This window comes from Amycolatopsis sp. 3B14, from assembly GCF_050958625.1.
GTDB lineage: Bacteria > Actinomycetota > Actinomycetes > Mycobacteriales > Pseudonocardiaceae > Amycolatopsis_E > Amycolatopsis_E thermoflava.
In genome coordinates, this window is sequence record NZ_JBHZEN010000001.1 from 1 (window position 1) to 109,114 (window position 109,114).

The following is a 109,114-nucleotide window of genomic DNA, read 5'->3' on the forward strand; positions in this document are numbered from 1 at the left end:
GGCCGCAAGGTTGGCATGTCATCTCACGCGAGCACGGAGGTTGCGGCCCTGGCTCAAGGTGATCGTTGCGTGTCAGGCGACGGGATGACCACCCAGCTACCTTTGTGTTCGGAGATCAAGTGCGCTTTCAGCGGCCTAGGTAGCCGCCCATCTTTGTGAAGTAGTCGGTGGCCGCCAGTTCCGTGCCGTCTTCGAGGCGGACCTGTTCGATGACCAGGCCGTGGTTCTTGCCGAACCGGGCGTCGGCGCCGGCGACGATCACCACTCCGTCGCCTTCGGGGATGAAGATCCGGCCGGGTGTGCCGCCGTACCGTCCCTTCGAGACGGACGCCTTGGTGATCCGGATGGTCTGTCCCTTGTGGGTGGTGAAGGCGTTCGGGTACGGGTCGGACTGGGCGCGGACCAGGCGGTCGATGTCTTCGGCGGGCCAGGTCCAGTCGATTCGACTGTCCTCGATGGACCGCTTGTGGAAGAAGCTGGCCTTCGAGCGGTCCTGGGGAACCGGCTCGTAATCCCCTGATTCGAGCTTCGCCAGGGCCTCCGACACCACCGGTTCGATGAGGTCGACCGTGCGGTGGAACAGGTCCGTCACCGTGTCACGTGGACCGACCTCGACGGATCGTTGCAGGATGATGTCGCCCGCGTCGAGCTCGTCGTTCATCATGTGCGCGGTTACGCCCACCTCCTTCTCCCCGTTGATCAGCGCCCAGATCAACGGCGAGAAACCGGCGTAGGCGGGCAACAGCGAATCGTGCACGTTGAGGGTTCCCCGGGGCGGCAGGTTGAAGATCTCCGGCGGCAACCAGGTGCGCCAGTTGTTCGCGACGATGATTTCCGGGGCCGCCTGCTTGAGCGCGGCCGTCACATCGTCGTCGGGGCGGTTGCGTTCGATCACCGGAACACCGTTGTCCCTGGCGAGATCCGCGACCGAGTCGGACCAGATCTTTTCGTATGCGTGGTCGCTCTTCGGGTGCGTCACGACGAGCACCACCTCGTGACCGGCGTCCAGCAGTGCACGCAGCGTGCGGTGCCCCCACGTCTGGTAGCCGAACATCGCGACCCGCATCGGTCCTCCTCGTTCCGGGATCAACATCACGCCCGAATGTAGTAGTTAAGCCTCCCCTAACTTAGGTTAGGGTTGCCTCGGTTGTACATCTACGGATAGGACGGGCATGCCAGAACCGCAGGAAGTTCCGGTCTACGACCTGGTCGGGGTCGGCTTCGGCCCTTCGAATCTCGCACTGGCGATCGCCGTCACCGAGCACAACGCCGGCGGCGGGGAGGCGGTCACCGCGCACTTCCTCGAGCGTCAGCCGCGGTTCGGCTGGCACCGGGGGATGTTGCTGGACAACGCCACGATGCAGGTGTCGTTCCTCAAGGACCTCGTCACCATGCGCAACCCGGCCAGCGAGTTCAGCTTCCTGTCCTACCTGCACAGCCAGGGGCGCCTCGTCGATTTCATCAACCACAAGAACCTCTTCCCGCTGCGCATCGAGTTCCACGACTACCTGGAGTGGTCGGCGGCGAAGGTCGACGACCTCGTAACCTACGACCGCGAGGTCGCCGGGATCACGCCGGTTCCGGGCGCGGAATCGCTGTTCGACGTGCGGACCACGGACGGTCAGGTGCTGCGCGCCCGCAACGTCGTGTTCGGCACCGGCCTGCGGCCCAACCTCCCCGAGGGTGTCACGGTCAGTGACCGGATCTGGCACAACCACCAGCTGCTGCACCGCATCGACAAGGTGTCCGACCCCGAACGGTGCATCGTCGTCGGCGCCGGGCAGAGCGCCGCGGAGGTCACCGCGTTCCTGCACGACAAGTTCCCGCGCGCCGAGGTGTGCTCGGTGTTCGCCCGCTACGGCTACAGCCCCTCGGACGACAGCTCGTTCGCGAACCGGATCTTCGACCCGGAAGCGGTCGACGCGTTCTATACCGCGCCGGAGGACGTGAAGCGCCGCCTGATGGACTACCACGGCAACACGAACTACTCGGCCGTGGACCTCGACCTCATCGACGACCTGTACCGCCGCGTCTACCGCGAGAAGGTGCAGGGCGTGCAGCGGCTGCGGATCTTCAACGCGTGCCGCCCGATCGACGTCACCGAAACCGAATCCGGCGTCCGGATGGCGATCGAATCCCTGACCACCGGCGAGAAGACCGTGCTGGACGCGGACCTCGTCGTCTACTCCACCGGATACCGTCCGGCCGATCCGACGTCGCTGCTCGGCGAGCTGGCCGCGAAGTGCCGCCGCGACGAGCAGGGCCGCCTGCGGATCGAGCGCGACTACCGGCTCGTCACCCCGGACGTGAAGGCCGGGCTCTACCTGCAGGGCGGGACCGAGCACTCGCACGGCATCACCTCCTCCCTGCTCTCGAACACCGCGGTGCGGGTCGGCGAAATCCTGCGCTCGATCCTCGACCGCAGGGAACCGTCGTTGGACTGGCCTGCCGAGTACGCGGTCAGTGGTGTGAAAGCCGAGGAGTGGGCGTGACCGAGTACGACGTCGAGGAAACCGGCTCGGTGGCTGAGCCACTGAACCTTGTGACCAGACTGGCGCGCGCCGGGTTCGACGACTACGTCGTCTACGAACGCGACGGCGTGTGGACGTTCGCCGGCGGTGCGCTCGCGACGGTGTCGCTCGACGCCGAGCGAGTGCGCATCTCGTACGGCGACGAGGTGACCGATCGTGCGTGGACCGGGTCGCCGGGCGAGGCGATGCGGTCGGCGCTCGCGGAACTGCCGGTGGAGGGCTGGAACGCCTACGGTCGTGTGCACTTCTCGTTCGCCGGGCTGGTGCCGGGGCTCGGGCTGCGCGGCGCCGTGCCGCCGCCCGGTGAGGTGGTGCGGGTGATCGTGCCGCGCACCGAGGTGCGGCTGGACGGGCAGACGGTCCGCATCCGCGGGGTGGACGCGGGCGAGCGGGCACGGGTGCGGGAGATCCTCGACGCGTCCATCGAGGCCGACTCGCCGCGCGCCGCCGAGGTGGACATCCGGGCGGGCGGCGAGAGCTACCGCGAGCGGGTCGCCCAGGCGGTCAAGGAGATCCGGCAGGGGCAGTACCAGAAGGTGATCCTGTCGCGGGTCGTGCGGATCCCGTTCCCGGCGGACCTGGTCGCGACCTACGAACTGGGGCGGCGCGGCAACACCCCGGCCCGGTCGTTCCTGTTGCGGTTGAACGGCGCCGAGGCTGCCGGGTTCAGCCCGGAGATCGTCGTCTCGGTCGACGGGAGCGGGCGGGTCACGACGCAGCCGCTGGCCGGGACGCGTGCGTTCGGGCGGGGCAGCGAGGCGGACGCGGCCGCGCGGGCCGAGCTCGAATCGGACCCCAAGGAGGTGTTCGAGCACGCCGTGTCGGTGCGGACCGCGCAGGAGGAGATGCGGCGGGTGTGCGTGCCGGAATCGGTGCGGGTCGGGGATTTCATGGGCATCAAGGAGCGGGGCAGCGTGCAGCACCTGGCTTCGCTGGTGAACGGGGACCTCGCGGACGGCCGGTCGGCGTGGGACGCGCTGGAGGCGGTGTTCCCGGCCGTGACGGCGTCCGGGATCCCCAAGCGCGAGTCGCTCGACGCGATCTCCCGGATGGACGACCCGCGCGGGTTGTACAGCGGCTCGGTGATAGCGCTTTCCCAAGACGGTTCCCTGGACGCGGCGCTCGTGCTGCGGGCGGTGTACCAGGAGGGCTCGCAGGCGTGGCTGCGCGCGGGCGCGGGGATCGTCGCGGACTCGACGCCGGAACGCGAGTTCGAGGAGACGTGCGAGAAGCTGGGTTCGGTGGCGCCGTTCGTGGTGCGCGCCTGAAGTTCGGTATCGGCCCCGGGCGGCGCCCGGGGCCGTTGCGCGTTCAGCGGCGGCGCCAGAGGAGCCAGCCGAGGTAGGCGCCACCGAGCGCGGCGGTCGCCACGCCGACCGGGAGCGTCGACGCGCCGGCGACGCGCTGGGCGGCGAAGTCCGCGACCAGCACCAGCAACGCGCCCATCCACGCGGCCGGGAGGATGCCTGCGCCGGCGGCCCGGGTGAGCCGTTTCGCCAGCTGGGGCGCGGTGAGGGACACGAAGGCGATCGGGCCGGCGGCGGCGGTCGCGATGGCGCACGCGGCGGTGCCGACGATCAGCAGGTACACGCGGCTGGGCTCGACCCGCACGCCGAGCGCGGCCGCGGCGTCGTCGCCCATCTCGAGCATGTCGAGGCGGCGGGCGCCCGCGAGGAGCAGCGGGATCAACACGACCAGGGCGATCACCAGCGGCCAGAACTGGGGCCAGCCGAGGTTGTTGAGGCTGCCGGTGAGCCAGACCGTGGCGCGGGCGACATCGGCGATCTGGGCATTGACGATCAGGTAGAAGTTGATCGCCTGGAGGATCGCGCTGATGCCGATGCCGACCAGGACCAGCCGGGAGCCGCGGACGCCGCGCTGCCAGGCGAGGACGTACACGGCGATGGCGGTGACCAGCCCGCCGGCGAGCGCGCCGCCGGAGACGGCCAGGGTGCCGCCGCCGAAGAGCAGGATGACCAGCAGGCCGCCGGTGGTGGCGCCGTAGTTGAAGCCGATGATGTCCGGGCTGCCGAGCGGGTTGCGGGACAGGCTCTGGAACACCGCGCCGCTCATGCCGAGCGCGGCGCCGACGGCCAGCGCGATGAGCACCCGGGGCAGCCGGAGATCGAGCACGGCGAAGTTCGTGATGCGGCTGCCGTTGCCGAGCAGGGTCCGGACGACGTCGAGCGGCGCGACGGAAATCGACCCGGTGCCCAGGGCGAGCACCCCGAAGCCGAGGATCGCGACCGCGAGCCCGACGCAGACGAGGAAACTCCGGCGGTTCGCGGCGCGGGCGGTGAGGCGAGTGGCTGCGCGGGGGGCGGTGGGGAGGTGGGTCATGAGGGAGCCACCTCCTGGTGGTGCGGGTGGGCAGTTGGTGTGCGTGTGGTTGGGCTGCTCGTGTGTGGGGCGGTGTGCGGGTGGGTTGTTCGTGTGCGCGTGAGTGGGCGGCTCGTGCGCGCGGTGGCGTGCGGGTGGGCAGTTGGTGGGGTCGTGGTTGGGCGGCTGGTGTGTGGGGCGGTGTGCGGGTGGGTTGTTCGTGTGCGCGTGAGTGGGCGGCTCGTGCGCGCGGTGGCGTGCGGGTGGGCCAGTCGTGTGCGGGTGCGGGGCCTGGTCATGAGCGGGCCGCCTTCGTGCGGCGCACCAGTGCGATGAACAGCGGCGCCCCGAGCAGGGCGGTCACCACCCCGACGTCGATCTCCTCCTTGGCGATCACCCGTCCCAGCACGTCGGCCAGCAACAGCAGCGCCGGGGCCAGCAGGGCGCAGTAGGGCAGCACCCACCGCTGGTCCGGCCCGGTGATCGCGCGGACCATGTGCGGCACCGCGAGCCCGACGAACACCAGCGGCCCCACGGCGGCCGTCGCGGCACCGGCCAGCAACGTGACCGCCAGGAGCGTCAGTCCGCGCGTCCGGCCGAGGTGGGCGCCCAGCGACTTGCCCGCCTCGTCGCCGAGGGCGAGCGCGTTCAGGGGGCGCGCCAGGAACAACGCGAGCAGCACCCCGGCCACCAGGAACGGCAACACCCGCACCAGGGTGCCGCCGTCGGCGCGCTCCAGCGAACCCACCGTCCAGAACCGCATCTGGTCCAGCGTCTGGGTGTCGAGCAGGGTCATCGCCTGGGTCAGGCCGGTCAGCGCGGCCGACACGGCCGTCCCCGCCAGCGCGAGCCGCACCGGCGACGAGCCGCCCCGGCCGGCGATCACGTACAGCACGAAACCCGCGATGGCAGCGCCCAGGAACGCGAACCACACGAACGCCCGCAGATCGGTCACCCCGAGCACCCCGACCGACAACGCGGCCGCCGTCGCCGCGCCCGCGTTGATGCCCAGCAGGCCCGGGTCGGCGAGGGGGTTGCGGGTCAGCGCCTGCATCAACGCGCCGGCCACGCCCAGCGAAGCGCCGACCGCGATGCCGATCAGCGTCCGCGGCACGCGGATCGACCAGACCACATAGGACGAATCCGAGCCGTCGCGGTGGAACAACGCGTCGACGACCGTCCCGAGTGGAATGGACCGCGCGCCGACCGCGATGCTCAGCGACGCGATGGCCACGAGGACCACCAGCGCGACGACGAGGCCGGCCGCCCTGGACGGCGCCGCCGAGCGCGGCGCAGGCGCTTGACCGGCGCTGGTCCGGGAGGCGGCTCGGGTGGATCCACCGGTGCTCACGGGTGTTCTCCAGGTGCGGGGCGGGCAGTGTGCTTGGGGTGGCCGGTGGTCACGGGGCGTGGGCCGGCGCCGCGGTTGTTGGTGCTGACGCAGCGGGAGCCGGTGTTGGCGCGGTTGTCGTGATTGCCGGTGCTCACCGGGCGTGGGCCGGCGGCGTGGCTGCGGGTGCTCGCCCGGTGTGGGTGGGCGTGGGTGCCGTGGCTGCGGGTGCTGGCGCGGTGTGGGTGGGTGTTGGTGGCGTGGCTGCGGGTGCTGGCGCGGTGTGGGTGGGTGTTGGTGGCGTGGCTGCGGGTGCTCGCCCGGTGTGGGTGGGCGTCGGCCCGGTGGTTGCGGGTGCTGGTCCGGTGTGGGTGGGCGTTGGCACGGTGGCTGCGGGTGCTGACCGGGCGCGGGCGGCCGTCGGCACCGCGAATGCCGGTGGTTACGCGGCGTGGGCCAGCCCCGGCGCCGGCGCCGGGGCCGGCGGTGGCCGCGTGTGGGTGCGCGTGGGCGGCGTGGCTGCCGGTGGTCATGTGGTGTGGGCCGGTGTCGGCACCGCGATCGCCAGCGCTCACCCGGCGATCCGCTTGGCGAGCGCGACCTTCGACACCTTCCCGACCTTCGTCAGCGGGAAGCTGTCCAGCACCTCCAGCCGGTCGGGCAGCTTGTACGCCGCGACGCCGCGCTCCCGCAGGAACGCCGTCACCTCCCGCAGCGTCGGCGCCTCCCCGCGTACCACCAGGAACGCGCACGTCCGCTCGCCCATCACCTCGTCCGGCATCCCGACCACCGCGGCGTCGTGCACGGCCGGGTGCGCCAGCAGGTGGTTCTCCAGCTCCTCGGCCGGGATCTTCTCGCCGCCCCGGTTGATCTGGTCCTTGATCCGCCCTTCGACGACCAGGTGACCGGACGGCAGCGCCCGCACCACGTCCCCGCTGCGGTAGAACCCGTCGGGCGTGAACGAGCGCGCGTTGTGCTGCTCCGCCCGGTAGTAGCCCCGCAGCGTGTACGGCCCGCGGGTGAGCAGCTCGCCGCTTTCGCCGGGCGCCACCGGGTCGCCTTCCTCGTCGACCACGAGCACCTCGTCCGCCGGGCACAGCGGGCGGCCCTGCGTGGTGATCTTCAGCTCGTCCGGATCGTCCAGCCGGGTGAAGTTCAGCAGTCCCTCGGCCATCCCGAACACCTGCTGGAGATCGCAGCCGAGCGTCGAGCGCACCCGGGAAGCGGGCTCCGCGTTGAACTTCGCGCCACCCACTTGGAGCAATTGCAGGCTGGACAGGTCCTCGTCCATGAACTCGGTCGCGTCCATCCACAGCAGCGCGACCGGCGGAACCACCGCGGCCACCGTGACCCGCTCCCGCTCGATCAGCTCGAACGCCGTGTCCGCACTGGGATCCGGCGCCAGCACCACCGTGCCACCGGCGGCCATCGCGCCGAGCAGCCCCGGCGAAGCCAGCGCGAAGTTGTGCGCGGCCGGCAACGCCACCAGGTACCGCGTGTCCGCGGAGAACCCGGACACCTCGGCGCTCGCCCGCGCGTTGTAGAGGTAGTCCTGGTGCGTCCGCGGGATCAGCTTGGGCGTGCCGGTCGTGCCGCCGGAGAGCAGGAACAACGCCACGTCAGCGGAATCCGGCTCCGGCAACGGCACCGGCGACGCGGTCGGCAGCGGCCGGAACTCCGCGTGCTCGCCGACGACGAAAACCTGCCGCACCGACGGCACCGCCTTCTGCACCGTCCGCGCCAGCTCGCGGTAGTCGTATCCGGCGTCGTCGGTGTCTGCGACCACGTACGCGACCGCTTCGCTCAGCTCGCACAGCGGCACGATCTCGCTCTCCCGGTGCGCGGGCAGCGCCAGCACCGGCAGCACCCCGGCGCGCAGGAAAGCGAAGAACAGAGCCACGAACTCGGGCACGTTTGGCAGTTGCACGACGACGCGCTCACCTGGCCGCAGGCCCGCCGACACCAGCCCGGCCGCCAGGCGCGAGGCCCACGCGTCGAGTTCGGCGTAGGTCCAGCGCGCGCCATCGGCGGCCACGAGTGCTACTCGATCTCCGTGCGCCGCGGCGCCCTCGGTCAGCAGGACGTCGAGCGACTGTCCGGTCCAATAGCCTTCGGCGCGGTACTTCGCCGCCAGTTCCTCGGGCCAGGGCACACAGCCGTGCAACATCGTCAGCTCCCTCGATCGCGCGAACTTAGGTTAGGCTAGCCGACGTTACGAAGGGAAGGTGCTCGTGCGGCTCGGGGAAATGGTCATCGACGTCACGCCGCTACGGAGCGCATCCGCGTACCGGCTCGTCTTCGCCGCGCAGACACTCACCGTGCTGACGACGGCGCTCACCAACGTCGCCATCAACCTGCACGTCTACCAGGTGACCGGGTCGTCGGTCCAGGTCGGACTGGTCAGTCTGGTGTTCGGCATCGCGTTGCTGGGCGGGTTGCTCGCGGGCGGGGTGATGGCCGACCGGGTCGACCGGCGCCGCCTGATCCTCACCACGCGGGCGGTTGTCGCGGTCGTGCTCGGCGGGCTCGCGGTCAACGCCGCGATCCCGCACCCGATGCTGTGGTTCGTCTACGTCGCCGCGATCCTCGCCGGCGCGATCAACGGCCTGGGCGGATCGGCGTTGATGGCGGCGATCCCGTCGCTGGTCAAACCGGAGCACCTGACCGCGGCCGGCGCCCTGATCACCGTGACCAGCCAGTTCGGCGCGATGGTCGGCCCGACGGTCGCCGGGGTGATCGCGGCCGGGCCCGGCGTCGCCGCGTGCTTCGCGATCGACGCGCTCGGCTACGTCGCCGCGGTCCTGCTCATGTGGCGGCTGCCCGAGCTGCGGGCGGGCAAGCCGGACGAGGACCACCAGCACCCGTTCCACGCGATCGCCGAGGGTTTCCGCTTCCTGCGGCACAACGCGGTGGTGCGCGGGCTGCTCGTGATCGACCTGTGGGCGATGCTCTTCGCGATGCCGTACGCGCTCTTCCCGCAGATGGGCACGGAGGTCTTCGGCGGCGGCCCGTCCGCGGTCGGCCTGCTCTACACCGCACCCGCCGTCGGCGCGTTCGTCGGCGCGCTGGTCAGCGGCTGGACCGGCCGGATCCGGCACAGTGGCCGCGCGCTCATCGGGTCGGTCCTGTTGTGGGGCTTGGGGGTCACGGCGTTCGGCCTGTCCGGCGAGCTGTGGCTGGGGTTGCTGTTCCTGGCGATCGCGGGCATCGGCGACACGACCTCGGAGATCCTGCGCCGCGCGTTGTTGCAGCACCACACGCCCGACCACCTGCAGGGCCGGGTCAGCAGCCTGTGGCTCGCGCAGGCCACGACGGGCCCGGCCGTCGGCAACGCCGAAGCGGGTCTGGCCGCGCGGCTGCTCGGCCCGGCGGGCGGGATCGTCGCCGGCGGCATCGTGTGCGTGCTCGGCGTTTGCCTGGTCGCGGTGACCATGCCCGGACTGCGCCGGGCCAGCCTGCAAGGAGAACCATGCCACTCGCCGACGTCAACGGCATAAAGATCAACTACGACGACCTCGGCTCGGGCGATCCGGTGGTGCTGGTGATGGGCACCGCGGCGAACGGCCGGGTGTGGCACCTGCACCAGGTGCCCGCGCTCGTCGACGCCGGCTACCGCGCGATCACCTTCGACAATCGCGGAATCTCGCCTGCCGAGCCGGGTTTCACGATCGACGACCTGGTCGCCGACACCGCGGGCCTGATCGAGCACCTCGGCCTCGGCCCGTGCCGCCTGGTCGGCACGTCGATGGGCGCGCAGGTGGTCACCGAGCTGATGCTCGCGCGCCCCGAACTGGTCAGCCAGGCCGTGCTGATGGCCACCCGCGGCCGCCCGGACGCGATGCGCGCGGCGATGGGCGCGGCGGAGAAGGAGTTGCGGGACAGCGAGATCGCGCTGCCCGCGAAGTACGAGGCCGTCACGCGCGCAGTGCAGAATCTCTCACCCCGCACGCTGAACGACGACGCGGCGGTCGCGGACTGGCTCGACATCTTCGAGATGTCGCCGACCCTGTGGACGCCCGGCCTGCGCGCGCAGCTCGACCTCGACATCACCGAGAGCCGCCTGGACGCCTACCGCGCGATCGACGTCCCCTGCCTTGTCATCGGGTTCGCCGACGACCTCCGCTTGCCCGCGTACCTCGCGCGCGAGGTCGCCGACGCGATCCCGTCCGCGCGGTACTTGGAAATCGCGGACGCCGGGCACTACGGATATCTGGAGCGCCCGGACGTGGTCAACGACGCTCTTGTCACCTTTTTCGCCGCTGGACACTCTTAGCATCGCCTTACTAAGGTAAGCCTCAGTTGACCTACGGCACTGGAGGCTTGTGGTGACGAACCCCTTCGACGACGACAACGGGCGCTTCTACGCGCTGGTCAACGACGAGGGCCAGTACTCGCTGTGGCCCACCTTCGCCGAGGTGCCCGCGGGCTGGCGGATCGTGTTCGGGGAGGACAGCCGCCAGGCGTGCCTGGACCACATCGAGGCCAACTGGACCGACATGCGACCGCGCAGCCTGGTCGAGAGCGAGTCCTGAGGGTGGCGTCGAGCGTCGAGGACGTCCTCCCGCTCACCCCGTTGCAGCAGGGCATGATCTTCCACGCCCTGCTCGACGAGCGCGCGGACGTCTACACGGTGCAAACCGTCCTGCGGCTGGCCGGTGCGGTCGACGCCGAGCGGCTCCGGGAGGCGGCGGAGCAGCTGGTGCGGCGGCACGCCAACCTGCGGGCCGGGTTCCGCACCCAGTCCTCGGGCCAGTTCGTGCAGGTCGTGCGCCGGTCGGTGCGGGTGCCGTGGCGGGTCGTGGACTGCCCTGGCGATGCGGAGTTCCAGCGCCTGCTGGACGACGACCGCGCCGAGCGGTTCGACCTCGCGCGACCGCCGTTGCTGCGGTTCACCTTGGCGCGCCGCGGTTCCGAGCACGTGCTCGTGTTGTCGTCGCACCACCTGCTGTGGGACGGCTGGTCGGCGCCGATCCTGGTGCGTGAGCTGCTGTCGTTGTACGGCGGGGAAGCGCTTCCGCCGGTGCGGCCGTTCCGGGACTACTTGACCTGGCTGTCCAAACAGGACGCCAAAGCGGCCGGGCAGGCGTGGGCGGAGGCCCTCGGCGACCTCGACGGCCCGACGCTCGTGGCCGACGGCTCGTCCAACGGACTGCCGCGGCGGGCCGAGTTCTCGTTGCCGGGGCAGCCACTGACGCAGGCCGCCCGCGAGCACGGCGTGACGGTGAACGCGCTGGTCCAGTCCGCATGGGCACTCGTGCTCGCCGGGCTGACCGGCCGGGACGACGTGGTGTTCGGCGCGACGGTCTCCGGCCGCAACCCGGAGGTGCCGGGCGTCGAGTCGATGGTCGGCATGCTGATCAACACCGTGCCGGTGCGCGTGCGCCTCGCGCCGGACGAGACGCTGGCCGCGCTGGCCGCGCGGGTGCAGGCCGAGCAGGCGCGGTTGCTGGAGCACCAGCACCTCGGGCTCGCCGACATCCAGCGCGCCGCCGGGCAGCCCACGCTGTTCGACACGCTCGTGGTCTTCGAAAGCTATCCGGGCACCGACCTGGCCGGCTCGCCGCTGGCCGGGGTCGAGGTGCGGGACGCCACGCACTACCCGCTCGCGTTGCTGGTCGTGCCGGGCGAGGAGTTCGTGCTGCGCATCGACCACGACCCGGCGCGCTTCGACGACGCCGCGGTCGCCCGCATCGCGGAGCGGGTGCAGGACGTGCTCGGCTGGTTCGTCGCCGCGCCCGGCACCCCGGTCGCGCGGGTCGAACCGCTGCCCGCCGACGAGTGGCAGCAGGTCGTGGTGGCGCCCAACGAAACCGCCGCCGAGGTGCCGGAAACGACCCTGCCGGGGCTGTTCGCCGAGCAGGTGGCGCGCACGCCGGACGCGACCGCGGTGGTCTTCGAGGGCGCCGAACTCACCTACGCGGAGCTGGATGCCCGCGCCAGCGCGCTGGCGAAGAAACTGGCGGGCGCGGGTGTGGGGCCGGAGCACATCGTCGGTGTGCGGCAGGACCGTTCGCTGGATCTGATCGTGTCGTTGCTGGCGGTGTTGAAGGCGGGCGGGGCGTATTTGCCGCTGGATCCGTCGTATCCCGCCGAGCGGTTGAGCATGATGATCGAGGATGCTCAACCCACTGTGGTGCTGCCTGCCTCGTTGGAAGGCGAGGGGGAGTTGCGGGCGGCGGGGCCGGACAACCCGGCGTATGTCATCTACACGTCGGGTTCCACCGGGCGACCGAAGGGTGTGGTGGTCAGCCATCGGGCGATCGTGAACCGGCTGTTGTGGATGCAGCACGAGTACGGCCTGACCGGCGAGGATCGCGTGCTGCAGAAAACACCGTCGTCGTTCGACGTGTCGGTGTGGGAGTTCTTCTGGCCGCTGATCACCGGAGCGACGCTGGTGTTCGCCAAGCCGGAGGGGCACAAGGACCCGCGCTACCTGGCCGAACTGGTCGACCGCGAGCGGATCACCACCGCGCACTTCGTGCCGTCGATGCTGGCCCAGTACGTCGAGACCGGCCGCGGACCGGAGCGGATCATCTGCAGCGGCGAGGCCCTCCCGCCGGAGCTGGCGCGGCAGGCGAGTGAATTCGCCCAGGTGCACAACCTCTACGGCCCGACCGAGGCCGCGGTCGACGTCACCTACTGGCCGGTGCCCGCCGATGCCGCGACCGTCCCTATCGGACGTCCGGTGTGGAACACGCAGACCTACGTGCTGGACCGGTTCCTGCGGCCGGTGGCGCCGGGTGCGCCGGGCGAGCTGTATCTCGGGGGAGTACAGCTCGCCCGGGGGTACCTCAACCGGCCCGGGCTGACCGCGTCCCGGTTCGTCGCCAGCCCGTTCGGCGAGCCCGGCTCGCGGCTCTACCGCACCGGCGACGTCGTGCGGTGGAACGCCGACGGCGTGCTGGAGTACCTGGGCCGCGCCGACGACCAGGTCAAGATCCGCGGCTTCCGCGTCGAGCTGGGCGAGGTCGAGGCGGCCCTGCTCGCGCTGGACGGGGTCACCGCCGCGGCGGCCACCGTGCACACCGGCCGTCAGCAGCTGGTCGGGTACGTCGTCGGCGACGGGCTGGACCCGGCCGCGCTGCGGCGGAGCCTCGCCGAGTCGCTGCCCGAACAGCTGGTGCCGTCCGCGATCGTCGTGCTGGACGCGTTGCCGCTGAGCCCGAGCGGCAAGCTGGACCGCCGCGCGCTGCCCGAGCCGCGGCTCGCCGAGACCGGCAGCGCCGAGGCCCGCGACCCGCGCGAGGAGATCCTGGCCGAGCTGTTCGCCGAGGTCCTCGGCGTGGACCGGGTCGGGCGGGACGACGACTTCTTCGCCCTCGGCGGGCATTCGCTGCTCGCGACCCGCCTGGCCAGCCGGGTCCGCCGCACGTTCGGCGTCGACCTGCAGATCCGGGCGATCTTCGACGCGCCGACGGTGGCACGCCTGGCACGGCACCTGGACGGCGGCGCCGCGCGCCCGCCGCTGACCCGCCGCGGCCACGACGGCCTCGTGCCGCTGTCCCCGGCGCAGCGCAGCCTGTGGTTCCTGCACGAGCTGGACGGCCCGTCGCCGGTCTACAACATCCCGTTCGCCGCGCGGCTGACCGGACCGCTGGACCTGGACGCACTCGACGCCGCGTTGACCGATGTGGTGAACCGCCACGACGCACTGCGCACCCTGCTCACCGCGGACGGCCAGCGCGTGCTGCCGCCGTTCGAGCGGTTCCCGGTGCACCGGCACGACGGCCCGGCCGACGGTTTCGTGGAACGGGCGAGCCGGTACGCGTTCCGGCTCGGCGAGGAGCCGCCGATCCGCGCCGAAGTGCTGGCCACCGGGCGGGACGAGCACCTGTTCGTGCTGGTCGTGCACCACGTCGCGGGCGACGAGTGGTCCGCCCGGCCGCTGCTGCGGGACCTGGGCGAAGCCTACGCCGCCCGCGGCGCAGGCCGCGCGCCGGACTGGACGCCGCTGCCGGTCCAATACGCCGACTACACCCAGTGGCTCCAGGACATCCCGGTCGACGGCCAGCGCGACTTCTGGCTCAAGCGCCTGGCAGGCCTGCCCGAGGAACTGCCGCTGCCCACCGACCGGCCGCGCCCGCAGCACCCGACACGCGAGGGCGGCCACGTCGCCGTCGAGTTCCCCGCCGCGCTGACCGCGTCGCTGGCGAAGCTGGCCCGCAAACTCGGCGTGACCGACCTGATGATCGCCCAGGCCGCGACCGCGGTGCTGTTGTCCCGGCTCGGCGCGGGCGAGGACATCCCGCTCGGCACGCCGGTGGCCGGCCGCACCGACGAAGCGCTCGACGACCTGGTCGGCTACTTCGTCAACACGGTCGTGCTGCGCACCGACCTGTCCGGCAACCCGACGTTCCGCGACCTGCTCGCGCGGGTGCGTGAGGCGAACCTGGACGCCTACTCGAACCAGGATCTGCCGTTCGAGCGGGTCGTCGAGGCGGTCAACCCGCCGCGCTCGCCGGGGCGGCACCCGCTGTTCCAGATCATGGTGTCGCACCGCGATCCGTCGACCGCGGAACTGGACCTGCCGGACGTGGTGGCCGAGCCGCTCGAACCCGGGTTCACCGGCGCCAAGTTCGACCTCGCGTTCCACTTCGGCCCGGAAGACTGCTTGATCAGCTACTCCGCCGACCTGTTCGACGAATCCACTGTGGACTCGCTCGCGCGCAGGCTGGTGCGGCTGCTCACCGCGCTGGTCGCCAAGCCGGAGCAGCCGGTCGGCCTCGCCGAGATCCTCGGCGACGACGAGCGCGCCCAGCTCGCGGCGTTCAATGACACCGCCGAGGACCGCCCGCAGACGACCTTGACCGAGATGGTCGAGGAGCAGGCCGCCCGCACCCCTGACGCGGTGGCCGTCGAGTTCCACGACCGCAGCCTCACCTACGCCGAGCTGAACGCGAAGGCGAACCACCTGGCCCGGCGGCTCGTCGCGGCCGGGGTCGGGCCGGAGCGCACCGTCGGCATGCACTGGGAGCGGTCGCTGGAGCTGGTCGTCGGCCTGCTCGCGGTCGAGAAGGCCGGTGGCGCGTTCGTGCCGTTGGAGCCGTCGTGGCCGGATCGGCGCATCGCCGAGGTCGCCGCGAGTTCCCGGTTCGCCGCGATCCTCAGTGGACCGGAGCACGACGGGCCGGTGCGGGAACTGGGCGTGCCGGTCGTGCACGTCGACCTCGCGGGCGAGGACCAGGAGAACCTCGGCGTGCGGGTGCCGCCGGAAGGCCTGGCCTACGTCATCTACACGTCCGGCTCGACCGGCACGCCGAAGGGCGCGATGATCCGGCACCGCGCGATCACGCACCGCCTGCTGTGGCAGCGCGAGATGCTCGGTTTCGGGCCCGGCGACGCGGCGCTGTTCAAGGCGCCGATGGGATTCGACATCTCGATCAACGAGGTGTTCCTGCCGCTGGTCACCGGCGGCAAGCTGGTGATCGCCGAGCCCCGCGGCGAGCGGGACATCGAGTACCTGCTGAGCCTGATCGAGCGGCACCGGGTCACGTTCACCTACCTGCCGTCGTCGATCCTGGACCTGCTGGTCGGCCTCGACGGGTTCGCCGAGCGCGGCCGGTCGCTCAAGCACGTCTGGTGTGGCGGCGAGGTGCTCACGCCCGAGCTGTTCGCCCGGTTCCGCGCGGTCAGCGACGCGATCATGTACCACGGGTACGGCCCGGCGGAGGCGACGATCGGCGTCAGCCACGTCGTCTACCGCGACGCGAGTGCGGTGCGCAAGGCCGTGTCGATCGGGCATCCGAACGGCAACACCCGGCTGTACGTGCTGGACCGGCACCTGCGGCAGGTTCCGGTCGGCGTGCCCGGCGAGCTGTACGCCGGCGGCGTCTACCTGGGCCGCGGCTACATCAACGACCCGAAGCGGACGGCGGACCACTTCGTCGCCGACCCGTTCGGGCCGCCCGGTTCGAGGCTCTACCGCACCGGCGACCTGGCGCGCTGGCAGCCGGACGGCACGCTGGAGTTCCTCGGCCGCGCCGACAACCAGGTCAAGATCCGCGGCATGCGCGTCGAGCTGGAGGAGATCGAGGCGGTCCTGGAGCAGCACGAAGGCGTCCGCCGGGCGGTCGTGCTGGTGCGCGACGAGCCCAAGCGACTGGTCGGCTACTGCCTGGGCGCCGAAGTGGACGGTCTCGGCGACTGGTTGCGCACTCGCCTGCCCGAGCACATGGTGCCGCGCCGGTTCGTGTTCCTCGACGAGTTCCCGCTGATGCCGTCGGGCAAAGTGAACCGCAAGGCGCTGCCCGACCCCGGCCCGGAGCCGACGTCCGGCAGCCGCGCGGCGGCGACCGAGGCCGAGCGCATCCTGTGCCGGGTGATGGCCGAGGTGCTGCGGGTGCCCGAGGTCGGCGCGGAGGACAACTTCTTCGGACTCGGCGGCGACAGCATCCTGTCCATCCAGTTCGTGAGCAAGGTGCGGGCGGCCGGGCTGCGGATCTCGCCGCGGCAGGTGTTCGAGCACCAGACCGCGGCGGCGCTCGCCCGCGCGGTCGACACCGACGTGGTGGTCCCCGACGAGGACCGCGCGCAAGGTGTCGGCGAAGTCCCGCTCACCCCGGTCATGCGCTGGTGGCGGGAAACCGGGGACCGCACAATGGCCCAGGCCGCGTTGCTGCGGGTGCCGCCCGCGGACGGCCCGGAGATCTTCGCCGGGGTGCTGCAGGACGTGCTCGACCACCACGACCTGCTGCGTGCCCGGCTGCGTGGCGAGGTGCTCGACGTCCGCCCGCCAGGCGCGGTGACGGACATCCTCGAACACGTACCCGGGGACACGCCGGTGGCCGAGAAGTACGCCGAGGCGGTCGGCGCGCTCGATCCGGAGGCGGGTGTGCTGGTGCGGGCCGTGTGGTTCGACCACGGGTCCGGGCCCGGCAGGCTGCTGTTCGTGCTGCACCACCTGGTCGTGGACGGGGTGTCGTGGCGCATCCTCGCCGGGGACCTGGCGCAGGCCTGGGAGGCGCGCTCGTCCGGTCATCCGGCCAAGCTCGACCCGGTGCCCACGTCGTTCCGCTGGTGGGCGCGGCACCTGCCGACCGCGAGCGCCGAGCAGTGGAAGTGGTTGCCGCGCACCGGATCGGCGGACGTCCGGCCGGCTCGCACGGCCGGCCGCCGGGAGCTGGCGCTCGGCGCGGAACTGGTCGCCGAGGTGCCCGGCAAGTTCCGCACCGGCGTGCCGGAGGTGCTGCTCAGCGCGCTCGCGCACGCCTTCGGCGAGCCGCGGCTGGTCGCGCTGGAGGGCCACGGCCGCGAGGAGCACCTGGTGCCCGGCGCGGACCTGTCCCGCACGGTCGGCTGGTTCACCAGCGTCTACCCGGTCGAACTGCCCGCCGCCGCGACTCCGCCGGAGATCCAGGAGCGGCTGCGGGCGGTGCCGGACAACGGCATCGGGTTCGGCATCCTCCGCTGGCTGCACGGCGAGCTCACCGACGTCCCGGAGCCGGAGATCGGCTTCAACTACCTCGGCCGGTTCGACGTCAGCGAGGGCTTCTGGGTCCCGGACGCGGAGAAGCTGCCGCCGCCGGAGGTCCAGCACCGGCCGCTGGAGATCAACGTCGTGACCGAGGACGGTCCGGACGGGCCGGTGCTGACCGCGACCTGGTCCTGGACCGACCGGTTTATCGAGTCCGAAGTGGACGCCCTGGCCGCGAAGTGGCAGGACGCCCTGCGCGACCTCACTGCCGCGGAGGAGCCGGAGGAAGTCCTGCCGCTGTCCCCGCTGCAGGAGGGCATGCTCTTCCACGCGCTCTACGACGAAAGCGCCGACGACGTCTACACCGTCCAGTTCGTGCTGGGCCTGACCGGTGAGGTCGACGCGGCGAGGCTGCGCCGGGCCGCGCAGGGCCTGCTGGACCGGCACCCGAACCTGCGCGCGGCCTTCGTGCACGACGACGAGCCGAAGCAGGTCATCCGCCGCGAGGCCGAGCTGCCGTGGGCGGAGCTGACACTCAGCCACGAGGAGTTCGACGAGTTCCTGGCCAGGGACCGGGCGGAGCGGTTCCCGCTCGACGAGCCGCCGCTGCTGCGGATGACCCTGGTGAAGCTGGGCGAGCGGGACCACCGGCTCGTCCTGTCCAACCACCACATCCTGCTCGACGGCTGGTCGCTGCCGCTGCTGGTGCGGGACCTGCTCGCGCTCTACGCCGGCGCCGAGCCGCCGTCGCCGCGGCCGTACCGCGACTACCTGACCTGGCTCGCCGGGCGGGACCGGGACGCCTCCGCCGAAGCGTGGCTGGCCGCGCTGGACGACGTCGAGGAACCGACGCTGCTGGCCCCCGCCGCATCGCGCGTGCCGATGCGGCCCGGCAAGCTGCGGCTCGATTTGCCCGCCGAGACCACGGAACGGCTCTACGCGGTCGCCCGGGAGCACGGCCTGACCGTCAACACGGTCGTCCAGGGGCTGTGGGGTCTCGTGCTCGCCCGGCTGACCGGCCGCGACGACGTCCTGTTCGGCGCCACCGTCTCCGGCCGTCCCGCGGATCTGTCCGGTGTGGACGGCATGGTCGGCCTGTTCATCAACACCGTGCCGGTGCGGGTGCGCCTGCGTGGCTCGCTGCTGGACGTCCTGCGTGGCGTGCAGGACGAGCAGGCGCGGTTGATGGACCACCAGTACCTGGGCCTCACCGACATCCAGCGGGCGGCCGGGCACGGCGATCTGTTCGACACGCTGGTCGTGTTCGAGAGCTACCCGATCGACTCGGACGCGGTGAGCGCGAGCGAGCGGGCCGCCGGGATCACGATCGACCGGGTCGAGGTCGAGGACTCGACCCACTACCCGCTGACCCTGGCGGTCGCCGCCGAGGAGCGGTTGTCGGTCGTCTTCGAGTACCGGCCGGACACGTTCGACGAGGCGTGGGCGGAGTCGCTGAGCGGCTGGTTCCGCCGGGCCGCGGAGGCGTTCGCGGCTGCCCCCACGCAGAAGGTGACGGGCGTCGACCTGCTCGGCGAGGAGACCCTGGCCGAGCTGCGCCGCATCGGCACCGGCAAGGTCCTGGACGCCCCGGCGACGACGCTGCCCGAGGTGCTGCGCGAGCAGGCACAAGCCACTCCGGACGCCGTGGCGATCGTCGCGGGGGAGACCCGGCTGACGTTCGCCGAGTTCAACGCCCGCGCCAACCAGGTCGCGCGGGTGCTCATCGAGCAGGGCGTCGGCCCGGAGGACGTGGTCGCGCTGCGCATGCCGGCCGGTGCGGACATGCTGGTCGCGCTGCTCGCGGTGGTCAAGGCGGGCGGCGCGTACCTGCCGCTCGACCCGGACTGGCCCGCCGAGCGGATCGACTTCATGCTCGCCGATGCCGCGCCGAAGCTGATCCTGACCGAACTGCCGGAAGCGACGGGCCCGACGGACGACCTGCCGCCGCGGGCGAAGCCGCAGCACCCGGCGTACGTCATCTACACGTCCGGCTCGACCGGCACGCCGAAGGCCGTCGTGGTGCCGCACAGCTCGATCGCGAACCTGCTGGTCAGCCACCGCGCGGACCTGTTCGACCCGGCACGCGAGCGGGTCGGCCGCCCGCTGCGGGTCGCGCACGCGTGGCCGATGGCGTTCGACGCGTCGTGGCAGCCGATGCTGTGGATGTTCGCCGGGCACGAGCTGCACCTGGTGCCACCGGACACCCGCCGCGACGCGGACCTGCTGCGCGCGTTCCTGCGGGACCACGAGATCGAGTTCGTCGAGCTGTCCCCGTCGCTGCTCGCGCAGGTCGCGACCGAACCGGGCTGGCGCGGCGCGCTCAAGGTGCTCGGCGTCGGCGGTGAGGCGGTGCCCGCGCAGCTGTGGCGGTCGCTGCGGGACGAGCCGGACCTGGCCGTGTGGAACCTCTACGGCCCGACCGAGTGCACTGTGGACTCCGCGGCGTGCGACTTCGACCGCACCGAGAACCCGTGCATCGGCTCGCCGGTCGGCAATGCGCGCGCCTACATCCTCGACCGGCACCTGCGGCCCTGCCCGCCCGGCGTGGAGGGTGAGCTGTACCTGTCCGGCGCCGGTCTGGCCCGCGGCTACCTGCGGCGGCCGGGCACGACCGCGGAGCGGTTCGTGGCCGATCCGTTCGGTGAGCCCGGCACCCGGATGTACCGCACCGGCGACGTGGCGCGCTGGAACGCCGAGGGGCTGATCGAGCTGCTCGGCCGCGTCGACGACCAGGTCAAGATCCGCGGCTTCCGCATCGAGCCCGGCGAGATCGAGGCCGTGCTGCTGCGGGATGAGCGGGTCGAACGCGCGGTGGTCGTGCCGCGCGAGGACACGCCCGGCGTGAAGCGGCTGGTCGCCTACGTCGTCGCGAGCAGCACGGACGGTTTGCGCGAGCAGGTCGCGTCGGCACTGCCGGAGTACATGGTCCCGGCGGCGATCGTCGCGGTCGACCGCTTCCCGTTGACCCGCAACGACAAGCTCGACGTCAAGGCGCTGCCCGCGCCGGACTACACGAGCACGACGTCCCGGGCGCCCGCGACGGAACTGGAGAAGCGCATCGCCGGCCTGTTCGCCGAGGTCCTCGGCCTGCCCGAGGTCGGCGCGGACGACAGCTTCTTCGCACTCGGCGGGGACAGCATCGTGTCGATGCGGCTGGTCAGCAAGGCCCGTGGCGCCGGGCTGGCGTTCACGCCGCGGGACGTCTTCGAGCAGCGCACGGTCGCGGCACTGGCGCGGGTCGCGGGGGAGGCCGTGCACCGTGCGGACTCCGACGCGGGCATCGGCGAGGTCCCGCTGACGCCGATGCTGCACTGGCTCAACCGCAACCAGCCGTACGGTCAGCTCAGCCAGGCCCGGATGCTCTGCACCCCGGCCGGTCTCGACCTGGACCGGCTGCGTGAGCTGGTGCAGCTCCTGCTGGACCGGCACGACGTGCTGCGTGCGACCTTCGACGGCACGTTCGTCGTCCGCCCGCGGGGCGCGGTGGACGCAAGCGCTTGCGTCACCCGGATCGACGCCCGCGACACGGACTACCCCGACATCGCGGAGCGGCTGCCCGGCCTGATGCGGGAGATCCGGCTCGACCCGCCGTCCGGCGACATGGTGCGGTTCGTCTGGTTCGACACCGGCCCGGACCGCTCCGGCCGCCTGCTGATCGTGCTGCACCACCTTGTCGTGGACGGCGCGTCGTGGGGCGTGCTGGTGCCCGAGCTGGCCGAGCTGTGGGCGGGCCGCGAGCTGCCGCCGGTCGGCACCTCGTACCGCGAATGGGCACGGGCGCTGCCCGAGGTGGCGCGGGCCAAGGCGAGCGAGATGCCACTGTGGCGGGAGATCCTGTCCGGCCCGGACCCGGTGCTCGGCACCCGTCGCCTCGACCCGGCCACCGACACCCGCGCGTCCATGCGGGGCACGCGGACGTTCCTCGACCCCGACGTGACCGGCAAGCTGCTCACCGAGGTGCCCGAGCGGCACGGCGTCACGATCAACGACGTCCTGCTGGCCGGGCTCGCGCACGCGGTGTCCCGCTGGCGCGGCGACGACGACACGTCGCTGCTGCTCGCCCTGGAAGGCCACGGCCGCGAGGAGCAGATCGCGCCGGGCGCGGACCTGTCCGGCACGGTCGGTTGGTTCACCAGCGTGTTCCCGGTGCGCGTCGACCCCGGCGACCTCACGCGTGGCGTGCGCCAGGGGCTCACGCGGGTGAGCGAGCAGCTCGCCCTGCCGGACAAGGGCATCGGCCACGGCCTGCTGCGGTACCTCAACCCGGACACCGCTTCCGAGCTGGAAGCGCTGCCCGAGCCGCAGCTGGAGTTCAACTACCTCGGCCGGCTCACCGTGGGCGAGCGCGACGGCGAGCCGTGGTCCGGCGCGCCGGAGGTGGGCGCGATGGGCGGTGGCGTCGACGACGACATGCCCGCGCCGTACTGCCTGGTGCTGAACGTGCTGGTCCGCGGCTCGACGCTGGAGGCCGACTGGCAGTGGCCGTCCGCCTTGTTCACCGAAGACCGGATCCAGCAGCTGTCCCGCGAGTGGTTCGCCGCGCTGACCCTGATCGCCGAGGAGGCCCCCGGTGAGTGACCTCGCCGCCCGCAAGCGTGAGCTGCTGCGCCGACGGCTGGCCCAGGCCGGCCTGGCCAGCACGACGTCGATCCCGAAGCGGGACTCCGACGACGACCTGCCGCTGTCCTACGCGCAGTCCCGCATGTGGTTCCTGCAGCAGCTCGACCCGGCCAGCCCGGCGTACAACGTGTGCCTGGCGATCACCCTGCGCGGTGCGCTGGACAAGGCCGCGCTGCATCGGTCGTTCCAGCGGCTCGTGGAGCGGCACGAGATCCTGCGCACCCGGTACGTCGCCGGGCCGGACGGCGAACCGCGGCAGATCGTCGACCCGTACGCCGTGGTGACGATGCCCGAGTCGGACCTGCGTGGTCTGTCCGGAGAGGACCGGGACCGGACTGTCGAGCGGGTGGCGCGGGAGGAGTCGGCGCACGCGTTCGACCTCGCCACGGAGCACTCGCTGCGGCTGCGCCTGCTGCGCCGCGGCGACGACGACCACGTGCTGGTGCTGACCGTGCACCACATCGCGTGGGACGGCTACACGTTCAACACGCTGTCGCGGGACCTGTCCGCGCTGTACCGGGAGGACACCACCGGGCAACCGTCCGGTTTGGACCCGCTGCCGGTGCAGTACGCGGATTTCGCGGTGTGGCAGCGGAAGACGCTGACCGACGAGAAGCTGGCCGGTGACCTGGACTACTGGCGCCGCGAGCTGACTCCCGCGCCGGAGAACCTGCCGCTGCCCACCGACCTGCCACGCCCGCCCGCGCGGTCGGACCGCGGGGACCGGCGGTTCCACACCTTCGACCGGGCCGTGACCGACCGGATCGGGGAGTTCGCGCAGGCCCGTGGGGTCACGCCGTTCATGGTCGTGTTCGCCGGGTACGCGGCGCTGCTGTCGCGCTGGACCGGCGCGACGGACGTGCCGATCGGGTCGGCGTCGATGAACCGCGACGCCGGCGAGGTCGAGCGGCTGATCGGCAACTTCGGCAACACGCTCGTGCTGCGGGCCGACCTGTCCGGCGACCCGTCGTTCGCCGAGCTCGTGGACCGGGTGCGGCGCGTGTGCACCGACGGTTACGCGCACCAGGGCCTGCCGTTCGACCTGCTCGTCGAGTGCCTGCGGCCGCCGCGCGTGCCGGGCCGGTCGGTGCTGTTCGACGTGATGCTGTTGTTCCTGACCCAGGGGTTGCAGGGCTTCGACCTGCCCGGCGTCGAGGCGAGCTGGGAGACGGTGCACAACGACACCACCCAGTTCGACCTGGCGCTGGAGGCGTTCCTGGTCGACGGCGAGATGCGGGTCGAGGCCACGTACTCGACGGAGCTGTTCACCGCCGCGACGGTCGAGCGGTTCCTGGCGCACCTGGAATCGCTGCTCGCCGCCGCGGTGGACGCGCCGGACCGGCCGGTCAGCCGGCTGGAGTTCTTCGCCGACACCGCGTTGATCGGGGACATGCGTGAGGTGCCGGAGGCGACGCTGCCGGGGCTGTTCGCCGAGCAGGTGGCGCGGACGCCGGACGCTACTGCGGTGGTCTACGAGGGTGTCGCGCTGACGTATGCCGAGCTGGACGCCCGCGCCACCGAGCTGGCGCGTCGGTTGGCGGGCGCGGGTGTGGGGCCGGAGCACATCGTCGGTGTGCGGCAGGACCGCTCACTCGATCTGATCGTCTCGCTGCTGGCGGTGCTGAAGGCGGGCGGGGCGTATTTGCCGCTGGATCCGTCGTATCCCGCCGAGCGGTTGAGCATGATGATCGAGGATGCTCAACCCACCGTGGTGCTGCCCGCCTCGTTGGAAGGCGAGGGGGAGTTGCGGGCGGCGGGGCCGGACAACCCGGCGTACGTCATCTACACCTCGGGCTCGACCGGCCGTCCCAAGGGTGTCGTGGTCAGCCATCGGGCGATCGTGAACCGGCTGTTGTGGATGCAGCACGAGTACGGCCTGACCGGCGAGGATCGCGTGCTGCAGAAAACACCGTCGTCGTTCGACGTGTCGGTGTGGGAGTTCTTCTGGCCGCTGATCACCGGCGCGACGCTGGTGTTCGCCAAGCCGGGCGGGCACAAGGACCCGCGCTACCTCGCCGAACTGATCGCGCGGGAGCGGGTCACCACCGTCCACTTCGTGCCGTCGATGCTGCGGGCGTTCGTCGAGTCGGGCGCGCGGCCGAGCACCCTGCGGCGCGTGATCTGCAGTGGTGAGGCGCTGCCGTCCGACCTCGCGCGCGAACTGCCGCACGTGCACAACCTGTACGGACCGACCGAAGCCGCGGTCGACGTGAGCCACTGGCCGGTGACCGAGGGGGCCGGCACCGGGACCGTGCCGATCGGGCGGCCGGTGTGGAACACGCAGCTGCACGTGCTGGACCGGCACCTGCAGCCGGTCGCGCCCGGCGCGGTCGGCGAGTTGTACCTGGGCGGCGTCCAACTGGCCCGGGGCTACCTGAACCGGCCCGGGCTCACCGCGTCCCGGTTCGTGGCCGGGCCGGACGGGTCGAGGCTGTACCGCACCGGCGACCTGGTGCGCCGCACCGGGGACGCCCTGGAGTTCCTCGGCCGCGCCGACGACCAGGTCAAGATCCGCGGGTTCCGCGTCGAACTGGGCGAGGTCGAGGCCGCGCTCACCGCATTGCCCGAGGTGGTCAGCGCCGGCGTGGTCGCGCGGCCGGAGCGGCAGCAGCTCCTCGGCTACGTGGTCGCCAAGCCGGGCACGGACGCGGCCACCATCCGGCGGCAGCTCGGCGCCACGCTGCCCGAGCACCTGGTGCCGTCTGTCATCACGTTCCTCGACGAGCTGCCGCTGAGCCCGAGTGGCAAGCTGGACCGCAAGGCGCTGCCCGAGCCGGAGGCGGCGACCGCGGCGGCGGAGCCGGAAACCGAGCGCGAACGGGCACTGGCCGCGTTGTTCGCCGACCTGCTCGGCGTCGAGCGCGTCGGCCGGGACGACGACTTCTTCGCCCTCGGCGGGCATTCCCTGCTGGCGACCAAGCTCGTCGGCCGCATCCGCGCCGACCTCGGCGTCGACCTGGCGATCGGGACTGTCTTCGACGCGCCCACCGTCGCCCGCCTGGCCACGGCGCTCGACGGCGGCACGCAGAAGCGGCCGGCGCTCACGCCGATGCCGCGCCCGCGCCGCATCCCGCTGTCTTCGGCGCAGCAACGGTTGTGGTTCCTGTACCGGCTGGAAGGCCCGAGCGCGACCTACAACGTGCCGTTCGCGGTGCGCCTGGACGGCCCGCTCGACGTGGACGCGCTGCGGGCGGCGCTCGCGGACGTCGTGAGCAGGCACGAGGTGCTGCGCACGATCTACCCGGAGTTCGAGGGCAAGCCCTACCAGCAGGTCCTCGACACGATTCCGCCGCTGATCGTCGACGATGGCTCGCCACGCGAGGCCGCGCAACGCGCGTTCGAACTGGACCGCGAGCCGCCGTTCGAGGCGCGGCTGTTCCGCGACGGCGACTCGCACGTGCTGTCCCTGCTGACGCACCACATCGCGAGCGACGGCTGGTCCGCCGAGCGGCTGCTGGCCGACCTGACCACCGCCTACACCGCCCGCCTGCAGGGTCGCGGTCCGGGCTGGGCCCCGCTGTCGGTGCAGTACGCGGACTACGCGCTCTGGCAGCGGGACCTGCTGGGCAACGACGCCGACCCGAACAGCCTCGCGTCCACCCAGCTCGCGTACTGGACGCGGCAGCTCGCCGACCTGCCGGAGGAGATCAGCCTGCCGGCCGACCGGCCGCGCCCCGCCGATCCGTCGTTCCGCGGGGACGCGGTGCGGTTCCGGCTGCCGCCGGAGACGCACCGGGCGCTGGCGGAGCTGGCGCGGCAGACCGGGGCCACGACGTTCATGGTCGTCCAGGCCGCCGTCGCCGCGCTGCTCGGCCAGATGGGCGCCGGGGAGGACGTGCCGATCGGCGCGCCGGTCGCAGGCCGCACCGACGACGCCCTGGACGGTCTGGTCGGGTTCTTCGTCAACAACCTGGTGCTGCGCACGGACCTGACCGGCGACCCGACGTTCCGGCAGCTCGTCGAGCGGGTGCGGCGCACCGACCTGGACGCGTTCGCGCACCAGGACCTGCCGTTCGAGCGGTTGGTGGAGGCGCTCAACCCGGCGCGGTCGATGGGGCGGCACCCGCTGTTCCAGGTCATGCTGGCCTACCAGCGGGCGCCTGGCGGGCCGGTGCCGTTCGGGCACGCGTCGCTGCGCGAGGAACACGTCGACTTCTACGCGGCGCGGCTCGACCTGTCGTTCCACCTGTTCGAGCAGGACGCGGGCATCGACGGCTGGCTCGTCTACAGCGCTGACCTGTTCGACCGGTCCACAGTGGACGACCTCGTGGCCCGCTTCACGCGGCTGGTCGGCGATCTGCTGGCGGACCCGGACCGGCGGCTGTCGGCGACCTCGGTGCTCACTCCCGAGGACGTGCTCCCCGCCGGCGAGACGCGGGAGGTGCCGGAGACGACCCTGCGGGAGCTGTTCGCCGCCCAGGTCGCGCGGACTCCGGACGCCACCGCGGTGGTCTTCGAGGGCGAGTCCCTCACCTACGCCGAGCTGGACGCCCGCGCCACCGCGCTCGCGACGCGGCTGGCGGGCGCGGGTGTGGGGCCGGAGCACATCGTTGGCGTGCGGCAGGACCGGTCGCTCGACCTGATGGTCTCGCTGCTGGCGGTCCTGAAGGCCGGTGGCGCGTACCTGCCGCTGGACCCGTCGTACCCGGCGGAGCGGCTGAACATGATGATCGAGGACGCGCAGCCCACCGTGGTCCTTCCCGCCTCGTTGGAAGGCGAGGGAGAGTTGCGCTCGGCGGGACCGGACAACCCGGCCTACGTCATCTACACCTCGGGTTCCACCGGCCGTCCCAAGGGCGTCGTGGTCAGCCACCGCGCGATCGTCAACCGTCTACTGTGGATGCAGCACGAGTACGGCCTGACCGCTGATGATCGGGTTTTGCAGAAGACCCCTTCGAGCTTCGACGTGTCGGTGTGGGAGTTCTTCTGGCCGCTGATCACCGGCGCCACGCTGGTGTTCGCCAGGCCCGACGGGCACAAGGACCCGGAGTACCTGGCCGGCCTCATCGCCCGCGAGCGGATCACCACCGCACACTTCGTGCCGTCGATGCTGCGGGCGTTCGTCTCCTCGGGCGGCGACCTTTCGGTGCTGACGCGGGTGATCTGCAGCGGTGAGGCCCTGCCCTCGGACCTGGCGCGGCCGAACGTGCACAACCTCTACGGCCCCACCGAGGCCGCGGTCGACGTCACCTACTGGCCGTGCGCCGACGGCGCGGGCGAGGGCACGGTGCCGATCGGGCGGCCGGTGTGGAACACGCAGGTCCACGTGCTCGACCGGTACCTGCGTCCGGTGCCGCCGGGCGTCACCGGCGAGCTGTACCTGGGCGGCGTCCAGCTGGCCCGCGGCTACCTGAACCGGCCCGGGCTCACCGCGTCGCGGTTCGTCGCCGCGCCGAACGGGCGCTTGTACCGCACCGGCGACCTGGTGCGGCACCGCGGCGGCGTGCTCGAGTTCCTCGGCCGCGCGGACGACCAGGTCAAGCTGCGGGGGTTCCGGATCGAGCTGGGCGAGGTCGAGGTCGCGCTCACCCGGGCCGGCGCGCGCAGCGCCGTCGCGGTGGTGCGGGACGATCGCCTGATCGCCTACGTCCTCGGCGAAGCCGACGCGAACAGCCTGGCCCGCGAACTGCCGGACCACATGATCCCGTCCGCGATCGTCCAGCTGGACGAGTTCCCGGTGACGCCGAGCGGCAAGCTGGACCGCAAAGCCCTGCCCGCGCCCGACTTCGCCGCGCTGGCCGGCAAGGCGGAGCCCGCGACCGAGCGGGAAGCGTTGCTGTGCCGGCTGTTCGCCGAGGTCCTCGGCCTGCCCGAGGTCGGGGCGCAGGACAGCTTCTTCGCCCTCGGCGGCGACAGCATCGTGTCCGTCCAGCTCGTCAGCCGGGCCCGCAAGGCCGGGCTGACGATCACCCCGCGCCAGGTCTTCGAGCAGCGCACCCCGGCCGGGCTCGCTGCGGTCGCCACAGCCGCCGTCACAGAGGCCGGCGACGGCACCGGCCGCATCGAGCCGACGCCGATCATGCGCTGGAGCGAACGCGGCCTCGCGCAGGCGATGCTGCTGGTCGCCCCCGACGGCCTGACCCGTGACGGCCTGGTCCGGGTGGTGCAGGCGATCCTGGACCGGCACGATGTGCTTCGCGCCCGCTGGGAGGGCGCGCTGGTGGTTCCGGCCGAATCCTTCGACGCGGCAGAGATCGTCTGGGACGCCACCGGCGACCTCGACGCGGAACTGCGCGCCGCGCGCGAGCGGCTGACCGACGAGCGGATGCTGCAGGTGGTCCGCTTCCCGGACCGGGTGCTGATCGTCGCCGACCACCTCGTCGTGGACGGGGTCTCGTGGCGGATCATCATGGACGACCTCGCCGAAGCCTGGGCCGGCAAGGAACTCGTGCGCACCGGCACGTCGTTCCGGCGCTGGAGCGAACTGCTCGCCGCGCAGGACCGCAGCGCGGAAACCGGGCTGTGGCACGGAATCCTGGACGGCGCCGACCCGGTGCTCGAACCCGGCGGCGAACGGCACGAGACCGGGTTCGCCGTGCCGCTGCCCGAGAGCGCCGAACAGGCCGGGGTGCAGGAGCTGCTGATCAGCGCGTTCGCCGAGGCGCTGGAAACCTGGCGCGGCCGCGGCGACGCGGTGATCGCCGTCGAGGGTCACGGCCGGGAGGAACAGCTCGGGGCCGACCTGTCGGCCACGGTCGGCTGGTTCACCACGATCTTCCCGCTCCGGCTGCGGCCCGGCACGCGCTTGCGGGATGTTCGCGAGCAGCTGGAGAGCCTGCCCGACCACGGTCTCGGCTACGGACTGCTGCGCCCGCTGGGCCTGCCGGAGCCGACGATCGTCGTCAACTACCTCGGCCGCCTGCCGAGCGGGACCGGCGAGCCGTGGTCGGTCGCGCCGGAGGCCCCGATGCTGCGGGTGCCGCCACGCACCGCGCAGTGGGCGATGGAGGTCAACGCGGTCAGCGTCGACGGGCAGTTGCGCGTCGCGATCACCGGGCCGGCGCTGCCCGAGCTGACCGAGCTGTTCCGCAAGGCGCTGAGCAGCGCACCGACCGCGGCGGACACCGCGCTGGCGGACGTTTCCGAAGAAGACATCGACGAGTTCGAAGAGGAGCTGGGCACGTGGTGAGTCAGCAGCCGACGGTGGGAGAGCTCCTGCGCGAGGTCACCGACCTGCTGGGGCCCGAGGCGGCGGAGCTGTCCGAGAACGACAGCCTCATCGAGTGGGGCCTCGACTCGATCCAGCTCATGCAGGTCGCGAACAAGTGGCGCAAGCAGGGCATCAAGGTCGGATTCGCGAAGCTGGCCAAGAACCCGACCCTGGCCGGGTGGCGGGAGATCCTGGCCACCGCGGCCGGGGTCGCGCCCGAGCCGGAGGTGACCGTCGAGGTCGACGAGACCGAGCCGTTCCCGCTCGCGTTGATGCAGCACGCGTACTGGATCGGCCGCGACGAGGAGACCACACTCGGCTCGGTCGCCGCGCACCTCTACGTCGAGTTCGACGGCCCGGACCTGGACCCGCAGCGCCTCGACGTGGCGGTGCGGAAACTCGTCGCCCGGCACGGGATGCTGCGCGCCACCTTCCTCGACGACGGCCGCCAGCGGATCCTGCCCGAGCGCGCCCAGCCGTCGCTGCTCGTGCACGACCTGCGTGACCTCGACGAAGAGGCCGAGACCCGTCGCCTTGACGAGTTGCGGGACGCGTCGTCGCACGCGCGCCTGGACGTGGCGAACGGCGAGGTGTTCAAGATCCAGCTCAGCCGGCGGTCCGGCGACCGGGCGCGGCTGCACGTCGATGTGGACATGCTCGCCGCGGACGCGTTGAGCTACCGCGTCCTGCTGTCGGACCTCGCGCGGTTCTACGACGAGCCGGACGCCGAGCTGGAGCCGATCGGCTACAGCTACCCGCGCTACCTGGCCGAACGCGAGGTGACCCGTCAGGCCGAGCAGGAGAAGGCCCGCGAGTGGTGGCAGCGGCGGATCCCGGAGCTGCCGGGCGCGCCGGACCTGCCGCTTGTGCCTGAGACCGAGCGCGCGGACGCCACCCGCGTCACCCGTCGGCACCACTGGCTGGCGCCGGAGGACCGCAAGCGCCTCGCTGCCCGCGCGCACGAGCACGGCCTGACCCCGGCGATGGTCGTCGCGGCCGCGTTCGCGGAGACCCTGTCCTCGTGGAGCGCGCAGCCGCGGTTCCTGATGAACCTGCCGATGTTCGACCGGCAGAGCACCCACCCCGACGTCGACAAGCTGGTCGGCGACTTCACCAGCTCGGTGCTGCTGGAAGTCGACTTCTCGACCGAGGCGTCCTTCGTGGAGCATGCGAAGGCGTTGCAGGACCGGATGCACGCCGACGCGGAGCACGCCGCGTACTCGGGTGTCGAGGTGCTGCGGGACCTGTCCCGGCACCACGGTGAGCAGGTGCTCGCGCCGGTGGTGTTCACCAGCGCGCTGAACCTGGGCGAGCTGTTCGACGCACGCGTGCGGCGGTGTTTCGGCGAGGCGGTGTGGATCATCTCGCAGGGGCCGCAGGTGCTGCTGGACGCGCAGGTCACCGAGGTCAACGAGGGCCTGCTGATCAACTGGGACGTGCGGGAGAACGCCTTCCCGGCCGGGATGATCGACGCGATGTTCGCCGCGTTCCAGGACCTGATCACCCGGCTCGGCCAGCGGGACGACGCGTGGGAGCAGCCGGTCGGCGGCGCGTTGCCGCGGGAACAGGCCGAGGTGCGGGCGCGGGTCAACGCGACGGAGGGGCCGCGCAGCGGGCGGTTGCTGCAGGATGGGTTCTTCGAGCGTGCCGTCGCGCAGCCGGACGCGCCCGCGCTGCTGTGGGGCACGGATGGAGTACTCAGCTACGGCGCTTTGCGGGACCGGGCGCTGCGGATCGCGAAGTCGTTGCAGGACAAGGGTGTCTCGCCCGGTGACCTGGTCGGGGTGAGCCTGCCGAAGGGCCCGGACCAGATCGCGGCGGTGCTCGGAGTGCTGGCCGCGGGCGCCGGGTACGTGCCGATCGGTGTGGACCAGCCGGCGGCGCGGGCGGAGCGGATCCGGCGGATCGCCGGGTTCTCGCAGGTGCTGACCTCCGCCGAGGAGGCGGCCGAGCCGCTCGCCGAGCCGGTGCGGGTGGACGAGGAGCAGATCGCGTACGTGCTGTTCACGTCCGGTTCGACGGGGGAGCCGAAGGGTGTGGAGGTGCCGCACCGGGCGGCGATGAACACGATCGACGACCTCAACGAGCGGTTCGCGGTGGGCGCCGACGACCGGTGCCTCGCGGTGTCCGCGCTGGACTTCGACCTGTCCGTGTACGACGTCTTCGGCCTGCTGTCCGCGGGCGGCGCGGTCGTGCTGGTCGAGGAGGGCGACCGCAAGGAGGCCCGGCAGTGGGTCGAGCTGGCCGCGTCGCGCCGGGTCACCCTGGTCAACTGCGTGCCTGCGTTGCTGGACATGCTGCTGTCCGCGGCGCGGCCGGGTGAGCTGAGCGGGTTGCGGACGGTGTTGCTGGGCGGTGACTGGGTGGGCACGGACCTGCCCGGCCGGGTGGCGGAGCAGGCGCCGCGGTGCCGGTTCGCTGGGCTCGGCGGCACCACGGAGACGGCGATCCATTCGACGGTGTGCGAGGTGCACGGGGTGCCGTCGTCGTGGCGTTCGGTGCCGTACGGGACACCGCTGCGCAACGTGGTGTGCCGGGTGGTGGACGTGCGGGGCCGGGACTGCCCGGACTGGGTCGCGGGGGAGTTGTGGATCGGCGGCGACGGGGTCGCCCACGGGTACCGGGCGGATCCGGAGCGGACCGCCGACCGGTTCGTGGAGCACGAAGGCCGCCGCTGGTACCGCACGGGCGATTTGGCGCGGTACTGGCCGGACGGCACGCTGGAGTTCCTGGGGCGCCGGGACTTCCAGGTGAAGGTGCGCGGTGTGCGCATCGAGCTGGGCGAGGTCGAGGCGGCGCTGGCCGAGTTCCCCGGGGTGCACCGGGGCGTCGCGGGCGTGGCGGGCAACCAGCTCGTGGCGGCCGTCGGCGGCTCGGTGGACGGCGACGAGGTCCGGGAGTTTGTGCGAACGTTGTTGCCGCCGCACATGGTCCCGGCTCGCGTGGTGGTGCTGGACGCCCTGCCGCTGACCGCGAACGGCAAGGTGGACCGCCGCGCGGTGGCGGCGCACTGGCAGGCGTCGGCGGACAGTTATGTCGCGCCGGAGACGCCGTTGGAGCAGGTGCTGGCCAAGGTGTGGGCCGAGGTGCTCGGAGTGGAACGCGTAGGCCGCGACGACCCGTTCTTCGCGCTCGGCGGAGACTCCGTCCTGGCGACGATGATCGTCGGCCGCCTGCGGGAGGCGTTGGACACGTCGGAAGTGACTGTGCGGACGCTGTTTTCGGCGCTGACGGTGGGCGCGATGGCGGCGCGCTTGGTGGCGGACCAGTCGGTGCCCGGGCGCCTGGAGCAGGTGGCGGAGATCTACCTGGAGGTGGACGCGCTCTCCGAGGAGGACTTGAACGCTCAGTTGTGATTCGGGGCGCTACGCGGGTTTCTCGGGCGCCGGCTTCGCTTCGCTACGCCCGGATCTGCCCCTCCCGAACCCGATCTCTCAGTGTTCGGTTGCCGAGACACCGCGTCAAGGCGGGAAAGCGTGCCTTGACCCGGTGGCTCGGCAACCGATTTGGCTGGGGATCGGGTTGCGGGAGGGGGATGGCTCGTGGGGTGGTTGCTTTTCGTTGCCGGCCTGCGGACAGGAAGTAGGCAACAAAAAAAGGAGCCCTCCCCGCCGAAGCGAGGAGGGCTCCGTGCCGAAAGATCAACCCAGCTTCGCCAACCCAGGCTTCAACTTCTCCAGCACCCACGGAATGTCCAGCACCGTGGGAGCACGCAGCGCCGAGATCGTCTCCATGTCGACCACCAGGTAGTTACCTGCCTTGATGGGGGCCACCAGCTGGTTGCTCTCGAACGCCGTCTGGTGGTCCGGCGAGGTGTAGGCGACGATCACCAGGTCCGCCGCGAGCTTGTCGTACTGCTCCGGGGTCAGCGAACCGGTCGGGCTGCCCGCGTCGGTCTGCGCGGCGTCCGTCACCGTCGGGCTCAGCTTCAGGCCGAGCGACTCCACGAGCTGCACCGCGAAGTCCTTCTGCGACACCAGCGTGAACATCTTGCCCGCGGTGTTGCCGACCGACGCGGTGAACGTCTTGCCCGCCGCGTTCGGGTACTGCGCCTTCAGCTGGTCGATCGCGCCCTGGGTGCTCGTCTCGACCTGCTTCGCCTGTGCGGTCTTGCCGAGCGCCTGCGCGACCACGTCGAGGTGTTCCTGCCAGCTCTGCGAACCCCACTCGGTCGCGTAGCCGATCGTCGGCGCGATCTTGGACAGGTTCGCGTACTCCTCTTCGAGGCCGTAGTCCGCGGTCGCGAGGATCAGGTCCGGCGTGAGCGCCCCGACCTGTTCGGCGTTGACACCGCTCGCCGCGTTGACGATCTGCGTCTTGGCCGGGTCGACCTTGCCCTGCAGCCAGGACGGCACACCGTCCATCCCGGACTTGTTGAAGAACGCGACCGGCGTGACGCCGAGCGCGACGGCCGCGTCGAGGTCGTCGGTCGACGTGCCGATCACGACGACGCGCTGCGGCGCCTTCTCGATCGTCGTGGTGCCGAACTTGTGCGTGATGCTCACCGGGAAGGCCGACGCGTCGGCACTCGCTGAGGACGCCGTCTGCGTCGACGAATCCTGCACATTGCCACACGCCACGAGCCCGAGGCCGAGCACACCCGCGACCGAAGCGGCCACGAGTGAGCGGAGTCCGGGCAGGCGAACCCTGCGAGACATGGCAACACCCTTTCGAAGGAACTGCGACAAAGTGCGCCAAGTCAAGCAAGGCTAACCTAAGGAATCAACCCCGCCGTGTGCGACGCAGATCACCCCGGAACCGCTTTCACCCAGCCAGGCGCAGGTCCCAGCCTTCCGGCAGCCCCCGAACCTTGGCCACTTCGTGATCTGCCTCGACATGCACGGTCAGCTCACCGAGCCGCAGGTCCGACAACCGCACCCGGCCCCACTGGCCCGGCAGGTGCGGGCGGACCACCAGCCGCTGCTGAGGCACGTGCGGTTCGAGCCCGAGGAACGACCGCACCAGCAGCAACGGCGCCGCACTCGCCCAGGCCTGCGGCGAACACGACGTCGGGTAGGGGATCGGCGGGCTGAACTCCGACCGCGAGAACCCGCAGAACAGCTCGGGCAGCCGTCCGCCGAACGAGGCCGCCGCGTCGAGCAGCCCGGTCGCCAGCCGCTGCGCCAGGTCCACCGCGCCCGGCAGGTGCGCGTACCGCAACAGCCCGGCCACCGCGATCGCCGTGTCGTGCGGCCACACCGAGCCGTTGTGGTAGCTCATCGGGTTGTACGCGCCCATCGCCGAGGACAGCGTCCGCAGCCCGTAGCCGGTGTCCATCTCCGGCCTGCTGAGCCGCTCGATCAGCACCGCGGCGTGCTCGTCGGTCGCGATTCCCGACCACAGGCAGTGCGCGGTGTTGCTGGTCAGCGCGTCGAGCGGCTGCTTGCGGCCGTCCAGCGCGACGGCGTACCAGCCCTGCTCCGGCAGCCAGAACGCCTCGGCGAACCGCTCCCGCAACCGCTCGGCCCGCTCCCGGCAGCGCGCCGAGGTCGCCGGGTCGTTGAACGCGTCGGCCAGTTCGGCGCGTGCCAACCAGGCCGCGTAGGCGTAGCCCTGCACCTCGCACAACGCGATCGGTGTGGTCGCCAGCCGCCCGGCCGCGTCGTTGATGCCGTCGAAGCTGTCCTTCCAGCCCTGGTTGAGCAGGCCACGGTCGGTCGCCCGCCGGTACTCGACGAACCCGTCGCCGTCCCGGTCGCCGTAGCGTTCCAGCCACTCCAGCGCGGCGTCGGCGGCCGGGAGCAGCGCCCGCACCGCCGTTTCGCCCGCGCCCCAGCGCCAGCACTCGGCCAGCAGCATGACGAACAGCGGCGACGCGTCCACCGTGCCGTAGTAGTGGCTGCCGCCGAGAACCTGGTCGCTGTCCGGACCGAGCCGCAGCTCGTGCAGGATCCGGCCGGGCTCCTCCTCGGTCAACGGGTCGACACGCTTGCCCTGCAGCTCCGCCAGCGTCTCCAGCGTGCCCAGCGCGAGCCCGACGTCCAGTGGCAGCGCCATCCACGCGGTGAGCAGGCTGTCCCGGCCGAACAACGTCATGAACCAGGGCGCGCCTGCCGCGACGAACGGCCGTCCGTCCTGGCTGCTGTCGTGGATCTGCAACGCGCCGAGATCGCTTTCCGTGCGCTGCAGCACCTGCGTGAGCACCGGGTCGTCAGCCGCGATCATCGTGCTCACGTCGCGCCACGCGCGGATCTTGCGCGCCGGACCGCTCGCCTCGACCTCCTCGCCGCGGTCGAACTGTGGCCGCACCCGCCGGTTCCCGACGGTCGGCTGCACCACGATCTCGGTCGACCATTCGCCACGGGCAGGCACGACGACGCGCCAGTTCAGCACGCCGGGCGCGGCCAGCGGGTCCGCGGTGGCGCTCACCGACAGCCCGCGCGAGCCGTCGGACCGGTCGCGCAGCAACAGTTCCGAGCCGGCCACGGTGGCGTCCGCCCCGCCGTGCGCGGGGCGGCCCTCCTTCACCGCGAACAGGTCCGAGAAGTCCGCGTCGACGTGCAGGGTCAGCGTCGCGACGGTGTTCTCCCGCCCCAGGTTCCGCAGCGTGATCGTCTCCCGCAGACCGTCGCCGACCAGCCGCTCCCGCACCAGCAGCAGCGTGCTGTCGGCCTGGCCCGGCTTGGGGTTGCGGCGCAGCACGAACTGCGCCGCGAACGCCTCCGGCGAGATGACCGACAGCGGGTGCGGGGACTGCCCGTCCAGCCGCAGCTCCCACCGCGAGACCAGCCGCGCGTCCCGGAAGAACAGGCCGTGCGAGGTGCCCGGCTGGATGTCGCCGTTCGTGCCGGACAGGCAGAACGTGCTGCCTTCGACGAGCGTGACCGTGCCGCCCGCGCTGGTCACGGGCACCGGCTCGCCCGCGTTGAACGCCTCCGGCGTCATGGCCGCCCTCCGGATGGCTGCAGGGTGGGTCCGTCGTTGTCCATCTGGTCGTAGGCGCGGTCGAGCGCCGAGTCCAGGGCCGCGTAGTCGCGCCGCAGCCTGCTGACCTCGACCGCCCGCCGGTACGCGGCCTCGTAGCCCGCGCCCAGCCCGCCGACGTCGAAGTGCTCGGCGACGTGCGCGCGGCACTTGGCCGGGTCGAGGTGGCGGACGTCGTGCAGCGCCTGCACCAGGTCGGCCGGGTCGTCGCGCACCAGGCCGGTGACGCCGTCGACGACGACCTCCGGCACCGCGCCGGACCGCAGCGCCACCACCGGCGTGCCGCACGCCATCGCCTCGATCATGACCATCCCGAACGGCTCCTCCCACTGGATGGGGAAGAGCAGGCAGCGGGCCTTGGCGAGCAGCTCGCGCTTCGCGGTCGCGTCGGCGACGCCGAACACGTGGTCGTTGTCGGTGAGCCGCGGCCGGACCTCCCGCTCGAAGTACTCCTTCTCGATCGGCTCGGCGCACTTGCCGGCCAGGACCAGCCGCAGCCCGGCGCGGTGCGCGGCCTCCAGCGCGAGGTGCGGCGCCTTGTCCGGGTGGAACCGGCCGAGGAACAACGCGTAGTCGTCCTTTTCGGACTGGAACGGCCAGTCGGCCAGCCGCAGTGCGTTGTGGACGGTGCCGATCCAGTTCAGGCCGGGCGCCAGCTCGCGCTGCCGGTCGCTGATCGCCACCAGGTGCACGTCGTCGCCCAGTTCGGTGTAGTAGCGCGCCATGTCCTCGCCGACCGGACCGTGCACGGTCACCACGGTCGGCACGCCGTAGGCGGGGGCGTTGAGCGGGCCGGCCAGCGAGTGGTCGTGCACGACGTCGACGCCCTCGGCCGCGGCGAGCCGCTGCACGGCCCGGCGCGCGGCGATGGCGTGCATGACCTCCGGGTAGGGCTCGCCGAGCAGCTCCGGCACGGTGCGGTCCCACACCGGGACGAACCGCGCCTTCGTGCCGGGACGGCCCGCGCCGATCAGGGTGACGTGGTGCCCGCGGTCGACGAGGGCGTCCGCGAGGTCGGCCACGACCGCCTCGACCCCGCCGTAGGCCTTCGGAGGAACGTCGAAGTAGGGCGGGACGACCATCGCCACGCGGAGCGGGCGGTCGGGGTCGTCCCGTCGCACGGCGGCGTGCGAAACAGATCGGGCTTTCCACGCGGGGCGGTGCGCGCTGCTCAAGCTGCCTCCTCGGACCGTCTATGCAATTAGCACTCTCCTACTAAGAGTGCTAATACAGCGGCGCTCGCCTCGGCAAGCTCCGGGCGTGGGAGATCTGTGTCACACGGTGATCCGCCGTGCCGTGAGGACACCAGCGAGGCCGAGTGCCGCGGTTCCGGCGAAGACCGCGAGGAACGCCGCCGGTGCCGCGCCTTCCGCCGCGATGAGCGCGCCACCGAGTCCACTCGCGACAGCCGTGGCCAGGGTCTGCGCCAGCTGGAGCGCCGCGCTGACCGAGCCCTGCTGCCCGTCCGGGGCGCGACCGAGGGTCTCGGTGGTGGCGGCGTTGAACGCGACACCCATGCCTGCCCCGCCGATCACCCAGCCGAGCACCGCGAGCAGTCCCGGGCCGACGAGCACTCCGTAGGCCAGTACTGCTACCCCGGCCACCAGTACCGCGAAACCCAGAGCCACCGCCATCCGCCGGTTGCGGTCCCACTTCGCCTGCGCCGCCGAGCCGGCCACCCAGCTCAGCGCCCCGGCCGACAGGCCCAGCCCGGCTTCGAAGGCGCTCACGTGCCGCAATTCGGTCAACCCCAGCGGCAGGAACGCCTCGGAGCCGAAGTACACCGCGCACAGCAGGAACCGCACGACCACCCCGGCGGGGACCCCGCGCCGCACGACGAGCGTGCCTGCCGGGGTGACCTGCCGCAGTGCCAGGACGGCGAGGACGAACCCGGCGGCGGCGAGCGGAACCAGCACCGCGACGGTGTGGAGTTCCAGTGCGGCCAACAGGATCGCGGTCCCCGCGGCGAGCGCGACGCTGCCGACGAGCGGCCGCCACCGGGAGGATTCCGGGGTCGTGGGCGCCGGCCGCGCCAGTCCGGGGAGCGTGCACCAGGCCGCGACCCCGGCGAGCGGGACCATGGCCAGGAACACCCACCGCCAGCCCGCCGAACTCGCCACCGCCGCCGCGACGACCGGGCCGACCAGCGACGGGATCGTCCAGGCCGAGGACAGCAGCGCGAACATGCGGGCACGCAGCCGTTCGGGGTAGACCAGCCCGATCAGCGTGTAGGCCATCGCCATCACCGCGCCGACCCCGAGGCCCTGCGCGAACCGGCCGAGCAGGAACACTGGCCACGACGGGGCGAGACCGGCCAGTGCGCTGCCGAGCGCGAACGCGACCAGCCCGGCGGCCAGCGGACGGGCCGGCCCGCCGCGGTCGGCGGCGTGACCGGCGAGGACGGTGCCGACGATGTTGGCGAGCATCAGCGCGGCCAGCGCCCAGCCGTAGGAGCCGAGGCCGCCGAGCAGGCGGGAGACGTCCGGGAGGATGGTCGCCACCCCGAGGGATTCGAGCGCGACCAGTCCGACGGTGAGCACGATGCCGACGGTGCGGGCCCGGTAGCGGGGCGAGAGCACACCCTCGGAAGTCGAGGAGAGGGTCATGGCGGCAATTATGTTCCGTATCGGAACGAAATGGAAGTGCTAGGGTGAGGGCTGTGACGAGCATCCGGGCCGGCCGGCCACGCGACGAGCGCATCGACGGAGCCGTCCGCGAAGCGACGGTGGACCTGCTGAACGAGGTGGGCTATGCGGCGCTCACCCTGGAGGCGGTGGCGACCAGGGCGGGCACGAGCAAACCCGCGCTACGCCGCCGCTGGCGGGGGCGTCCGCACCTGGTGGTCGACGCGCTGGTGGCGACGGTCGGCGCGGTGCCGACGCCGGACACCGGGTGCACGCGCTGCGACCTGGTCGCGGGGATCGGGACGCTCAGCGAGGCCTTCACGACCAGGATCGGACGGCGGGTGCTGCCCGCGCTGGTCGCCGACCTCGCCGACGATCCGGAACTGGCGGAGGTGTTCCTGCGCGACTACTTCCACACGCGACGGAGCTCCACGGCGGAAGCCCTGCGCCGCGGCGTCGAGCGCGGCGACCTCGACCCGGACCTCGACTTCGACCTCGTGCTCGACATGCTCGCCTCGACCACCTACTACCGGGTCCTCTTCGGACACCTGCCGGTCACCGACCACCTGGCGGAGCAGGTGGTGGACGTGGTGCTGACCGGAGTCGCCGCGCCGGGGTGGCGCGGCTGCGCTCACCGGCCGGGGTCGCCGGGGCGGACCAGGCCGGATTCGTAGGCGATGTGCACCAGCTGGGCGCGGTCGCGCGCGTCCAGTTTGGACAGCAACCGGCTCACGTAGGTGCGGGTCGTGGCCGGGCTGAGGAACAGCCGCCCGGCGATCTCGTCGTTGGACCGGCCCGCGGCGACCTCGGCGAGCAGTTCCCGTTCCCGCTCGGTCAGGCGCGCCAGCCGCGCCGGGTCGGTGCGGTGCCCGTGCGCCACCGCCGCCATCACGCGCCGGGTGACCGACGGCGCCAGCAGCGCATCACCGGCGGCGACCGTTCGCACCGCCGCCCGCAGGTCGTCCGGCTCGGTGTTCTTCAGCAGGAACCCCGACGCGCCGGCTCGGATCGCGTCCAGGATGTGCTCGTCGGTGTCGAACGTGGTCAGGACAACGACCCGCACGGCGCGCAACCGCGGGTCGGCGACGATGCGCCGCGTGGCCTCGATGCCGTCCACGCCGGGCATGCGGATGTCCATGAGCACCACGTCCGGCCGCGCGGTCAGGGCGAGCGTCACCGCCTCCGCGCCGTCGGCGGCCTCCCCCACGACGGTGATGTCGTCGGCGCGGGCGAGCAACGCGGACAGACCGGCCCGCATCAGGTGCTGGTCGTCGGCAAGCGCGACGCGGATCATCGCGGCTCCACCGGCAGGCTCGCGTCGACCTGGAAACCCGCGCCAGGACGGGACTCCAGCGTCACCGAACCGCCGAGCAGCTCGGCCCGGTCCCGCATGCCGTCCAGGCCGCGGCCGCCCCGGGCGGGCAGCTCGGCGCCGGCGCCGTCGTCGCGGACCTGGATCCGCAGCAGGCCCGGTTCGTAGCGCAGCCGCACCTCCGCCTTGCTCGCCCGGGCGTGGCGGAGGCAGTTGGTCAGCGCCTCCTGCACGATCCGGTACGCCGTGGTGTCCACGGCCGCGGGCAACGCGACCGGCTCGCCCTCGGTCGACACAGTCACCTCCAGACCACTTCGGACGGTCGCGGTCACCAGCGCGTCGAGGTGACGCAGGCTGCCCGCCGGGGCGCGTCCGGTGTCGTCGGTCAGCAGCCCGAGCGTGGTCCGCAGGTCGTGGACGGCTTCGTCGGCGGCCAGCCGGAGGGTCGCCAGGGCGGACCGGGCCGCGTCCGGGTCGTCGTCCAGCGCCTCGGCGGCGACGCTGGCCTGCACCGACACCACCGCCAGCGTGTGCCCGACGGCGTCATGCAGGTCCCGCGCGATGCGCAGGCGTTCCTCCTCGACCCGCCGCCGTGCCTCCCACTCCCGTTCCACGGCGGCCTGCCGCGCGGTGCGGCGTTGCTCGGCACGCAACGCCCCCAGCGCGATCGCGCTCAGCATCAGCCCCACCGTCGAGGCGAGCTCGAACCCGAGCAGGTAATCCGGGCTCTCCCCCTGTCGCAACCGGAAGAACGTGCTGACCAGCACCAACGCCGCCGCCGTCGCCGCCGCGACGCGTGCCCGGCCGGCCTCGGCCGCGGAGAACAGGGCGGCCGCGACGGGCAGCGCCAGCCCCACCGGCGGGTAGCCGGCCGCGTGGTAGGCGAGCAGCCCGGCGGCGGTCGCGGCCAGCGCCAGCACCGGGAACCGGCGGCGCACGAGCATCAGCGCGCCGAGGCACACCGCGAACAGGTACGCCACCGGGTCGGGCGCCCGTGCGCCGCCGAGGTCCATCGCGATGGCGACGGCCACCACGGTGGAGGTCGCGACCCCCAGAGCGGCGTCGGCGAGCACCCGCTTTCGCTCGCTCACGTCCCGAGAATAGCCAGGTCCGGGCCCGCGCACAGTCGCCGGATGTTGACACCGCGATCGACTGCGGACGGACGACGGGCGGCGCGCGCACGCCTAGTTTCGGCTCGCATGAGAACCCTGGGTGTCGCCATCCTCGGCCTGTTCGCGGGCCTCGCGGTGGGCTTTCTGGTCTTCGGCGAACTCGTCGGACGGCTCGCCGGGCAGGACGGTCAGGTCGACGCGCCCTGGACGTTCGTGATCGGCTTCGGCCCGCAGCTGCTCGCCGCCGCGGGCGCAGTCGTCGCTGTGCTGATCGACCAGCGGAGGCGGAACCGGTGAACCTGTCCCGGCGCGACCTGTTCCGCGTCACCGCGGCCGGCCTGCTCGTGGCGGGCTGCGCCAGCGGCGGCGCGAACACCGAGACCGAGTCCAGCGCGGGCACCCTGTTGCGCAGCGCGGCGAAACTGCCCGAGCCGTTCACCGTGCCGCTGCCGGTGCCGCCCGTGCTGCGGCCGGTCCGACCCGGCCGCTACGAGATCACCCAGCGCGCCGCCGAGGTGGAGATCCTGCCCGGGTTGCGCACCACGGTCTGGGGGTACGACGGGATCTTCCCCGGCCCCACGATCGAGTCCCGCCGCGGCGAGACCACCGTCGTCCGGCACCGCAACGAGCTCGGCGTGCCGGTGGTGGTGCACCTGCACGGCGGCCGCACGCCGCCCGAGCACGACGGCTACCCGCTGGACCTGGTCGCGCCCGGCGCGGCGCGGGAGTACGTGTATCCGCTGGACCAGCCGGCCGCCACGCTCTGGTACCACGACCACCGGGCCGACTTCACCGGCCCGCAGGTCTACCGCGGGCTCGCCGGGTTCCACCTGGTGCGTGACGACGAGGAGGACGCGCTGCCCCTGCCGCGCGGCGAGCGCGAGGTGCCGTTGATGATCACCGACCGGTCGTTCGCCGCGGACGGCTCGTTCGCTTACCCGTCGGTCGACCCGTCACTGCTGGGGCAGCCGGGTGTGACCAGTGAGTTCGTCAGCGGCGTGCTCGGCGACTGCATCCTGGTCAACGGCGCGCCGTGGCCGGCGATGGAGGTGGACGCCGCGCGTTACCGGTTCCGGATCCTCAACGCCTCCAACGCCCGCCGCTACCGGCTCGCACTGGACCCGCCGGGGCCGGGGTTCACGCAGATCGGCGGCGACCAGGGGCTGCTGGCCGCGCCGGTCCGGCACGAGCGGCTGCAGATCGCGCAGGCTGAACGGTACGACGTGGTGATCGACTTTTCGGCGTACTCGCCCGGCCAGGAGGTGACGCTGGTGAACCGGCTCGGCGACGGCGGCACGGCGCGGGTGATGCGGTTCGTGGTGACCCGGCGGGTGCCCGACGACAGCGCCGTTCCGGACCGGTTGGCCGACGTGCGGCCGTTGTCCCGCTCGGATGCCGTGGCGGAACGCGAGTTCACGTTCCGCCGCGGCGGGGCCGAGCACCACGGGATGACACTGTGGACGGTCAACGGGATGCCGTTCAGCGCGGACGGCGTCGTGGCCGAGCCCGCCCTGGGCACGGTGGAGCTGTGGCGGTTGCGGGCGCAGAACGTGCCGCACCCGATCCACATCCACCTCGCGCCGTTCCAGGTGCCGGGCACGGCGCACGGCTGGAAGGACACGGTCGACCTGGGCAACGGCGACCAGGCCGAGGTGCTCGTCCGGTTCGAGGGCTATCGCGGGAAGTACGTCCTGCACTGCCACAACCTCGAACACGAGGACATGATGATGATGGCGAATTTCGTGGTCCGGTGAGTCACTCCTCGCCGTCGAACTCGAACGCCTCTTCCAGCATCTCGCCCATGATCATCCCGCCGACGACACCCGCCGCGGCGCCGGCCACCATGCCGCCGACGCCCATGCCGCGGCCGTGACCATGGTGGCCGTGGTGGCCCGGGTGATGGCCGCCGAAGGCCGGGTTGCCGAACGCGGAGTGCCCGCCGCGCTGGGCGGCTTCGCTCAGCCACTGCCCGATGAGCGCGGCCCAGTCGGCGTTCTCCGCATCCTGGTGCGACATCTGGAAGCGGCCGAACGAGTCGCCGCCCGCTTGCATGAAGCGGCCCCGCCGGTCGGCTTCGAGCACGACGGCGAGATCGTGCGGCCCGGCGACGAACGTCAGCTCGACCTCGTTGATCCGCCCGGCGAACCCGGCCGGCGGGAAGAACTCGAGCTCCTGGTAGAAGCCCAGCTCCTGGCGCACGCCGTAGAGGTGGCCCGCTTCCACGTCGGCGTTGCGGAACCGGAACCCGAGCTGCCCGAACGCGTCGAGCACCCGGTCCTGCGACGGCAGCGGGTGCACGTGGACCGGGTCGAGGTCACCCTTGTCCGGCGCGCCCGAGATCACCAGCTCGGTCCGCACACCGACCGCCATGCCGTGCAGGAGCGAGTCGCCGACCGCGGTGATCGGCGTCTCCCATGGCAGGCGCAGCTCGAACGGCACCGTGACCAGCTGACCGGACGGCACCCGCACACCCTGCTGCACGAGCTGGCGGTGGAACTCCCCGGTGGCCGCGGACTCGTGCCCGCCGTGCTCGATCTCGACCCGCGTGACCAGCGACAGGACGACCTGGTCGATGGCCGCGTCGGCGCTGCCGCCCTGGATCCGGACCTGCCCCGTGACCACCCCACCGGGCGCCGCGTGGGGCGAGTCGAGCACGGTGTCGACCGACGGCCCACCGACGCCGAAGGCGCTGAGCATCCGCTTGAACATGGACAGTTCCTCCTGAAATCCGGACAAAACAGGCTCAAGATCGAGACTACCGGCAGCAAAACCCCGCTCACCACCAGGAACCTGGCAACGAAGGCCCTCACCCCCCGAGCCACCCCTCTCCCGCAACACGATCCCCAGCCGAATCGGTTGCCGAGCCACCGGGTCAAGCCACTGGCGAAGCGAAGCCGGCGCTTTCGGCCGCGCGCAGCGCAGCTACGCGCGTAGCGCCCCCTAAGAGCCCAAGTAGCGCAGAACAGCCAGCACTCGCCGGCTGTACCCGCTCGTATGGCTCAACCGCAGCTTGTCGAAAATCGCGTTCACGTGCTTCTCCACCGCGGACTGCGACACGTACAGCTCCGCCGCGATGCCGGCGTTCGTGTGCCCCTCGGCCATCTTCGCCAGCACTTCGCGTTCCCGGGCGGTCAGCGTCGCGAGCGGGTCCGCGTGCGTGGTGCGCGCCAGCAGCCGCCGGACGACTTCGGGGTCGAACGCCGCCCCGCCGGACCCGACCCGCTCCAGCGCGTCGAGGAATTCGCCGACCTGCATCACCCGGTCCTTGAGCAGGTACCCGACTCGCCCGCCGTCGTCGGTGATCAGTTCCGTCGCGTACCGCTTCTCGACGTACTGGGACAGCACGAGCACCCCGACGTCCGGCCAGCGCCGCCGGATCTCCAGCGCCGCCCGCAGGCCCTCGTCGGTGTGGTCGGGCGGCATCCGGATGTCCGTCACCACCACGTCCGGCTGCGCCCGGGACACCTCGTCGAGCAGCTCCGTGGCGTTGCCGACCGCGGCGAGCACCTCGTGGCCCTCCTCGGCGAGCAGCCGGATCAGGCCTTCCCGCAGCAATGTCGAGTCCTCGGCCAGGATCACGCGCACGGCAGCTCCGCCCGCACGACCGTCGGCCCGCCGGCCGGACTGTCCACAGTGAACACTCCGTCGGCCGCGCCGACCCGCCTGGCCAGGCCGGACAGTCCGTTGCCGGCGACCTGAGCGCCGCCAACGCCGTCGTCGGTGATCGTCACGCCGACCATCCTGCCCGCCCGCGCCACCGCGATCTCGATGCGGCTCGCCGCCGCGTGCTTGATCGCGTTCGTCACCGCCTCCGACGCCACGAAGTACGCCACCGTCTCGGTCGCCGGATCCAACCGCTCCTCAAGCGCGTACGAGAGCGCGACCGGCAGGCTCGACCGCTCGGCCAGCGCCTCCAGCGCCGTGGCAAGCCCGCCTTCGTCCAGCGCGATCGGGTACACGCGCCACGCCACGTCCCGCAGCTCCTGCAGCGCCAGCTGCGTCTCCTCGTGCGCCTGCCGCAGCAGCGCCTCCGCCCGCTCCGGGTCCTTCGCGCGCCGGGCGCGGCCGAGCAGCATGCCCAGCGACACGATCCGCTGCTGCACCCCGTCGTGCAGATCGCGTTCGATCCGCCGCCGCTCGTCGTTCACCGCCTCGACGACCTCGGCGCGGCTGTGGGTGAGCGCGTCGACCCGGCGCTGCAACCGTTCCTGCTTCGTGGGGCCGAAGAAGTGGTGCGCCAGCGTGCGTTCCAGCGCGCCGACGCCGATGAGCCCCTGCACGGCGAGGAACACCAGCAGCGCGCCCATCAGCAGCAGCACGGGCACGTCGAACCAGTCCTGGTCGTCGCCGAGCGGCTGCCCGCCCGCCAGCTGCCACACCGTGATCACCGCCGTCGCCAGGCCCAGCCCGATCAACGCGAAGACACCCGCGCCGAGACCGCCCGCGACGCTGCGCGACGCCAGGTACCGCAGCGCGCGCGAGTCGCGGTAGTCGTCCGAGGTGGGGTAGTCGAGGAACCGCCGGAGCCGCGCCCGTTCCCGCTCGGCGAACCAGCGGGTGGCCCGGAACACGGCGGGGCGCGCGGCGGGCACGGCGAGGACGAGCGTCGCCACGACGACGAAGGCCGCCTCGGCGAACGCGCTCAGCGCGCCGAGCGCCAGCCCCGCCGTCACCCGCAACGCGCGGCGCAGGTCCACTGTGGGCACAACCCGAGGTTAGCGGGGTTCCGGGCGGCCGGTACTGAGGTTTTCCGCAGGATGACCGGGTGCCGCGCCCCATGTTCGACCGCCGCCCGCGAACCTAGCTTCGAATCATGGATCTCCAACTCGCACAGGCCGAACCGCTCGGGGGACTCGCCGGCTGGGCCGTCTCGCTCATGGATTCGCTCGGCGGACCGGGCGCCGCCATCATCGTCGGCCTGGACAACCTGTTCCCGCCGATCCCGAGCGAGCTGGTGCTGCCGCTCGCCGGGTTCTCCGCCGGCCAGGGCACGTTCAGCCTGCTCGAAGCGCTGGCCTGGACCACGTTCGGCTCGGTCGCGGGCGCCGTCATCGTCTACTGGCTTGGCGCGCTGCTCGGCCGCGAGCGGACCCGCGCGCTGCTGCTGCGCATCCCGCTGGTCAAGGCGTCCGACTTCGACCGCACCGAGGCGTGGTTCGCCAAGCACGGCACGAAGGCGGTGTTCTTCGGCCGGATGGTGCCGATCTTCCGCAGCCTGATCTCGCTGCCCGCCGGGATCGAGCGGATGGCGTTCGGCAGGTTCCTCGTGCTCACCACGCTGGGCAGCCTGATCTGGAACACGATCTTCGTCGTCGCCGGCTACCTGCTCGGCGCGAACTGGCACGTGGTGGACCGCTACGCCGGCTTCTTCCAGTACGCGGTGATCGGCGCCGTCGCGATCGCGCTCGCCGTGTTCGTCATCACCAGGCTGCGGGAGCGCGTCCGGACGTGAACACGGAGCCGCCCTCCCTGGGGGCAGGGGAGGGCGGCTCCGCTCGGGGGCGTCAGGCGGCCTGGGCCACGGGGGTGGTGGCCGGCGCCAGCGCCAGGTCGAGGACCTCACGGACGTTCGACACCGGGTGCACGTCGAGCTGGGCCAGCACGTCCGCGGGAACGTCGTCCAGGTCCGGCTCGTTGCGCTGCGGGATGATCACGGTCTTGATCCCGGCCCGGTGCGCGGCCAGCAGCTTCTGCTTGACCCCGCCGATCGGCAGGACGCGGCCGGTCAGCGACACCTCACCGGTCATCGCCACGTCGGACCGCACCACACGGCCGGACAGCAGCGACGCCAGCGCCGTGGTCATCGTGATCCCGGCGCTCGGCCCGTCCTTGGGCACCGCGCCCGCGGGCACGTGGACGTGCACGCCCCGGTCCTTCAGGTCGCCGACCGGGAGTTCCAGTTCGGCGCCGCGGGACCGCAGGTAGGACAGCGCGATCTGCACCGACTCCTTCATCACGTCACCCAGCTGCCCGGTGACCGTGAGCCCGGAGCTGCCCGACTCGGGATCGGCCAGCGACGCCTCGATGTAGAGGACGTCCCCGCCCGCGCCCGTGACGGCCAGGCCGGTCGCCACACCCGGGGTCGCGGTCCGCTGCGTCGACGCGGGCAGCGCCGACTCCGGCAGGTGCCGCGGACGGCCGAGGTAGCCCTCCAAGTCCGCCGCGTCGACGGTCACCGGCAGGGTCGCCTCGTCCAGCGCGACCCTGGTCGCGATCTTGCGCAGCACCTTCGCGATGGTCCGGTTCGCGTTGCGCACGCCCGCCTCGCGGGTGTACTCGGCGGCGATCCGGCTCAGCGCCGCGTCGGTGAACCGCACGTCGTCCCGGCCCAGCCCGGCCCGCTCCAGCTCGCGCGGCAGCAGGTGGTCGCGGCCGATGACGACCTTCTCGTGCTCGGTGTAGCCGTCCAGCGTCACCAGCTCCATCCGGTCCAGCAGCGGGCCCGGGATGGTCTCCAGCGCGTTGGCCGTGGCGAGGAACACCACGTCCGACAGGTCCAGCTCCACCTCGAGGTAGTGGTCGCGGAACGTGTGGTTCTGCTCGGGGTCGAGGACCTCCAGCAGCGCCGCGGTCGGGTCGCCGCGGTAGTCGGCGCCCACCTTGTCCACCTCGTCCAGCAGGACGACCGGGTTCATCGAGCCGGCCTCCTTGATGGCGCGGACGATCCGGCCGGGCAGCGCGCCGACATAGGTGCGCCGGTGGCCGCGGATCTCCGCCTCGTCCCGGACACCGCCGAGCGCGACGCGGACGAACTTCCGGCCCATCGCCTTCGCGACCGATTCGCCGAGCGAGGTTTTGCCCACACCGGGAGGACCGACCAGCGCCAGCACGGCTCCGGAGTGCCGCCCGCCGACCTGCCCCTGTCCGGCCTCGGCGCGACGGGCGCGCACGGCCAGGTACTCGATGATGCGTTCCTTCACGTCGTCCAGGCCCGCGTGGTCGGCGTCGAGCACCGCACGCGCCGCCGCGATGTCGTGGACGTCGGTGGTCCGGTCATTCCAGGGGAGCTCCAGGACCGTGTCCAGCCAGGTGCGGATCCAGCCGCCCTCCGGCGAGGCGTCGGAGGTGCGCTCCAGCTTGTCCACCTCGGCCAGCGCGGCCGTGCGGACGTGCTCGGGCAGGTCGGCCTGCTCCACGCGGGCGCGGTAGTCGTCCTGGTCGGCGGTGCCGTCGAGCTCGCCCAGCTCCTTGCGGATCGCCTCCAGCTGGCGGCGCAGCAGGAACTCCTTCTGCTGCTTCTCCATGCCCTCGGCGACGTCCTTGCGGATGGTGTCGGTCACCTCGAGCTCGGCCAGGTACTCCCGGCTCCACTCCAGCGCCTTCTCCAGCCGCGCCGCGACGTCGAGCGTGGCCAGCAGCTCCAGCTTCTGGTCGGTGCTCAGGAACGGCGAGTTGCCCGCGAGGTCGGCGACCGCGGACGGGTCCTCGACCTGCTGCACCGCGTCGATCATCTGCCAGCCGCCGCGCTGCTGGAGGATCGAGATCACGACGGTCTTGTACTCGGCGGCCAGCGTCCGGGCCTGGTCGCCGACGACCTCGGCGACCGGCTCGGCGTACACCCAGCGGGCGGCGCCGGGGCCGTCGCCGTTCTCGCCGACGCGGGCGCGCCGGGTGGCGCGCAGCAGGACGGCGGCCTTGCCACCGGGGATCCGGCCGACGCGCTCGATGGTCGCGACGGCGCCCAGTTCGGCGTACTCCCCGTGCACCCGCGGGACGATCAGGACCTCGGCCTGCGCAGACGGCAGCGACCGGATGCCTGGGAACGACGGCGTGCTCGGTGCCTTGCTCTGCGCGGAGTCGACCGCGGCGCGAGTCTCGGCGTCATCGAGCTCGAGCGGGACGATCATGCCGGGCAGCACGACGTCGTCGTCGAGGGGCAGTACGGGGAGGAGCCTGGTGTCGGTCATCTTGTTGCTCCCTACCTGGTTGAGTCTGCCTAGCTCAACTTTCTGGCGGCCGGGTTTGTTTCCGCAGGTAGTTCGCTTGCAGCGGACGGCTTCCGGGAATAAACCGGGGCACGTCCGGCAGTGGTTCCAGGTGCCGGGACTGAGATGATCGTCGCATTGCCGGAAACGTTTTCCCGGGTGTAACCGGCGAGACCACGCTCAGTCATCGGTTCGGGTAATCCCGATCTCGATTGAATCGCGATCAATGCGGAGGAGTGCAGCGCGACGGCTCGCGGCGAACTCGTCGTAGCCGGGCGTGGCGCTTAACACCGACTACCGGGAGCGATCACCGGAAAGATCCAGCTCACCCGTAAGTCTCCGCTGGTCACCGTAGTTGGCACGTTGTTAACTATGGGGTGATGTCATGGCGGCCGGAAAGAGGCTGAAGTACGCCCTCCGGGGTACAGTGATCCCCTCATTCGCACCGAGATCACCGTCTCGTGCGCGGGTGGGTTCAAGCGGGCGCGCTGGGGCGAATGGGTGGAAGGAGGTTGCATGCCGGACTCCGATGGCAGGCCTGACGGCCCCGTCCCGGCGGCAGCCGCCGGTTCTGGTGGTGCCGAGGCGCGGGCGGATGAGCGCCGCTTCCGGGTCTACACGCTGACCGTGTTCTCCGTCGGTGTGCTCACCGCCGCCGCCGTGTCGCTGTGGCTGCCGTTCGACGGCTCGGCGAAGCTGTGGTGGATCGGCCCGGTGCTGGCCCTGTCGTTCCTGCTCGCCGAGCAGCTCGGCATCAACGTCGACGTCCGGTCCGGCATCTCCTGGACCATTTCCTTCACCGAGATCCCGCTGGTCATCGGCTTCTTCGTGGCGCCGTTCGAAGTGGTGCTGGCGGCGCACCTGGTCGCCGGGATCAGCACGCTCGTGGTCCGCCGTGTCTCCGGGCGTGTGCTCTACAACGCCGGCGCGTTCCTGCTGGAGATCACCAGCGCGTTCGCCGTGGCCGGCCTGGTCGAGCGGATCATGGGCGCCACCGAGATGACGTGGCCCGCCGCGCTCGCCGGCACCCTGACCGCGCCGCTCACCAGCACGCTGCTGGCGCTGGCCGCCGTCCGCGTGCTGCGCCGCCGGATGCGGATCGGCACCGCGCTCCGGCTCACCGGCCGCATCCTGGTCGTCGGGTTCGTCAACGCCTCGGTCGGCCTGAGCGGCTACCTGGTGATCGCAGGCACGGCGAACGCGTGGCCGCTGGTGCTCGCCGTATTCGCCGGGCTGTCCGCGCTCTACTGGGCCTACTCCGACCTGCTGCGCGAGCAGCGGGACATGGAAGCGCTCTCCGACGTCAGCCTGATGGTCGCGCGCTCCGGCCAGCAGGCCGCCGCGCGCCCGGCCAGCGGCGCGGACGACCTCGCGGCGGGCGTGAACGTCAGCGAGTGGGAGACGATCGCCGAGCGGATCAAGGACCAGCTCTCCGCCGGTCGCGTGGTCCTGCGGCTGCGCCTGGAGCCGACCGCGGACATGCGCGCCGTCGTCGCGGGGGAGCCGATGCCGTCGGCCGAACTGCCCGCCGACGACCCGATGCTGCGGCTGCCCGGCTCGCACGTGCGGCACTTCCGCATCACCGAGGCCAACAGCGACATCGCCGCCGGACTGCTCAACCGCGGCGCGCAGGAGGCGCTGGTGGTGCCGCTGCGCAGCGCGAACCAGCTGCTCGGCGTGGTCGAGGCGCACGACCGGCTGTCCCGGTGGCGCGGCTTCGGCAAGTACGACGTCCAGCTGCTCGGCACGATGGCCAGTCACCTGGCGACCGCGCTGGACAACCGCCGCCTGCTCGCCACCCTGCGCCACGACGCCTACCACGACCCGCTGACCGGCCTGCTGAACCGGCCCGGCTTCCGCCAGGTCGCGCGCGAACCGCTGGCCGAGCACAGCGCGTCCGCCGACTCCGCGGTGCTGCGCATCGACCTGGACGTGTTCTCCGCGGTCAGCGACGCGCTCGGCTACGCGTGGGCGGACCGGATGGTCGTCGCCGCCGGCCGCCGCCTGCGTGACGCGCTGGGCCCGGACGTGCCGCTGGCCCGCCTGGAGGGCGCGTCGTTCGCGGCGCTGCTCACCGGCGTGCGCGGCCACGGCGTGCACGAGGCGGCCGAGCGGTTGCGCTCGCAGCTGTCCGTGCCGTACCCGGTCGACCGGCTGACGGTCGAGGCGAACGCGATGGTCGGTTACGCCTCCACGGCCGACGACGACACCCTCGACCCGGGCGACGTGGACGCTCTGCTGCAGCGGGCCGACGTCGCCGTGCGGGCCACCCGCGGCGGCGAGGAGGTCCGCGGGTACGTGCCCAGCATGGGCCAGATCTTCCTGCGCCGGTTCCAGATGGTCACCCAGTTCCGGCAGGCCATCGAGGAGGGCCAGGTCAGCGTCCACTACCAGCCGAAGGTGTCGCTGCCGAGCAAGCAGGTCCTCGGCGTGGAGGCGCTGGTGCGCTGGCAGCACCCCGAGTTCGGCCGGCTCGACCCGGACGAGTTCGTGCCCGCGGTCGAGGCCGCGGGCCTGGTCGGCGTGCTGACCGGGTTCGTGCTGGAGCAGTCGCTGATCCGCGTCCGCAAGTGGATGGACGAGGGGCTGCGGATCTCCGTCGCGGTCAACCTGTCCGTGCGCAACCTGGCCGACGAGGACTTCCCGGCGAAGGTCGTGGAGGCGCTGCGGAAGTTCGACGTGCCGCCCGAGCTGCTCACGTTCGAGCTGACGGAGTCCGGCGTGATGGCCGATCCGCAGAAGGCGCTGCCGATCCTGCGCGAGCTGCACGCGCACGGCATCGTGCTGGCGGTCGACGACTTCGGCACCGGCTACTCGTCGCTGGCCTACCTGCGGCAGCTGCCGGTGGACGAGGTCAAGATCGACAAGAGCTTCGTCCTCGGCATGGGCACGGACCTCGGCGACCTGGCGGTCGTCCGGTCGATCGTCGAGCTCGGCCACTCGCTGGGCCTCGCGGTCGTCGCCGAGGGCGTCGAGGAGGACGTCGCGCGGGACCAGCTGGAGGCGATGGGCTGCGACGTCGCCCAGGGCTACCTGATCTCCCGCCCGCTGGCTGAGGACCGCCTGGAGGCCTGGTTGCAGGCCCGGACGGCCCGGTCGGTGGGGCGCAAGATGGAGACGGTGCTGACGCTCCTGACCTAAAGGGGACCCCCCTGCGCGGCCCCTCCGGTGGACGATGTAATCTCTTCGAGGCTTCAACGTTCAGACGTTGGAACTCGCCCCAATAGCTCAGTCGGCAGAGCGTCTCCATGGTAAGGAGAAGGTCTACGGTTCGATTCCGTATTGGGGCTCGGTGGTCAGCAGGCCGCTCCGCTTCGGTGGGGGAGCCTGAAGGCCGGTCAAGGCGGTGTAGCTCAGTCGGTAGAGCAAGCGGCTCATAATCGCTGTGTCGCCGGTTCAAGTCCGGCCACCGCTACGCGGATGGGCGGACTATGCTCACGGAGCGCGTGAGCCTGATCCGCTTCGCCATTGCACCGGGGGTCGGACCCCCGGACCCCCGCCAGGGGGCTAGCCCCCTGGACCCCCACCCGGGGCGACTTGGGAGGTCAGGTCGCTTGTGGGGGTTTTCGTTGTGTAGAGAAAGGCTTTGCTGTGGCTGCCACCGACGTGCGACCGAAGATCACGCTGGCGTGCGAGGTCTGCAAGCACCGCAACTACATCACCAAGAAGAACCGGCGCAACGACCCGGATCGCCTGGAGATGAAGAAGTTCTGCCCGAACTGCGGTACGCACCGGGTTCACAAGGAAACCCGCTGACGCCAGCACCCCAGGTTTCGACGAAGGCCGCCCCGGACCACCGGGGCGGCCTTCGTGCTTTCCGGGCGCACGCGGGCGGTGGGTAGGCTGCTCGGGTGCCTTTGGACCCCTCGTTCGTCGGGCGGACGTACCCGCCGGACTCAACCTATGAAGTCGGCCGCGAGAAGATCCGCGAGTTCGCCGCCGCGATCGGTGACGCCAACCCGCTGTACACGGACCAGGAGGCGGCCCGCGCGGCCGGCTACCCGGACGTCATCGCGCCGCCCACCTTCCTCACGGTGATCAACCTCGACGCGATCAACGCCATCGCCGAGGACCCGGAGCTGGGGCTGGACTACAGCCGGATGGTGCACGGTGACCAGGCCTTCAGCTACACGCGCCCGGTGCACGCCGGTGATCGGCTCCGCATCACCACGACGGTCGAGGACATCATGGCCAGGGCGGGCAACGACTTCCTGACCGTGCGCGGCGAGGTCGTCGACGCTGACGGTCAGCTCGTGTGCACGACGCGCGCGCAGCTCGTCGTGCGGGGAGAGGGGGCCTGATGGCGTACGAGAAGGGCACCGAGCTGCCGCCGCTGCAGGTGCACGTCACACGTGACCAGCTGGTCCGGTACGCGGGCGCGTCGCTGGACTTCAACCCGATCCACTGGAACGAGCGGTTCGCCAAGGAGGTCGGGCTCCCGGACGTGATCGCGCACGGAATGCTCACGATGGCGCTGGGCGGCCGTCTCGTCACGGACTGGCTCGGCGACCCGGGCAAGCTGGTCGAGTACAGCGTCCGCTTCACCAGGCCCGTCGTGGTCTCGCCGGAGGGCGCGGACGTCGAGTTCACCGGCAAGGTCGCGGAGGTCCGCGAGGACGGCACCGCCCGCGTGGACATCACGGCCAAGTTCGACGGCAAGACGGTGCTCGGGAAGGCCCAGGCCGTCGTCCGCTGAGGTGCATCCCAAACTGGTACCGTAGTGGTATGACGAAGCAGATCGCCGTCCGTCTCCCCGACGACCTGGTGTCCTTCATCGACCACGTGGTGGAGGAGGGCGGCGCCGCGAGCCGTGCCGAGCTGGTGTTCCGCGCCCTGGAACGGGAGCGCCGACGCCTGCTGACGGAGCGCGACATCGCCCTGCTGACGGGCGGCGTGCCGGACGATCTCGCCGGGATCGACGAGCACGCCGCCCCGCTGGACGATCTGGACTGATGCGCCCGATCCACCTGGCCCGGCTCGACAAGGTCCGGCCGGTGCTGGTGCTGACCCGCGAACTGATCCGCCCGCACCTGACGCGCGTCACGATCGCGCCGGTGACGAGCACGATCCGCGGCCTGTCGACCGAGGTGCGGGTCGGCAGCCGCAACGGCCTGGACCACGAAAGCGTCGTCAGCTGCGACAACATCCAGACGATCCGCAAGTCGGCGTTGGGCAAGCAGATCGGCCGCCTGATGCCCGACCAGGAGCGCGAACTGACGGAAGCGATCCGGCTGGCCTTCGACCTCGACTAGGACGCGCAGCGCCCTGAACAACAAGTAGCTGGATGACCACCCGGCGACCACCCACCCAAGGCGAGCCGAGGGACCCCCAGGTCATCCCGGAGCCTGCCCGTCCGGCGAGGACCATCTTTTGATCTTTAAAGCCGCACTCAGGCACACGAGCCGCGGCAGACGAGGTCAATCCACCAGATCCAGCACCACGTCCGCCATCCCACGTTCCCCGACCGCATTGGGATGCAGCTCCATCGCCGGTGAGGACGGCACCACGTCCTCGACCCACTTGACGCGCGCCTTGGCGCACATGTCCTTCCCTTTGGACGGCGTCGCCGTGTCCGCGTACCCGGCCTGGCCCGCCTTCGCCTCGGTGGCCAGCATCGAGTTCAGCCGCGCGAGCGAGGTCCGCAGGTAGGCCACGTCCTCGGGGCCGATGGGCAGGAACGGCCAGCACCCGTTCCCGTCCGGCAGCGCCGTCGGGTAGCCCACCACGATCACCTGCGCGCGTGGCGCCCGCTCGTGGATCGCGGTCAGCGCGGTCCGCACCTTCGTCGCCGTCGCGGTGATCCGCTCCGCCAGCTGGTCCCGCCCGCCGGCGGTCAGCCGCGGCTTGCACAGCGACACCGCGCGGTTGGTCGTCAGGCAGTCGCGGGCGAGGCTCACCAGCCCGATGTCGTTGCCGCCGATCCCGAGCGTCACCAGCGTCGTGTCCGGGGTGACCGCGTCCAGCTGCGGCGGGTTGACCCCGTCCGGCGTGGTCTGCGGCTCCGACAGGTGCTGCGTCGTCGCCCCGCCGCAGCTGACGTCGGCGAAGGACACCGGCCGCAGCTCGGCGGCGACGAGGTGCGGGTAGTTGTTGTCCGACCGTCCGCAGCCCGGCGGCGTCCCGGCTGGCGCCCCGGTCCGCGGCGCCGACGTGTAGGAGTCGCCCAGCGCCACGTACCGGCCGGTGCCCGGGCCGATCACGGAACCCGGGGGCTTCGGCGGCGCGGTGGACTCGCCGCGGTCGCTGCGCCAGTACACGACACCGGCGGTCGCCGCCCCGACGAGCGCGGCCACCACCACCCCGATCAGCACCTTCTTCCCCACCCGCTACGGCTACCCCGAAAACGCCGAAGCGCCACTTCCGGCATGCGGAAGTGGCGCTTCGGTTGACTCGATCGGGTTACTTCGCCTCGGACAGCAGGGCCGCGATCCGCTCCACGCCCTCCACCAGGTCCGACTCGGCCAGCGCGTAGGAGAACCGGAAGTAGCCCGGCGTCCCGAACGCCTCGCCCGGCACCGCGGCCACGTCGGCCTCGCGCAGCATCAGGTCGGCCAGCTCCAGCGTGTCGGCCGGCTTCTCGCCGCGGATCTCCTTGCCGAGGAGCTCCTTGAACGACGGGTACGCGTAGAACGCGCCCTCCGGGGTCGGGCAGGTGACGCCCGGGATGTCGGAGAGCAGCGAGACGATCTTCTTGCGGCGGACGTCGAACGCGGCGCGCATCTCGGCGACCACGTCCAGCGGCCCCGCGACCGCGGCGAGGGCGGCCCGCTGTGCGACGTTCGACACGTTGCCGCACAGGTGCGACTGGTAGCTCGTCGCGGCCTTGATCACGTCCTTCGGGCCCGCGATCCAGCCGACGCGCCAGCCGGTCATCGAGTAGGTCTTGGCGACGCCGTTCAGCACCAGGGTCTGGTCGGCCAGCTCGGGCACCACGACCGGCATCGAGTGGTTCTCCACGCCGTCGTAGGTCAGGTGCTCGTAGATCTCGTCGGTGATCACCCAGATGCCGTGCTCGTGGGCCCACTTGCCGATGGCCTCGATCTGCTCGCGGCTGTAGACCGCGCCGGTCGGGTTGGACGGCGAATTGAACAGCAGCACCTTGGTGCGGTCGGTGCGCGCGGCCTCCAGCTGCTCGACGGTGACCCGGTAGCCGGTCGACTCGTCGGCGGTGACCTGCACCGGCACCCCGCCGGCGAGCTTGATCGACTCGGGGTAGGTGGTCCAGTACGGCGCGAGCAGTAGGACCTCGTCGCCCGGGTCGCACAGCGTGGCGAAGGCGGAGTAGACGGCCTGCTTGCCGCCGTTGGTGACCAGGACCTGGCTGGGCTCGATGGCGAAGCCGGTGTCGCGCAGCGTCTTCGCCGCGATGGCCTCCTTCAGCTCGGGCAGGCCGCCGGCCGCGGTGTAACCGTGGTTGGCCCGGTCGTGGACGGCCTTCGCGGCCGCCTCGACGACGTAGTCGGGCGTGGGGAAGTCCGGCTGCCCCGCACCGAAGCCGATCACCGGGCGGCCCTGCGCCTTCAGCTCCTTCGCCTTCGCGTCCACGGCGAGGGTGGCCGACGGCGTGATGCCGGCGATCCGGGCCGAAATGCGGGAGCTGGCGGTGACGGTTGCGGGTGCGCTCATGGCCTTCATGTTCGCACGTCGCGTGTGTCGAGGAGCACGCGGGAGCCGTTCTGCGCCCCTCGGTTGCGGGCCCCTTCCGGGCTTGCCGTAGACTTCCGAACTTGGAACGTCCGGCGCCTGACCCCGCAGGGCATGCGGGGAGGGTCAAGGGCGTCCAGCGAGCGGCTGGATTGCTCGAAGGGGTGTAGCTCAATTGGCAGAGCAGCGGTCTCCAAAACCGCAGGTTGCAGGTTCAAGTCCTGTCACCCCTGCGTCGATGTAGGTGCCTTAGCGGAGGAGTGGTCGTGAGCGACAACGACGCCGGCGGCAAGGGCCAGGAGCAGGAGCCCAAGCGGGCTGCGCGTCCGGTCACGGCTGCGGCGCGGCGCGAACGTCGCGCCTCCGCGCGCCCTGCCGGCAAGGCGGCCAAGGACGGCGACAAGGCGCGTCCGTCGGGCAAGGCTTCGGCCGCGAGCCCGGTCACCGACGGCAAGGCCAAGGCGGGCGAGGTCAAGAAGGGTCGCGCGACCCCGAAGCGGACCCGCAAGGACAAGAAGCCGTCGCTGTTCGCGAGGCTGGTGCGGTTCATCCGCGAGGTGTGGGCCGAGCTGCGCAAGGTCATCTGGCCGACGCGCAAGCAGATGGTCACCTACACCACGGTCGTGCTGGTCTTCGTGGCCTTCATGGTCGCGCTGGTCTCGTTGCTGGACTTCGCGTTCCGCAAGGGCGTGTTCTGGCTGTTCGGCTGAGCGCGTCCCGCGGGCCGGCACGGACACGACAAGCGATCAAGTGAGAGGACGGAACGTGACCTCCGAGAACGGCGTCGCAGCCGGCGACGAGTACGACGAGCCGGTCGAGGCGGTGGCTGAGGACGAGGCCGTCGAGTCCGACCAGGACGCCGACGGCGCGGTCGCCGAACTCGACGCCGAGCCGGAAGAGGCCGCGGCCGACGACGAGCAGGCGGGCGACGAGGCGGCCGAGCCGGTCGCCGAAGCCGCGCCCGCCGAGGACGACGACGAGGACCCGGTCGAGAAGCTGCGCAAGGAGCTGCGCTCGCTCCCGGGCGACTGGTACGTCGTGCACTCCTACGCCGGGTACGAGAACAAGGTCAAGAACAACCTCGAGACCCGTACCCAGACGCTGGACGTCGAGGACTACATCTTCCAGATCGAGGTCCCGACCGAAGAGGTCACGCAGATCAAGAACGGCCAGCGCAAGGTCGTGCAGCAGAAGGTGCTGCCCGGCTACATCCTGGTCCGGATGGAGCTGAACGACGCCTCGTGGAGCGCGGTGCGCAACACGCCGGGTGTCACCGGGTTCGTCGGCGCGACCTCGAAGCCGTCGCCGCTGAGCATCGACGACGTGCTGAAGTTCCTGGCCCCGAAGGTCGAAAAGCCCGCCCCGGCGAAGGCCAAGGGCGAGGCCGCCTCGGCGGAGGCCGCGCTGGGCGCGCCCGCGGTCGAGGTCGACTTCGAGGTGGGCGAGTCGGTCACCGTCATGGACGGCCCGTTCGCGACGCTGCCCGCGACGATCAGCGAGGTCAACGCGGACGCGCAGAAGTTGAAGGTCCTGGTGTCGATCTTCGGCCGCGAGACGCCGGTCGAGCTGTCGTTCAACCAGGTCTCCAAGATCTGACGACCCAGTACACTGGATCGTTGGCCCTCGCGCGCAGGCAGGCGCGCGGGGTACTCGGTACTGAATAGGAACTAGGAATGCCACCCAAGAAGAAGAAGCTTGCAGCGATCATCAAGCTGCAGATTCAGGCGGGTGCCGCGAACCCGGCTCCGCCGGTCGGCCCCGCGCTGGGTCAGCACGGCGTCAACATCATGGAGTTCTGCAAGGCCTACAACGCCGCGACCGAGTCGCAGCGCGGCAACGTGGTGCCGGTCGAGATCTCCGTGTACGAAGACCGGTCGTTCGACTTCAAGCTGAAGACGCCGCCGGCCGCTCGGCTGCTGCTGAAGGCCGCGGGCATCGACAAGGGCTCGGCCGAGCCGCACAAGACCAAGGTCGCCAAGGTGACCTGGGACCAGGTGCGCGAGATCGCCGAGACCAAGAAGTCGGACCTGAACGCCAACGACATCGAGCAGGCCGCGAAGATCATCGCCGGCACCGCCCGGTCGATGGGCATCACGGTCGAGTAAATCCGGTTTTTCCGGATGTGGGAGAGCCAGGCGCTGGCTCGTACCACAACTGATCCACTTTCTAGCTAAGGACAGACATGGCAAAGCGCAGCAAGGCTTACCGCCAGACGGCTGAGCAGATCGACCGCGAGCGGCTCTACGCCCCGCTCGAGGCCGTCAAGCTGGCGAAGGAGCTCTCCAAGTCCAAGATGGACGAGACGGTCGAGGTCGCGATGCGCCTCGGCGTCGACCCCCGCAAGGCCGACCAGATGGTCCGCGGCACCGTGAACCTGCCGCACGGTACCGGTAAGACCGTCCGCGTCATCGCGTTCGCCGTCGGCGACAAGGCCGCGCAGGCCGAGGCCGCCGGTGCGGACGCCGTCGGCAGCGACGACCTGATCGAGCGAATCCAGGGTGGCTGGCTCGACTTCGACGCCGCTGTCGCGACGCCGGACCAGATGGCGAAGGTCGGGCGCATCGCCCGCATCCTGGGCCCGCGTGGCCTGATGCCGAACCCGAAGAGCGGCACCGTGACGCCCGACGTGGCGAAGGCGGTCACCGAGATCAAGGGCGGCAAGATCGACTTCCGCGTCGACAAGCAGGCCAACCTGCACCTGGTGATCGGCAAGTCGTCGTTCGACGCCGAGAAGCTGGTGGAGAACTACGCGGCCGCCCTGGACGAGATCCTGCGGGCGAAGCCGTCCGCCGCGAAGGGCCGCTACATCAAGAAGGTGGTCGTCTCGACCACCATGGGGCGCGGCATCCCGGTCGACCCCGCCCGGACGCGCAACCTCCTTGCCGAGGACGCGACCGTCTGACGTTGGTTCGAGCGAAGGGCCCCGGCGCTGCTGCGCCGGGGCCCTTCTCGTCATCGGCTGGTGGGAGTGCCCGCCGTGCTCGGGGGCGGACAGGTGCTCCGGCCCGCCTCGTGGCCGGTGATCAGCCACTGACCCTTTTCGACGCGCTGCACGGTGAAGGTGCCGAGGGCAGGCCCGCCCTGGATCGGGAACCGGCACGAGTCGATCACCAGCGTGTCGCCCGGCGGCGGTTCCGAGACCGAGCTGGGAATCGACTCGGCGTAGCTGTTGATGTTGGTGACCTGGGCCTTCAACGCGAACACGGCCTGCTGGCAGTCGGGGTACCCGAGGTCCTCCGCGAACTTCTGCTGGATCGGGGTGTCGAACGAACCACACGCGAGGTCGGGCCGGTTCTGGGCGATCTGGGCGTAGACCATGCGGACCGCCTCGTACGGAGAGGTCGAGAAGATCTTGTTCGTGCGCCACTGCCCACCGCCGGTTTCGGAGGCCGGCCGGTCCTCGTCCGGGCTGGGGAAAATGTAGTTGTAGGCGAACGCCCCTGCTGCCAGCAGGACGATCAGGAACAGCAGCGCGGACAGCAGCTTCCCCGCCAGTCGCTTCGCCCACTTCGGGGCCCTGATCTTCGGGCCGGGCTGGGGGAGGGGCTGGAGCTGGCCGTACGGAGGAGGTGGCACCGGCGGTCCACCGTGCCCGGCCTGCGTCGGTGGGCCAGGCACGGGCGGGTTCTGCACCGGGCCGTACCCAGGCGCGCTCTGCACCGGCGCGTTCTGCACCGGCGCCAGCTCTCCGTTGCTCTGCCGCTGCGCCTCGGTGTAGCTCTGCCGCTGCGCCTCGGTGTAGCGGAGGAAGTCCTGGAACTGCTGGAACTGCTGGAACTGCCGCAGCTGCTCCGGATCGAGCTGCGGCTGAGCCGGTTCCACGGCCGAGCTGCCCGCCGGCGGCTCGCCGCTGGGGTCCCGGGACGGCTCGTCGGGCTGTTGGCCTGGTCGCTGCTCCACCACGCGCCCATGATGCCTGCCACGGGGTGGCCGAGTCATCACGGACCGCGTAACCAGGGGGTCGGCAAGCCGCCCGCGCAGGCCAGGTACTATGGACGACGGTTCTACCGAAGACCGCTGGTTCTTCACGCCGTCAGGCGCGAAGCGAAGTGCCCCGGAACAGGAGGGGCGGCCCGCGCAGGAAGAACGAGGCTGCACACCCCCGGTGTGCCCGACGCCCCGTGCTTGCTGCGCGTGGGCGTTTTCTTCTTCCCGGGACTCCTCGCACAAGGCGGTCAAACCAGCCAAGAGAGGAGGCGACCCATGGCGAAGCCGGACAAGGTGGCGGCCGTCGCCGAGATCGCGGACCACTTCCGCAGCAGCTCGGCCACCGTCATCACCCAGTACAACGGCCTCTCCGTGTCCCAGCTCAGCGAGCTGCGCCGCGCTCTCGGCACCAGTGCCAAGTACCGGGTTGCGAAGAACACCCTCGTGCAGCGGGCCGCGGAAGAGGCCGGCATCGAGGGTCTCCAGGATCTCTTCGTCGGCCCGACCGCGATCGCCTTCGTGCAGGGTGAGCCGGTCGACGCCGCGAAGGCCCTGAAGAACTTCGCCAAGGACAACGCCGCCCTGGTCATCAAGGGCGGCTACATGGACGGCCGCCCGCTGTCCGTCGACGAGGTCAACCAGATCGCCGACCTCGACAGCCGCGAGGTTCTCCTCGCCAAGGCGGCAGGCGCGTTCAAGGCCAAGCTGTCCCAGGCCGCGGCTCTGTTCCAGGCCCCGGCGTCCCAGGTCGCCCGCCTCGCGCAGGCCCTCGCGGACAAGCAGCAGGGCGACGAGGCACCCGCCGAGAGCTGAAGTGACCACCCACCCCGTACCACCCGTTAGGAAAGGAACGCCATCATGGCGAAGCTGAGCACCGACGAACTGCTCGACGCGTTCAAGGAGCTGACCCTGCTGGAGCTCTCGGACTTCGTGAAGAAGTTCGAGGAGACCTTCGACGTCACCGCCGCCGCGCCGGTCGCCGTCGCGGCCGCCGCCCCGGGTGCCGCCGCTGCGGGCGCCCCGGCCGAGGAGGAGAAGGACGAGTTCGACGTCATCCTCGAGGGTGCCGGCGACAAGAAGATCCAGGTCATCAAGGTCGTCCGCGAGGTCGTCTCCGGCCTGGGCCTGAAGGAGGCCAAGGAGCTCGTCGAGGGCGCCCCGAAGCCGCTCCTGGAGAAGGTCGACAAGGACGCCGCCAACGCGGCCAAGGAGAAGCTCGAGGCTGCCGGCGCCAAGGTCAGCGTCAAGTAGTCGCGAATTCCGCATCTCGAAAAAGGCGGGTCACCCGGCGGGTGGCCCGCCTTTTTCTCTTCACCTGGATTGTGGCTTGAAAAACTCATGAGTAACCTGCTCGGGACTTGACTCGTTGCACCTTGTTGACGCCGGGCAGGCGTGTGCCAGGGTGTTGATCCACGGCGTCGGAGCTGCGGGAGGTTCGATGGGTGCCGAGGTGGTCATCGAGGGTCTGACCAAGTCCTTCGGGCGGCAGACCATTTGGCGGGACGTGACCTTGACACTGCCTCCGGGCGAGGTGTCGGTCATGCTGGGCCCGTCGGGCACCGGCAAGTCGGTGTTCCTGAAGTCCATGATCGGGCTGCTCAAGCCCGACCGGGGCAGCTGCATGATCAACGGTGTCGACATCGTGCGGTGCAGCGAGCACAAGCTCTACGAAACGCGAAAATTGTTCGGTGTGCTGTTCCAGGACGGCGCGTTGTTCGGTTCCATGAACCTCTACGACAACGTCGCGTTCCCGCTCCGCGAGCACACCAAGAAATCCGAGACCGAGATCCGTCGGATCGTCCTGGAAAAGCTCGAGATGACCGGTCTGGCCGGTGCCGAGAAGAAGCTGCCCGGCGAGATCTCCGGCGGTATGCGCAAGCGCGCCGGCCTGGCCCGCGCCCTGGTGCTGGACCCGGAGATCATCCTGGTCGACGAGCCGGACTCCGGTCTGGACCCGGTCCGCACCACCTACATCTCGCAGCTGTTCATCGACGTCAACGCGCAGATCGACGCGACGTTCCTGATCGTCACGCACAACATCAACCTGGCCCGCACGGTGCCGGACAACCTGGGCATGCTCTTCCGCAAGGAGCTGGTCATGTTCGGCCCCCGCGAGGTGCTGCTGACCAGCGAGGAGCCGGTCGTCAAGCAGTTCCTCAACGGCCGCATGGACGGCCCGATCGGCATGTCCGAGGAGAAGGACACCGCCCAGATGGCCGCCGAGCGCGCCATGTTCGAGGCAGGCCACCACGCGGGCGGGGTCGAGGACGTCACCGGCATCCCGGCCCAGATGCAGCCGACCCCGGGCGTGCCGACCCGGCAGGGCGCGATCCGCCGCAAGGACCGCGTCATGAAGATCCTGCACACGCTGCCGCCCGCCGCGCAGGAGGGGATCATCGAGTCCCTGTCCCCGGAGGAGCAGCGCCACTACGGCGTCACGCCCCGCCGCGCGGTGCACACCGGCAGCCGCCACGCCGCCGCCCAAACCATGCCGCTGCCCACGCACCACCAGGGTCAGCTCTCCGACGAGGAAATCGCGCGCATGCCGCAGTCCGGGTGGCCCAGCAGAACCGAGACCACCGACCGGTTGCGTGGCCCGGGGGCCGGTGAGGCATGAGCTCGACGGCCTCCTCGGCCAAGGTTCCCGGGATCGGAATGCTGCGTGAGACCGGGAAGCTGTTCGCCCTCGGGCTGGACATCATCCGCGGGTTCTTCCAGCGGCCGTTCCAGTTGCGGGAGTTCATCCAGCAGTCGTGGTTCATCGCGAGCGTCACGATCCTGCCCACGGCCCTCGTCGCGATCCCGTTCGGCGCGGTCATCTCGCTGCAGTTCGGGTCCCTCGCGCGCCAGCTCGGCGCGCAGTCCTACACCGGCGCCGGCAGCGTGCTCGCCACCGTGCAGCAGGCCGCCCCGCTGGTGACCGCGCTGCTCGTCGCGGGCGCGGGCGGCAGCGCGATCTGCGCGGACATCGGCGCGCGCACGATCCGCGAGGAGATCGACGCGATGGAGGTGCTCGGCGTCTCCGCGGTGCAGCGGCTGATCGTGCCGCGTGTGCTCGCGTCGATGCTCGTCGCGCTGCTGCTCAACGGCATGGTCAGCGTCATCGGCGTGCTCGGCGGCTACTTCTTCAACGTGGTGCTGCAGGGCGGCACGCCGGGCGCGTACCTGGCGAGTTTCTCGGCGCTGGCGCAGCTGCCCGACCTGTGGGTGGGCGAGATCAAGGCGCTCATCTTCGGCTTCATCGCCGCCGTGGTCGCCGCCTACCGCGGGCTGAACCCCGCAGGCGGCCCGAAGGGCGTGGGCGACGCGGTGAACCAGTCCGTCGTCATCACGTTCCTGCTGCTCTTCGTCGTGAACTTCGTGATCACGCTCATCTACCTGCAGATCGTCCCCGGAAAGCTGAGCTGATCATGGCGAACATCGGTCAGACGGCGAAACGGATCGCCCACCGTCCACTCGAGGTGCTGGACAACTTCGGCGACCAGATGTCGTTCTACATCCGGGCGCTGGCGTGGACGCCGCGCACGATCCGCCGCTACACCAAGGAAGTTCTGCGGCTGCTGGCCGAGGTCAGCTTCGGCTCGGGCTCGCTGGCGGTCATCGGCGGCACGGTCGGCGTGATGATCGGCCTCACCCTGTTCACCGGTGTCCTCGTCGGCCTCCAGGGCTACTCGGCCCTGAACTCGATCGGCACGTCGGCGTTCACCGGCTTCCTGACGGCGTTCTTCAACACCCGCGAGATCGCGCCGCTGGTCGCGGGCCTCGCGTTGTCGGCGACCGTCGGCGCCGGGTTCACCGCGCAGCTGGGCGCGATGCGGATCTCGGAGGAGATCGACGCGCTCGAAGTGATGGGCGTGCCGAGCCTGCCGTACCTGGTGACCACCCGGATCATCGCCGGGTTCGTCGCGGTCATCCCGCTGTACGTGATCGGCCTGCTGTCGTCGTACCTGGCGTCGCGGCTGGTGGTCATCTACATCTACGGGCAGTCCGAAGGCACCTACGACCACTACTTCAACCTGTTCTTACCTCCCGAGGACGTCTTCTACTCGTTCATCAAGGTGCTGATATTCAGCGTCGTGATCATCCTGACCCACTGCTACTTCGGGTACCGCGCCTCCGGCGGCCCGGCGGGCGTGGGTGTGGCGGTGGGCCGCGCGGTGCGGCTGAGCATCGTCACGGTCGCCATCATCAACTTCTTCATCGGGTTCGCCATCTGGGGGACCTCGGTGACGGTCCGGATCGCGGGGTGACATCACTGTGGTGACCTTGCGCCGCAGGCTGCTCGGCCTGCTCCTGATCGTGGTGCTCGCGGCGGGCGTCACGCTGTCGATCGCCATGTACAACCGGGCGTTCACGCCGACGGTCGAGGTGAAGCTGCAGGCCGGCGAGGTCGGCAACCAGCTGCTGCCGCAGTCGGACGTGAAGGTGCGCGGGCTGATCGTCGGGTCGGTGAAGTCGATCGACGCGAGCGCGGAGGGCGCCACGCTGACGCTGGCCCTGGACCCGGAGTCGGCGAAGCTGATCCCGGAGAACGTCAGCGCCCGGTTCCTGCCGAAGACGCTGTTCGGCGAGCGGTACGTGTCGCTGGAGATCCCGGAGCAGCCGTCGACGCGGACGCTCGCCGCCGGTGACGTGATCCCCGAGGACCGCACGCAGAACGCGGTCCAGCTGTCGCAGGCGCTGGACAACCTGCTGCCGGTCTTGCAGGCCGTGCAGCCGGAGAAGCTGTCCACCACGCTGACCGCCATCTCGACCGCCCTGCAGGGCCGCGGCGAGACGCTCGGGCAGACCCTGTCGGAGCTGGGCACCTACTTCGGCGACCTGAACCCGCACCTGCCGCAGCTGCAGGAGAACCTGCGCGAGCTGGCGAAGTTCTCCGACAACCTCAGCGACGCCGCGCTGGACCTGGTGCAGACGCTGGACAACCTGTCGACCACGACGAAGACGGTGTTCGACGAGCAGCAGAACCTGCAGGCCCTCTACGCCAACGTGACGGCCGCGTCGCAGACCCTGGAATCGTTCGTGAGCGCGAACGCGAGCAACCTGATCAGCCTCGCCGAGAACTCCCGGCCGACGGCCGAGCTGCTGGCGAAGTACGCGCCGGAGTACCCGTGCCTGTTCGGCTCGATGGCCGAGCTGGTGCCCTACGTGGACGAGGCGCTGGGCAAGGGCACGAACCAGCCGGGCCTGCACGCGACGATCGAGATCGTCACCACCCGCGGGCCGTACGTGGCGGGCCGCGACGAGCCGCGTTTCGAGGACAAGCGGGGCCCGCGCTGCTACAACGTCAAGGACTTCCCGCAGCCGTTCCCGCAGTACCCGCCGGAGGGCCCGATCAAGGATGGCGCCCAGCCGACGCCGGGCTCGCGTCCGGCCAGTGACGGTCTCGTCCCGGCCAACACCATCGCCGACGCCGGCGGCTACAACGGCGGCGGCGCGGCGGGCGGCAACCCGGCCAACAGCCGGGCCGAGCTCGACTTCCTGTCCCAGCTCGTCGGCCCGCAGGTCGGCCTCGACCCGGCGGCCATGCCGGGCTGGTCCGGCCTGCTCGTGGGCCCGCTCTACCGGGGTGCGGAGGTGACGGTCAAGTGAGGGGACTGGTCGCGCCGCTGGTCAAGCTGACCATCTTCATCGTGATCACCGTGTTGTTCACGGCGATCCTCGGCATCAGCATCGCCAACATCAACACCCAGGACACCACCGGCTACAGCGCCCGCTTCACCGACGCCACGCTGGTGCTGCCCGGCGACGACGTCCGCATCGCGGGCGTGAAGGTCGGACAGGTCACCGACGTCAAGATCGTCGACCGGCGCCAGGCCCAGATCGACTTCGAGGTCGACCAGGGCCGCACCCTGCCCGCCGGGGTGACGGTGCAGATCAAGTACCGCAACCTGGTCGGCCAGCGGTACCTCTCGCTGGGCCAGGGCACCGGGGACGACAAGGGCACGCTCAAGCCGGGCAGCACGATCCCGCTGGAGCGCACCACGCCCGCGCTCGACCTGGACGAGCTGTTCAACGGGTTCAAGCCGCTGTTCCGCGCGCTCAACCCGGAGGACGTCAACAAGCTGTCCTACGAGCTGATCCAGGTCCTGCAGGGCGAGGGCGGCACGATCGACAGCCTGCTCGCCCACACCGCGTCGCTGACCACCACGATCGCGCAGAAGGACCAGGTGATCGGCCAGGTGGTGACCAACCTGAACACGGTGCTGGACGCGGTCAACGCGCACACCCCGCAGCTGACCGACCTGATCGACAAGCTGCAGCAGCTCACCACCGGCCTGGCGCAGGACCGCGACTCGATCGGTGACGCGATCGACGCGCTCGGCGGGCTGGCCAACACGACCGCGGGCTTCCTCGACGAGGCGCGCGAACCGCTCAAGAACGACATCTCGGCGCTGGGCGGGCTCGCCCAGAACCTCAACGACAGCGAGCCACTGGTGGAGCACTTCATCCAGTTCCTGCCGGAGAAGGTCACGACGCTGGCGCGCACGGCCGACTACGGTTCCTGGTTCAACTTCTACCTCTGCTCGGCGAGCGGGAGCGTGTCGCTGCCGCCGCTGATCAACCAGGAGATCAACCTCCCGATCATGCCGGCGACCCAGGCGCGGTGCGGATCATGAGGAGCTTCCAGTCACGCAACCCGGTGCCCATCGCGGCCGTCGGCCTCGTGCTGATGCTGCTGGGCTTCATCGCCGCGCTCAACGCCGACGACCTGCCGATCATCGGCGCCGGGACCAGTTACGAGGCGGAGTTCACCGAGGCGGCCGGCCTGAAGGCCGACGACGAGGTGCGGGTCGCCGGCGTGAAGGTCGGCAAGGTCACCGACGTGACGCTGGACGGCGCGTCGGTGAAGGTGACGTTCAAGGTCAAGGACACCTGGCTCGGCGACAAGACCGCGGCGGCGATCAAGATCAAGACGCTGCTCGGCCAGAAGTACCTCGCGCTCGACCCGGTCGGCGAGAAGGCGCTCGACCCCGGCACGCCGATCCCGAAGGAACGGACGCTGGCGCCCTACGACGTGCTGGACGCGTTCCGGGACCTGTCGTCGACGGTCAACGACATCGACACGGACCAGCTGGCCCAATCCTTCGACGTGCTGTCCCAGACGCTGTCGGGCACCTCCGACAACGTGCGCGGCGCGCTGAACGGCCTGTCGCAGCTGTCCGACACGATCGCCAAGCGGGACACCGAGCTGGCGCAGCTGCTGCAGAACACCAACCAGATCTCGCAGACGCTGGCCGACCGCGACCAGCAGCTGACCCGGCTGCTGCAGGACGGCAACCTGGTGCTGCAGGAGGTCGCGGCGCGTGAGCAGGCGATCTCCACGCTGCTGGCCGGATCGCAGGAGCTGTCCCGGCAGCTGCAGGGCCTGGTGAGCGACAACGACGCCCAGCTGACGCCGGTGCTGACCTCGCTCGACCAGCTCACCGCGATGCTGCAGCGCAACCAGGACAACCTGGCGCAGGGCATCGCCCGGTTCGCGCCCTACATCCGCGTGTTCACCAACACCGTCGGCAACGGGCACTGGTTCGACAACTACATCTGCGGTCTGATCCTGCCTTCGATCGGCCCCCTGAACGAAGAGGGGTGCAACCAGAAATGACGGAGACCCGCTTCGGCCGATCCCTCGCGCGCGGCGTCGCCGCGGCGTGCGTGCTCGGTCTCGTCGTGGCCGGCGTGCTCTGGTGGACCCTCAAGGACGCCGACAAGAAGCACCTCACCGCCTACTTCACCAGCGCGACCGGCCTCTACGTCGGCAACAGCGTGCGGGTGCTCGGTGTGGACATGGGCAAGGTGACCTCGGTCGAGCCGATGGGCGACCGGGTCAAGGTCGTGATGGAGTACGACCGCGCGGTGCGGGTGCCCGCCGACGCGCAGGCCGCGATCGTCGCGCCGTCGCTGGTCAGCGACCGGTACGTGCAGCTCGCCCCGGCCTACACCGGCGGCGAGGTGATCAGCGAGGGTGCCACCATCCCGCTGGAGAAGACCGCGGTGCCGATCGAGGTTGACCAGCTCTACGACAGCCTGGACAAGATCAGCCGCTCGCTCGGCCCGAACGGGGTGAACCAGAACGGCTCGCTGTCGGACCTGCTCACCACGCTGGCGCAGAACCTGGACGGCAACGGCCAGGCCCTGCACGACACGATCACCAAGCTGAGCCAGGCGTCGAAGACGTTGTCCGGCAACGAGGACGACCTGTTCGGCACGATCTCCAACCTGGCCGACTTCACCACGACACTGGCCAACAGCGACAACCAGGTGCGCCAGTTCGAGCAGCGGCTCGCCGACGTCTCCGGCTACCTGGCGGGGGAGAAGGACAACCTGGCCGCCACGGTGCAGCAGCTCGGCACCACGCTCGCTACGGTGCAGCAGTTCATCAACAACCACTCGGACCGGCTCAAGTCCAACGTGGACAAACTGGCCAGCGTGACCCAGGTGCTGGTGGACCAGCGCAGCGCGCTCGCCGAGATCCTCGACGTCGCGCCGGTGGGCCTGAACAACGTGATCAACGCCTACAACGGCTCGTCGGGCACGCTCGACGCGCGGGCCAACCTCAACGAGCTGACCCAGCCGCCGATCGTGATGATCTGCAACCTGCTCAAGCAGACCCCGTCCGCGCTGGACGCGCTCGGCGACCTGTGCAGCTCGGTCGCGCCGCTGCTGGACGGTGCGGTGCCGCTGCCGTCGGTCGCGCAGACCGTGCACGCGCTGCAGAACGGCGAGCTGCCGCCGCTGCCGCTCCCGCTGGCGCAGACGGTCTACGGAACGGGGGCGTCGCGGTGAGGAAGACGATCGCGCTCGTCGCCGCCGGCGTGGCCGGCGCGCTGACCCTGTCCGGCTGCTCGTTCGGCGGCATCTACGACGTGCCGCTGCCCGGCGGCGCCGACCTCGGCGACCACCCGTACACGGTCAAGGTCCAGTTCAACGACGTCCTCGACCTCGTGCCGCAGGCCGGGGTCAAGGTCAACGAGGTCCCGGTCGGCCGGGTCGAGGCGATCGGGCTGACCCCGGACGGCTGGCACGCCGAGGTCACCGTGAAGCTCAACGGCGACGTCAAGCTGCCAGCCAACTCGCTCGCCAACATCCGGCAGTCCAGCCTCCTCGGCGAGAAGTACGTCGAGCTGGCCTCGCCCGGCGACGACCTGGCGCAGGGCACGCTCACCGACGGCGCGGAGATCCCGCTGGCGCGCACCAACCGCAGCGTCGAGGTGGAGGAGGTGCTCGGTGCGCTGTCCATGCTGCTCAACGGCGGCGGGGTCGAGCAGCTCAACACCATCACCAAGGAGCTCAACGCCGCCACCGAGGGGCGTGAGCCGGACATCCGGCGCCTGCTGGACAACGCCAACCAGCTGGTGTCCACACTGGACGCCCAGTCCGGCGACATCACCCGCGCGCTGGACGGCCTCAACCGGCTCGCCAGCACGCTGGCCGGGCAGAAGGACCAGATCGTCAACGCGATCGACGACCTCGGCCCCGGCATCGGCGTCCTGGAGCAGCAGCGCACCCAGCTGGTCACCATGCTGCAGGCGCTGCAGAACCTCTCCGGCGTCACCGTCGACACGCTGAACAAGAGCCAGGAGAACCTGGTCGCCGATCTGCGGGCGCTGCTGCCGACGCTGCAGAAGCTCGGCGAGGCAGGCGCCGACCTCCCCAAGTCGCTGGAGATCCTGCTGACCTACCCGTTCACCGACGCGGCGATCGACGGCGTGAAGGGCGACTACTTCAACCTCTACGCCAAGATCGACCTGAACCTGCAGAACGTGCTGCAGAACCTGAGCCGGAGCAGGCAGAACCCGCTCGGCGGTGTGCTGCCGGACAGCCTGGCCGGGCTCACCGGCGGCGTCGAGGGCGAGCAGGCCAACCAGCCGCCGCCACTGCCGTTGCCGGGCGAGTCGCAGAGCGCAGCGGCTACCGGGGCCACCGGTACCACCGGGGCGACCGGGGCGCAGCCGCAACAGACCGGGGTCGCGGGCATCTTCGGCCTGCTGGCGGGGGGTGCGTGATGCTGGTCCGCAAGACCAAGATCCAACTGATCGCGTTCCTGGTCATCTCCGTGGTGGCCGTGGTGTACGCGCTGGTCCGGTTCGCCGGGCTCGGGCAGGTGTTCGGCCAGACCGGGTACACGGTCAAACTCGAGCTGACCCAGTCCGGCGGCATCTTCACCGGCGCCGAGGTCACCTACCGCGGCTACAACATCGGCAAGGTCGGCCAGCTGCGGCTCACCGCCGACGGGCTGGAGGCCGACCTGGAGATCGCGCCGGACACCCCGCAGGTGCCGGCGAACCTGCAGGCCGTCATCGCGAACCGGTCGGCCGTCGGCGAGCAGTTCGTCGACCTGCGGCCGGTCGCCGACGGCGGTCCGTACCTCGCGGGCGGCTCGGTGATCCCGGCCGCGAAGGCCCAGGTGCCGATCGGCACCGACCAGATCATCACCGACCTGGACAGCCTGGCGTCCTCGGTGCCCAAGGACGCGCTGCGGACCGTCGTCGACGAGTCCTACGACGCGTTCAACGGCACCGGGCCGGGCCTGCAGCAGCTGCTGGACACCGCGCGCGACTTCACCGCCACCGCGCAGCAGTACCTGCCGCAGACCGTGCAGCTGCTCGACTCCGGTGAGCGGGTGCTGCAGACGCAGAACCAGCAGGCAGGCAACCTGAAGGAGTTCAGCGCCAACCTCAACGAGCTGTCCGCGACGCTGAAGGGCTCCGACGCCGACATCCGGCGGCTGATCGAGGTCGCCCCCGGCGCCGCGCAGACGGTCAACCAGTTCGTCACCGACCTCGGGCCCGGCCTCGGCGAGCTGACCGCGAACCTGCTGACCACGTCGAACCTGCTGCTGACCCGCCAGGACGGCATCCAGCAGGTGCTGGTCAGCTATCCGGTGCTGGCGGTGGGCGCCCGCAGCGTGGCGCCCGGCGACGGCACCGCGCACCTCGGGCTCGCGCTCAACCTGTTCGACCCGCCGGTGTGCACCAAGGGCTACATGAGCCCGCAGGAGTACCGCACGGGCGCGGAGACGACCCCGCGCGACCCGAACCTGAACTCGTACTGCGCGGAGCCCGCAGGCAGCCCGATCGGCGTGCGCGGCGCCCAGAACGCGCCGTACAACGGTGTGCCGGTCGCGCCGACGCCGCAGGAAGTGGAGCAGAACTCGACCCGCGACGAGGAGCAGCTGGCGTACATGCGGGGCACCCCCGGCGTCGTCGGCTCGCCCGGCGTCTCGATCACCAGCCTGACCGCGCTGCTGGGGCTGCCCGGCTGACGCCGCCCACACCCGACCTACCTACTCTGGAGTGTTATGAGTTCGGACGAGGCACGGACCGAGGACGCCGGCTTCCCGGATCCGCCTGCCGAGGACAAGGCGGCCGGGGACAAGCTGGGCCGCTACCTGGTCCTGGGCACGGCCGCACTGGCCGCGGCGGCGCTGATCGTCGCCGGGATCTTCGGCGTCCAGTGGTGGGTCGCCTCCGCCGACGACAACCTGGCGCTCGCCCAGGCGCGCGACGACGTGGTCAAGGCGGGCACCGCGGCGGTCAAGGCGTACACCGAGCTGGACTACACCAACCCGGACGCCTATTTCGCGCAGCAGAAGGCCGTGTCGACCCAGGACCTGGTCGACCAGATCACCGCGAGCGAGCAGAACTACCGCCAGGCGATGGCCGCCGCCAAGACCAAGGTGACCACCACGGTGCAGGACATCGGGGTGGAGGAGCTGGACCTGCACGGCGGGAAGGCGAGCTTCCTGGCGGCGATCAGCACGCTGGTCGCGCAGGAGGGCGCCCAGCCGGCCGCCAAGCCGCTGCGGCTGGAGGTGCAGATGACCCGTGTCGGTGACGAGTGGAAGGTGTCCGGGATCGGGTCGGTGCCGCTCGTGAGCGGGCAGTAACCGTCGCCCCAGGCGTACGAGGAGAGGACCAGTCATGCCACCGTCTCGCCGGCAGCCGCCGCCGGTGCGCCGCCGCCCCAAGGTCGCCGGCGCCGGGATCCGGCGTCCCTCGCCGAGGCCCCGCGACGAGGAGTACCCCGGGCCCGAGGAGGTCAGCGCGCCCGAGGTCGAGGAGGCTTCGGCGCCGGCCGAGCCCGCTTCGGCTGAGCCTGCATCGGTCGAGCCCGAGGAGGCCGCGGAAGCCCCGGCCGAGCCCCGGCGGCCCAGCCCGCGGCCGAAGGCCCGCGACGCGGGGGAGCCGAAGCCGGAGAGCTACGCCGAGGCCGAGGCCGCCGCGGCGGAGGAGGAGCCCGCGGAGCCGCGCCAGCGGCGCACGACCAGCCCGTACGTCCTGGCCGGCGCGTTGTTCGGCCTGGCGCTGGTGCTGGCCGGGTTCGCGGTGTGGTTCAAGATCGAGGGCAACCGCGTCGACGCGATGACGTCGAACACCGCCCTGCTGGACACGGCCCGCACCGCGGACGTCAGCAAGGCCGCGTCGAACGCCGTGGAGTCGCTGTTCTCCTACGACTTCAACAACATCGCCAAGACCCAGGACGCGGCCAAGGACCTGCTCCTCAACGACGAGGTGAAGGCCACGTACAACCGCATCTTCGGCGAGGTCGAGCGGCTGGCCCCGCAGCAGAAGATCGTGGTCACCGTGAAGGCGACCCGCAGCGCGGTGATCATGCTCGACGGGGACCGCGCGAAGGTCATGGTGTTCGTCGACCAGACCTCGACGCGCACGGACCAGAACCAGACCGCGAGCGGCAGCGCCCAGCTGTGGCTGAACATGCAGTACGTCGACGGGAAGTGGAAGGTGTCCGCCCTCGACACGTACGCGGCGGACCAGCCGACGCCGACGCCTGCGCCGTCCAGCGCGCCCCCGGCGTCCCCGGCACCGTCCCGCTGACCCCAACGGCACCACGGCCCGCCGAGCCCCCGGCCCGGCGGGCCGTTCCGCTGTCCTCGCCCAGCTGGTGCCCGGACGGACGCGCCCATCCCGTCGCCGCTTCCCGAGCCGGCTCACCGGGGCACGACGCAACACCCTCGCGCGCGTGAAGCGCGCCACTCGAAGCCGCCGCGATCGCTCCTCCGCGACGGCCGGACCGGGGCCGCCGCGCCGCTCCGCGGGGCCCCGTCACAACACCCGAGGACGATCTTGGACCGGCGTGAGCCGGCCCGCAACCCCTGGTGACCGCATCCGTCCCGGAGCGCCTCCGCGCGCACGAATCCCCAGGTCGAAGCCGTGTACGGACTGCGATGTCGTTGCGCCAACCGGCGGGTTCGCCGCGTGGCATCTTGACTCTTCGGCGCCGGGGGTTCACGCTTATCGCCAACGGCAGCACCCTGCGGGAGGGTCTGCCGGGAGGCGATGCCTGAGGACGTCGTGATCGAGGTGCGGGCCCCATCGAGAGGCCCCCTCGACAGAACGCGTCGTTCGGGCTAGACTGCTTCTTTGCGCTGCCCTCTTTCAGGCTGCCCGGAGACGGAAGCTAGGATAGTGGGCACACGGCACCCTTGACAGTCGCTTTAGCTGTTGCTAACGCGGCTGCGCACCGCTCATTGTCCCCGGAAGGACGCATCTTGGCAGTCTCTCCCGCGAACCAGGCCACTGCTGCGACCACCTCGGCTGTAACGGAGCCGAACCCGACGGGAATTCCCGGAGCCCCCAAGCGGGTCTCGTTCGCGAAGATCCGCGAGCCCCTCCCCACCCCCAACCTGCTGGACGTGCAGATCCAGTCCTTCCAGTGGTTCACCGGTGACGAGAAGTGGTTCGAGCGCCGCGTGAACGAGGGCGAGGAGAACCCCGTCGGCGGCCTCGAAGAGGTCCTCAACGAGATCTCGCCGATCGAGGACTTCTCCGGTTCGATGTCCCTGTCCTTCTCCGACCCGCGCTTCGACGAGGTCAAGGCCTCCGTCGAGGAGTGCAAGGACAAGGACATGACGTACGCGGCCCCGCTGTTCGTGACCGCCGAGTTCGTCAACAACAACACCGGCGAGATCAAGTCCCAGACGGTCTTCATGGGCGACTTCCCCGTGATGACCGAGAAGGGCACCTTCATCATCAACGGCACCGAGCGTGTCGTGGTGTCCCAGCTGGTCCGGTCGCCCGGCGTCTACTTCGACACCAGCGTCGACAAGACCACCGACAAGGACGTCTTCAGCGTCAAGATCATCCCGAGCCGCGGCGCGTGGCTCGAGTTCGACGTGGACAAGCGCGACACCGTCGGCGTCCGCATCGACCGCAAGCGCCGCCAGCCGGTGACCGTGCTGCTGAAGGCCCTCGGCTGGACCACTGAGCAGATCCGCGAGCGGTTCCACTTCTCGGAGACCCTGCTCGCGACGCTCGAGAAGGACCACACGGCCGGCACCGACGAGGCGCTGCTCGACATCTACCGCAAGCTGCGCCCGGGCGAGCCGCCGACCAAGGAGAGCGCCCAGACGCTCCTGGAGAACCTGTTCTTCAAGGAGAAGCGCTACGACCTGGCCAAGGTCGGCCGCTACAAGCTGAACAAGAAGCTGGGCCTGAACCTGCCGTACGAGACCGGCACCCTCACCGAAGAGGACATCGTCTCGACCATCGAGTACCTGGTCCGCCTGCACGCGGGCGAGACCAAGATGGGCGAGGGCGAGAACGAGGTCCCGGTCGAGGTCGACGACATCGACCACTTCGGTAACCGCCGCATCCGCACCGTGGGCGAGCTGATCCAGAACCAGATCCGGGTCGGCCTGTCCCGCATGGAGCGCGTCGTCCGCGAGCGGATGACCACGCAGGACGTCGAGGCGATCACGCCGCAGACCCTGATCAACATCCGCCCCGTGGTGGCTGCGATCAAGGAGTTCTTCGGCACCTCGCAGCTGTCGCAGTTCATGGACCAGAACAACCCGCTGTCGGGCCTGACCCACAAGCGCCGCCTCAACGCGCTGGGCCCGGGTGGTCTGTCCCGTGAGCGCGCCGGCATGGAGGTCCGTGACGTCCACCCGTCGCACTACGGCCGCATGTGCCCGATCGAGACGCCGGAAGGCCCGAACATCGGCCTGATCGGCTCGCTGTGCTCCTACGCGCGGGTCAACCCGTTCGGCTTCATCGAGACGCCGTACCGGAAGGTCGTCGAGGGCCGGGTCACCGACCAGGTCGACTACCTGACCGCCGACGAGGAGGACCGCTACGTCAAGGCGCAGGCCAACGCGCCGCTGACCGAGGACGGTCACTTCGCCGAGGCCCAGGTCCTGGGTCGACGCAAGGGTGGCGAGGTCGAGCTGCTCGACCCGCTGGAGATCGACTACATGGACGTGTCGCCGCGTCAGATGGTGTCGGTCGCCACGGCGATGATCCCGTTCCTCGAGCACGACGACGCCAACCGCGCGCTGATGGGTGCCAACATGCAGCGCCAGGCCGTGCCGCTGCTGCGCGCCGAGTCGCCGCTGGTCGGCACCGGCATGGAGCTGCGTGCCGCGGTCGACGCCGGTGACGTGCTCGTCGCCGAGCAGGCCGGTGTCGTCGAGGAGCTCTCGGCCGACCTCGTGACGATCATGCACGACGACGGCACCCGCAAGAGCTACGGACTGCACAAGTTCCGCCGCACCAACGCGGGCACCTGCTTCAACCACCGCCCGATCGTGTCGGAGGGCGACCGCGTCGAGGCCGGCCAGGTCATCGCCGACGGCCCGTCCACCGACCAGGGTGAGATGGCGCTCGGCAAGAACCTGCTCGTGGCGATCATGCCGTGGGAGGGCCACAACTACGAGGACGCGATCATCCTCTCCGAGCGCCTGGTGCAGGACGACGTGCTCACCTCGATCCACATCGAGGAGCACGAGATCGACGCCCGCGACACCAAGCTCGGCGCCGAGGAGATCACCCGGGACATCCCGAACGTCTCCGAGGAGGTCCTGGCGGACCTGGACGAGCGCGGCATCGTGCGCATCGGCGCGGAGGTCCGCGACGGCGACATCCTGGTCGGGAAGGTCACGCCGAAGGGCGAGACCGAGCTGACCCCGGAGGAGCGCCTGCTCCGCGCGATCTTCGGCGAGAAGGCCCGCGAGGTCCGCGACACGTCGCTGAAGGTGCCGCACGGCGAGACCGGCAAGGTCATCGGCGTCCGCGTGTTCTCCCGCGAGGAGGACGACGAGCTGCCCCCGGGCGTGAACGAGCTCGTCCGCGTCTACGTCGCGCAGAAGCGGAAGATCCAGCCGGGCGACAAGCTCGCCGGCCGCCACGGCAACAAGGGTGTCATCGGCAAGATCCTGCCGGTCGAGGACATGCCGTTCATGGAGGACGGCACCCCGGTCGACATCATCCTGAACACCCACGGTGTGCCGCGACGGATGAACATCGGCCAGATCCTCGAGCTGCACCTGGGCTGGCTCGCTTCGCAGGGCTGGAAGATCGAGGGCAACCCGGAGTGGGCGCATAACCTCTCCGAGGAGCTCTACGACGTCGAGCCCGGCACGAACACCGCGACCCCGGTGTTCGACGGCGCGCGGGAAGAGGAGCTCACCGGCCTGCTCGCGTCGACCCGGCCCAACCGGGACGGCGAGCGCATGGTCAAGGAGAACGGCAAGGCGACGCTGCTGGACGGCCGTTCCGGCGAGCCGTTCCCGTACCCGGTGGCCGTCGGCTACATGTACATCCTCAAGCTGCACCACCTGGTGGACGACAAGATCCACGCCCGCTCCACCGGCCCGTACTCGATGATCACCCAGCAGCCGCTGGGTGGTAAGGCGCAGTTCGGTGGCCAGCGCTTCGGCGAGATGGAGTGCTGGGCGATGCAGGCCTACGGCGCGGCCTACACGCTGCAGGAGCTGCTGACGATCAAGTCGGACGACGTGGTCGGCCGCGTGAAGGTGTACGAGGCGATCGTCAAGGGCGAGAACATCCCCGACCCGGGCATCCCGGAGTCGTTCAAGGTTCTCCTCAAGGAGCTGCAGTCGCTCTGCCTGAACGTGGAGGTCCTCTCCAGCGACGGCGCGGCGATCGAGATGCGCGACTCCGACGACGAGGACCTGGAGCGCGCCGCCGCCAACCTCGGCATCAACCTGTCCCGCAACGAGTCGCCCTCGGTGGACGACGTCGTGCAATGACGTAGCGACCGGGAGCGGGGCCACCTCCCGCGGCCCCGCTCCCGGTAGCCGACTCCTCTAGCCGAATCAACCCCAAAGGGGATGCAACGACGTGCTGGACGTCAACTTCTTCGATGAGCTCCGGATCGGCCTGGCGACCGCCGATGACATCCGTCAGTGGTCCTTCGGCGAGGTCAAGAAGCCGGAGACCATCAACTACCGCACCCTGAAGCCGGAGAAGGACGGGCTCTTCTGCGAGAAGATCTTCGGCCCCACCCGGGACTGGGAGTGCTACTGCGGTAAGTACAAGCGGGTCCGCTTCAAGGGCATCATCTGCGAGCGCTGTGGTGTCGAGGTGACCCGTGCCAAGGTGCGTCGTGAGCGGATGGGCCACATCGAGCTGGCCGCGCCGGTCACGCACATCTGGTACTTCAAGGGTGTTCCCTCGCGCCTGGGCTACCTGCTCGACCTGGCGCCCAAGGACCTCGAGAAGATCATCTACTTCGCGGCCTACGTGATCACCGGTGTGAACACCGAGCTGCGGCACAACGACCTGCCGACGCTGGAGAACGAGATCAGCGTCGAGCGGAAGAACATCGAGGCGAAGCGCGACGCCGACATCGAGGCGCGCGCGCAGAAGCTCGAGGCCGACCTCGCCCAGCTCGAGGCCGAAGGCGCCAAGTCCGACGTGCGCCGGAAGGTCAAGGAGGGCGGCGAGCGGGAGATGAAGCAGCTCCGCGACCGCGCCCAGCGCGAGCTGGACCGGCTCGAGGAGATCTGGACCACCTTCACCAAGCTCGAGCCGCGTCAGCTGATCGCGGACGAGACCCTGTACCGCGAGCTGTACGACCGCTACGGCGAGTACTTCACCGGCGGCATGGGCGCGGAGGCCATCCAGAAGCTGGCCACCGAGTTCGACGTCAACGCCGAGGCCGAGAAGCTGCGCGACACCATCCGCAACGGCAAGGGGCAGAAGAAGCTCCGCGCGCTGAAGCGGCTCAAGGTCGTCGCGGCCTTCCAGGCCACCGGCAACGACCCGCGCGGCATGGTCCTCGACGCGGTCCCGGTGATCCCGCCGGACCTGCGCCCGATGGTGCAGCTCGACGGTGGCCGCTTCGCCACCTCGGACCTCAACGACCTGTACCGCCGGGTCATCAACCGGAACAACCGCCTCAAGCGGCTGATCGACCTCGGCGCGCCCGAGATCATCGTCAACAACGAGAAGCGGATGCTGCAGGAGGCCGTCGACGCGCTGTTCGACAACGGCCGCCGCGGCCGTCCGGTCACCGGTCCCGGCAACCGGCCGCTGAAGTCGCTGTCCGACCTGCTCAAGGGCAAGCAGGGCCGGTTCCGCCAGAACCTGCTCGGCAAGCGCGTCGACTACTCGGGCCGTTCGGTCATCATCGTCGGCCCGCAGCTGAAGCTGCACCAGTGCGGTCTGCCCAAGGACATGGCGCTGGAGCTGTTCAAGCCGTTCGTCATGAAGCGGCTGGTCGACCTGAACCACGCGCAGAACATCAAGTCCGCGAAGCGGATGGTGGAGCGGGCCCGCCCGCAGGTGTGGGACGTGCTGGAAGAGGTCATCACCGGTCACCCGGTGCTCCTCAACCGTGCGCCGACCCTGCACCGGCTGGGCATCCAGGCCTTCGAGCCGCAGCTGGTCGAGGGCAAGGCCATCCAGCTGCACCCGCTGGTCTGCGAGGCGTTCAACGCGGACTTCGACGGTGACCAGATGGCGGTGCACCTGCCGCTGTCGGCCGAGGCGCAGGCCGAGGCCCGGATCCTGATGCTGTCGGCGAACAACATCCTGTCGCCGGCGTCCGGTCGCCCGCTGGCCATGCCGCGTCTGGACATGGTCACCGGCCTGTTCCACCTGACCCGTCTCGACGAGAACGCGGTCGGCGCCGGCCAGGCGTTCAGCTCCCCGGCCGAGGCCATCATGGCCTTCGACCGCAAGACGCTGGGCCTGCACGCGCCGATCAAGATCCGCGTCAAGGACCGTCAGCCGAACAAGGCCCAGATCGCCGAGCTCACCGAGAAGGGCTGGGAGCCCGGTCAGCCGTGGCTGGCCGAGACCACCCTGGGCCGGGTGCTGTTCAACGACCTGCTGCCTGCGGACTACCCGTTCATCAACGAGCCGCTGCCGAAGAAGCGCCAGGCGGCGATCGTGAACGACCTCGCCGAGCGGTACTCGATGACGCAGGTCGCGCAGGTCCTGGACCGGCTGAAGGACGCCGGCTTCTACTGGGCCACACGCTCGGGTGTCACGGTGTCGATGTTCGACGTCATCGTGCCGCCGGAGAAGAAGGAGATCCTCGACCGGTACGAGGCCAAGGCCGCGCAGGTGGAGAAGCGCTACCAGCGTGGTCAGCTCTCGCACGCCGAGCGCAACAACGAGCTGGTCAAGGTGTGGACCCAGGCGACCGACGAGGTCGCCGAGATCATGGAGGACGCCTTCCCGGAGGACAACCCGATCTCGATGATCGTGAAGTCCGGGGCGGCGGGCAACATGACCCAGGTCCGGTCGCTGGCCGGTATGCGTGGTCTGGTGTCGAACCCGAAGGGTGAGTACATCCCGCGCCCGATCAAGTCGAACTTCCGCGAGGGCCTGTCGGTGGCGGAGTACTTCATCGCCACCCACGGTGCGCGGAAGGGTCTGGCCGACACCGCGCTGAGGACCGCCGACTCGGGTTACCTGACCCGTCGTCTGGTGGACGTGTCGCAGGACGTCATCGTCCGGGAGACCGACTGCGGCACCAGCCGCGGCGTGACCCGGCCGATCGGCGAGAAGCAGCCGGACGGCACCGTGCTGCGCGGCGCGCACGTGGAGACCAGCGTGTACGCCCGGACGCTCGCCCAGGACGTCACCGACGAGCAGGGCAACGTCGTGCTCAACGCGGGCGACGACCTGTCCGACCCGGCCATGGAGAAGCTGATCGCGTTCGGCGTCACCAAGGTCAAGGTCCGCTCGGTGCTGACCTGCGAGTCGGCCGTCGGTGTCTGCGCGATGTGCTACGGCCGCTCGATGGCGACCGGCAAGCTCGTCGACGTGGGTGAGGCCGTCGGTATCGTCGCCGCCCAGTCGATCGGTGAGCCGGGTACGCAGCTGACGATGCGTACCTTCCACCAGGGTGGTGTCGCCGGTGACGACATCACGACCGGTCTGCCCCGTGTCACCGAGCTGTTCGAGGCCCGGGTCCCGAAGGGCAAGGCGCCGATCGCCGACGTCGATGGGCGCGTGCGCATCGAGGAGAGCGAGCGGTTCTGGAAGATCACGCTCATCCCGGACGACGGTGGCGAGGAGATCGTCTTCGACAAGCTGTCGAAGCGTCAGCGCCTGGCCAACACGCCGAACGGGCCGCTGCAGGACGGCGACCACGTGAACGTCGGCCAGCTGCTGCTCGAGGGCACGCCGGACCCGCACGAGGTGCTGCGTGTCATGGGCCCGCGCGAGGCGCAGATGCACCTCGTCGAAGAGGTCCAGAAGGTGTACCGGGCCCAGGGTGTGTCGATCCACGACAAGCACATCGAGGTCATCGTCCGGCAGATGCTGCGCCGGGTGACGATCATCGACTCCGGTTCGACGGACTTCCTGCCGGGCGAGCTGCCCGAGCGGACCAAGTTCGAGAGCACGAACCGGTCGGTCGTGGCCGAGGGCGGCGAGCCGGCCTCGGGCCGCCCGGTGCTGATGGGTATCACGAAGGCCTCGCTGACCACGGACTCGTGGCTGTCGGCGGCGTCGTTCCAGGAGACCACGCGTGTCCTGACCGACGCGGCGATCAACGGCCGCAGCGACAAGCTCGTGGGCCTCAAGGAGAACGTGATCATCGGTAAGCTGATCCCGGCGGGCACCGGCATCAACCGGTACCGGAACATCCAGGTGCAGCCGACGGAGGAGGCCCGGGTGGCGGCGTACGCCATCCCGTCCTACGACGACGGCTACTACACCCCGGACGTCTTCGGCACCGGCACCGGCGCCGCGGTTCCGCTGGACGACTACGACTTCGGTCGCGACTTCCGCTGACGTTGTTCGCGAGCCCCCGGTTCCCTTCGTGGAGCCGGGGGCTTCGTCGTGTCCGGGGCGGGCCGCGGAGGTAGCGTGAGGCGCGAGTTCACACGAGCGACACGAGGAGGGCGTTGTGAACGCAGAGCAGACCCCGGATGAGGCGCCGTCGAGAGGGCGGCACGCAGCGCCCGAGGGCGCCCCGACGCACCCGGCGATCGACCTGTCGAGGGACCCCAACCCGGGCAAGCCGGACCACGCCAAACCCGACGAGGACGACTAGGTCTTTGCCCGTGAAGAGGGGCCCCAGGCACGCGCCTGGGGCCCCTTTTCGCATGGCTCAGAAGTCGAGCTTGCCGCTGATCTCGGCGTCGTCCATGTCCGGATCCCCGGCAGCCCCCCGCCGCTCGACGGCGTCCTTGAACGGCTGAACGGTCTCGCTGGCCGCCTTGGCGGTGCCCGCCAGGTCCGGGACCTTGATCTCCTCGCCGCTGCCGTCCTTCGCGATGTTGTCGTAGGTCGAGAACACCTTCTCCTTGGCGGCCTCGACCGCCGAGTCCCGGATCGTCTTGCCTGCCCGCTCGCGGATCGCGCCGCCGAGCGTCTCGGTGCCGTCCTTGAGCTTGCCGACGAGTTCGTCGCCGAGGTTCTCGGTCAGCGTGCCGTCGACGAGCTTGCCGACCCGGCTGTCCGCGGTGCCCAGGCCGTCGGCGAGCTTCCGGAACCCGGGGATCTTCGCCAGGAACGCCTGGATCCTGCCGATGAGCTCGTTGAGCTTGTCGATGATCTGCTTGAGCTTGAGAACCCAGCGGTTGGCCTTCATGGTCTCCGTGCCTGCTCGCACGGCGGTGGCTCCCGTCGCCACGGTGAGCGAGCCGCCGAACGTGACAGTGGACGCCGCGAGCGCGGAGAGCCAGGTCACGATCAGCCACTCCACGAAGTCGCTGATGATGCTGGTGATCACGTCCTTGATCACGCTCATCACGGCCGAGCTGACCGCGAGCAGTGTCGCGATCTCGCCGGTGGCGCCCGCGGTGCCCGTCAGCCCGTCCCGGAACTCCGCCAGCCGTTCGCCCGCCGCCGCGGCAGCGGGGCCTTCCCAGCCGGCAAGGCCCTCGACGAGCAGCTTCTCGGTGTCGGCGCACAGCCGCTCGATGTCCCCGCCCAGCGCGTTGAAGGCGTCCGCGCCGGCTTGCAGCGCCTCTGGATCGCCGGTGACCAGCTCGAGCGCCTCGTTGAGCGGCTCGATCCAGCTGATCAAGAAGCTCACGCCGTTGGAGATCAGCCAGCCCAGCGGATCGGAGACGATGCCGGTGATGGTGCCGGCCGCCTCGTCCACGAAGCTCGTGGCTGCGCTGAGCGCGTGGAAACCGTCGCTCGCCAGCGCCCGGAGGTCGCCGTCGTCCATGGCCTGCCGGAGCTTGGACGTGGCGTCGAACGCCTGTTCGCCCTTGTCGTAGAGCTGTCCCGCCGGGGTGTCCGCGAGGCGCTCCAGGTTCGCCTCGGTGTCGTACTCGCCCGCGACGTCGCCGAGGTGGCCGACCAGCGCCTCTTCGTTGGTCGGCACGTCAGACCACCCCCTCGGCTGCCTCGTCCAGGTCTTCGCCGATGTCCCGGAACGCGGCGACCACGCCGTCGTCCATGGCGGCGTACATGTCCGCGGCCTTCGTCAGCTTCGCGCCGATCGCCTGGTAGCCCTCGGCCATCTGCGCCAGGTGGTCCTTCAGCTGGCCCAGCATGTCCCGGTAGACGGTGTGCACGATGGGCTGCCCGAGCAGGCCCCACGACACCGGCGGCACGTCGGCGTCCTGCATCTGCTGCTGCAAGGCGCTGACCTGCGAGGTCTGCGCGGCCGCCGCGGCGGCCGTCTTGCGCAGCGCTCCGACGTCGACCGAGAAGCCCCCGCTCACCGGCGGTCACCCTCGTCGAACGGGTCCAGGAAGTCGTCGTCCTCGGCGGGCCTGCGGCGGACCTCCGGGCGGGCCGGGCGGGCCGGCTGCTGCTCGGCCAGGAAGTCCTCCTCGGCGAAGTCCGCGCCCTGGTCGATGGGCCGCTGCGGCACCACCGGGCGCTCGTCCGCGACCGTCGCCTTCAGCGCGGCCACGCTGGTGCCGAACGCCTCCGCCTGGGTCTGCAGCACCTGCTCCAGCACGTTGCTGGACGGCCCGAGCGCGTCCTGCACGATCGCCGCCTGCCTGCGGGCCGCCGCGGCGACCGCCTCGTGGATCGTCGTCGTGATCGTCGACGACAGCTGGATCGCGCTGCCCTGCAACGCCTCCTCGGTCACCCGCACCGACTGCACGCTCCCGCCCGGCCCGGCGACGACCGTCACGCCCCGGTCGGGGGAGGACACGGTGACCGACAGCTCGCCGATCTCGTCCTTCATCCGGGTGAACGCGGCCTGCCGCTGCTCACCCTGCTGCTTCAGTTCGTCGATCCGGCGCAGCTTCTGCTGCAGCTGCTCGACCAGGTCGCCATGGCTGCCGTAGGCCATGCAGGTCCCTCCCCGTGGTGAATTACGCACCTTCGGTATCGGATCATGCACCACCCGTGTGTGCGCCGGGCACGCTTCCGTGGAACTCACCGATTCGATTGATCACTTTTCGCCACGCGGGAATTCCACCGCCAATTCCGGCGTTGTTACTGATGCCGAAGATGCCCGCCGACCTGCTCGAACGCGCCGGCCGACGGTGTCCCGACAGTTGGCGGAACGGTCCTGTGCGGCCGTCTTTCCGCTAGACTCGCCACACCACCTTCTCGCCGGAGCCGGGGTGTGAGCCCGTTAGGGACCCCCGATGCCACCGCCTGCCGCAAGGGCGGGTATCTTTGACGACTGTGCCCGGCATGCGTCGGGCCGCTCTGCGTGCTTTTCGGCCAAGCGGGGATGCTCCGGCATCGTGGCGACGGCCGCGGCGAAGCGGAGCTCCACGGAAATCCGAGGGAACGTTAGCGGTCGAGAGACCCAGACGCGGGCCGACACGCCCGACCTCGGGGGCCGGGGAGACCAAGACGGAACAAGCAAGACGCGACAGAAGGCTGGTCCATTGCCCACGATCCAGCAGCTGGTCCGCAAGGGCCGCCAGGACAAGGCTGCCAAGCAGAAGACCGCGGCCCTCAAGGGGAGTCCGCAGCGGCGTGGCGTGTGCACCCGCGTGTACACCACGACGCCCAAGAAGCCGAACTCGGCGCTGCGCAAGGTCGCGCGTGTCAAGCTGACCAGCGGCATCGAGGTCACCGCCTACATCCCGGGCGAGGGCCACAACCTGCAGGAGCACTCGATGGTGCTCGTGCGCGGTGGTCGTGTGAAGGACCTGCCCGGCGTTCGCTACAAGATCATCCGCGGTTCGCTCGACACCCAGGGTGTGAAGAACCGCAAGCAGGCGCGCAGCCGGTACGGCGCGAAGAAGGAGAAGAGCTAATGCCCCGCAAGGGTCCGGCCCCGAAGCGGCCGCTGATCTCCGACCCGGTCTACGGTTCTCCGCTGGTCACGCAGCTGATCAACAAGGTGCTGACCGACGGCAAGCGCTCGCTGGCCGAGCGCATCGTCTACGGCGCGCTGGAAGGCGCCCGTGAGAAGACCGGCACGGATCCCGTCGTCACGCTGAAGCGTGCGCTGGACAACGTGAAGCCGAGCATCGAGGTGAAGAGCCGCCGCGTCGGTGGTGCCACCTACCAGGTGCCGATCGAGGTCAAGCCGGGCCGCTCGACGACCCTTGCGCTGCGGTGGATCGTCAGCTTCTCCCGCGCCCGCCGTGAGAAGACCATGATCGAGCGCCTGCAGAACGAGCTGCTCGATGCGAGCAACGGCCTCGGGGCCAGCGTGAAGCGCCGCGAGGACACCCACAAGATGGCCGAGTCCAACAAGGCGTTCGCCCACTACCGGTGGTGAACGTAGCCCGGCTGCCGAGACAAGCCAGGCCGGGCCCCAAGCTTCGAGACAGGGGAACAGTGCAGTGGCACGCGACGTGCTGACCGACCTGAACAAGGTCCGCAACATCGGCATCATGGCTCACATCGACGCCGGTAAGACCACCACCACCGAGCGGATCCTGTTCTACACCGGGATCAACTACAAGATCGGCGAGGTGCACGACGGCGCCGCGACGATGGACTGGATGGAGGAGGAGCAGAAGCGGGGTATCACCATCACCTCGGCTGCCACCACCACCTTCTGGGCCGACCACCAGATCAACATCATCGACACCCCCGGCCACGTCGACTTCACCGTCGAGGTGGAGCGTTCGCTGCGGGTGCTCGACGGTGCCGTTGCCGTCTTCGACGGCAAGGAGGGTGTCGAGCCCCAGTCCGAGCAGGTCTGGCGCCAGGCCGACAAGTACGAGGTCCCGCGCATCTGCTTCGTCAACAAGATGGACAAGCTGGGCGCGGACTTCTACTTCACCGTGCGCACCATCGAGGAGCGCCTCGGCGCTCGCCCGCTGGTCATCCAGCTGCCGATCGGCGCCGAGAGCGACTTCCAGGGCGTCGTCGACCTGGTCCGCATGAAGGCGCTGACCTGGCGGGGCGAGGTCAAGAAGGGCGAGGACTACGAGGTCGAGGAGATCCCGGCCGACCTCGCCGACAAGGCCGCCGAGTACCGCGACAAGCTGATCGAGGCCGTCGCGGAGACCGACGACGCCCTGATGGAGAAGTACTTCGGCGGCGAGGAGCTGTCCGAGGCCGACATCAAGGCCGGCATCCGCAAGCTGACGGTCGCCCGCGAGGCGTACCCGGTGCTGTGCGGCTCCGCGTTCAAGAACAAGGGCGTGCAGCCCATGCTGGATGCGGTGATCGACTACCTGCCGTCGCCGCTGGACGTCCCCGCCGTCGAGGGCACCCTCACCGACGGTGAGACCCCGGCGTCCCGGAAGCCGTCGGTCGACGAGCCGTTCGCGGCGCTGGCGTTCAAGATCGCCGCGCACCCGTTCTTCGGCAAGCTGACCTACGTCCGGGTGTACTCGGGCAAGGTCGCCGCCGGCGCGCAGGTCATCAACTCGACCAAGGAGCGGAAGGAGCGCATCGGGAAGCTCTTCCAGATGCACTCCAACAAGGAGAACCCGGTCGACGAGGCCCAGGCCGGCCACATCTACGCGGTCATCGGCCTGAAGGACACCACGACCGGTGACACCCTGTGCGACCCGCAGAACCCGATCGTCCTCGAGTCGATGACCTTCCCGGAGCCGGTCATCAAGGTGGCCATCGAGCCCAAGACGAAGGCCGACCAGGAGAAGCTGTCGACCGCGATCCAGAAGCTGGCCGAGGAGGACCCCACCTTCCAGGTCCAGCTGGACGAGGAGACCGGTCAGACGATCATCGCGGGCATGGGCGAGCTGCACCTCGAGGTGCTGGTCAACCGCATGAAGTCCGACTACAAGGTCGAGGCGAACATCGGTAAGCCGCAGGTCGCCTACCGCGAGACGATCCGCCGCACGGTCGAGAAGTACGAGTACACGCACAAGAAGCAGACCGGTGGTTCTGGTCAGTTCGCGCGCGTGATCATCAAGCTGGAGCCGCTGTCCACTGGCGACGGCGCCCTCTACGAGTTCGACAACAAGGTCACCGGTGGCCGCGTGCCGCGCGAGTACATCCCGTCGGTGGACGCCGGTGCCCAGGACGCCATGCAGTACGGTGTCCTCGCCGGTTACCCGCTGGTCGGGCTGAAGGTGACCCTGTTGGACGGCGCTTACCACGAGGTCGACTCGTCGGAAATGGCCTTCAAGATCGCCGGTTCCATGGCGCTCAAGGAGGCCGCGCGCCAGGCCAGCCCGGTTCTGCTCGAGCCGGTCATGGCCGTCGAGGTGACCACCCCCGAGGACTACATGGGTGACGTCATCGGCGACCTCAACTCTCGCCGTGGCCAGATCCAGGCCATGGACGAGCGGGCAGGCACCCGAGTCGTGAAGGCACTGGTTCCGCTGTCCGAGATGTTCGGGTACGTCGGCGACCTGCGGTCTCGTACCCAGGGTCGGGCGAACTACTCGATGACGTTCGACTCCTACGCCGAGGTTCCCTCGAACGTCGCGAAGGAGATCATCGCGAAGGCGACGGGGGAGTAAACCCCTCCGCACCCAACGCGGGCGCGCACAGGGGCCTCCCCTAGGGTCCGCACAACCGACCAGATCGATCGCCGTTCGGCTGCCACGCCGTCCGGTGAAGCAAAAGCAAGAGTCCAGGAGGACATTCCAGTGGCGAAGGCGAAGTTCGAGCGGAGCAAGCCGCACGTCAACATCGGGACCATCGGTCACGTCGACCACGGCAAGACCACGCTGACCGCGGCGATCACCAAGGTTCTGCACGACAAGTACCCGGAGCTCAACGAGTCCCGGGCGTTCGACCAGATCGACAACGCGCCGGAAGAGAAGCAGCGCGGCATCACGATCAACATCTCGCACGTCGAGTACCAGACCGAGAAGCGTCACTACGCCCACGTGGACGCCCCCGGTCACGCGGACTACATCAAGAACATGATCACCGGTGCCGCCCAGATGGACGGCGCGATCCTGGTGGTCGCCGCGACCGACGGCCCGATGCCGCAGACCCGTGAGCACGTGCTGCTCGCCCGCCAGGTCGGCGTGCCCTACATCGTGGTGGCCCTGAACAAGGCCGACATGGTGGACGACGAGGAGATCCTCGAGCTCGTCGAGCTGGAGGTCCGCGAGCTGCTGTCCTCGCAGGAGTTCCCCGGCGACGACGCCCCCGTGGTCAAGGTCTCCGGCCTCAAGGCCCTCGAGGGCGACGCCAAGTGGGCCGAGTCGGTTCTCGAGCTCATGCAGGCCGTCGACGACAACGTGCCGGACCCGGTGCGTGACCTCGACAAGCCGTTCCTGATGCCGATCGAGGACGTCTTCACCATCACCGGCCGCGGCACCGTCGTGACCGGTCGCGTGGAGCGCGGCCAGATCAACGTCAACGAAGAGGTCGAGATCGTGGGTATCCGCGAGAAGTCGACCAAGACCACCGTCACCGGTGTCGAGATGTTCCGCAAGCTGCTCGACTCGGGCCAGGCCGGTGACAACGTCGGTCTGCTGCTCCGCGGCATCAAGCGCGAGGACGTCGAGCGCGGCCAGGTCGTCGTGAAGCCCGGCACCACGACTCCGCACACGGAGTTCGAGGGCTCGGTCTACATCCTGTCCAAGGACGAGGGTGGCCGGCACACGCCGTTCTTCAACAACTACCGCCCGCAGTTCTACTTCCGCACGACCGACGTGACCGGCGTCGTGACCCTCCCCGAGGGCACCGAGATGGTCATGCCGGGTGACAACACCGAGATCAAGGTGCAGCTCATCCAGCCGGTCGCCATGGACGAGGGTCTGCGGTTCGCCATCCGTGAGGGTGGCCGGACCGTCGGCGCGGGCCAGGTCACCAAGATCATCAAGTGATTCCATCCGGCCCCGGAGTGCTTATAGCACCCCGGGGCCGGGTTGTGGAACCACGTGTGCGACACTAGTTGAGTTGCTCGTTGCGGGGCGGCCGATATCTCTAGAGAAATCGGCCGCCCCGGCGCGAGCGGCCTTGGTCCGTGGGTTTCCCAGGGGGAGACCGCGGGCGCGACAGATGGCCGGCACGGCCGTCTCGCGGTGAAGACCAACCGGCACGACGACGATCCTCCTACGGGATCAGTCTGCGCAGCGGGCGCGACACGCCCGACCGCGTGGATCGGACGCGAGGGCGTTGACGTGCGGAAACCGGCGCGAATGCGCGGGTAGAGATAGCGGCACAAGACGAAGGAACGAGCTGCGACCATGGCGGGACAGAAGATCCGCATCAGGCTCAAGGCCTACGACCACGAGGCGATCGATGCCAGCGCGCGCAAGATCGTCGAGACGGTGACGCGCACCGGCGCCTCGGTCGTCGGACCTGTGCCGCTGCCCACCGAGAAGAACGTTTACTGCGTCATCCGCTCGCCGCACAAGTACAAGGACTCGCGCGAGCACTTCGAGATGCGCACGCACAAGCGGCTGATCGACATCCTCGACCCGACGCCGAAGACGGTCGACGCGCTCATGCGCATCGACCTCCCGGCGAGCGTCGACGTCAACATCCAGTAAGCGTTGGGCGAGCGGCGGAGATAAGAGACTCATGTCTGACAGGCAAGTAAAGGGCATCCTGGGCACCAAGCTCGGCATGACCCAGGTCTTCGGCGAGGACAACCGGATCGTTCCGGTGACCGTCGTGCAGGCCGGGCCGAACGTGGTGACCCAGATCCGTACCCAGGACAACGACGGCTACCAGGCCGTGCAGCTGGCTTTCGGCGCCGTGGACCCGCGCAAGGTCAACAAGCCGGTGACCGGCCACTTCCAGAAGGCGGGCGTGACCCCGCGGCGTTACCTCGCCGAGCTGCGCACGACCGACGCCGAGAGCTACGAGGTCGGCCAGGAGATCACCGCCGAGGTGTTCCCCGCCGGCTCGCGCGTCGACGTCACGGGCACCAGCAAGGGCAAGGGCTACGCCGGTGTCATGAAGCGCCACGGCTTCAAGGGCCAGGGCGCCAGCCACGGTAACCAGGCGAAGCACCGCGCCCCCGGCTCGATCGGTGGCTGCGCCACCCCGGGCCGTGTCTTCAAGGGCCTGCGGATGGCCGGCCGCATGGGTGGCGTGAAGGTCACCACGCAGGGCCTGACCGTCCACGACGTGCGCGCCGAAGAGGGCCTGCTGCTGATCAAGGGCGCCGTCCCCGGCCCCAAGGGCAGCCTCGTCTTCGTCAAGACCGCCGCGAAGGGTGGTGCTAACGAATGACCAGCGTCGAGCTGAAGACCCCGGCCGGCAGCGCCGAGGGCACCGTCGAGCTCCCCGCCGAGATCTTCGACGTGCAGGCCAACGTGCCGCTGATGCACCAGGTCGTGGTGGCCCAGCAGGCCGCCGCGCGCCAGGGCACGCACGACACGAAGACCCGCGGCGAGGTCTCCGGTGGCGGCAAGAAGCCGTACCGCCAGAAGGGCACCGGCCGCGCCCGCCAGGGTTCGACCCGCGCCCCGCAGTTCGCCGGCGGTGGCACCGTCCACGGCCCCACGCCGCGCGACTACACCCAGCGCACCCCGAAGAAGATGAAGGCCGCCGCCCTGCGTGGCGCCCTCTCCGACCGGGCGCGCGCCGGCCAGGTGCACGTCATCACCGAGCTGGTGTCGGGCGAGAAGCCCAGCACCAAGGAGGCGAAGAAGGTCCTCGCCGCCGTGACCCAGGCCAAGCGCCTGCTGGTCGTGCTGCACCGCGAGGACGAGCAGGGCTGGCTGTCGGCCCGCAACCTGCCGAACGTGCACCTGATCAACCCCGACCAGCTCAACACCTACGACGTGCTGGTCAACGACGACGTGGTGTTCACCAAGGCCGCGTACGACGCCTTCATCGCCGGTCCCGTCAAGGGCAAGGCGGCCAAGGCTTCGGCTCGGGCCAGCGAGGTTGAAGGGAGTGAAGCGCAGTGAGCAGCGTTGCCATCCCGGACCCTCGTGACATCGTGCTCGCGCCGGTGATCTCCGAGAAGTCCTACGGGCTCCTCGAGGACCACAAGTACACGTTCGAGGTCCGGCCGGACGCCAACAAGACGCAGATCAAGATCGCCGTCGAGCAGATCTTCGGCGTCAAGGTCGTCAGCGTGAACACGCTGAACCGGCAGGGCAAGCGCAAGCGGACCCGCTACGGCTTCGGCAAGCGCAAGAACGTCAAGCGCGCCGTCGTGACGCTGTCCGCCGAGAGCAAGCCGATCGAGATCTTCGGCGGACCCGCCGCGTAAGGGACGGAAGCTGTCATGGGTATTCGTAAGTACAAGCCGACGACTCCGGGCCGCCGTGGCTCGAGCGTGTCGGACTTCGCCGAGATCACCCGGTCCGAGCCGGAGAAGTCGCTGCTGCGCCCGCTGAGCAAGTCGGGCGGCCGCAACTCCTCGGGCAAGATCACCACCCGGCACAAGGGTGGCGGCCACAAGCGGGCCTACCGGGTCATCGACTTTCGGCGCAACGACAAGGACGGCATCCCGGCCAAGGTCGCGCACATCGAGTACGACCCCAACCGGACCGCCCGCATCGCGCTGCTGCACTACGCGGACGGCGAGAAGCGCTACATCATCGCGCCGGACAAGCTCAAGCAGGGCGACACGGTGGAAGCCGGCCCGCGCGCCGACATCAAGCCGGGCAACAACCTGCCGCTGCGCAACATCCCGGTCGGCACCGTGGTGCACGCCATCGAGCTGCGTCCCGGTGGCGGCGCGAAGATCGCCCGCTCCGCCGGCGCCCGCGTGCAGCTGGTCGCCAAGGACGGCCCGTACGCCCAGCTGCGGATGCCCTCGGGCGAAATCCGCAACGTGGACGTGCGCAACCGCGCCACCGTCGGCGAGGTCGGCAACTCCGAGCACCAGAACATCAACTGGGGCAAGGCGGGCCGCAACCGCTGGCGCGGCAAGCGCCCGACCGTCCGCGGTGTCGTGATGAACCCGGTCGACCACCCGCACGGTGGTGGTGAGGGCAAGACCTCGGGTGGTCGCCACCCGGTGAACCCGAACGGCAAGCCGGAGGGCCGCACCCGCCGCCGCAAGCCGTCCGACGCACTGATCGTCCGCCGCCGGCGTACCGGCAAGAAGCGCTGAGCAGGGAGGTAAGACAACATGCCGCGTAGCCTGAAGAAGGGCCCGTTCGTGGACGACCACCTGCTCAAGAAGGTGGACGCGCTCAACGAGTCGGGCAAGAAGACCGTGATCAAGACCTGGTCCCGCCGGTCCACGATCATCCCGGACATGCTGGGTCACACCATCGCGGTGCACGACGGCCGCAAGCACGTGCCGGTGTTCGTCAGCGAGGCCATGGTCGGCCACAAGCTTGGCGAGTTCGCTCCGACGCGGACCTTCAAGGGTCACGTCAAGGATGACCGGAAGTCGCGCCGCCGCTGAGCGGGCACACGAGAGTTAGGGAAAGCAAGCGATGACAGCCCCAGAAACCGCTCCGGCCCAGGTGGCCGTGGCGCGGGCTCGCTTCGTCCGGGACTCGCCGACGAAGGTGCGCCGGGTGATCGAGCTGATCAAGGGTCTTAGCGCCGCCGAAGCCCTCGCCGTGCTCCGGTTCTCGCCGTACGCGGCGAGCCAGCCGGTGGCGAAGGTGCTCGCCAGCGCCGTGGCCAACGCCGAGAACAACCTCAACCTGGACCCGGACACGCTGTTCGTGAAGAACGCGTACGCCGACGAGGGCCCGACCCTCAAGCGCATCCAGCCGCGCGCCCAGGGCCGTGCGTACCGGATCCGGAAGCGGACCAGCCACATCACGGTCGAGGTGGAGTCGCGTCCGGAAGCGAAGAAGAGCGGTAAGAAGAAGGCAGGTGGCCGCTAGTGGGCCAGAAGATCAACCCGCACGGCTTCCGGCTGGGGATCACCACCGACTGGAAGTCGCGCTGGTACGCCGACAAGCAGTACGCGGAGTACGTGGCCGAGGACGTCAAGATCCGCAAGCTGCTGTCCACGGGCATGGAGCGCGCCGGCATCTCCAAGGTCGAGATCGAGCGCACCCGTGACCGCGTGCGGGTCGACATCCACACCGCGCGTCCGGGCATCGTGATCGGCCGCCGCGGCGCGGAGGCTGACCGGATCCGCGGCTCGCTGGAGAAGCTGACCGGCAAGCAGGTCCAGCTGAACATCCTCGAGGTCAAGAACCCCGAGGCCGACGCGCAGCTGGTCGCCCAGAGCGTCGCCGAGCAGCTGTCCAACCGCGTGGCGTTCCGCCGCGCGATGCGCAAGGCGATCCAGACGACCATGCGCTCGTCGCAGGTCAAGGGCATCCGCGTGCAGTGCAGCGGCCGCCTCGGCGGTGCCGAGATGTCGCGGTCGGAGCACTACCGCGACGGCCGGGTCCCGCTGCACACGCTGCGCGCGGACATCGACTACGGCTTCTTCGAGGCCCGCACCACCTTCGGCCGCATCGGCGTGAAGGTGTGGATCTACAAGGGTGACCTGGTCGGCGGCCTGAAGGCCAAGGCCGAGCGGGACGCCGCGGCCGCCAACGAGCGTCCGCGCCGGGAGCGTCCGTCGCGCCCGCGCCGTTCCGGCGCCCAGGGCACGACGCCGACCTCGACCGAAGCCGGCCGCGCCGCTGCCGCCGCGAAGGCCGACACGGATGTCGCGACCAGCGAGGCGCCCGCGCAGGGTTCGCCGGACGCGGCCGAGAAGACGGAGGGCTGAGGCGTGCTCGTCCCACGCAAGGTCAAGCACCGCAAGCAGCACTCGCCGAAGCGCGCCGGTGCCGCCAAGGGCGGCACGAAGGTCACCTTCGGTGAGTACGGCATCCAGGCGCTTGAGCACCACTACGTGACCAACCGGCAGATCGAGTCCGCTCGTATCGCCATCACCCGGCACATCAAGCGTGGCGGCAAGGTGTGGATCAACATCTTCCCGGACCGTCCGCTCACCAAGAAGCCGGCCGAAACCCGCATGGGTTCCGGTAAGGGTTCGCCCGAGTGGTGGGTCGCCAACGTGAAGCCGGGCCGCGTCATGTTCGAGCTGAGCTTCCCGAACGAGGCCCAGGCTCGCGAGGCGCTGCGCCGCGCGATCCACAAGCTCCCCATGAAGTGCCGCATCGTGACCCGTGAAGGTGGTGAGTTCTGATGGCGCAGGCAGGTGTCGCCGCCGCAGAGCTGCGTGAGCTCACCAACGAGGAGCTCGTGCTGCGCCTGAAGGAAGCCAAGGAGGAGCTGTTCAACCTCCGCTTCCAGATGGCCACCGGGCAGCTGGACAACAACCGCCGCCTCCGCACCGTCCGTGCCGACATCGCTCGGATCTACACGGTGATGCGGGAGCGCGAGCTCGGCCTGTCCGTTTCCCCCGACGCCGAGAATGAAGAAGGTGCTGCCTGATGAGTGAGCAGACCCCAGAGCTCGCCGCGCAGCCGGTGCAGAGCGCCGAATCCGGTCGCAACTACCGCAAGGTCCGTGAGGGCTACGTCGTCTCGGACAAGATGGACAAGACGATCGTGGTCGAGCTCGAGGACCGCAAGAAGCACCGCCGCTACGGCAAGGTTCTCCGCTCCACCAGCAAGGTGAAGGCGCACGACGAGGAGAACACCGCCGGCATCGGTGACCGCGTGATCCTCATGGAGACCCGCCCGACCTCGGCCACCAAGCGGTGGCGGCTCGTGCGGATCGTGGAGAAGGCCAAGTAATCGGAGGCCCATCTCGGGCCTCCTCCGTTCCGCCAGGCTCGCCGGAAGGTGAGAACCGGCGCGACATACAGGAGTTGACGTGATCCAGCAGGAGTCGCGGCTGCGAGTCGCCGACAACACGGGTGCCAAGGAGATCCTCTGCATCCGCGTGCTCGGTGGCTCGGGACGGCGCTACGCGGGTATCGGCGACATCATCGTCGCCACCGTCAAGGACGCCATCCCGGCTGCCGGGGTGAAGAAGGGTGACGTGGTCAAGGCCGTCGTCGTCCGCACGACGAAGGAGCGGCGTCGCCCGGACGGCTCCTACATCAAGTTCGACGAGAACGCCGCCGTGCTCATCAAGAACGACAACGAGCCGCGCGGCACCCGCATCTTCGGCCCGGTCGGCCGTGAGCTGCGTGACCGCAAGTTCATGAAGATCATCTCGCTGGCGCCGGAGGTGCTCTGATGAAGGTGAAGAAGGGCGACACGGTCGTCGTCATCGCCGGCAAGGACAAGGGCGCCAAGGGCAAGGTCATCAAGGCCTACCCGGAGCGCCAGCGGGTGCTGGTCGAGGGCGTGAACCGGATCAAGAAGCACACCCGGATCTCCCAGACCCAGCGCGGCGCGCAGTCCGGCGGCATCGTGACGCAGGAGGCCCCGATCCACGTGTCGAACGTGATGGTCGTGGACTCCGACGGCAAGCCGACCCGCGTGGGCTACCGCATCGGCGAGGACGGCAAGAAGGTTCGCATCTCGCGCCGGACCGGTAAGGACATCTGATGACGACCGCAGAGAAGATCGTGCCGCGGTTGAAGACGCGGTACCGCGAAGAGATCAAGGGCGAGCTCCGCACCGAGTTCGGCTACGAGAACGTCCACCAGATCCCGGGCGTGGTCAAGGTCGTCGTCAACATGGGTGTCGGCGACGCCGCGCGGGACAGCAAGCTGATCGACGGTGCGATCCGCGACCTCGCGGCCATCACCGGTCAGAAGCCCGAGGTGCGCCGGGCGCGCAAGTCCATCGCGCAGTTCAAGCTGCGTGAGGGCCAGCCGATCGGTGCGCGCGTGACGCTGCGCGGCGACCGCATGTGGGAGTTCCTGGACCGGCTGCTGACGATCGCGCTGCCGCGTATCCGCGACTTCCGCGGGCTGTCGGCCAAGCAGTTCGACGGCAACGGCAACTACACCTTCGGTCTCAACGAGCAGTCCATGTTCCACGAGATCGACCCCGACTCCATCGACCGCCCGCGCGGCATGGACGTCACCGTTGTCACCACCGCTACCACCGACGACGAGGGCCGCGCGCTGCTCCGCAAGCTCGGCTTCCCGTTCAAGGAGAACTGATGGCCAAGAAGGCTCTGATCGCCAAGGCGGCCCGCAAGCCGAAGTTCAAGGTGCGTGCCTACACGCGCTGCAACAAGTGCGGCCGGCCTCACTCGGTGTTCCGCAAGTTCGGACTGTGCCGGGTTTGCCTGCGCGAGATGGCGCACGCGGGCGAACTCCCCGGTGTGTCCAAGTCCAGCTGGTAGGAACGACAGAAGCTCCCACTTCGCCACAGGCCCTCTGACTAGGGGGAACCAGGCGAGAAAGGTTGAAGGTCACCATGACGATGACCGACCCCATCGCAGACTTCCTGACACGTCTGCGGAACGCCAACTCGGCGTACCACGACGAGGTCGTGGTGCCGCACTCGAAGCTCAAGGCGAACATCGCCGAGATCCTGAAGCGCGAGGGTTACATCTCGGGCTACCGGGACGAGCCGGGTGAGAAGCACAAGAACCTCATCGTGGAACTGAAGTACGGCCGCAACCGCGAGCGCAGCATCGCCGGTCTGCGCCGCGTGTCCAAGCCGGGTCTGCGGGTGTACGCCAAGTCGACCGAGCTGCCGAGCGTGCTGGGCGGGCTGGGCATCGCGATCATCTCGACGTCGGGCGGCCTTCAGACCGACCGGCAGGCCAAGCGCAACGGTGTGGGCGGGGAAGTCCTCGCCTACGTCTGGTAACGGAAGGGAGAGCAGGCATGTCGCGCATCGGTAAGCAGCCGATCACCGTCCCTTCCGGGGTCGAGGTGACCATCGACGGCCAGAACATTTCGGTGAAGGGTCCCAAGGGCACCCTTTCGCACACTATCGCCGAGCCGATCACGGTCGAGCGCGGTGAGGACGGCGCGCTGCTGGTCAAGCGCCCGGACGACGAGCGGGAGAGCCGTGCGCTGCACGGTCTGACCCGCACGCTGGTCAACAACCTGGTCGTGGGTGTGACCGAGGGTTACGAGAAGAAGCTCGAGATCCACGGTGTCGGTTACCGCGTCCAGGCCAAGGGCAGCAACCTCGAGTTCGCCCTCGGCTACAGCCACCCCGTGCTGATCGAGGCGCCCGAAGGCATCACCTTCAAGGTCGAGACCCCGACCCGGTTCTCCGTGTCCGGCATCGACAAGCAGAAGGTCGGCCAGATCGCCGCGGTGATCCGCCGGCTCCGCCGTCCGGACCCGTACAAGGGCAAGGGGCTGCGCTACGAGGGTGAGCGCATCCGTCGCAAGGTCGGAAAGACGGGTAAGTGATCATGAGCGAAACGGCAACGAAGAAGCGGAAGCCGGTCGGCAAGGACATCTCGACCCGGCGCCGCGTCGCGAAGGCGCGCCGTCACTTCCGGCTTCGCAAGAAGGTCGGCGGGACCGCTCAGCGGCCCCGGCTGGTCATCCACCGGTCCTCGCGGCACATCACGGTCCAGGTGATCGACGACGTGGCAGGCCACACGGTCGCCTCGGCGTCGAGCCTCGAGGCCGACGTGCGTGCGCTCGAGGGCGACAAGAAGGCCAAGGCCGCCAAGGTCGGCGAGCTCGTGGCCGCCCGTGCCAAGGGTGCGGGCATCTCCAGCGTCGTGTTCGACCGCGGTGGCAACCGCTACCACGGCCGCATCGCCGCGCTGGCCGACGCCGCTCGCGAGGCGGGGTTGGAGTTCTGAGAACCATGCACATGCTCGCGAATGGAAGGAAAGCCTGATGCCGGGACGTACACGGCAGGGCGGTGGACAGGGCGGCCCGGGCGGCAACGACCGCGACCGTCGTGACCGCCGCGATCGCCGCGACGGTGGCCGTGGCGGGGCCGGCCAGGAGAAGACCCCGCACCTCGAGCGCGTCGTCGCGATCAACCGCGTCGCCAAGGTCGTGAAGGGTGGTCGTCGCTTCAGCTTCACCGCCCTGGTGGTCGTCGGTGACGGCGACGGTCAGGTCGGCGTCGGCTACGGCAAGGCCAAGGAAGTTCCCGCGGCCATCGCCAAGGGCGTCGAGGAAGCGAAGAAGAACTTCTTCCGCGTTCCCCGGATCGCCGGCACCATCCCGCACCCGGTCCAGGGTGAGGAGGCCGCCGGTGTGGTCCTGCTCCGCCCGGCCAGCGCCGGTACCGGTGTCATCGCCGGTGGCCCGGTCCGCGCGGTGCTGGAGTGCGCGGGTGTGCACGACGTGCTGTCGAAGTCGCTCGGCTCGGACAACGCGATCAACATCGTGCACGCCACCGTGGCGGCCCTGAAGGGTCTCCAGCGTCCGGAGGAGGTGGCCGCCCGTCGCGGTCTGCCGCTCGAGGACGTCGCGCCGGCCCGGATGCTGCGTCAGCGTGCGGGACAGGGGGTCTGACATGGCTCAGCTCAAGGTGACCCAGGTCAAGAGCAAGATCGGCACCAAGCACAACCACCGGGAGTCCCTGCGGACCCTCGGGCTGCGCAAGATCCGGCAGTCCGTGGTGCGCGAGGACACCCCGGAGGTCCGCGGTCTGATCCACACCGTCCGCCACCTCGTGACTGTTGAGGAGGTCAAGGCATGACGGCCATCAAGATCCACCACCTGCGCCCGGCCCCGGGCGCCAAGCGCGACAAGATCCGCGTCGGTCGTGGTGAGGGTTCGAAGGGCAAGACCGCCGGTCGCGGTACGAAGGGCACCAAGGCCCGGAAGAACGTGCCCGCCGGTTTCGAGGGTGGGCAGATGCCCATCCACATGCGGCTGCCGAAGCTGCGTGGCTTCAAGAACCGCTTCCGCACCGAGTACCAGCCGGTGAACGTCGGCGACATCGCCCGGGTCTTCCCGGACGGTGGCGACGTCACCAAGGAGCAGCTGGTCGAGCGCGGTCTGGTTCGCAAGAACGAGCTCGTCAAGGTCCTCGGCAACGGCGACCTGAACGGCGTGAAGCTGAACGTCACCGCCGACAAGTTCTCCTCGTCCGCGAAGGAGAAGCTCGAGGCGGCCGGCGGTTCGGCCACCGAGCTCTGAGTTCTGCCTGCGGCAAGGGCCCGCTGGTCTTCGGACCGGCGGGCCCTTTCCTTTGCCTGCCGGTGGTGCCACGATCGGGTGATGTCGTACCCGGGGGTTCCGCCTGGTTACCCGCCGGTGCCGAGCCGTCGACGTGGCTGGCACGGTGGACGTCTGCTGGGCGCCGCGCTGGCGTTGCTCGCCGCCGCGGCCGCCGTCACGGGCTCGTTCCTCGCGTTGTTCGAGGGGGAGCTGCTCTTCCGGGGTGAGCCGCAGTTGACGCTGACGGTCACCGGGTGGGACCTGACCGCGGAGGCGGTCCAGCCCGGGATCCCGACGAACACCTTCGGCAGCCCGGTCCGCAACGGGTACCTGCTGGCTGCGGCCGGGTTGCTGCTGGTCATCGCGGCGGTGCTGAGCCTGGCCGCGGCGCGGCGGAACTCGTCGCCGGCCCGGAAGTTCGCCGCGGCGCTGGCCGCGGCGACCGGCGCGGCCTTCCTCCTCGCGACCGCCGCCGGGATCGTCCTGCAGGGAGTCAGTCTGCACGAGAGCTTCCGCCCGGCGGGCGCGGCCGAAGGTGACGGCGCGTTCTCGACGAGCGACAGCCTCGGAACCGGGTTCTGGCTGGTCGCGGGCGCCACCCTGGCGGCGATCGTGGCCGCGGTCCTGGCCGCCGCGCGGGGCCGCCGCGCGCCGCAGGACCTGACGACGCCGCGCTACGGGATCCCCGCGCCGTCCGGGTACCAGCCCGGACCGCAGTTCCCGGCCCCGACGAGGCACTGGCCCGGCGGCGAGCCCTACCCGGGCGGCGCCCCGTCAGCGGGTCAGGCGATGCCACTGCCGCACGCCGGCTACCCACCCGGCCCGAGCACGCCAGGGCAGGGCGTAGGGAGTCAGGGCGCACCGGGCCAGGGGCTGTCGGGCCACAGTGGCTGGCGGGCGAGCCCGGCAAGCCAACACCAGCCCGCCGGCGCGCAGCCGGGGGAGCGCGAAGGGGACTCGCCGGAAGGCGACCCGCGCGGCGAGGAGCGGCCCAGCTCGTAGCGCCGGGCAGGTAGCTGGCCGCCGGACCAGCCACCACCCGCCGCACCGACGTCCGGCGCGTAGCAGCTCACCCGCGCACCCCGGAAAACCAGCCGCCGCTCGTCAGCGCAACCAGTACCGTCACGTTGATGACCTGGTTGCTCGTCTTCCTCGGCGCCGCCATGCTCATCGCTCTCACGCCGGGCGCCAACAACCTCCTCGGGCTGCACCACGGGATCCAGCACGGTCTGCCGCGGGCGCTCGCCGGGCTGCTCGGCCGCCTGGCCGCCTTCACCCTCATGATCGGCGCCGTCGCAGCGGGACTGGGCCAGTTGCTCGCCGCGTCCGGACCCGCGCTCACCGCCATCAAGTGGGCCGGCGTGGCCTACCTCGTCTGGCTGGGCGTCAAGCTCCTCCGCAGCAAGCCGCAGCCGCCGGCCGAACAAGCGCCGGGCCCCGTCCTGCGCAAGGAGTTCCTCGTCGCCATCACCAACCCCAAGGCGGTCCTCATCTTCACCGCCTTCGTGCCGCAGTTCGTCGACCCCGCGCACGGTTCGCCCACCGCGCAGATCGCGATCCTCGGCGCCGTCTACCTGCTCGCCGAGTTCCTCGCCGGCACCGCCTACGCCGCGGCCGGCGCGGCGCTCAAATCCGTCCGGCTGAGCGTCCGCGCCCGGCGGAACGTGGACCGCGGCACCGGAGTGGTCCTGATCGGCATGGCGGGCACCCTGGCCGCCGCCGGTTCATAACACGGCCTACCTCACAACCCTCCAACGCCCGGCTGTTAGAGTCGGGCGACGCGCTTCGGGGACTGACATGCCCCGGAGCGCTGCTGGCTTGCCAGCGACATGGTGTTCCTGCCGGCCAGCGTGCCGGCCAAGCCGATCGCCGGTGACACCCACCGGCGACGCCGAGGAGGTCCCCCGCGTGCTCAGCGCCTTTCGCTCGGCTCTCGCCACGCCGGACCTGCGCAAGAAGATCCTGTTCACGCTGTTGATCGTGGCCGTGTACCGGATCGGTGCGGTCACTCCGGCGCCCGGGGTCTCCTATCCCAATGTGCAGGCATGCCAGGCCGGTGCCGACCAGTCCGGCATCTACTCCCTGCTGAACCTGTTCAGCGGTGGGGCGCTCCTGCAGCTGTCGATCTTCTCGACCGGCATCATGCCGTACATCACGGCCAGCATCATCATCCAGCTGCTCACCGTCGTCATCCCGCGGTTCGAGGAGCTGAAGAAGGAAGGCCAGGCCGGCCAGGGCAAGCTCACGCAGTACACCCGGTACCTGACGATCGCGCTGGCGATCCTGCAGGCGACCGGTGTGGTGGCGCTCGCCGACCGCGGTCAGCTGTTCCCGGACTGCGCGCAGTCGATCATCCCGGACAACAGCATCTTCTCGCTGGCGCTGATCGTCATCACGATGACGGCGGGCACCGCGGTCATGATGTGGCTGGGCGAGCTCATCACCGAGCGCGGCGTCGGCAACGGCATGTCGGTCCTGATCTTCCTGAACATCGCGGCCCGCATCCCGGCCGAGGGCATGAACATCCTCAACAACCAGGGCGGTCTCGTCTTCGCGCTGGTGTGCGTCTTCGGCCTGGTGATCATCGCCAGCGTCATCTTCGTCGAGCAGGGCCAGCGCCGGATCCCGGTGCAGTACGCCAAGCGGATGATCGGCCGCCGGATGTACGGCGGCACGTCGACCTACCTGCCGATCAAGGTGAACCAGGCCGGTGTCATCCCGGTCATCTTCGCTTCGTCGCTGCTGTACCTGCCGGACCTGATCAGCCGTCTGTTCGGCGACCCGACCAGCGGCTCCGGCTGGCAGGCGTTCCTGCAGACCTACGTGGTCAACCAGTCCAGCTGGGTGCACATCCTGCTGTACTTCGCGCTGATCATCTTCTTCACGTACTTCTACATCACCATCACGTTCAACGTGGATGAGCGCGCGGAGGAGATGAAGAAGTTCGGCGGCTTCATCCCGGGCATCCGTCCCGGCAGGCCGACCGCCGAGTACCTGAGCTTCGTGCTGGGCCGGATCACCTTCCCCGGCTCGCTCTACCTCGGCATCATCGCGATCCTCCCGAACTTCTTCCTGTCGATCACGCAGGAGGGCAACAACCAGAACTTCCCGTTCGGCGGCACCGCCGTGCTGATCATGGTCGGCGTCGGCCTCGACACGGTGAAGCAGATCGAAAGCCAGCTGATGCAGCGGAATTACGAAGGGTTCTTGCGATGACGCGCCTGGTTCTTGTCGGCCCGCCCGGAGCAGGGAAGGGAACTCAGGCGGTAGCGCTGTCGCAGCGGCTCTCCATCCCGCACATCTCCACGGGCGACCTCTTCCGCGCTCACGTGGCGGAGCAGACGCCGCTGGGCGAGGAGGCGAAGCGCTACCTCGACTCGGGCGAGCTGGTTCCGGACAGCGTCACCAACGAGATGGTCCGCGAGCGCCTGGCCGAGTCCGACACCAAGGCCGGCTTCCTGCTGGACGGGTTCCCCCGCAACACCAAGCAGGCCGAGGTCCTCGGCGAGATGCTGGCCGAGTCGGACAGCGCGCTCGACGCGGTCATCCAGCTCGACGTGCCGGAGGACGTCCTGGTCGAGCGCCTGCTCGGCCGCGGCCGCACGGACGACACCGAAGAGGTCATCCGCCGCAGGCAGCAGGTCTACCAGTCGGAGACCGCCCCGCTGCTGGACTACTACCGCGACATCCTGGTCAAGGTGGACGGCGTCGGCGAGGTCGACGAGGTCTCCTCGCGGATCGTGAACGCCCTCGACGCGCGCGCGTGAACCTGGTGCCTTCCGTGCTCCGCCGCCACCGCGGCATCGAGATCAAGACGCCCGGCGAGCTGGACGCGATGCGGGCCGCCGGGATCGTGGTGGCCCGCACCCTCGCGGCTGTCGCCGAGGCCGCCAAGCCCGGCGTCAGCACCGGCGACCTGGACGAGATCGCCGAGCAGACCATCCGCGCGGCCGGCGCGGTGCCCTCGTTCAAGGGCTACCACGGCTTCCCGGCCTCGATCTGCGCGTCGGTGAACGAGCAGGTCGTCCACGGCATCCCGGCGAAGACCACCGTGCTGGCCGAGGGCGACCTGCTGTCCGTGGACTGCGGCGCCATCCTCGACGGCTGGCACGGCGACTCCGCCGTCACCCTGGCCATCGGCTCGGTTTCGGCCGCCGACCAGGCGTTGTCGGCCGCGACCCGCGCCGCGATGCTCGCCGGCATCGAGGCCGCGGTGCCCGGCGCCCGGCTGACCGACATCTCGCACGCCGTGCAGTCCTCGGCCGAGACGTCCTCGGCGGCCGACGGCACCGAGTACGGCCAGATCGTCGAGTACGGCGGGCACGGCATCGGCACGGAGATGCACATGGAGCCGTTCCTGCCCAATGTCGGCAAGCCCGGCAAGGGGCCGAAGCTCAAGCCCGGCATGGCGCTGGCCATCGAGCCGATGCTGACCGGCGGCAGCGCCGAGACCGTCGAGCTCGAGGACGGCTGGACCGTGGTGACCGCGGACGGCTCGCGCGCTGCCCACTGGGAGCACACCGTCGCCATCACCGAGGACGGCCCTCGCGTCCTGACCCTGCCCGAAGGCTCCTGACCTGCGGTTTCCCCGCTTCGGGTGCGACTTGGGGTATCGTCGGAGTGACGTTGCCTACCACACATCACCCCGCCTCGCGAGGTGCGACACAGGCTGCGTACACTATCTAGTCGGCGTACTCATCACGCCGGTTCCAACGCGCTCGTCAATGCTCGGGTCCTTGGGGTCGGTGCGGCGTGTCCGCCGAACGCAAGAGTTGCCAATTCGGTGCTCTACCAAGTCACGAAACGCGGAGGACATGGCTAAGAAAGACGGGGCCATCGAGGTCGAAGGTCGGGTCATCGAGCCACTCCCCAACGCGATGTTCCGAGTCGAGTTGGAGAACGGTCACAAGGTCCTGGCACACATCAGCGGCAAGATGCGGCAGCACTACATCCGCATCCTCCCGGAAGACCGGGTTGTCGTCGAGCTGTCGCCGTACGACCTGTCTCGTGGGCGGATCGTCTACCGCTACAAGTGACGCGGTGAGCAACGCATAAGGAAGCAGGAGACGTGAAGGTCCAGCCGAGCGTCAAGAAGATCTGCGACAAGTGCAAGGTGATCCGCCGCCACGGCCGGATCATGGTGATCTGCGAGAACCTGCGGCACAAGCAGCGGCAGGGCTGATCACCGCCTGCACCACGCAGAGCGGACGGACAGCTGTATGACCTCCCCGCACCTGCCGGGCCGCACGGCCCGGCCGACCCCCGGACTCCAGGCCGGGGCCGGGACACCGGACACGCAAGTGTTCCGGACGACATGCGAGTCGGTCCCGGAACCGGGCGGGGAGCACACCTGGAGCGACGAACAGCAGAAGGAGCATCAAGCGCCATGGCACGACTCGCCGGCGTAGACCTCCCCCGCGAGAAGCGGTTGGAGATCGCGCTGACCTACATCTACGGCATCGGTCGTACGCGCTCGAAGGAGCTCATCGCGGCCACGTCGCTGAACCCGGACACCCGGGTCCGCGACCTGACCGACGACGACCTCGTCAAGCTGCGCGACCACATCGAAGAGAACTTCAAGGTCGAGGGTGACCTCCGCCGCGAGGTGCAGGCCGACATCCGTCGCAAGATCGAGATCGGCTGCTACGAGGGCCTGCGGTGGCGCCGCGGTCTGCCCGTCCGCGGTCAGCGGACCAAGACCAACGCCCGCACCCGCAAGGGTCCGAAGAAGACGGTCGCCGGCAAGAAGAAGGCTGGCAAGAAGTGAGCGTCCAGGGCAAGAAGGTCGTGCGGATCGGCGCCGGGCAGGTGCGCCGCCGCAACAATTCGTGCGTTTCGCCGAAGGCCCTGTATGCCCGCCCGATGGCGCTTCGCCAGCTCTACACCGACGCCGGTTCGCTGATCCGGCGTGGCCAGCAGGAGGCCCGCGAGGCCGCCGCTGCCGCCGCACAGACCGAGAACTCGCGCTAGGCAGGAGAAACCACCCAACATGCCACCCAAGGCTCGCGCCGGGGCCAAGAAGGTCCGGCGGAAGGAAAAGAAGAACGTGGCCCACGGCCACGCTCACATCAAGAGCACCTTCAACAACACCATCGTGTCGATCACCGACCCGAACGGTGCGGTTATCTCGTGGGCCTCTTCCGGCCACGTCGGTTTCAAGGGCTCCCGCAAGTCCACCCCGTTCGCCGCGCAGATGGCGGCCGAGAACGCGGCCCGCAAGGCCGCCGAGCACGGGATGAAGAAGGTCGACGTGTTCGTCAAGGGCCCGGGCTCCGGCCGGGAGACGGCGATCCGTTCGCTGCAGGCCGCCGGTCTCGAGGTCGGCACCATCCAGGACGTGACCCCGCAGCCTCACAACGGCTGCCGCCCGCCCAAGCGGCGCCGGGTCTGAGGAACGGGGAGGAGTAACAACAGATGGCTCGCTACACCGGCCCCGCGACTCGCATCTCGCGGCGCCTCAAGGTTGACCTCGTCGGCGGCGACCAGGCTTTCGAGCGCCGCCCGTACCCGCCCGGCCAGCACGGCCGCGGCCGGGTCAAGGAGTCCGAGTACCTGCTCCAGCTGCAGGAGAAGCAGAAGGCTCGCTACACGTACGGCGTCCTCGAGCGGCAGTTCAGCCGCTACTACAAGGAGGCCGCGCGGCGCCCCGGCAAGACCGGTGAGAACCTGCTGCAGATCCTCGAGTCCCGCCTGGACAACGTCGTGTACCGCGCCGGTCTGGCCCGTACCCGCCGTCAGGCGCGTCAGCTGGTGGCGCACGGTCACTTCACCGTCAACGGCGTGAAGGTGACGATCCCCAGCTACCAGGTCGAGAAGTTCGACATCATCGACGTGCGGCCGAAGTCGCTCCAGATGCTGCCCTTCGTGGCCGCCAAGGAGTCGTTCGGCGACCGGCCGATCCCCGGCTGGCTGCAGGTCGTGCAGTCCAACCTGCGCATCCTGGTGCACCAGCTCCCCGAGCGGGCGCAGATCGACGTTCCGGTCCAGGAACAGCTGATCGTCGAGTACTACTCGAAGTGATCGGCCGCGGCGGCGCGCACCCGCGCGTCGCCGCTCCGCCATCCCTTTCGGCGTCATATGGCGGGCGCCGGCAGGAAAGGAAGAGAAGAAAGTGCTGATTTCCCAGCGACCGGCCCTCGGCGAAGAGCCGATCAACGAGACCCGGTCCCGGTTCACCATCGAGCCGCTGGAGCCCGGCTTCGGGTACACGCTCGGCAACTCGCTGCGGCGCACGCTGCTGTCGTCCATCCCGGGCGCGGCGGTCACCAGCATCCGCATCGACGGTGTGCTGCACGAGTTCACCACCGTCCCCGGGGTGAAGGAAGACGTCACCGACATCATCCTGAACCTCAAGGAACTGGTCGTCTCGTCCGAGGAGGACGAGCCCGTCACCATGTACCTGCGCAAGCAGGGCCCGGGTGAGGTCACCGCGGCCGACATCGTTCCGCCGGCCGGTGTCACCGTGCACAACCAGGATCTGCACATCGCCTCGCTGAACGGCAAGGGCAAGCTGGAGATCGAACTGGTCGTCGAGCGCGGCCGCGGTTACGTGCCCGCTCAGCAGAACAAGCAGGCTGGTGCCGAGATCGGCCGGATCCCGGTCGACTCGATCTACTCGCCGGTGCTGAAGGTCACGTACAAGGTCGAGGCGACCCGTGTCGAGCAGCGCACCGACTTCGACAAGCTGATCCTGGACGTCGAGACCAAGCCGTCGATCACGCCGCGTGACGCCGTCGCGTCGGCAGGCAAGACGCTGGTCGAGCTGTTCGGCCTGGCCCGGGAACTCAACGTCGACGCCGAGGGCATCGAGATCGGCCCGTCGCCGCAGGAGGCGGACACCATCGCCGCCTACGCGATGCCGATCGAGGACCTGGACCTCACGGTCCGGTCGTACAACTGCCTCAAGCGCGAGGGCATCCACACGGTCGGCGAACTGGTCTCGCGCAGCGAGGCCGACCTGCTCGACATCCGCAACTTCGGCGCGAAGTCGATCGACGAGGTCAAGATGAAGCTCGTCGGCCTCGGCCTGTCGCTGAAGGACAGCCCGCCCGGGTTCGACCCGACCGCGGCTGCTGCCTCCTACGAGGGCGGCGAGAGCTGGTCCGCCGAGGGTGTCGGCGGTCTGTCGGACAACGGCCACGACGACGGCCAGGACTACGCAGAGACGGAGCAGCTGTAAGGACGGCGGCCCGCCTCGCCGAGTGATTCGTGCGGGGCGGGCGCCGGCCTGAAAGCGGCCGGATTTACGAGGAGAAGCAATGCCCACCCCCACGAAGGGCCCCCGTCTCGGTGGATCCGCGGCCCACGAGCGGCTGATGATGGCGAACCTCGCCACGTCGCTGTTCGAGCACGGCAAGATCACCACGACCGAGGCCAAGGCCCGCCGGATGCGGCCGCTCGCCGAGAAGCTGATCACCAAGGCGAAGCGCGGCGACCTGCACAACCGGCGTCAGATCCAGCGCGTGATCCGCGACAAGGACGTGGTTCACAAGCTGCTCGCCGAGATCGGCCCGTTCTTCGCGGACCGCAACGGCGGTTACACCCGGATCACCAAGACGCTGCCGCGCAAGGGCGACAACGCCCCGATGGCGGTCATCGAGCTGGTGTCCGAGAAGACCGTCACCTCGGAGGCCGAGAAGGCGCGGAAGACCAAGTTCGCGAAGGACGAGGCTGCCGCTCCCGCCGCGACCGAGGCCGAGGAGACCAAGGCCGAGGAGGCCAAGGCCGAGGCTGCCGACCAGGACGCTGAGGCGCCCGAGTCGGCCACCACCGAGGCGACCGCCGAGCCGGCCGAGGGTGCCGCTGACGCGGATGCCGACGCCGAGTCGTCGAAGAAGGACGAGTCCTGACGGCTGAGTTCGGTCCAGGCAACGAGCCCGCTGCTCCCTCCGGGGAGGGCGGGCTCGTTCGTCTGCGCCTGGACGTCAGCTACGACGGCACGCAGTTCTCGGGGTGGGCCCGCCAGCCCGGCCGCCGGACGGTCCAGGGCTTGTTGGAGGAGGCGCTGGCGAAGCAGCCGCCCGGGGCGGCGGTGCCGAAGTCGGTCGTGGTGGCCGGCCGGACGGACGCCGGTGTGCACGCGACCGGGCAGGTCGTGCACGTGGACGTGGTGCCGTTGTCGGAGCCGCGGGGTCGCCTGACTGTGGACGAGCACGGCATTCTCGATCTGGAGCGCATGCGGCACCGCTGGAACCGGTTCCTGCCGGGCGACGTGCGAGTGCTGGACGCGCGGGTCGCGCCGGAGGGTTTCGACGCGCGGTTCTCGGCGATCCGCAGGCATTATCGTTATCGGGTCTCGGACGCGCCGTGGGGCGTTGATCCGCTGCGCCGGTTCGACACCCTGGCCTGGGGCCGCCCGCTGTCCCTGACGGCGATGAACGAGGCTTCCGAGGCGCTGCTGGGCCTGCGGGACTTCGCGGCGTTCTGCAAGCAGCGCGAGGGCGGCACCACGATCCGCGAACTCCAGCGGTTCACGTGGCGCCGGATTGATTCGCACGTGGTTGAGGCAGAGGTCTCGGCTGACGCGTTCTGCCACTCGATGGTGCGCAGCCTGGTCGGCGCGATGCTCCTGGTGGGCGACGGCCGTCGCCCGACCGAGTGGCCTGCTGAGCTGTTGCGTGGGGGAGTGCGGGACAGCGCCGTGGCCCCCGCACACGGCCTGACGTTGATCGGCGTGGACTACCCGGCCGACGAGGAGCTGGCCGCACGGGCCGAACAGACCCGAAACATGCGAGCTGCCTCCGAGGCAAGCTAGTTATCCACAATCCACAGCGGTTATCCACAGGCCGCCGCGAGGGTGGCACCGCAACAAACCGGAAGCCGGCAACGGAAGCGACCCGACGAACAAGCAGGCCTTCCCCACCCCGCAACCGCCACCCGACAACGAAAAGCAAGCGACTAC

The 109,114-nt window shown here is 70.3% G+C and carries 97 protein-coding genes and 3 tRNA genes; 80 read left to right on the top strand and 20 right to left on the bottom strand.

Going from position 1 to position 109,114, the window contains the following annotated elements; all coding sequences use genetic code 11:
- Positions 1-127 precede the first annotated feature (127 nt).
- On the bottom strand, positions 128-1,066 hold the full coding sequence (locus ACCP09_RS00005; RefSeq protein ID WP_433742352.1) for a methionyl-tRNA formyltransferase: 939 nt from the start codon (positions 1,064-1,066) through the stop codon (positions 128-130).
- A gap of 106 nt (positions 1,067-1,172) precedes the next feature.
- On the opposite strand from ACCP09_RS00005, the gene ACCP09_RS00010 reads away from it, so the two are divergent.
- Positions 1,173-2,492, top strand: coding sequence for a lysine N(6)-hydroxylase/L-ornithine N(5)-oxygenase family protein (locus ACCP09_RS00010; RefSeq protein WP_433742354.1), 1,320 nt, complete (start codon positions 1,173-1,175; stop codon positions 2,490-2,492).
- Positions 2,489-3,799, top strand: coding sequence for a salicylate synthase (locus ACCP09_RS00015; protein WP_431900891.1), 1,311 nt, complete (start codon positions 2,489-2,491; stop codon positions 3,797-3,799). Before ACCP09_RS00010 ends, ACCP09_RS00015 begins: the two co-directional genes overlap by 4 nt.
- Positions 3,800-3,842: 43 nt before the next feature.
- Here the strand turns inward: ACCP09_RS00015 and ACCP09_RS00020 are convergent, their stop codons facing one another.
- The 3 genes from ACCP09_RS00020 to ACCP09_RS00030 form a co-directional block, all read right to left on the bottom strand.
- Positions 3,843-4,871, bottom strand: coding sequence for a FecCD family ABC transporter permease (locus ACCP09_RS00020; protein ID WP_433742357.1), 1,029 nt, complete (start codon positions 4,869-4,871; stop codon positions 3,843-3,845).
- Positions 4,872-5,145: 274 nt separating this feature from the next.
- A complete protein-coding gene (locus tag ACCP09_RS00025) occupies positions 5,146-6,201 on the bottom strand; it encodes a FecCD family ABC transporter permease (RefSeq protein ID WP_433742359.1) in 1,056 nt (351 codons plus the stop codon).
- A 550-nt stretch (positions 6,202-6,751) separates the two neighbouring features.
- The gene (locus tag ACCP09_RS00030; protein WP_378335400.1) at positions 6,752-8,347 is read right to left on the bottom strand and encodes a (2,3-dihydroxybenzoyl)adenylate synthase; all 1,596 of its coding nucleotides are present in this window, start codon (positions 8,345-8,347) and stop codon (positions 6,752-6,754) included.
- Between the two features lie 64 nt (positions 8,348-8,411).
- Between ACCP09_RS00030 and entS the strand changes: the two genes are divergently transcribed.
- From entS to ACCP09_RS00060, 6 genes are read left to right on the top strand one after another with little or no spacing between them, the layout of a single operon-like run.
- Positions 8,412-9,677, top strand: coding sequence for an enterobactin transporter EntS (gene entS, locus ACCP09_RS00035; protein WP_378365956.1), 1,266 nt, complete (start codon positions 8,412-8,414; stop codon positions 9,675-9,677).
- A complete protein-coding gene (locus ACCP09_RS00040) occupies positions 9,650-10,453 on the top strand; it encodes an alpha/beta fold hydrolase (protein WP_027932666.1) in 804 nt (267 codons plus the stop codon). Before entS ends, ACCP09_RS00040 begins: the two co-directional genes overlap by 28 nt.
- Positions 10,454-10,505: 52 nt before the next feature.
- Positions 10,506-10,712: an MbtH family protein gene (locus ACCP09_RS00045; RefSeq protein WP_191245338.1), complete on the top strand. Its 207-nt coding sequence runs from the start codon at positions 10,506-10,508 to the stop codon at positions 10,710-10,712.
- A 2-nt stretch (positions 10,713-10,714) separates the two neighbouring features.
- A complete protein-coding gene (locus ACCP09_RS00050) occupies positions 10,715-22,171 on the top strand; it encodes an amino acid adenylation domain-containing protein (protein WP_433742363.1) in 11,457 nt (3,818 codons plus the stop codon).
- Positions 22,164-29,342, top strand: a complete 7,179-nt coding sequence (locus ACCP09_RS00055; protein WP_433742365.1) for an amino acid adenylation domain-containing protein — start codon at positions 22,164-22,166, stop codon at positions 29,340-29,342. The genes ACCP09_RS00050 and ACCP09_RS00055 overlap by 8 nt, the downstream gene beginning before the upstream one ends.
- Positions 29,336-32,719: an amino acid adenylation domain-containing protein gene (locus ACCP09_RS00060; protein WP_433742367.1), complete on the top strand. Its 3,384-nt coding sequence runs from the start codon at positions 29,336-29,338 to the stop codon at positions 32,717-32,719. The genes ACCP09_RS00055 and ACCP09_RS00060 overlap by 7 nt, the downstream gene beginning before the upstream one ends.
- Before the next feature lie 285 nt (positions 32,720-33,004).
- Here the strand turns inward: ACCP09_RS00060 and ACCP09_RS00065 are convergent, their stop codons facing one another.
- The 4 genes from ACCP09_RS00065 to ACCP09_RS00080 form a co-directional block, all read right to left on the bottom strand.
- Positions 33,005-34,021: an ABC transporter substrate-binding protein gene (locus ACCP09_RS00065; RefSeq protein ID WP_228684952.1), complete on the bottom strand. Its 1,017-nt coding sequence runs from the start codon at positions 34,019-34,021 to the stop codon at positions 33,005-33,007.
- Positions 34,022-34,127: 106 nt separating this feature from the next.
- On the bottom strand, positions 34,128-36,248 hold the full coding sequence (locus ACCP09_RS00070) for an amylo-alpha-1,6-glucosidase (RefSeq protein WP_378336394.1): 2,121 nt from the start codon (positions 36,246-36,248) through the stop codon (positions 34,128-34,130).
- Positions 36,245-37,408, bottom strand: coding sequence for a glycosyltransferase family 4 protein (locus ACCP09_RS00075; RefSeq protein ID WP_027932660.1), 1,164 nt, complete (start codon positions 37,406-37,408; stop codon positions 36,245-36,247). The genes ACCP09_RS00070 and ACCP09_RS00075 overlap by 4 nt, the downstream gene beginning before the upstream one ends.
- A gap of 153 nt (positions 37,409-37,561) precedes the next feature.
- Positions 37,562-38,893, bottom strand: coding sequence for an MFS transporter (locus tag ACCP09_RS00080; RefSeq protein WP_433742370.1), 1,332 nt, complete (start codon positions 38,891-38,893; stop codon positions 37,562-37,564).
- 53 nt (positions 38,894-38,946) lie between these two features.
- Here ACCP09_RS00080 and ACCP09_RS00085 point away from each other — a divergent pair, with 53 nt between their 5' ends.
- On the top strand, positions 38,947-39,585 hold the full coding sequence (locus ACCP09_RS00085) for a TetR/AcrR family transcriptional regulator (protein ID WP_433742372.1): 639 nt from the start codon (positions 38,947-38,949) through the stop codon (positions 39,583-39,585).
- On the opposite strand, the gene ACCP09_RS00090 is transcribed toward ACCP09_RS00085, so the two are convergent.
- Positions 39,543-40,205, bottom strand: a complete 663-nt coding sequence (locus ACCP09_RS00090) for a response regulator (protein ID WP_378366041.1) — start codon at positions 40,203-40,205, stop codon at positions 39,543-39,545. The genes ACCP09_RS00085 and ACCP09_RS00090 overlap by 43 nt on opposite strands.
- A complete protein-coding gene (locus tag ACCP09_RS00095) occupies positions 40,202-41,314 on the bottom strand; it encodes a sensor histidine kinase (protein ID WP_400980281.1) in 1,113 nt (370 codons plus the stop codon). The genes ACCP09_RS00090 and ACCP09_RS00095 overlap by 4 nt, the downstream gene beginning before the upstream one ends.
- 108 nt (positions 41,315-41,422) lie before the next feature.
- On the opposite strand from ACCP09_RS00095, the gene ACCP09_RS00100 reads away from it, so the two are divergent.
- Together ACCP09_RS00100 and ACCP09_RS00105 are read left to right on the top strand one after the other, a co-directional pair.
- A complete protein-coding gene (locus ACCP09_RS00100) occupies positions 41,423-41,632 on the top strand; it encodes a DUF5957 family protein (protein ID WP_027932655.1) in 210 nt (69 codons plus the stop codon).
- Positions 41,629-43,089: a multicopper oxidase family protein gene (locus ACCP09_RS00105; protein WP_433742375.1), complete on the top strand. Its 1,461-nt coding sequence runs from the start codon at positions 41,629-41,631 to the stop codon at positions 43,087-43,089. Before ACCP09_RS00100 ends, ACCP09_RS00105 begins: the two co-directional genes overlap by 4 nt.
- A gap of 1 nt (position 43,090) precedes the next feature.
- Here ACCP09_RS00105 and ACCP09_RS00110 read toward each other — a convergent pair whose 3' ends face one another.
- The 3 genes from ACCP09_RS00110 to ACCP09_RS00120 form a co-directional block, all read right to left on the bottom strand.
- Positions 43,091-44,044, bottom strand: a complete 954-nt coding sequence (locus ACCP09_RS00110; RefSeq protein ID WP_433742377.1) for a sporulation protein — start codon at positions 44,042-44,044, stop codon at positions 43,091-43,093.
- A gap of 231 nt (positions 44,045-44,275) precedes the next feature.
- The gene (locus tag ACCP09_RS00115; RefSeq protein ID WP_027932652.1) at positions 44,276-44,920 is read right to left on the bottom strand and encodes a response regulator transcription factor; all 645 of its coding nucleotides are present in this window, start codon (positions 44,918-44,920) and stop codon (positions 44,276-44,278) included.
- Positions 44,911-46,032, bottom strand: a complete 1,122-nt coding sequence (locus ACCP09_RS00120) for a sensor histidine kinase (protein ID WP_027932651.1) — start codon at positions 46,030-46,032, stop codon at positions 44,911-44,913. The genes ACCP09_RS00115 and ACCP09_RS00120 overlap by 10 nt, the downstream gene beginning before the upstream one ends.
- Positions 46,033-46,148: 116 nt before the next feature.
- Between ACCP09_RS00120 and ACCP09_RS00125 the strand changes: the two genes are divergently transcribed.
- Positions 46,149-46,787 carry a DedA family protein gene (locus tag ACCP09_RS00125; RefSeq protein WP_027932650.1) on the top strand — a complete coding sequence of 213 codons (639 nt, stop codon included), beginning with the start codon at positions 46,149-46,151 and terminating at the stop codon, positions 46,785-46,787.
- Between the two features lie 52 nt (positions 46,788-46,839).
- On the opposite strand, the gene lon is transcribed toward ACCP09_RS00125, so the two are convergent.
- Positions 46,840-49,242, bottom strand: a complete 2,403-nt coding sequence (gene lon, locus ACCP09_RS00130) for an endopeptidase La (protein WP_433742380.1) — start codon at positions 49,240-49,242, stop codon at positions 46,840-46,842.
- Positions 49,243-49,776: 534 nt separating this feature from the next.
- Here lon and ACCP09_RS00135 point away from each other — a divergent pair.
- The 8 genes from ACCP09_RS00135 (at position 49,777) to ACCP09_RS00170 (ending at position 54,512) form a co-directional block, all read left to right on the top strand.
- Positions 49,777-52,401 (top strand): putative bifunctional diguanylate cyclase/phosphodiesterase, encoded by a 2,625-nt coding sequence (locus tag ACCP09_RS00135; RefSeq protein ID WP_027932648.1) that lies wholly within the window; start codon positions 49,777-49,779, stop codon positions 52,399-52,401.
- A 76-nt stretch (positions 52,402-52,477) separates the two neighbouring features.
- Positions 52,478-52,550 (top strand) — tRNA-Thr (locus ACCP09_RS00140).
- Positions 52,551-52,602: 52 nt separating this feature from the next.
- Positions 52,603-52,675 (top strand) — tRNA-Met (locus tag ACCP09_RS00145).
- Between the two features lie 176 nt (positions 52,676-52,851).
- Positions 52,852-53,016: a 50S ribosomal protein L33 gene (gene rpmG, locus ACCP09_RS00150; protein WP_005453176.1), complete on the top strand. Its 165-nt coding sequence runs from the start codon at positions 52,852-52,854 to the stop codon at positions 53,014-53,016.
- Between the two features lie 95 nt (positions 53,017-53,111).
- On the top strand, positions 53,112-53,561 hold the full coding sequence (locus ACCP09_RS00155) for a MaoC family dehydratase N-terminal domain-containing protein (RefSeq protein ID WP_433742383.1): 450 nt from the start codon (positions 53,112-53,114) through the stop codon (positions 53,559-53,561).
- On the top strand, positions 53,561-53,956 hold the full coding sequence (locus ACCP09_RS00160) for a MaoC family dehydratase (protein ID WP_123684010.1): 396 nt from the start codon (positions 53,561-53,563) through the stop codon (positions 53,954-53,956). The genes ACCP09_RS00155 and ACCP09_RS00160 overlap by 1 nt, the downstream gene beginning before the upstream one ends.
- A 29-nt stretch (positions 53,957-53,985) precedes the next feature.
- Positions 53,986-54,213 carry a ribbon-helix-helix domain-containing protein gene (locus ACCP09_RS00165; RefSeq protein WP_433742386.1) on the top strand — a complete coding sequence of 76 codons (228 nt, stop codon included), beginning with the start codon at positions 53,986-53,988 and terminating at the stop codon, positions 54,211-54,213.
- Entirely contained in the window at positions 54,213-54,512 is a 300-nt protein-coding gene (locus tag ACCP09_RS00170) for a type II toxin-antitoxin system PemK/MazF family toxin (protein ID WP_027932646.1), read from the top strand. The genes ACCP09_RS00165 and ACCP09_RS00170 overlap by 1 nt, the downstream gene beginning before the upstream one ends.
- Positions 54,513-54,677: 165 nt before the next feature.
- Here the strand turns inward: ACCP09_RS00170 and ACCP09_RS00175 are convergent, their stop codons facing one another.
- Together ACCP09_RS00175 and ACCP09_RS00180 are read right to left on the bottom strand one after the other, a co-directional pair.
- Positions 54,678-55,583 (bottom strand): SGNH/GDSL hydrolase family protein, encoded by a 906-nt coding sequence (locus ACCP09_RS00175; RefSeq protein ID WP_400980257.1) that lies wholly within the window; start codon positions 55,581-55,583, stop codon positions 54,678-54,680.
- Positions 55,584-55,659: 76 nt separating this feature from the next.
- Positions 55,660-56,886: a pyridoxal phosphate-dependent aminotransferase gene (locus tag ACCP09_RS00180; RefSeq protein ID WP_027932644.1), complete on the bottom strand. Its 1,227-nt coding sequence runs from the start codon at positions 56,884-56,886 to the stop codon at positions 55,660-55,662.
- A gap of 178 nt (positions 56,887-57,064) precedes the next feature.
- Between ACCP09_RS00180 and ACCP09_RS00185 the strand changes: the two genes are divergently transcribed.
- The 5 genes from ACCP09_RS00185 (at position 57,065) to rplA (ending at position 59,806) form a co-directional block, all read left to right on the top strand.
- Positions 57,065-57,137 (top strand) — tRNA-Trp (locus ACCP09_RS00185).
- 27 nt (positions 57,138-57,164) lie between these two features.
- Positions 57,165-57,614 carry a preprotein translocase subunit SecE gene (gene secE, locus ACCP09_RS00190; protein ID WP_020417540.1) on the top strand — a complete coding sequence of 150 codons (450 nt, stop codon included), beginning with the start codon at positions 57,165-57,167 and terminating at the stop codon, positions 57,612-57,614.
- Positions 57,615-57,669: 55 nt separating this feature from the next.
- Positions 57,670-58,500: a transcription termination/antitermination protein NusG gene (nusG, locus tag ACCP09_RS00195; RefSeq protein ID WP_027932643.1), complete on the top strand. Its 831-nt coding sequence runs from the start codon at positions 57,670-57,672 to the stop codon at positions 58,498-58,500.
- 77 nt (positions 58,501-58,577) lie between these two features.
- Positions 58,578-59,009, top strand: coding sequence for a 50S ribosomal protein L11 (rplK, locus tag ACCP09_RS00200; protein WP_017986580.1), 432 nt, complete (start codon positions 58,578-58,580; stop codon positions 59,007-59,009).
- A 77-nt stretch (positions 59,010-59,086) separates the two neighbouring features.
- Positions 59,087-59,806 (top strand): 50S ribosomal protein L1, encoded by a 720-nt coding sequence (rplA, locus tag ACCP09_RS00205; RefSeq protein WP_027932642.1) that lies wholly within the window; start codon positions 59,087-59,089, stop codon positions 59,804-59,806.
- Positions 59,807-59,856: 50 nt separating this feature from the next.
- Here the strand turns inward: rplA and ACCP09_RS00210 are convergent, their stop codons facing one another.
- Positions 59,857-60,807 carry a hypothetical protein gene (locus tag ACCP09_RS00210; RefSeq protein WP_433742390.1) on the bottom strand — a complete coding sequence of 317 codons (951 nt, stop codon included), beginning with the start codon at positions 60,805-60,807 and terminating at the stop codon, positions 59,857-59,859.
- Positions 60,808-61,107: 300 nt separating this feature from the next.
- Here ACCP09_RS00210 and rplJ point away from each other — a divergent pair, with 300 nt between their 5' ends.
- From rplJ to ACCP09_RS00290, 16 genes are all read left to right on the top strand, one after another.
- Positions 61,108-61,644 carry a 50S ribosomal protein L10 gene (rplJ, locus tag ACCP09_RS00215; RefSeq protein ID WP_017986583.1) on the top strand — a complete coding sequence of 179 codons (537 nt, stop codon included), beginning with the start codon at positions 61,108-61,110 and terminating at the stop codon, positions 61,642-61,644.
- A gap of 45 nt (positions 61,645-61,689) precedes the next feature.
- Positions 61,690-62,082 carry a 50S ribosomal protein L7/L12 gene (gene rplL, locus ACCP09_RS00220; RefSeq protein ID WP_017986584.1) on the top strand — a complete coding sequence of 131 codons (393 nt, stop codon included), beginning with the start codon at positions 61,690-61,692 and terminating at the stop codon, positions 62,080-62,082.
- A 187-nt stretch (positions 62,083-62,269) separates the two neighbouring features.
- Positions 62,270-63,448, top strand: a complete 1,179-nt coding sequence (locus tag ACCP09_RS00225; RefSeq protein WP_123684007.1) for an ABC transporter ATP-binding protein — start codon at positions 62,270-62,272, stop codon at positions 63,446-63,448.
- Positions 63,445-64,239: an MlaE family ABC transporter permease gene (locus ACCP09_RS00230; RefSeq protein WP_017986586.1), complete on the top strand. Its 795-nt coding sequence runs from the start codon at positions 63,445-63,447 to the stop codon at positions 64,237-64,239. The genes ACCP09_RS00225 and ACCP09_RS00230 overlap by 4 nt, the downstream gene beginning before the upstream one ends.
- Before the next feature lie 2 nt (positions 64,240-64,241).
- The gene (locus ACCP09_RS00235) at positions 64,242-65,081 is read left to right on the top strand and encodes an MlaE family ABC transporter permease (protein WP_017986587.1); all 840 of its coding nucleotides are present in this window, start codon (positions 64,242-64,244) and stop codon (positions 65,079-65,081) included.
- 7 nt (positions 65,082-65,088) lie between these two features.
- Entirely contained in the window at positions 65,089-66,423 is a 1,335-nt protein-coding gene (locus tag ACCP09_RS00240) for an MCE family protein (RefSeq protein ID WP_433742394.1), read from the top strand.
- Entirely contained in the window at positions 66,420-67,451 is a 1,032-nt protein-coding gene (locus ACCP09_RS00245; RefSeq protein WP_027932638.1) for an MCE family protein, read from the top strand. Before ACCP09_RS00240 ends, ACCP09_RS00245 begins: the two co-directional genes overlap by 4 nt.
- Positions 67,448-68,434, top strand: coding sequence for an MCE family protein (locus ACCP09_RS00250; RefSeq protein WP_027935788.1), 987 nt, complete (start codon positions 67,448-67,450; stop codon positions 68,432-68,434). Before ACCP09_RS00245 ends, ACCP09_RS00250 begins: the two co-directional genes overlap by 4 nt.
- Positions 68,431-69,615: an MCE family protein gene (locus tag ACCP09_RS00255; RefSeq protein ID WP_027932636.1), complete on the top strand. Its 1,185-nt coding sequence runs from the start codon at positions 68,431-68,433 to the stop codon at positions 69,613-69,615. The genes ACCP09_RS00250 and ACCP09_RS00255 overlap by 4 nt, the downstream gene beginning before the upstream one ends.
- A complete protein-coding gene (locus ACCP09_RS00260; protein WP_123684006.1) occupies positions 69,612-70,835 on the top strand; it encodes an MCE family protein in 1,224 nt (407 codons plus the stop codon). The genes ACCP09_RS00255 and ACCP09_RS00260 overlap by 4 nt, the downstream gene beginning before the upstream one ends.
- A complete protein-coding gene (locus ACCP09_RS00265; protein ID WP_378336407.1) occupies positions 70,835-72,094 on the top strand; it encodes an MCE family protein in 1,260 nt (419 codons plus the stop codon). The genes ACCP09_RS00260 and ACCP09_RS00265 overlap by 1 nt, the downstream gene beginning before the upstream one ends.
- Positions 72,095-72,130: 36 nt before the next feature.
- Complete coding sequence (locus tag ACCP09_RS00270; RefSeq protein WP_378365569.1) at positions 72,131-72,718, top strand: hypothetical protein; 588 nt, start codon at positions 72,131-72,133, stop codon at positions 72,716-72,718.
- 34 nt (positions 72,719-72,752) lie between these two features.
- On the top strand, positions 72,753-73,667 hold the full coding sequence (locus tag ACCP09_RS00275) for a hypothetical protein (protein ID WP_433742398.1): 915 nt from the start codon (positions 72,753-72,755) through the stop codon (positions 73,665-73,667).
- A gap of 674 nt (positions 73,668-74,341) precedes the next feature.
- Positions 74,342-77,842: a DNA-directed RNA polymerase subunit beta gene (locus ACCP09_RS00280; protein ID WP_433742400.1), complete on the top strand. Its 3,501-nt coding sequence runs from the start codon at positions 74,342-74,344 to the stop codon at positions 77,840-77,842.
- Between the two features lie 91 nt (positions 77,843-77,933).
- Positions 77,934-81,845, top strand: coding sequence for a DNA-directed RNA polymerase subunit beta' (locus ACCP09_RS00285; RefSeq protein ID WP_017986597.1), 3,912 nt, complete (start codon positions 77,934-77,936; stop codon positions 81,843-81,845).
- A gap of 115 nt (positions 81,846-81,960) precedes the next feature.
- Positions 81,961-82,107, top strand: coding sequence for a hypothetical protein (locus ACCP09_RS00290; RefSeq protein ID WP_123684003.1), 147 nt, complete (start codon positions 81,961-81,963; stop codon positions 82,105-82,107).
- Positions 82,108-82,164: 57 nt separating this feature from the next.
- On the opposite strand, the gene ACCP09_RS00295 is transcribed toward ACCP09_RS00290, so the two are convergent.
- Genes ACCP09_RS00295 through ACCP09_RS00305 form a run of 3 tightly spaced genes read right to left on the bottom strand, consistent with a single transcriptional unit; the run spans position 82,165 to position 84,318 of the window.
- On the bottom strand, positions 82,165-83,391 hold the full coding sequence (locus tag ACCP09_RS00295) for a WXG100 family type VII secretion target (protein ID WP_433742403.1): 1,227 nt from the start codon (positions 83,389-83,391) through the stop codon (positions 82,165-82,167).
- Between the two features lies 1 nt (position 83,392).
- A complete protein-coding gene (locus ACCP09_RS00300; protein ID WP_027932630.1) occupies positions 83,393-83,734 on the bottom strand; it encodes a type VII secretion target in 342 nt (113 codons plus the stop codon).
- The gene (locus tag ACCP09_RS00305) at positions 83,731-84,318 is read right to left on the bottom strand and encodes a YbaB/EbfC family nucleoid-associated protein (RefSeq protein ID WP_027932629.1); all 588 of its coding nucleotides are present in this window, start codon (positions 84,316-84,318) and stop codon (positions 83,731-83,733) included. The genes ACCP09_RS00300 and ACCP09_RS00305 overlap by 4 nt, the downstream gene beginning before the upstream one ends.
- A 550-nt stretch (positions 84,319-84,868) precedes the next feature.
- On the opposite strand from ACCP09_RS00305, the gene rpsL reads away from it, so the two are divergent.
- From rpsL to truA, 39 genes are all read left to right on the top strand, one after another.
- The gene (gene rpsL / locus ACCP09_RS00310; RefSeq protein WP_003102113.1) at positions 84,869-85,243 is read left to right on the top strand and encodes a 30S ribosomal protein S12; all 375 of its coding nucleotides are present in this window, start codon (positions 84,869-84,871) and stop codon (positions 85,241-85,243) included.
- Entirely contained in the window at positions 85,243-85,713 is a 471-nt protein-coding gene (gene rpsG, locus ACCP09_RS00315; protein ID WP_017986602.1) for a 30S ribosomal protein S7, read from the top strand. Before rpsL ends, rpsG begins: the two co-directional genes overlap by 1 nt.
- A gap of 64 nt (positions 85,714-85,777) precedes the next feature.
- Positions 85,778-87,877 (top strand): elongation factor G, encoded by a 2,100-nt coding sequence (gene fusA / locus ACCP09_RS00320; RefSeq protein WP_433742410.1) that lies wholly within the window; start codon positions 85,778-85,780, stop codon positions 87,875-87,877.
- 129 nt (positions 87,878-88,006) lie between these two features.
- Positions 88,007-89,200 (top strand): elongation factor Tu, encoded by a 1,194-nt coding sequence (gene tuf, locus ACCP09_RS00325; RefSeq protein ID WP_017986604.1) that lies wholly within the window; start codon positions 88,007-88,009, stop codon positions 89,198-89,200.
- A gap of 363 nt (positions 89,201-89,563) precedes the next feature.
- Positions 89,564-89,869, top strand: a complete 306-nt coding sequence (gene rpsJ, locus ACCP09_RS00330; RefSeq protein WP_003883485.1) for a 30S ribosomal protein S10 — start codon at positions 89,564-89,566, stop codon at positions 89,867-89,869.
- A gap of 31 nt (positions 89,870-89,900) precedes the next feature.
- Positions 89,901-90,557: a 50S ribosomal protein L3 gene (rplC, locus tag ACCP09_RS00335; protein WP_027932628.1), complete on the top strand. Its 657-nt coding sequence runs from the start codon at positions 89,901-89,903 to the stop codon at positions 90,555-90,557.
- The gene (gene rplD / locus ACCP09_RS00340) at positions 90,554-91,240 is read left to right on the top strand and encodes a 50S ribosomal protein L4 (protein WP_017986606.1); all 687 of its coding nucleotides are present in this window, start codon (positions 90,554-90,556) and stop codon (positions 91,238-91,240) included. Before rplC ends, rplD begins: the two co-directional genes overlap by 4 nt.
- Entirely contained in the window at positions 91,237-91,548 is a 312-nt protein-coding gene (gene rplW / locus ACCP09_RS00345) for a 50S ribosomal protein L23 (protein ID WP_017986607.1), read from the top strand. Before rplD ends, rplW begins: the two co-directional genes overlap by 4 nt.
- Positions 91,549-91,563: 15 nt before the next feature.
- The gene (gene rplB / locus ACCP09_RS00350) at positions 91,564-92,397 is read left to right on the top strand and encodes a 50S ribosomal protein L2 (RefSeq protein ID WP_026153757.1); all 834 of its coding nucleotides are present in this window, start codon (positions 91,564-91,566) and stop codon (positions 92,395-92,397) included.
- Between the two features lie 18 nt (positions 92,398-92,415).
- On the top strand, positions 92,416-92,697 hold the full coding sequence (gene rpsS, locus ACCP09_RS00355) for a 30S ribosomal protein S19 (RefSeq protein ID WP_017986609.1): 282 nt from the start codon (positions 92,416-92,418) through the stop codon (positions 92,695-92,697).
- 31 nt (positions 92,698-92,728) lie between these two features.
- Positions 92,729-93,130: a 50S ribosomal protein L22 gene (rplV, locus tag ACCP09_RS00360; RefSeq protein ID WP_026153758.1), complete on the top strand. Its 402-nt coding sequence runs from the start codon at positions 92,729-92,731 to the stop codon at positions 93,128-93,130.
- Positions 93,130-93,975 carry a 30S ribosomal protein S3 gene (gene rpsC / locus ACCP09_RS00365; protein WP_017986611.1) on the top strand — a complete coding sequence of 282 codons (846 nt, stop codon included), beginning with the start codon at positions 93,130-93,132 and terminating at the stop codon, positions 93,973-93,975. Before rplV ends, rpsC begins: the two co-directional genes overlap by 1 nt.
- 3 nt (positions 93,976-93,978) lie before the next feature.
- The gene (rplP, locus tag ACCP09_RS00370; RefSeq protein ID WP_017986612.1) at positions 93,979-94,398 is read left to right on the top strand and encodes a 50S ribosomal protein L16; all 420 of its coding nucleotides are present in this window, start codon (positions 93,979-93,981) and stop codon (positions 94,396-94,398) included.
- On the top strand, positions 94,398-94,646 hold the full coding sequence (gene rpmC, locus ACCP09_RS00375; protein WP_017986613.1) for a 50S ribosomal protein L29: 249 nt from the start codon (positions 94,398-94,400) through the stop codon (positions 94,644-94,646). The genes rplP and rpmC overlap by 1 nt, the downstream gene beginning before the upstream one ends.
- A complete protein-coding gene (gene rpsQ / locus ACCP09_RS00380; RefSeq protein WP_020417563.1) occupies positions 94,646-94,951 on the top strand; it encodes a 30S ribosomal protein S17 in 306 nt (101 codons plus the stop codon). Before rpmC ends, rpsQ begins: the two co-directional genes overlap by 1 nt.
- Positions 94,952-95,030: 79 nt before the next feature.
- The gene (gene rplN / locus ACCP09_RS00385) at positions 95,031-95,399 is read left to right on the top strand and encodes a 50S ribosomal protein L14 (protein ID WP_017986615.1); all 369 of its coding nucleotides are present in this window, start codon (positions 95,031-95,033) and stop codon (positions 95,397-95,399) included.
- On the top strand, positions 95,399-95,713 hold the full coding sequence (rplX, locus tag ACCP09_RS00390) for a 50S ribosomal protein L24 (protein WP_017986616.1): 315 nt from the start codon (positions 95,399-95,401) through the stop codon (positions 95,711-95,713). The genes rplN and rplX overlap by 1 nt, the downstream gene beginning before the upstream one ends.
- Positions 95,713-96,276: a 50S ribosomal protein L5 gene (rplE, locus tag ACCP09_RS00395; protein ID WP_433742430.1), complete on the top strand. Its 564-nt coding sequence runs from the start codon at positions 95,713-95,715 to the stop codon at positions 96,274-96,276. The genes rplX and rplE overlap by 1 nt, the downstream gene beginning before the upstream one ends.
- Positions 96,276-96,461 carry a type Z 30S ribosomal protein S14 gene (locus tag ACCP09_RS00400; RefSeq protein ID WP_017986618.1) on the top strand — a complete coding sequence of 62 codons (186 nt, stop codon included), beginning with the start codon at positions 96,276-96,278 and terminating at the stop codon, positions 96,459-96,461. Before rplE ends, ACCP09_RS00400 begins: the two co-directional genes overlap by 1 nt.
- A 74-nt stretch (positions 96,462-96,535) precedes the next feature.
- Complete coding sequence (gene rpsH / locus ACCP09_RS00405; RefSeq protein ID WP_020417564.1) at positions 96,536-96,934, top strand: 30S ribosomal protein S8; 399 nt, start codon at positions 96,536-96,538, stop codon at positions 96,932-96,934.
- 17 nt (positions 96,935-96,951) lie between these two features.
- The gene (gene rplF / locus ACCP09_RS00410; protein ID WP_020417565.1) at positions 96,952-97,491 is read left to right on the top strand and encodes a 50S ribosomal protein L6; all 540 of its coding nucleotides are present in this window, start codon (positions 96,952-96,954) and stop codon (positions 97,489-97,491) included.
- A 2-nt stretch (positions 97,492-97,493) separates the two neighbouring features.
- A complete protein-coding gene (rplR, locus tag ACCP09_RS00415) occupies positions 97,494-97,895 on the top strand; it encodes a 50S ribosomal protein L18 (protein ID WP_027932626.1) in 402 nt (133 codons plus the stop codon).
- Between the two features lie 37 nt (positions 97,896-97,932).
- Positions 97,933-98,562: a 30S ribosomal protein S5 gene (gene rpsE / locus ACCP09_RS00420; RefSeq protein ID WP_017986622.1), complete on the top strand. Its 630-nt coding sequence runs from the start codon at positions 97,933-97,935 to the stop codon at positions 98,560-98,562.
- 1 nt (position 98,563) lies between these two features.
- Positions 98,564-98,749, top strand: coding sequence for a 50S ribosomal protein L30 (gene rpmD, locus ACCP09_RS00425; protein WP_020417566.1), 186 nt, complete (start codon positions 98,564-98,566; stop codon positions 98,747-98,749).
- Positions 98,746-99,192 carry a 50S ribosomal protein L15 gene (gene rplO / locus ACCP09_RS00430; RefSeq protein WP_017986624.1) on the top strand — a complete coding sequence of 149 codons (447 nt, stop codon included), beginning with the start codon at positions 98,746-98,748 and terminating at the stop codon, positions 99,190-99,192. Before rpmD ends, rplO begins: the two co-directional genes overlap by 4 nt.
- An 81-nt stretch (positions 99,193-99,273) precedes the next feature.
- Positions 99,274-100,215, top strand: coding sequence for a hypothetical protein (locus tag ACCP09_RS00435; RefSeq protein WP_433742435.1), 942 nt, complete (start codon positions 99,274-99,276; stop codon positions 100,213-100,215).
- A 128-nt stretch (positions 100,216-100,343) separates the two neighbouring features.
- A complete protein-coding gene (locus tag ACCP09_RS00440; protein ID WP_027932624.1) occupies positions 100,344-100,943 on the top strand; it encodes a LysE family translocator in 600 nt (199 codons plus the stop codon).
- Between the two features lie 178 nt (positions 100,944-101,121).
- Positions 101,122-102,429: a preprotein translocase subunit SecY gene (secY, locus tag ACCP09_RS00445; RefSeq protein ID WP_027932623.1), complete on the top strand. Its 1,308-nt coding sequence runs from the start codon at positions 101,122-101,124 to the stop codon at positions 102,427-102,429.
- Positions 102,426-102,980, top strand: coding sequence for an adenylate kinase (locus tag ACCP09_RS00450; RefSeq protein ID WP_026153762.1), 555 nt, complete (start codon positions 102,426-102,428; stop codon positions 102,978-102,980). The genes secY and ACCP09_RS00450 overlap by 4 nt, the downstream gene beginning before the upstream one ends.
- A complete protein-coding gene (gene map / locus ACCP09_RS00455; protein WP_084022676.1) occupies positions 102,977-103,789 on the top strand; it encodes a type I methionyl aminopeptidase in 813 nt (270 codons plus the stop codon). Before ACCP09_RS00450 ends, map begins: the two co-directional genes overlap by 4 nt.
- Before the next feature lie 238 nt (positions 103,790-104,027).
- Positions 104,028-104,249 carry a translation initiation factor IF-1 gene (gene infA / locus ACCP09_RS00460; RefSeq protein WP_005443304.1) on the top strand — a complete coding sequence of 74 codons (222 nt, stop codon included), beginning with the start codon at positions 104,028-104,030 and terminating at the stop codon, positions 104,247-104,249.
- A 32-nt stretch (positions 104,250-104,281) separates the two neighbouring features.
- Entirely contained in the window at positions 104,282-104,395 is a 114-nt protein-coding gene (rpmJ, locus tag ACCP09_RS00465) for a 50S ribosomal protein L36 (RefSeq protein WP_004558882.1), read from the top strand.
- A 204-nt stretch (positions 104,396-104,599) separates the two neighbouring features.
- On the top strand, positions 104,600-104,980 hold the full coding sequence (gene rpsM, locus ACCP09_RS00470; RefSeq protein WP_017986631.1) for a 30S ribosomal protein S13: 381 nt from the start codon (positions 104,600-104,602) through the stop codon (positions 104,978-104,980).
- Positions 104,977-105,183 (top strand): hypothetical protein, encoded by a 207-nt coding sequence (locus ACCP09_RS00475; RefSeq protein WP_017986632.1) that lies wholly within the window; start codon positions 104,977-104,979, stop codon positions 105,181-105,183. The genes rpsM and ACCP09_RS00475 overlap by 4 nt, the downstream gene beginning before the upstream one ends.
- Before the next feature lie 19 nt (positions 105,184-105,202).
- Positions 105,203-105,604 carry a 30S ribosomal protein S11 gene (gene rpsK, locus ACCP09_RS00480; protein ID WP_017986633.1) on the top strand — a complete coding sequence of 134 codons (402 nt, stop codon included), beginning with the start codon at positions 105,203-105,205 and terminating at the stop codon, positions 105,602-105,604.
- Between the two features lie 23 nt (positions 105,605-105,627).
- Positions 105,628-106,233, top strand: a complete 606-nt coding sequence (rpsD, locus tag ACCP09_RS00485) for a 30S ribosomal protein S4 (protein WP_020417571.1) — start codon at positions 105,628-105,630, stop codon at positions 106,231-106,233.
- Positions 106,234-106,324: 91 nt separating this feature from the next.
- Positions 106,325-107,392, top strand: coding sequence for a DNA-directed RNA polymerase subunit alpha (locus ACCP09_RS00490; protein WP_017986635.1), 1,068 nt, complete (start codon positions 106,325-106,327; stop codon positions 107,390-107,392).
- 79 nt (positions 107,393-107,471) lie between these two features.
- Positions 107,472-108,062, top strand: coding sequence for a 50S ribosomal protein L17 (rplQ, locus tag ACCP09_RS00495; RefSeq protein ID WP_123683996.1), 591 nt, complete (start codon positions 107,472-107,474; stop codon positions 108,060-108,062).
- Between the two features lie 68 nt (positions 108,063-108,130).
- Complete coding sequence (gene truA, locus ACCP09_RS00500) at positions 108,131-108,967, top strand: tRNA pseudouridine(38-40) synthase TruA (protein ID WP_433742443.1); 837 nt, start codon at positions 108,131-108,133, stop codon at positions 108,965-108,967.
- Positions 108,968-109,114 lie beyond the last annotated feature (147 nt).

What these genes read in the sequence shown, in the direction of transcription:
- ACCP09_RS00005 (WP_433742352.1), bottom strand. Translation starts at nt 1,066, where the DNA reads ATGCGGGTCGCGATGTTCGGCTACCAGACGTGGGGGCACCGCACGCTG.
- ACCP09_RS00010 (WP_433742354.1), top strand. Translation starts at nt 1,173, where the DNA reads ATGCCAGAACCGCAGGAAGTTCCGGTCTACGACCTGGTCGGGGTCGGC.
- ACCP09_RS00020 (WP_433742357.1), bottom strand. Translation starts at nt 4,871, where the DNA reads ATGACCCACCTCCCCACCGCCCCCCGCGCAGCCACTCGCCTCACCGCC.
- ACCP09_RS00030 (WP_378335400.1), bottom strand. Translation starts at nt 8,347, where the DNA reads ATGTTGCACGGCTGTGTGCCCTGGCCCGAGGAACTGGCGGCGAAGTAC.
- ACCP09_RS00040 (WP_027932666.1), top strand. Translation starts at nt 9,650, where the DNA reads ATGCCACTCGCCGACGTCAACGGCATAAAGATCAACTACGACGACCTC.
- ACCP09_RS00065 (WP_228684952.1), bottom strand. Translation starts at nt 34,021, where the DNA reads ATGTCTCGCAGGGTTCGCCTGCCCGGACTCCGCTCACTCGTGGCCGCT.
- ACCP09_RS00070 (WP_378336394.1), bottom strand. Translation starts at nt 36,248, where the DNA reads ATGACGCCGGAGGCGTTCAACGCGGGCGAGCCGGTGCCCGTGACCAGC.
- ACCP09_RS00080 (WP_433742370.1), bottom strand. Translation starts at nt 38,893, where the DNA reads ATGACCCTCTCCTCGACTTCCGAGGGTGTGCTCTCGCCCCGCTACCGG.
- ACCP09_RS00090 (WP_378366041.1), bottom strand. Translation starts at nt 40,205, where the DNA reads ATGATCCGCGTCGCGCTTGCCGACGACCAGCACCTGATGCGGGCCGGT.
- ACCP09_RS00100 (WP_027932655.1), top strand. Translation starts at nt 41,423, where the DNA reads ATGAGAACCCTGGGTGTCGCCATCCTCGGCCTGTTCGCGGGCCTCGCG.
- ACCP09_RS00110 (WP_433742377.1), bottom strand. Translation starts at nt 44,044, where the DNA reads ATGTTCAAGCGGATGCTCAGCGCCTTCGGCGTCGGTGGGCCGTCGGTC.
- ACCP09_RS00125 (WP_027932650.1), top strand. Translation starts at nt 46,149, where the DNA reads ATGGATCTCCAACTCGCACAGGCCGAACCGCTCGGGGGACTCGCCGGC.
- lon (WP_433742380.1), bottom strand. Translation starts at nt 49,242, where the DNA reads ATGACCGACACCAGGCTCCTCCCCGTACTGCCCCTCGACGACGACGTC.
- ACCP09_RS00135 (WP_027932648.1), top strand. Translation starts at nt 49,777, where the DNA reads ATGCCGGACTCCGATGGCAGGCCTGACGGCCCCGTCCCGGCGGCAGCC.
- ACCP09_RS00160 (WP_123684010.1), top strand. Translation starts at nt 53,561, where the DNA reads ATGGCGTACGAGAAGGGCACCGAGCTGCCGCCGCTGCAGGTGCACGTC.
- ACCP09_RS00165 (WP_433742386.1), top strand. Translation starts at nt 53,986, where the DNA reads ATGACGAAGCAGATCGCCGTCCGTCTCCCCGACGACCTGGTGTCCTTC.
- ACCP09_RS00170 (WP_027932646.1), top strand. Translation starts at nt 54,213, where the DNA reads ATGCGCCCGATCCACCTGGCCCGGCTCGACAAGGTCCGGCCGGTGCTG.
- ACCP09_RS00180 (WP_027932644.1), bottom strand. Translation starts at nt 56,886, where the DNA reads ATGAGCGCACCCGCAACCGTCACCGCCAGCTCCCGCATTTCGGCCCGG.
- rplK (WP_017986580.1), top strand. Translation starts at nt 58,578, where the DNA reads ATGCCACCCAAGAAGAAGAAGCTTGCAGCGATCATCAAGCTGCAGATT.
- rplA (WP_027932642.1), top strand. Translation starts at nt 59,087, where the DNA reads ATGGCAAAGCGCAGCAAGGCTTACCGCCAGACGGCTGAGCAGATCGAC.
- rplJ (WP_017986583.1), top strand. Translation starts at nt 61,108, where the DNA reads ATGGCGAAGCCGGACAAGGTGGCGGCCGTCGCCGAGATCGCGGACCAC.
- rplL (WP_017986584.1), top strand. Translation starts at nt 61,690, where the DNA reads ATGGCGAAGCTGAGCACCGACGAACTGCTCGACGCGTTCAAGGAGCTG.
- ACCP09_RS00225 (WP_123684007.1), top strand. Translation starts at nt 62,270, where the DNA reads ATGGGTGCCGAGGTGGTCATCGAGGGTCTGACCAAGTCCTTCGGGCGG.
- ACCP09_RS00230 (WP_017986586.1), top strand. Translation starts at nt 63,445, where the DNA reads ATGAGCTCGACGGCCTCCTCGGCCAAGGTTCCCGGGATCGGAATGCTG.
- ACCP09_RS00235 (WP_017986587.1), top strand. Translation starts at nt 64,242, where the DNA reads ATGGCGAACATCGGTCAGACGGCGAAACGGATCGCCCACCGTCCACTC.
- ACCP09_RS00250 (WP_027935788.1), top strand. Translation starts at nt 67,448, where the DNA reads ATGAGGAGCTTCCAGTCACGCAACCCGGTGCCCATCGCGGCCGTCGGC.
- ACCP09_RS00255 (WP_027932636.1), top strand. Translation starts at nt 68,431, where the DNA reads ATGACGGAGACCCGCTTCGGCCGATCCCTCGCGCGCGGCGTCGCCGCG.
- ACCP09_RS00265 (WP_378336407.1), top strand. Translation starts at nt 70,835, where the DNA reads ATGCTGGTCCGCAAGACCAAGATCCAACTGATCGCGTTCCTGGTCATC.
- ACCP09_RS00270 (WP_378365569.1), top strand. Translation starts at nt 72,131, where the DNA reads ATGAGTTCGGACGAGGCACGGACCGAGGACGCCGGCTTCCCGGATCCG.
- ACCP09_RS00275 (WP_433742398.1), top strand. Translation starts at nt 72,753, where the DNA reads ATGCCACCGTCTCGCCGGCAGCCGCCGCCGGTGCGCCGCCGCCCCAAG.
- ACCP09_RS00305 (WP_027932629.1), bottom strand. Translation starts at nt 84,318, where the DNA reads ATGGCCTACGGCAGCCATGGCGACCTGGTCGAGCAGCTGCAGCAGAAG.
- rpsG (WP_017986602.1), top strand. Translation starts at nt 85,243, where the DNA reads ATGCCCCGCAAGGGTCCGGCCCCGAAGCGGCCGCTGATCTCCGACCCG.
- rpsJ (WP_003883485.1), top strand. Translation starts at nt 89,564, where the DNA reads ATGGCGGGACAGAAGATCCGCATCAGGCTCAAGGCCTACGACCACGAG.
- rplC (WP_027932628.1), top strand. Translation starts at nt 89,901, where the DNA reads ATGTCTGACAGGCAAGTAAAGGGCATCCTGGGCACCAAGCTCGGCATG.
- rplD (WP_017986606.1), top strand. Translation starts at nt 90,554, where the DNA reads ATGACCAGCGTCGAGCTGAAGACCCCGGCCGGCAGCGCCGAGGGCACC.
- rplB (WP_026153757.1), top strand. Translation starts at nt 91,564, where the DNA reads ATGGGTATTCGTAAGTACAAGCCGACGACTCCGGGCCGCCGTGGCTCG.
- rpsS (WP_017986609.1), top strand. Translation starts at nt 92,416, where the DNA reads ATGCCGCGTAGCCTGAAGAAGGGCCCGTTCGTGGACGACCACCTGCTC.
- rplV (WP_026153758.1), top strand. Translation starts at nt 92,729, where the DNA reads ATGACAGCCCCAGAAACCGCTCCGGCCCAGGTGGCCGTGGCGCGGGCT.
- rpmC (WP_017986613.1), top strand. Translation starts at nt 94,398, where the DNA reads ATGGCGCAGGCAGGTGTCGCCGCCGCAGAGCTGCGTGAGCTCACCAAC.
- rpsQ (WP_020417563.1), top strand. Translation starts at nt 94,646, where the DNA reads ATGAGTGAGCAGACCCCAGAGCTCGCCGCGCAGCCGGTGCAGAGCGCC.
- rplX (WP_017986616.1), top strand. Translation starts at nt 95,399, where the DNA reads ATGAAGGTGAAGAAGGGCGACACGGTCGTCGTCATCGCCGGCAAGGAC.
- rplE (WP_433742430.1), top strand. Translation starts at nt 95,713, where the DNA reads ATGACGACCGCAGAGAAGATCGTGCCGCGGTTGAAGACGCGGTACCGC.
- ACCP09_RS00400 (WP_017986618.1), top strand. Translation starts at nt 96,276, where the DNA reads ATGGCCAAGAAGGCTCTGATCGCCAAGGCGGCCCGCAAGCCGAAGTTC.
- rpsH (WP_020417564.1), top strand. Translation starts at nt 96,536, where the DNA reads ATGACGATGACCGACCCCATCGCAGACTTCCTGACACGTCTGCGGAAC.
- rplF (WP_020417565.1), top strand. Translation starts at nt 96,952, where the DNA reads ATGTCGCGCATCGGTAAGCAGCCGATCACCGTCCCTTCCGGGGTCGAG.
- rplR (WP_027932626.1), top strand. Translation starts at nt 97,494, where the DNA reads ATGAGCGAAACGGCAACGAAGAAGCGGAAGCCGGTCGGCAAGGACATC.
- rpsE (WP_017986622.1), top strand. Translation starts at nt 97,933, where the DNA reads ATGCCGGGACGTACACGGCAGGGCGGTGGACAGGGCGGCCCGGGCGGC.
- rpmD (WP_020417566.1), top strand. Translation starts at nt 98,564, where the DNA reads ATGGCTCAGCTCAAGGTGACCCAGGTCAAGAGCAAGATCGGCACCAAG.
- rplO (WP_017986624.1), top strand. Translation starts at nt 98,746, where the DNA reads ATGACGGCCATCAAGATCCACCACCTGCGCCCGGCCCCGGGCGCCAAG.
- ACCP09_RS00435 (WP_433742435.1), top strand. Translation starts at nt 99,274, where the DNA reads ATGTCGTACCCGGGGGTTCCGCCTGGTTACCCGCCGGTGCCGAGCCGT.
- ACCP09_RS00440 (WP_027932624.1), top strand. Translation starts at nt 100,344, where the DNA reads ATGACCTGGTTGCTCGTCTTCCTCGGCGCCGCCATGCTCATCGCTCTC.
- ACCP09_RS00450 (WP_026153762.1), top strand. Translation starts at nt 102,426, where the DNA reads ATGACGCGCCTGGTTCTTGTCGGCCCGCCCGGAGCAGGGAAGGGAACT.
- infA (WP_005443304.1), top strand. Translation starts at nt 104,028, where the DNA reads ATGGCTAAGAAAGACGGGGCCATCGAGGTCGAAGGTCGGGTCATCGAG.
- rpsM (WP_017986631.1), top strand. Translation starts at nt 104,600, where the DNA reads ATGGCACGACTCGCCGGCGTAGACCTCCCCCGCGAGAAGCGGTTGGAG.
- rpsK (WP_017986633.1), top strand. Translation starts at nt 105,203, where the DNA reads ATGCCACCCAAGGCTCGCGCCGGGGCCAAGAAGGTCCGGCGGAAGGAA.
- rpsD (WP_020417571.1), top strand. Translation starts at nt 105,628, where the DNA reads ATGGCTCGCTACACCGGCCCCGCGACTCGCATCTCGCGGCGCCTCAAG.
- rplQ (WP_123683996.1), top strand. Translation starts at nt 107,472, where the DNA reads ATGCCCACCCCCACGAAGGGCCCCCGTCTCGGTGGATCCGCGGCCCAC.